This window comes from Leifsonia sp. NPDC058194, from assembly GCF_042883605.1.
In the GTDB taxonomy this organism is placed as follows: Bacteria; Actinomycetota; Actinomycetes; order Actinomycetales; family Microbacteriaceae; genus Leifsonia.
Map to the genome: position 1 here is coordinate 902,865 of NZ_JBHVVL010000002.1, position 111,990 is coordinate 1,014,854.

At 70.2% G+C, this 111,990-nt stretch carries 113 protein-coding genes (2 of these 113 running past the window's edge); 33 read left to right on the forward strand and 80 right to left on the reverse strand.

Features of this window, described 5'->3' with window-relative positions; translation table 11 throughout:
* The 4 genes from ACFVU2_RS11090 to ACFVU2_RS11105 all read left to right on the forward strand — a co-directional run.
* Positions 1-690: the 3' portion of a c-type cytochrome gene (locus tag ACFVU2_RS11090; RefSeq protein WP_387873906.1), read on the forward strand. The gene continues 147 nt to the left of window position 1, outside the view; only the last 690 of its 837 coding nucleotides appear in the window; its start codon lies off the left edge, out of view; its stop codon occupies positions 688-690.
* 38 nt (positions 691-728) lie between these two features.
* Positions 729-1,802: a Rieske 2Fe-2S domain-containing protein gene (locus ACFVU2_RS11095; protein WP_387873907.1), complete on the forward strand. Its 1,074-nt coding sequence runs from the start codon at positions 729-731 to the stop codon at positions 1,800-1,802.
* Positions 1,799-3,415, forward strand: coding sequence for a cytochrome bc complex cytochrome b subunit (locus ACFVU2_RS11100; protein WP_387873909.1), 1,617 nt, complete (start codon positions 1,799-1,801; stop codon positions 3,413-3,415). Before ACFVU2_RS11095 ends, ACFVU2_RS11100 begins: the two co-directional genes overlap by 4 nt.
* 87 nt (positions 3,416-3,502) lie before the next feature.
* Positions 3,503-4,324, forward strand: a complete 822-nt coding sequence (locus tag ACFVU2_RS11105; RefSeq protein WP_387873911.1) for a methyltransferase domain-containing protein — start codon at positions 3,503-3,505, stop codon at positions 4,322-4,324.
* Positions 4,325-4,413: 89 nt separating this feature from the next.
* Here the strand turns inward: ACFVU2_RS11105 and ACFVU2_RS11110 are convergent, their stop codons facing one another.
* From ACFVU2_RS11110 to ACFVU2_RS11130, 5 genes are all read right to left on the reverse strand, one after another.
* Positions 4,414-4,836: a cytochrome c oxidase subunit 4 gene (locus ACFVU2_RS11110; RefSeq protein ID WP_387873913.1), complete on the reverse strand. Its 423-nt coding sequence runs from the start codon at positions 4,834-4,836 to the stop codon at positions 4,414-4,416.
* A gap of 3 nt (positions 4,837-4,839) precedes the next feature.
* On the reverse strand, positions 4,840-6,588 hold the full coding sequence (ctaD, locus tag ACFVU2_RS11115) for a cytochrome c oxidase subunit I (RefSeq protein WP_387873914.1): 1,749 nt from the start codon (positions 6,586-6,588) through the stop codon (positions 4,840-4,842).
* A 9-nt stretch (positions 6,589-6,597) separates the two neighbouring features.
* Entirely contained in the window at positions 6,598-7,485 is an 888-nt protein-coding gene (gene coxB / locus ACFVU2_RS11120) for a cytochrome c oxidase subunit II (protein WP_387873918.1), read from the reverse strand.
* A gap of 145 nt (positions 7,486-7,630) precedes the next feature.
* Positions 7,631-7,987, reverse strand: a complete 357-nt coding sequence (gene erpA, locus ACFVU2_RS11125) for an iron-sulfur cluster insertion protein ErpA (protein ID WP_387873919.1) — start codon at positions 7,985-7,987, stop codon at positions 7,631-7,633.
* A 97-nt stretch (positions 7,988-8,084) separates the two neighbouring features.
* Complete coding sequence (locus tag ACFVU2_RS11130) at positions 8,085-9,521, reverse strand: dipeptidase (protein ID WP_387873920.1); 1,437 nt, start codon at positions 9,519-9,521, stop codon at positions 8,085-8,087.
* Between the two features lie 40 nt (positions 9,522-9,561).
* Between ACFVU2_RS11130 and ACFVU2_RS11135 the strand changes: the two genes are divergently transcribed.
* Both ACFVU2_RS11135 and ACFVU2_RS11140 read left to right on the forward strand, forming a co-directional pair.
* Entirely contained in the window at positions 9,562-10,158 is a 597-nt protein-coding gene (locus ACFVU2_RS11135) for a DUF3043 domain-containing protein (protein ID WP_387873922.1), read from the forward strand.
* A 1-nt stretch (position 10,159) separates the two neighbouring features.
* On the forward strand, positions 10,160-11,119 hold the full coding sequence (locus tag ACFVU2_RS11140; protein ID WP_387873923.1) for an RNase H family protein: 960 nt from the start codon (positions 10,160-10,162) through the stop codon (positions 11,117-11,119).
* Here ACFVU2_RS11140 and ACFVU2_RS11145 read toward each other — a convergent pair.
* From ACFVU2_RS11145 to hisD, 3 genes are read right to left on the reverse strand one after another with little or no spacing between them, the layout of a single operon-like run.
* A complete protein-coding gene (locus ACFVU2_RS11145; protein ID WP_387873924.1) occupies positions 11,087-12,130 on the reverse strand; it encodes a quinone-dependent dihydroorotate dehydrogenase in 1,044 nt (347 codons plus the stop codon). The two genes, ACFVU2_RS11140 and ACFVU2_RS11145, sit on opposite strands and share 33 nt — an antisense overlap.
* Before the next feature lie 43 nt (positions 12,131-12,173).
* A complete protein-coding gene (gene nrdR, locus ACFVU2_RS11150; protein WP_387873927.1) occupies positions 12,174-12,647 on the reverse strand; it encodes a transcriptional regulator NrdR in 474 nt (157 codons plus the stop codon).
* Between the two features lie 10 nt (positions 12,648-12,657).
* Positions 12,658-13,983 (reverse strand): histidinol dehydrogenase, encoded by a 1,326-nt coding sequence (gene hisD / locus ACFVU2_RS11155; protein WP_387873930.1) that lies wholly within the window; start codon positions 13,981-13,983, stop codon positions 12,658-12,660.
* Positions 13,984-14,066: 83 nt separating this feature from the next.
* Here hisD and ACFVU2_RS11160 point away from each other — a divergent pair, with 83 nt between their 5' ends.
* Positions 14,067-14,597 (forward strand): flavin reductase family protein, encoded by a 531-nt coding sequence (locus ACFVU2_RS11160; protein ID WP_387873933.1) that lies wholly within the window; start codon positions 14,067-14,069, stop codon positions 14,595-14,597.
* A 24-nt stretch (positions 14,598-14,621) separates the two neighbouring features.
* Here ACFVU2_RS11160 and ACFVU2_RS11165 read toward each other — a convergent pair whose 3' ends face one another.
* The 22 genes from ACFVU2_RS11165 to ACFVU2_RS11270 form a co-directional block, all read right to left on the reverse strand.
* On the reverse strand, positions 14,622-14,987 hold the full coding sequence (locus ACFVU2_RS11165; RefSeq protein ID WP_387873936.1) for a cupin domain-containing protein: 366 nt from the start codon (positions 14,985-14,987) through the stop codon (positions 14,622-14,624).
* Between the two features lie 10 nt (positions 14,988-14,997).
* Entirely contained in the window at positions 14,998-18,513 is a 3,516-nt protein-coding gene (gene dnaE / locus ACFVU2_RS11170) for a DNA polymerase III subunit alpha (protein ID WP_387873939.1), read from the reverse strand.
* Between the two features lie 149 nt (positions 18,514-18,662).
* Entirely contained in the window at positions 18,663-19,583 is a 921-nt protein-coding gene (locus ACFVU2_RS11175; RefSeq protein ID WP_387873941.1) for an RluA family pseudouridine synthase, read from the reverse strand.
* Positions 19,584-20,216, reverse strand: coding sequence for a signal peptidase II (gene lspA / locus ACFVU2_RS11180; RefSeq protein WP_387874443.1), 633 nt, complete (start codon positions 20,214-20,216; stop codon positions 19,584-19,586).
* Between the two features lie 34 nt (positions 20,217-20,250).
* Positions 20,251-21,072 (reverse strand): DivIVA domain-containing protein, encoded by an 822-nt coding sequence (locus tag ACFVU2_RS11185; RefSeq protein WP_387873942.1) that lies wholly within the window; start codon positions 21,070-21,072, stop codon positions 20,251-20,253.
* 150 nt (positions 21,073-21,222) lie between these two features.
* Positions 21,223-21,519 (reverse strand): YggT family protein, encoded by a 297-nt coding sequence (locus ACFVU2_RS11190; RefSeq protein ID WP_387873945.1) that lies wholly within the window; start codon positions 21,517-21,519, stop codon positions 21,223-21,225.
* 85 nt (positions 21,520-21,604) lie between these two features.
* Positions 21,605-22,117 (reverse strand): cell division protein SepF, encoded by a 513-nt coding sequence (locus tag ACFVU2_RS11195; protein WP_387873946.1) that lies wholly within the window; start codon positions 22,115-22,117, stop codon positions 21,605-21,607.
* Positions 22,118-22,189: 72 nt separating this feature from the next.
* Positions 22,190-22,891 (reverse strand): YggS family pyridoxal phosphate-dependent enzyme, encoded by a 702-nt coding sequence (locus ACFVU2_RS11200; RefSeq protein ID WP_387873949.1) that lies wholly within the window; start codon positions 22,889-22,891, stop codon positions 22,190-22,192.
* Entirely contained in the window at positions 22,857-24,023 is a 1,167-nt protein-coding gene (gene ftsZ, locus ACFVU2_RS11205; protein WP_387873951.1) for a cell division protein FtsZ, read from the reverse strand. Before ftsZ ends, ACFVU2_RS11200 begins: the two co-directional genes overlap by 35 nt.
* A 157-nt stretch (positions 24,024-24,180) precedes the next feature.
* The gene (locus ACFVU2_RS11210) at positions 24,181-25,221 is read right to left on the reverse strand and encodes an FtsQ-type POTRA domain-containing protein (protein WP_387873953.1); all 1,041 of its coding nucleotides are present in this window, start codon (positions 25,219-25,221) and stop codon (positions 24,181-24,183) included.
* A gap of 6 nt (positions 25,222-25,227) precedes the next feature.
* Entirely contained in the window at positions 25,228-26,637 is a 1,410-nt protein-coding gene (murC, locus tag ACFVU2_RS11215; RefSeq protein WP_387873954.1) for a UDP-N-acetylmuramate--L-alanine ligase, read from the reverse strand.
* A 63-nt stretch (positions 26,638-26,700) separates the two neighbouring features.
* Positions 26,701-27,777 (reverse strand): glycosyltransferase, encoded by a 1,077-nt coding sequence (locus ACFVU2_RS11220; protein ID WP_387873957.1) that lies wholly within the window; start codon positions 27,775-27,777, stop codon positions 26,701-26,703.
* A complete protein-coding gene (gene ftsW / locus ACFVU2_RS11225) occupies positions 27,774-29,048 on the reverse strand; it encodes a putative lipid II flippase FtsW (RefSeq protein WP_387873960.1) in 1,275 nt (424 codons plus the stop codon). The genes ACFVU2_RS11220 and ftsW overlap by 4 nt, the downstream gene beginning before the upstream one ends.
* Positions 29,014-30,570 carry a UDP-N-acetylmuramoyl-L-alanine--D-glutamate ligase gene (gene murD / locus ACFVU2_RS11230; protein ID WP_387873962.1) on the reverse strand — a complete coding sequence of 519 codons (1,557 nt, stop codon included), beginning with the start codon at positions 30,568-30,570 and terminating at the stop codon, positions 29,014-29,016. Before murD ends, ftsW begins: the two co-directional genes overlap by 35 nt.
* Positions 30,555-31,667 (reverse strand): phospho-N-acetylmuramoyl-pentapeptide-transferase, encoded by a 1,113-nt coding sequence (gene mraY, locus ACFVU2_RS11235; RefSeq protein ID WP_387873963.1) that lies wholly within the window; start codon positions 31,665-31,667, stop codon positions 30,555-30,557. The genes murD and mraY overlap by 16 nt, the downstream gene beginning before the upstream one ends.
* Positions 31,664-33,091, reverse strand: a complete 1,428-nt coding sequence (gene murF, locus ACFVU2_RS11240; protein WP_387873966.1) for a UDP-N-acetylmuramoyl-tripeptide--D-alanyl-D-alanine ligase — start codon at positions 33,089-33,091, stop codon at positions 31,664-31,666. Before murF ends, mraY begins: the two co-directional genes overlap by 4 nt.
* The gene (locus ACFVU2_RS11245) at positions 33,091-34,635 is read right to left on the reverse strand and encodes a Mur ligase family protein (RefSeq protein ID WP_387873968.1); all 1,545 of its coding nucleotides are present in this window, start codon (positions 34,633-34,635) and stop codon (positions 33,091-33,093) included. Before ACFVU2_RS11245 ends, murF begins: the two co-directional genes overlap by 1 nt.
* An 11-nt stretch (positions 34,636-34,646) precedes the next feature.
* Entirely contained in the window at positions 34,647-36,395 is a 1,749-nt protein-coding gene (locus ACFVU2_RS11250; protein WP_387873970.1) for a peptidoglycan D,D-transpeptidase FtsI family protein, read from the reverse strand.
* 19 nt (positions 36,396-36,414) lie between these two features.
* Complete coding sequence (locus ACFVU2_RS11255; RefSeq protein WP_387873972.1) at positions 36,415-37,053, reverse strand: hypothetical protein; 639 nt, start codon at positions 37,051-37,053, stop codon at positions 36,415-36,417.
* Positions 37,050-38,015, reverse strand: coding sequence for a 16S rRNA (cytosine(1402)-N(4))-methyltransferase RsmH (gene rsmH / locus ACFVU2_RS11260; RefSeq protein ID WP_387873974.1), 966 nt, complete (start codon positions 38,013-38,015; stop codon positions 37,050-37,052). Before rsmH ends, ACFVU2_RS11255 begins: the two co-directional genes overlap by 4 nt.
* A gap of 101 nt (positions 38,016-38,116) precedes the next feature.
* Positions 38,117-38,548, reverse strand: a complete 432-nt coding sequence (gene mraZ, locus ACFVU2_RS11265) for a division/cell wall cluster transcriptional repressor MraZ (RefSeq protein ID WP_387873976.1) — start codon at positions 38,546-38,548, stop codon at positions 38,117-38,119.
* Positions 38,549-38,808: 260 nt separating this feature from the next.
* A complete protein-coding gene (locus tag ACFVU2_RS11270) occupies positions 38,809-39,195 on the reverse strand; it encodes a DUF3040 domain-containing protein (protein ID WP_387873979.1) in 387 nt (128 codons plus the stop codon).
* Positions 39,196-39,271: 76 nt separating this feature from the next.
* On the opposite strand from ACFVU2_RS11270, the gene ACFVU2_RS11275 reads away from it, so the two are divergent.
* Positions 39,272-40,390: a polyprenyl synthetase family protein gene (locus tag ACFVU2_RS11275; protein ID WP_387873981.1), complete on the forward strand. Its 1,119-nt coding sequence runs from the start codon at positions 39,272-39,274 to the stop codon at positions 40,388-40,390.
* A 40-nt stretch (positions 40,391-40,430) separates the two neighbouring features.
* Here ACFVU2_RS11275 and ACFVU2_RS11280 read toward each other — a convergent pair whose 3' ends face one another.
* Positions 40,431-40,772, reverse strand: a complete 342-nt coding sequence (locus tag ACFVU2_RS11280) for an Rv2175c family DNA-binding protein (RefSeq protein WP_387873984.1) — start codon at positions 40,770-40,772, stop codon at positions 40,431-40,433.
* Positions 40,773-40,922: 150 nt separating this feature from the next.
* Between ACFVU2_RS11280 and ACFVU2_RS11285 the strand changes: the two genes are divergently transcribed.
* Complete coding sequence (locus ACFVU2_RS11285; protein ID WP_387873986.1) at positions 40,923-42,044, forward strand: LysM peptidoglycan-binding domain-containing protein; 1,122 nt, start codon at positions 40,923-40,925, stop codon at positions 42,042-42,044.
* Between the two features lie 95 nt (positions 42,045-42,139).
* Positions 42,140-44,041, forward strand: a complete 1,902-nt coding sequence (pknB, locus tag ACFVU2_RS11290; RefSeq protein WP_387873988.1) for a Stk1 family PASTA domain-containing Ser/Thr kinase — start codon at positions 42,140-42,142, stop codon at positions 44,039-44,041.
* 106 nt (positions 44,042-44,147) lie between these two features.
* On the opposite strand, the gene ACFVU2_RS11295 is transcribed toward pknB, so the two are convergent.
* The 3 genes from ACFVU2_RS11295 to ACFVU2_RS11305 all read right to left on the reverse strand — a co-directional run bounded on the left by ACFVU2_RS11295 (position 44,148) and on the right by ACFVU2_RS11305 (position 47,300).
* Positions 44,148-45,533 carry a class II 3-deoxy-7-phosphoheptulonate synthase gene (locus ACFVU2_RS11295; protein WP_387873990.1) on the reverse strand — a complete coding sequence of 462 codons (1,386 nt, stop codon included), beginning with the start codon at positions 45,531-45,533 and terminating at the stop codon, positions 44,148-44,150.
* Between the two features lie 101 nt (positions 45,534-45,634).
* The gene (locus ACFVU2_RS11300; RefSeq protein ID WP_387873992.1) at positions 45,635-46,324 is read right to left on the reverse strand and encodes a lysophospholipid acyltransferase family protein; all 690 of its coding nucleotides are present in this window, start codon (positions 46,322-46,324) and stop codon (positions 45,635-45,637) included.
* A 28-nt stretch (positions 46,325-46,352) separates the two neighbouring features.
* Entirely contained in the window at positions 46,353-47,300 is a 948-nt protein-coding gene (locus ACFVU2_RS11305; RefSeq protein ID WP_387873994.1) for an ROK family glucokinase, read from the reverse strand.
* 150 nt (positions 47,301-47,450) lie between these two features.
* Between ACFVU2_RS11305 and ACFVU2_RS11310 the strand changes: the two genes are divergently transcribed.
* Positions 47,451-49,280, forward strand: coding sequence for an AMP-dependent synthetase/ligase (locus ACFVU2_RS11310; RefSeq protein ID WP_387873996.1), 1,830 nt, complete (start codon positions 47,451-47,453; stop codon positions 49,278-49,280).
* A gap of 27 nt (positions 49,281-49,307) precedes the next feature.
* Here ACFVU2_RS11310 and ACFVU2_RS11315 read toward each other — a convergent pair whose 3' ends face one another.
* From ACFVU2_RS11315 to ACFVU2_RS11335, 5 genes are all read right to left on the reverse strand, one after another.
* Positions 49,308-50,144: a hypothetical protein gene (locus tag ACFVU2_RS11315; RefSeq protein ID WP_387873999.1), complete on the reverse strand. Its 837-nt coding sequence runs from the start codon at positions 50,142-50,144 to the stop codon at positions 49,308-49,310.
* Positions 50,145-50,363: 219 nt separating this feature from the next.
* Positions 50,364-51,209: an NAD-dependent epimerase/dehydratase family protein gene (locus tag ACFVU2_RS11320; protein WP_387874001.1), complete on the reverse strand. Its 846-nt coding sequence runs from the start codon at positions 51,207-51,209 to the stop codon at positions 50,364-50,366.
* 24 nt (positions 51,210-51,233) lie between these two features.
* Positions 51,234-51,725, reverse strand: coding sequence for a peptide deformylase (gene def / locus ACFVU2_RS11325; protein ID WP_387874003.1), 492 nt, complete (start codon positions 51,723-51,725; stop codon positions 51,234-51,236).
* A 36-nt stretch (positions 51,726-51,761) separates the two neighbouring features.
* The gene (locus tag ACFVU2_RS11330) at positions 51,762-53,075 is read right to left on the reverse strand and encodes an AAA family ATPase (RefSeq protein ID WP_387874006.1); all 1,314 of its coding nucleotides are present in this window, start codon (positions 53,073-53,075) and stop codon (positions 51,762-51,764) included.
* A 53-nt stretch (positions 53,076-53,128) separates the two neighbouring features.
* On the reverse strand, positions 53,129-56,533 hold the full coding sequence (locus ACFVU2_RS11335; protein ID WP_387874008.1) for a pyruvate carboxylase: 3,405 nt from the start codon (positions 56,531-56,533) through the stop codon (positions 53,129-53,131).
* A 79-nt stretch (positions 56,534-56,612) separates the two neighbouring features.
* Between ACFVU2_RS11335 and ACFVU2_RS11340 the strand changes: the two genes are divergently transcribed.
* Positions 56,613-57,428, forward strand: coding sequence for a ParA family protein (locus tag ACFVU2_RS11340; protein WP_387874445.1), 816 nt, complete (start codon positions 56,613-56,615; stop codon positions 57,426-57,428).
* Positions 57,429-57,479: 51 nt separating this feature from the next.
* Here ACFVU2_RS11340 and ACFVU2_RS11345 read toward each other — a convergent pair whose 3' ends face one another.
* The 4 genes from ACFVU2_RS11345 to ACFVU2_RS11360 all read right to left on the reverse strand — a co-directional run bounded on the left by ACFVU2_RS11345 (position 57,480) and on the right by ACFVU2_RS11360 (position 59,985).
* Positions 57,480-58,031, reverse strand: coding sequence for a MerR family transcriptional regulator (locus tag ACFVU2_RS11345; RefSeq protein ID WP_387874011.1), 552 nt, complete (start codon positions 58,029-58,031; stop codon positions 57,480-57,482).
* A 130-nt stretch (positions 58,032-58,161) separates the two neighbouring features.
* Positions 58,162-58,854 carry a MerR family transcriptional regulator gene (locus ACFVU2_RS11350; RefSeq protein WP_387874014.1) on the reverse strand — a complete coding sequence of 231 codons (693 nt, stop codon included), beginning with the start codon at positions 58,852-58,854 and terminating at the stop codon, positions 58,162-58,164.
* Positions 58,854-59,303, reverse strand: a complete 450-nt coding sequence (locus ACFVU2_RS11355; protein WP_387874447.1) for an FHA domain-containing protein — start codon at positions 59,301-59,303, stop codon at positions 58,854-58,856. The genes ACFVU2_RS11350 and ACFVU2_RS11355 overlap by 1 nt, the downstream gene beginning before the upstream one ends.
* Positions 59,304-59,349: 46 nt before the next feature.
* Positions 59,350-59,985 (reverse strand): CDP-alcohol phosphatidyltransferase family protein, encoded by a 636-nt coding sequence (locus tag ACFVU2_RS11360; RefSeq protein ID WP_387874017.1) that lies wholly within the window; start codon positions 59,983-59,985, stop codon positions 59,350-59,352.
* Positions 59,986-60,029: 44 nt separating this feature from the next.
* Here ACFVU2_RS11360 and ACFVU2_RS11365 point away from each other — a divergent pair, with 44 nt between their 5' ends.
* The gene (locus tag ACFVU2_RS11365) at positions 60,030-60,860 is read left to right on the forward strand and encodes a DUF1295 domain-containing protein (protein ID WP_387874018.1); all 831 of its coding nucleotides are present in this window, start codon (positions 60,030-60,032) and stop codon (positions 60,858-60,860) included.
* 1 nt (position 60,861) lies between these two features.
* Here ACFVU2_RS11365 and ACFVU2_RS11370 read toward each other — a convergent pair whose 3' ends face one another.
* On the reverse strand, positions 60,862-61,359 hold the full coding sequence (locus ACFVU2_RS11370) for a hypothetical protein (protein ID WP_387874020.1): 498 nt from the start codon (positions 61,357-61,359) through the stop codon (positions 60,862-60,864).
* Between the two features lie 103 nt (positions 61,360-61,462).
* Between ACFVU2_RS11370 and ACFVU2_RS11375 the strand changes: the two genes are divergently transcribed.
* From ACFVU2_RS11375 to ACFVU2_RS11385, 3 genes are read left to right on the forward strand one after another with little or no spacing between them, the layout of a single operon-like run.
* Positions 61,463-61,939, forward strand: a complete 477-nt coding sequence (locus ACFVU2_RS11375; RefSeq protein WP_387874021.1) for a hypothetical protein — start codon at positions 61,463-61,465, stop codon at positions 61,937-61,939.
* 11 nt (positions 61,940-61,950) lie between these two features.
* Positions 61,951-62,322, forward strand: coding sequence for an RNA-binding S4 domain-containing protein (locus ACFVU2_RS11380; protein WP_387874023.1), 372 nt, complete (start codon positions 61,951-61,953; stop codon positions 62,320-62,322).
* Positions 62,322-63,143, forward strand: a complete 822-nt coding sequence (locus ACFVU2_RS11385; protein ID WP_387874025.1) for a DUF72 domain-containing protein — start codon at positions 62,322-62,324, stop codon at positions 63,141-63,143. The genes ACFVU2_RS11380 and ACFVU2_RS11385 overlap by 1 nt, the downstream gene beginning before the upstream one ends.
* A gap of 31 nt (positions 63,144-63,174) precedes the next feature.
* On the opposite strand, the gene ACFVU2_RS11390 is transcribed toward ACFVU2_RS11385, so the two are convergent.
* On the reverse strand, positions 63,175-63,564 hold the full coding sequence (locus ACFVU2_RS11390; protein WP_387874027.1) for a VOC family protein: 390 nt from the start codon (positions 63,562-63,564) through the stop codon (positions 63,175-63,177).
* Between the two features lie 33 nt (positions 63,565-63,597).
* The gene (locus tag ACFVU2_RS11395; protein WP_387874030.1) at positions 63,598-64,548 is read right to left on the reverse strand and encodes a J domain-containing protein; all 951 of its coding nucleotides are present in this window, start codon (positions 64,546-64,548) and stop codon (positions 63,598-63,600) included.
* Between the two features lie 158 nt (positions 64,549-64,706).
* Here ACFVU2_RS11395 and ACFVU2_RS11400 point away from each other — a divergent pair, with 158 nt between their 5' ends.
* Positions 64,707-65,087: a VOC family protein gene (locus ACFVU2_RS11400; protein ID WP_387874031.1), complete on the forward strand. Its 381-nt coding sequence runs from the start codon at positions 64,707-64,709 to the stop codon at positions 65,085-65,087.
* Positions 65,088-65,090: 3 nt separating this feature from the next.
* Here ACFVU2_RS11400 and ACFVU2_RS11405 read toward each other — a convergent pair whose 3' ends face one another.
* Genes ACFVU2_RS11405 through ACFVU2_RS11430 form a run of 6 tightly spaced genes read right to left on the reverse strand, consistent with a single transcriptional unit; the run spans position 65,091 to position 70,215 of the window.
* Complete coding sequence (locus ACFVU2_RS11405; RefSeq protein WP_387874034.1) at positions 65,091-65,969, reverse strand: prenyltransferase; 879 nt, start codon at positions 65,967-65,969, stop codon at positions 65,091-65,093.
* Positions 65,966-66,292 (reverse strand): lycopene cyclase domain-containing protein, encoded by a 327-nt coding sequence (locus ACFVU2_RS11410; RefSeq protein WP_387874035.1) that lies wholly within the window; start codon positions 66,290-66,292, stop codon positions 65,966-65,968. Before ACFVU2_RS11410 ends, ACFVU2_RS11405 begins: the two co-directional genes overlap by 4 nt.
* Positions 66,289-66,618, reverse strand: a complete 330-nt coding sequence (locus tag ACFVU2_RS11415; RefSeq protein ID WP_387874038.1) for a lycopene cyclase domain-containing protein — start codon at positions 66,616-66,618, stop codon at positions 66,289-66,291. The genes ACFVU2_RS11410 and ACFVU2_RS11415 overlap by 4 nt, the downstream gene beginning before the upstream one ends.
* Complete coding sequence (gene crtI, locus ACFVU2_RS11420) at positions 66,615-68,213, reverse strand: phytoene desaturase family protein (RefSeq protein ID WP_387874040.1); 1,599 nt, start codon at positions 68,211-68,213, stop codon at positions 66,615-66,617. Before crtI ends, ACFVU2_RS11415 begins: the two co-directional genes overlap by 4 nt.
* Positions 68,210-69,115 (reverse strand): phytoene/squalene synthase family protein, encoded by a 906-nt coding sequence (locus ACFVU2_RS11425; protein WP_387874041.1) that lies wholly within the window; start codon positions 69,113-69,115, stop codon positions 68,210-68,212. Before ACFVU2_RS11425 ends, crtI begins: the two co-directional genes overlap by 4 nt.
* On the reverse strand, positions 69,112-70,215 hold the full coding sequence (locus ACFVU2_RS11430) for a polyprenyl synthetase family protein (RefSeq protein ID WP_387874043.1): 1,104 nt from the start codon (positions 70,213-70,215) through the stop codon (positions 69,112-69,114). The genes ACFVU2_RS11425 and ACFVU2_RS11430 overlap by 4 nt, the downstream gene beginning before the upstream one ends.
* Positions 70,216-70,305: 90 nt before the next feature.
* Between ACFVU2_RS11430 and ACFVU2_RS11435 the strand changes: the two genes are divergently transcribed.
* On the forward strand, positions 70,306-70,869 hold the full coding sequence (locus ACFVU2_RS11435) for a MarR family winged helix-turn-helix transcriptional regulator (RefSeq protein WP_387874045.1): 564 nt from the start codon (positions 70,306-70,308) through the stop codon (positions 70,867-70,869).
* Here the strand turns inward: ACFVU2_RS11435 and ACFVU2_RS11440 are convergent.
* Entirely contained in the window at positions 70,844-72,349 is a 1,506-nt protein-coding gene (locus tag ACFVU2_RS11440) for an SDR family oxidoreductase (RefSeq protein ID WP_387874047.1), read from the reverse strand. The genes ACFVU2_RS11435 and ACFVU2_RS11440 overlap by 26 nt on opposite strands.
* Before the next feature lie 80 nt (positions 72,350-72,429).
* Here ACFVU2_RS11440 and ACFVU2_RS11445 point away from each other — a divergent pair, with 80 nt between their 5' ends.
* Positions 72,430-72,771 carry an ATP-dependent DNA ligase gene (locus tag ACFVU2_RS11445; protein WP_387874049.1) on the forward strand — a complete coding sequence of 114 codons (342 nt, stop codon included), beginning with the start codon at positions 72,430-72,432 and terminating at the stop codon, positions 72,769-72,771.
* Between the two features lie 80 nt (positions 72,772-72,851).
* Entirely contained in the window at positions 72,852-73,019 is a 168-nt protein-coding gene (locus ACFVU2_RS11450) for a hypothetical protein (RefSeq protein ID WP_387874051.1), read from the forward strand.
* 30 nt (positions 73,020-73,049) lie between these two features.
* On the opposite strand, the gene ACFVU2_RS11455 is transcribed toward ACFVU2_RS11450, so the two are convergent.
* Positions 73,050-73,961, reverse strand: coding sequence for an RNA polymerase sigma factor RpoD/SigA (locus ACFVU2_RS11455; RefSeq protein WP_387874053.1), 912 nt, complete (start codon positions 73,959-73,961; stop codon positions 73,050-73,052).
* A 297-nt stretch (positions 73,962-74,258) separates the two neighbouring features.
* On the opposite strand from ACFVU2_RS11455, the gene ACFVU2_RS11460 reads away from it, so the two are divergent.
* Complete coding sequence (locus ACFVU2_RS11460; protein ID WP_387874449.1) at positions 74,259-75,677, forward strand: MFS transporter; 1,419 nt, start codon at positions 74,259-74,261, stop codon at positions 75,675-75,677.
* Here the strand turns inward: ACFVU2_RS11460 and ACFVU2_RS11465 are convergent.
* Both ACFVU2_RS11465 and ACFVU2_RS11470 read right to left on the reverse strand, forming a co-directional pair.
* Complete coding sequence (locus tag ACFVU2_RS11465) at positions 75,663-76,631, reverse strand: DNA topoisomerase IB (protein WP_387874056.1); 969 nt, start codon at positions 76,629-76,631, stop codon at positions 75,663-75,665. The two genes, ACFVU2_RS11460 and ACFVU2_RS11465, sit on opposite strands and share 15 nt — an antisense overlap.
* Complete coding sequence (locus ACFVU2_RS11470) at positions 76,628-77,509, reverse strand: Ku protein (protein ID WP_387874058.1); 882 nt, start codon at positions 77,507-77,509, stop codon at positions 76,628-76,630. Before ACFVU2_RS11470 ends, ACFVU2_RS11465 begins: the two co-directional genes overlap by 4 nt.
* Positions 77,510-77,584: 75 nt before the next feature.
* Between ACFVU2_RS11470 and ACFVU2_RS11475 the strand changes: the two genes are divergently transcribed.
* Genes ACFVU2_RS11475 through ACFVU2_RS11485 form a run of 3 tightly spaced genes read left to right on the forward strand, consistent with a single transcriptional unit; the run spans position 77,585 to position 81,839 of the window.
* A complete protein-coding gene (locus ACFVU2_RS11475) occupies positions 77,585-80,044 on the forward strand; it encodes an ATP-dependent DNA ligase (protein WP_387874060.1) in 2,460 nt (819 codons plus the stop codon).
* Positions 80,045-80,049: 5 nt separating this feature from the next.
* A complete protein-coding gene (locus ACFVU2_RS11480) occupies positions 80,050-80,493 on the forward strand; it encodes a hypothetical protein (protein ID WP_387874061.1) in 444 nt (147 codons plus the stop codon).
* Positions 80,494-80,537: 44 nt separating this feature from the next.
* Positions 80,538-81,839, forward strand: coding sequence for an MFS transporter (locus ACFVU2_RS11485; RefSeq protein ID WP_387874452.1), 1,302 nt, complete (start codon positions 80,538-80,540; stop codon positions 81,837-81,839).
* A gap of 11 nt (positions 81,840-81,850) precedes the next feature.
* Here the strand turns inward: ACFVU2_RS11485 and ACFVU2_RS11490 are convergent, their stop codons facing one another.
* Positions 81,851-82,534: a putative glycolipid-binding domain-containing protein gene (locus ACFVU2_RS11490; RefSeq protein WP_387874063.1), complete on the reverse strand. Its 684-nt coding sequence runs from the start codon at positions 82,532-82,534 to the stop codon at positions 81,851-81,853.
* On the opposite strand from ACFVU2_RS11490, the gene ACFVU2_RS11495 reads away from it, so the two are divergent.
* A complete protein-coding gene (locus ACFVU2_RS11495; RefSeq protein ID WP_387874066.1) occupies positions 82,533-82,985 on the forward strand; it encodes an anthrone oxygenase family protein in 453 nt (150 codons plus the stop codon). The two genes, ACFVU2_RS11490 and ACFVU2_RS11495, sit on opposite strands and share 2 nt — an antisense overlap.
* Here ACFVU2_RS11495 and ACFVU2_RS11500 read toward each other — a convergent pair.
* Positions 82,963-84,117 carry a citrate synthase gene (locus ACFVU2_RS11500; protein ID WP_387874069.1) on the reverse strand — a complete coding sequence of 385 codons (1,155 nt, stop codon included), beginning with the start codon at positions 84,115-84,117 and terminating at the stop codon, positions 82,963-82,965. The genes ACFVU2_RS11495 and ACFVU2_RS11500 overlap by 23 nt on opposite strands.
* Positions 84,118-84,126: 9 nt before the next feature.
* On the opposite strand from ACFVU2_RS11500, the gene ACFVU2_RS11505 reads away from it, so the two are divergent.
* Positions 84,127-85,419, forward strand: coding sequence for a citrate/2-methylcitrate synthase (locus ACFVU2_RS11505; RefSeq protein WP_387874071.1), 1,293 nt, complete (start codon positions 84,127-84,129; stop codon positions 85,417-85,419).
* Here the strand turns inward: ACFVU2_RS11505 and ACFVU2_RS11510 are convergent.
* Genes ACFVU2_RS11510 through ACFVU2_RS11520 form a run of 3 tightly spaced genes read right to left on the reverse strand, consistent with a single transcriptional unit; the run spans position 85,416 to position 88,070 of the window.
* Positions 85,416-86,075, reverse strand: coding sequence for a methionine ABC transporter permease (locus tag ACFVU2_RS11510; RefSeq protein WP_387874073.1), 660 nt, complete (start codon positions 86,073-86,075; stop codon positions 85,416-85,418). The genes ACFVU2_RS11505 and ACFVU2_RS11510 overlap by 4 nt on opposite strands.
* On the reverse strand, positions 86,072-87,097 hold the full coding sequence (locus ACFVU2_RS11515; protein WP_387874076.1) for a methionine ABC transporter ATP-binding protein: 1,026 nt from the start codon (positions 87,095-87,097) through the stop codon (positions 86,072-86,074). Before ACFVU2_RS11515 ends, ACFVU2_RS11510 begins: the two co-directional genes overlap by 4 nt.
* A gap of 4 nt (positions 87,098-87,101) precedes the next feature.
* Complete coding sequence (locus tag ACFVU2_RS11520) at positions 87,102-88,070, reverse strand: MetQ/NlpA family ABC transporter substrate-binding protein (protein WP_387874078.1); 969 nt, start codon at positions 88,068-88,070, stop codon at positions 87,102-87,104.
* 155 nt (positions 88,071-88,225) lie between these two features.
* On the opposite strand from ACFVU2_RS11520, the gene ACFVU2_RS11525 reads away from it, so the two are divergent.
* From ACFVU2_RS11525 to ACFVU2_RS11535, 3 genes are read left to right on the forward strand one after another with little or no spacing between them, the layout of a single operon-like run.
* The gene (locus tag ACFVU2_RS11525) at positions 88,226-88,471 is read left to right on the forward strand and encodes a BatC protein (RefSeq protein ID WP_387874080.1); all 246 of its coding nucleotides are present in this window, start codon (positions 88,226-88,228) and stop codon (positions 88,469-88,471) included.
* Complete coding sequence (locus ACFVU2_RS11530; RefSeq protein WP_387874083.1) at positions 88,471-89,724, forward strand: cupin domain-containing protein; 1,254 nt, start codon at positions 88,471-88,473, stop codon at positions 89,722-89,724. Before ACFVU2_RS11525 ends, ACFVU2_RS11530 begins: the two co-directional genes overlap by 1 nt.
* The gene (locus ACFVU2_RS11535; RefSeq protein WP_387874086.1) at positions 89,721-90,629 is read left to right on the forward strand and encodes a sucrase ferredoxin; all 909 of its coding nucleotides are present in this window, start codon (positions 89,721-89,723) and stop codon (positions 90,627-90,629) included. Before ACFVU2_RS11530 ends, ACFVU2_RS11535 begins: the two co-directional genes overlap by 4 nt.
* Before the next feature lie 12 nt (positions 90,630-90,641).
* Here ACFVU2_RS11535 and ACFVU2_RS11540 read toward each other — a convergent pair whose 3' ends face one another.
* The 5 genes from ACFVU2_RS11540 to ACFVU2_RS11560 all read right to left on the reverse strand — a co-directional run bounded on the left by ACFVU2_RS11540 (position 90,642) and on the right by ACFVU2_RS11560 (position 96,743).
* Positions 90,642-91,592, reverse strand: a complete 951-nt coding sequence (locus tag ACFVU2_RS11540; protein WP_387874088.1) for an endonuclease/exonuclease/phosphatase family protein — start codon at positions 91,590-91,592, stop codon at positions 90,642-90,644.
* A 133-nt stretch (positions 91,593-91,725) separates the two neighbouring features.
* Positions 91,726-92,151 (reverse strand): VOC family protein, encoded by a 426-nt coding sequence (locus tag ACFVU2_RS11545; RefSeq protein WP_387874091.1) that lies wholly within the window; start codon positions 92,149-92,151, stop codon positions 91,726-91,728.
* Between the two features lie 52 nt (positions 92,152-92,203).
* Positions 92,204-92,614, reverse strand: coding sequence for a helix-turn-helix transcriptional regulator (locus ACFVU2_RS11550; protein WP_387874093.1), 411 nt, complete (start codon positions 92,612-92,614; stop codon positions 92,204-92,206).
* A gap of 18 nt (positions 92,615-92,632) precedes the next feature.
* Complete coding sequence (locus ACFVU2_RS11555; protein WP_387874096.1) at positions 92,633-96,097, reverse strand: TM0106 family RecB-like putative nuclease; 3,465 nt, start codon at positions 96,095-96,097, stop codon at positions 92,633-92,635.
* An 82-nt stretch (positions 96,098-96,179) separates the two neighbouring features.
* A complete protein-coding gene (locus ACFVU2_RS11560) occupies positions 96,180-96,743 on the reverse strand; it encodes an HhH-GPD-type base excision DNA repair protein (RefSeq protein WP_387874098.1) in 564 nt (187 codons plus the stop codon).
* A gap of 98 nt (positions 96,744-96,841) precedes the next feature.
* On the opposite strand from ACFVU2_RS11560, the gene ACFVU2_RS11565 reads away from it, so the two are divergent.
* The gene (locus ACFVU2_RS11565) at positions 96,842-97,066 is read left to right on the forward strand and encodes an antitoxin (protein ID WP_387874101.1); all 225 of its coding nucleotides are present in this window, start codon (positions 96,842-96,844) and stop codon (positions 97,064-97,066) included.
* Positions 97,063-97,446, forward strand: a complete 384-nt coding sequence (locus ACFVU2_RS11570) for a type II toxin-antitoxin system VapC family toxin (protein ID WP_387874104.1) — start codon at positions 97,063-97,065, stop codon at positions 97,444-97,446. Before ACFVU2_RS11565 ends, ACFVU2_RS11570 begins: the two co-directional genes overlap by 4 nt.
* A gap of 50 nt (positions 97,447-97,496) precedes the next feature.
* Here ACFVU2_RS11570 and ACFVU2_RS11575 read toward each other — a convergent pair whose 3' ends face one another.
* Both ACFVU2_RS11575 and ACFVU2_RS11580 read right to left on the reverse strand, forming a co-directional pair.
* Positions 97,497-97,712 carry an SCO4848 family membrane protein gene (locus tag ACFVU2_RS11575; RefSeq protein WP_387874106.1) on the reverse strand — a complete coding sequence of 72 codons (216 nt, stop codon included), beginning with the start codon at positions 97,710-97,712 and terminating at the stop codon, positions 97,497-97,499.
* A complete protein-coding gene (locus ACFVU2_RS11580; protein WP_387874108.1) occupies positions 97,709-98,602 on the reverse strand; it encodes a LysR family transcriptional regulator in 894 nt (297 codons plus the stop codon). The genes ACFVU2_RS11575 and ACFVU2_RS11580 overlap by 4 nt, the downstream gene beginning before the upstream one ends.
* 78 nt (positions 98,603-98,680) lie before the next feature.
* On the opposite strand from ACFVU2_RS11580, the gene ACFVU2_RS11585 reads away from it, so the two are divergent.
* Entirely contained in the window at positions 98,681-99,949 is a 1,269-nt protein-coding gene (locus ACFVU2_RS11585) for an MFS transporter (protein ID WP_387874111.1), read from the forward strand.
* A gap of 24 nt (positions 99,950-99,973) precedes the next feature.
* Here the strand turns inward: ACFVU2_RS11585 and ACFVU2_RS11590 are convergent, their stop codons facing one another.
* The 8 genes from ACFVU2_RS11590 to ACFVU2_RS11625 form a co-directional block, all read right to left on the reverse strand.
* Positions 99,974-100,588: an NADPH-dependent F420 reductase gene (locus tag ACFVU2_RS11590; RefSeq protein WP_387874113.1), complete on the reverse strand. Its 615-nt coding sequence runs from the start codon at positions 100,586-100,588 to the stop codon at positions 99,974-99,976.
* Positions 100,589-100,691: 103 nt separating this feature from the next.
* On the reverse strand, positions 100,692-101,531 hold the full coding sequence (locus ACFVU2_RS11595) for an endo alpha-1,4 polygalactosaminidase (protein ID WP_387874116.1): 840 nt from the start codon (positions 101,529-101,531) through the stop codon (positions 100,692-100,694).
* Positions 101,532-101,671: 140 nt separating this feature from the next.
* On the reverse strand, positions 101,672-102,526 hold the full coding sequence (locus tag ACFVU2_RS11600) for an SseB family protein (RefSeq protein ID WP_387874118.1): 855 nt from the start codon (positions 102,524-102,526) through the stop codon (positions 101,672-101,674).
* On the reverse strand, positions 102,510-103,256 hold the full coding sequence (priA, locus tag ACFVU2_RS11605) for a bifunctional 1-(5-phosphoribosyl)-5-((5-phosphoribosylamino)methylideneamino)imidazole-4-carboxamide isomerase/phosphoribosylanthranilate isomerase PriA (protein ID WP_387874121.1): 747 nt from the start codon (positions 103,254-103,256) through the stop codon (positions 102,510-102,512). Before priA ends, ACFVU2_RS11600 begins: the two co-directional genes overlap by 17 nt.
* Positions 103,257-103,311: 55 nt before the next feature.
* On the reverse strand, positions 103,312-103,953 hold the full coding sequence (gene hisH / locus ACFVU2_RS11610) for an imidazole glycerol phosphate synthase subunit HisH (RefSeq protein ID WP_387874124.1): 642 nt from the start codon (positions 103,951-103,953) through the stop codon (positions 103,312-103,314).
* On the reverse strand, positions 103,950-104,552 hold the full coding sequence (gene hisB / locus ACFVU2_RS11615) for an imidazoleglycerol-phosphate dehydratase HisB (protein WP_387874127.1): 603 nt from the start codon (positions 104,550-104,552) through the stop codon (positions 103,950-103,952). Before hisB ends, hisH begins: the two co-directional genes overlap by 4 nt.
* On the reverse strand, positions 104,549-105,661 hold the full coding sequence (locus ACFVU2_RS11620) for a histidinol-phosphate transaminase (protein WP_387874129.1): 1,113 nt from the start codon (positions 105,659-105,661) through the stop codon (positions 104,549-104,551). The genes hisB and ACFVU2_RS11620 overlap by 4 nt, the downstream gene beginning before the upstream one ends.
* Positions 105,662-105,756: 95 nt before the next feature.
* On the reverse strand, positions 105,757-106,128 hold the full coding sequence (locus ACFVU2_RS11625; protein WP_387874131.1) for a LysM peptidoglycan-binding domain-containing protein: 372 nt from the start codon (positions 106,126-106,128) through the stop codon (positions 105,757-105,759).
* A gap of 239 nt (positions 106,129-106,367) precedes the next feature.
* On the opposite strand from ACFVU2_RS11625, the gene lexA reads away from it, so the two are divergent.
* Positions 106,368-107,048 (forward strand): transcriptional repressor LexA, encoded by a 681-nt coding sequence (lexA, locus tag ACFVU2_RS11630; protein ID WP_387874133.1) that lies wholly within the window; start codon positions 106,368-106,370, stop codon positions 107,046-107,048.
* Between the two features lie 107 nt (positions 107,049-107,155).
* Here the strand turns inward: lexA and ACFVU2_RS11635 are convergent, their stop codons facing one another.
* The 4 genes from ACFVU2_RS11635 to hflX all read right to left on the reverse strand — a co-directional run.
* Entirely contained in the window at positions 107,156-107,506 is a 351-nt protein-coding gene (locus ACFVU2_RS11635; RefSeq protein ID WP_387874135.1) for a metallopeptidase family protein, read from the reverse strand.
* 84 nt (positions 107,507-107,590) lie between these two features.
* The gene (metE, locus tag ACFVU2_RS11640; RefSeq protein ID WP_387874138.1) at positions 107,591-109,939 is read right to left on the reverse strand and encodes a 5-methyltetrahydropteroyltriglutamate--homocysteine S-methyltransferase; all 2,349 of its coding nucleotides are present in this window, start codon (positions 109,937-109,939) and stop codon (positions 107,591-107,593) included.
* 20 nt (positions 109,940-109,959) lie between these two features.
* Positions 109,960-110,940: a methylenetetrahydrofolate reductase gene (locus tag ACFVU2_RS11645; protein WP_387874140.1), complete on the reverse strand. Its 981-nt coding sequence runs from the start codon at positions 110,938-110,940 to the stop codon at positions 109,960-109,962.
* Positions 110,941-111,166: 226 nt separating this feature from the next.
* On the reverse strand, positions 111,167-111,990 hold the 3' portion of the coding sequence (gene hflX / locus ACFVU2_RS11650) for a GTPase HflX (protein ID WP_387874142.1). The gene runs 688 nt beyond the window's last position; the window shows 824 of its 1,512 coding nt (coding positions 689-1,512); its start codon lies beyond the right edge, outside the window; its stop codon occupies positions 111,167-111,169.

Genomic DNA, 111,990 nt, shown 5'->3' on the forward strand with positions numbered 1-111,990 from the left:
ACCACGGCCTCGGCCGAGACGGCGCCCGTCGCCGCATCCCAGTCCACGGTCGACGAGGGCAAGAAGCTCTTCCAGGCCAACTGCGCCACCTGCCACGGCATGGAGGCCCAGGGCACCGCCGAGGCGCCGAGCCTCATCGGCGTCGGCTCGGCCGCCGTCGACTTCCAGGTCGGCACCGGCCGCATGCCCATGCAGATGCAGGGTCCGCAGGCGCAGGAGAAGCCGGTCCAGTTCACCGACGACCAGGTCTCAGCCCTCTCGGCGTACGTCGCGTCGCTGGCCCCCGGCCCGTCCATCCCCGAGCAGAAGTTCCTCGACGGCAACGGTGACGCCGCCAAGGGCGCCGAGCTGTTCCGCATCAACTGCGCGATGTGCCACAACGTCGCCGGCGCCGGTGGCGCGCTCACCGAGGGCAAGTACGCTCCGCCGCTGACCGGCGTGAGCGCCAAGCACATCTACGAGGCCATGGTCACGGGCCCGCAGAACATGCCGGTGTTCAACGACCTGAACATCGACCCGCAGGGCAAGGCCGACATCATCACCTACCTCATGTACATCCAGGAGCACCCGTCCCCCGGAGGCTTCGAGCTCGGCTCGCTCGGCCCGGTGGCCGAGGGCCTGTTCCTCTGGATCTTCGGTCTCGGCGCGATCGTCGCCCTGACCGTCTGGATCACGGCGAAGTCCAACTAGCCGGTACTGAGCGTAGAGAAAGCGTAAGAAGGAGAACCATGGCACAGGACGAGAACGGCGGTCACGAACTGACGCCAGCCAGTTCGTCAGCTGTCGACGAGCACCGCACGGGCGATGCCGGCACCGCGATCGTCGTCCGTGACGCGCCCGAGAACCCCGGCTTCCCGCCGCACCGGCCGCGCGTCACCGACCTCGACCCGAAGAAGGAGCGGCGCGCCGAGCGGACCGTTTACACCCTCTTCTACCTGTCGATCGCCGGCAGCATCTGGGCGGTCGCCGCGTACATGGCGTTCCCGATCCACGACACCGACCCGAGCTCCGTGCGCCTGAACAACCTGTTCATCGGCATCGGCATCACGCTCGCGCTGCTCGCGATCGGCATCGGGGCGGTCCATTGGGGCAAGGCCCTCATGCACGAGAAGGAGGGCGTCGACCTGCGCCACCCCGTCCGTGGCAGCGAGGCCAGCACCGAGCGGGCCGTCGAGATCTTCCGCCAGGCCGACGAGGAGTCCGGCTTCAACCGCCGCGCGCTCGTCCGCAACAGCCTGATCGGTGCCCTCATCGCCTTCCCGCTTCCGGCCGTCGTCCTGTTCCGCGGGCTGGCCCCGCAGGACCAGGACCCGGTGGAACTGCTCTCCCAGACCATGTGGGCCAAGGGCGTCCGCCTCACCCGCGACCCGTCCGGCACGCCCATCAAGGCGGCCGACGTGACGCTGGGCAGCGCCTTCCACGTGATCCCCGAGGGCCTCAACGAGACCGAGGACATGCTCGAGCAGAAGGCCAAGGCCGCTGTGCTGCTCATGCGTCTCAAGCCGGAGGACCTGCACGTCTCGAAGGGTCGCGAGACCTGGAACTACGACGGCATCGTCGCCTACTCCAAGATCTGCACGCACGTGGGGTGCCCGGTGGCCCTCTACGAGCAGCAGACCCACCACCTGCTCTGCCCGTGCCACCAGTCGCAGTTCGACATCACGCACGAGGCCGAGGTCATCTTCGGACCCGCCAAGCGCCCGCTTCCGCAGCTTCCGATCACCGTTGACGCCGATGGCTACCTGGTCGCCCGCAGCGACTTCCACGAGCCCGTCGGCCCGAGTTTCTGGGAGCGCCATTGAGCACCACGACCGCCGCACCCGCGGCACCTACGCCGGTCAAGAGCGGTGGGTTCACGGCAGCGGCCGCGAACTACATCGAGGACCGCACCAGCATCTCCGGCGCCGTCAAGGAATTCGGGCGCAAGATCTTCCCCGACCACTGGTCGTTCCTTCTCGGTGAGGTCGCTCTCTACAGCTTCGTCGTCATCCTCCTGTCGGGGACGTTCCTGACGTTCTTCTTCCAGGCCTCGATGGCCGAGGTCGTGTACCACGGCTCGTACGTCCCGCTGAAGGGCATCCACATGTCCGCGGCGATGGAGTCGACGCTGAACATCTCGTTCGAGGTGCGCGGCGGCCTGCTCGTCCGTCAGATCCACCACTGGGCGGCACTGCTGTTCGTGGCGGCCATCGGCCTCCACATGCTCCGCATCTTCTTCACGGGTGCGTTCCGCAAGCCGCGCGAGCTCAACTGGGTCATCGGTTTCGTCCTCTTCATCCTGGCGATGGCCGAGGGCTTCACCGGCTACTCCCTCCCCGACGACCTGCTCTCGGGCAACGGCCTCCGGATCATCGACGGACTGATCAAGGGCCTGCCCGTGGTCGGCACCTGGATCTCCTTCCTGCTCTTCGGAGGCGAGTTCCCCGGTACCGCGATCGTCGGCCGCTTGTACACCTTGCACATCCTGCTGCTACCAGCGATGGTGCTCGCCTTCATCGCGCTGCACCTGATGTTCGTGGTCATCCACAAGCACACCCAGTACGCGGCCCCCGGCCGCACGCAGGGCAACGTGGTCGGCTACCCGGTGCTCCCGGTGTACGCGGCGAAGGCCGGCGGCTTCTTCTTCATCGTGTTCGGTGTGATCGCGGCGATGGCGTCGTTCTTCACCATCAACCCGATCTGGAACTACGGACCGTACGACCCCTCGCCGGTGTCGGCAGGTACCCAGCCCGACTGGTACATCGGCTTCGCGGACGGCGCCCTGCGCCTCGTTCCGCCGGGCTGGGAGTTCGTGTGGCTGGACCGCACCTGGTCGTTCAACATCATCGTCCCGGTCGCGATCCTCGGTCTGTTCATCGTGACCGTGCTGATCTACCCGTTCATCGAGGCGTGGGTCACGGGCGACAAGCGTGAGCACCACATCCTGGACCGTCCGCGCAACGCGGCGACCCGCACGGCGATCGGCGCCGCCGGCGTCACCTTCTACGCCGTGTTCTGGGCTGCTGCCAGCTCGGACATCATCGCGACGCACTTCAAGCTGACGATGGAGGGTGTGATCCACTCGCTCCAGGCGCTGCTGATCCTCGGCCCGATCATCGCGTACTTCATCACGAAGCGCGTCTGCCTGGCCCTTCAGAAGAAGGACCGCTCGATCGCCCTCCACGGCTACGAGACCGGCCGCATCGTCAAGCTTCCCGGTGGCGAGTTCATCGAGGTGCACGAGCAGCTCAGCGACTACGAGCGCTGGCGTCTGGTGAGCTTCGAGGCGTACGAGCCCCTCATGATCCGCCCGAACAAGCAGGGCAAGATCACGGCGGGCAACCGGATGCGTGCGAGCCTGTCCCGGTGGTTCTTCGAGGACCGCATCGTGCCGCCCACCAAGGGCGAGCTCGAGTCGGGCCACGATCACCACTGATCCGTACCTCATGAAAGCGCCGGCGCGTCTCACGCGCCGGCGCTTTCGTGTATCCGCTCCTTGTCCCGTCAGTCCGTGGAGGATGGCATGACCGATCTCGAACGCCTCGCGTCCTGGCTGCGCTGTCCTGTCTGCGGCGCCCACCTCTCCCCCGTCGACCGGCTGGTGCTCGGCTGCTCGTCGGGGCATCGCCATGACGTCAACAAGCGCGGCTACATCAGTCTGCTCGGGGGCTCCAAGCACGTCGGCGACAGTGCCGCCATGCTCGACGCTCGCGACGCCGTGCTCGAGGGCGGACTCTACGCACTGATCGCGCGCGCCGTCGCCTCCGCTGTCCCCGCGGCCGCCCTGCGGGTACTGGACGCCGGAGCGGGAACCGGCCACTACCTGCGCGCCGTCCTCGCCACGCACCCGGAGTCTCTGGGGCTCGCCATGGACCTCTCCCCCGCTGCAGTGGGCCGGGCCACCCGTTCAACCGAACGCATCGACGGTCTCGTCGCGGACACCTGGCGTCCTCTCCCGGTTCGTGACGGGGTGTGCGACGCCGTGCTCGATGTCTTCGCACCGCGCAATCTGCCCGAGTTCGCGCGTGTCCTGCGTCCGGGCGGGTCGCTGATCGTCGTGGTGCCCCGCGCCGGGCACCTGAGCTCACTGCGCGCCGCGACCTCCATGCTCGACGTACCCGCCGACAAGGCGGACGACGTGATCACCGCCGCAGAGCCGCTGTACGCCCTCCTGACGCGTGAACATGTCTCGGAGTCCCTCGCGGTCGATGACGCCGTTCGGCACGCTCTGATCGGCATGGGTCCGTCGGCACACCACGTCGATTCCGACACGTCCGAGACTGACCGGCCCCTCCCCGCCGAGACCCTGCTCGACGTCGACGTCCTGCATTTCACCACGCGCTGACCGCCAAGCGATCCCTCGCATGGCCGAACCCACGCGAAAGGGCCGCCTCCCGGAGGAGACGGCCCTTTCGTAGAGCGAGTGCGTGGGACTCAGCGGGCGAAGTAGCCGCGGTAGTACTCGAACACCCAGCCGACGATGCAGATGAGGCTGAACGCGACGCCGATGAAGCAGATCCAGAAACCGACGGCCAGGCCGAGGATCACGAGAGCTGCGCCGGTGGCGAGCGCGATGGGCCACCAGCTCCACGGACTGAAGTGCCCGAGCTCCGGGTCGCCGTCGTCGATGTTCGCGTCGAGGCGGTCCTCCGGCAGCTCCCCGCCCTGCGAGGCGTGCGAGCGGCCGATGTAGAACGCGATGAACGCGGCCAGGATCGAGCTCAGGACGAGCGCGACGGTACCGACCCATTCGACCTTCTCGTGCATCGGGTCGAGGAGGCTCCACACGGTGTAGACCACCGCGGAGAGGATGAAGAAGATCGAGAGGATCCAGAAGAGAATCGCATTGGCTCTCATGGGCTACTTCACCTCGTTGTTCGCGATGTCGAGCACGGGGGCGTCCGGGGCGTCTTTGGCGCCGCCGACACCGATCGGGATGCCGGCCTCCGGGTGGTTCAGGTCGAACGCCGGCGACTCCGAACGGATGCGCGGGATCGACGTGAAGTTGTGACGCGGCGGCGGGCAGCTGGTCGCCCACTCGAGCGAGCGGCTGTAGCCCCACGGGTCGTTGACCGTGACCTTGGGAGCGTTGCGCGCCGTCAGGTACACGTTCACGAAGAACGGGATCATCGAGATCGCCAGGATTCCGGCACCGATCGAGGACAGCTGGTTCATCCAGGTGAAGCCGTCGCTGGGCAGGTATGTGGCGTAGCGACGGGGCATGCCGACGACACCGAGCCAGTGCTGCACGAGGAACGTCGTGTGGAAGCCGATGAACAGCAGCCAGAAATGCCACTTGCCCAGTCGGTCGTTGAGCATCTTGCCCGTCCACTTGGGCCACCAGAAGTAGAAGCCGGCGAACATCGCGAACACGACGGTTCCGAAGACGACGTAGTGGAAGTGCGCCACGACGAAGTACGTGTCCGACACGTGGAAGTCGAGCGGGGGCGACGCGAGGATGACACCGGTCAGGCCACCGAAGGTGAAGGTGATCAGGAAGCCGATGGACCACAGCATCGGCGACTCGAACGTCAGCGATCCACGCCACATCGTGCCGATCCAGTTGAAGATCTTCACGCCCGTCGGCACCGCGATGAGCATCGTCATCAGCGAGAACCACGGCAGCAGCACCGATCCGGTCACGTACATGTGGTGCGCCCACACGGTGACCGAGAGGGCCGCGATCGCGATCGTCGCGTAGATGAGGGTCTTGTACCCGAAGATCGGCTTGCGACTGAAGACCGGGAAGATCTCGGAGACGATGCCGAAGAACGGCAGCGCGATGATGTACACCTCGGGGTGGCCGAAGAACCAGAAGAGGTGCTGCCAGAGCAGGGCTCCGCCGTTCGCCGCGTCATAGATATGCGCGTCGAACACTCGGTCGGCCGCGAGGGCGAACATGGCGGCGGCGAGGACCGGGAAGGCCATCAGCACGAGGATCGACGTCACCAGGGTGTTCCAGGTGAAGATCGGCATGCGGAACATGGTCATGCCCGGGGCGCGCATCGTGATGATCGTGGTGATGAAGTTCACCGCGCCGAGGATGGTTCCGAAGCCCGAGAGGCCGAGGCCCAGGACCCAGAGATTACCGCCGATGCCTGGTGAGAAGGTCGTGCTCGACAACGGTGCGTACGCGAACCAGCCGAACGAGGCCGCACCCTGCGGGGTGAGGAAGCCGGCCACCGCGATGAGCGAGCCGAACGAGTAGAACCAGTACGCCAGCGCGTTCAGACGCGGGAACGCCACGTCGGGAGCGCCGATCTGCAGCGGCATGAGCACGTTGGCGAAGCCCGCGAAGAGCGGCGTCGCGAACATGAGCAGCATGATCGTGCCGTGCATGGTGAAGAGCTGGTTGTACTGCTCCTTGGTCGCCACCACCTGCAGGCCCGGCTCGAAGAGCTGGGCGCGGATGATGAGCGCCATCACGCCGCCGATCAGGAAGTACACGAAGGACGAGATGAGGTACATGTACCCGATCGTCTTGTGATCCGTCGACGTGATGTAGTTCACGAGGATGTTGCCCTTGCGCTCGATGCCGTTGGCACTGAGGATCGTGGGCTTCGGCGCGGGAGCGGTGGTCGCCCCGGGCGCCGGTGCTGTCGTCGTCATCGGTGTGTCCTACTCGTTGCCCTTGGGAGCGCCCGTTCCGGGCAGGTTCTGGTTGCGGTCGTACTCGGAGCCGAGCTGACCCTCGAAGCCCTGGTCGCGCAGGCTCTGGATGTGAGCGTCGTACACGTCCTGCGGGACGATCTTCACGTTGAAGAGCATCGCCGAGTGGTACTCGCCGCACAGCTCCGCGCACTTGCCGACGAAGGTGCCGGTGCGGCCCGTCGTCTCGAAGTACATGTAGTTGGTCTTGCCGGGGATGACGTCCTTCTTGTAGAGCATCGCCGGCACCCAGAAGGAGTGGATCACGTCGCGCGAGTCGAGCTGGATCGTGATCTTCTTGTTCTCGGGGAGGTACAGGGTCGGGATCGACCCCTCCTGCACCGAGCCCGGGGTGGCGCTCGCGTCGTCCGGCTGGACCTGGATGCCCGGGTCGTAGACGTTGTCGTCGACGTAGTTGAAGTCCCACGCCCACTGCTTCGCGTAGACCTGGATGGTGAGGTCCGGGTGGGCGTACGGCTTCTCGATCGCGTTCTGGTCACGCGCGGTGAAGGCGAAGAAGCCCAGCACCAGGATGAGCGGGACGATCGTGTAGAAGATCTCGATCGGCATGTTGTACCGCAGCTGGGCGGGGAGCCCGGTCTGGCCGGTACGGCGGCGGTACACGATGACCGCCCAGACGATCAGACCCCAGACGATGACGCCGACGATCAGGAGCACGATCCAACTCGTCACCCACAGGCCGCTGACGCGCTCCGTGTGATTGGTGACGGGCTGCTCGCCCTCGACGAACCCCGGGAGGAATCCGTTCAGCTGTGCTTGCGTGCAACCCGCGAGAACGACGACGAGCATCGCTGCGATCGGGATGGCAGCCCATCGGAGACGGCGATTGTGACGCACCGGTGACCTTTCGAGTGACTTCTGGGACAGTTCACATCCAAATGTATGTGGCTCTCCCTACCCTACTCCGCTGGACACCCTGATTCGAACACAATGGGCCGCCCACAAGGGGCGGCCCACGGTGATTTTCTATGCTATGCGGGGCTCAGTGGAAGGAGTCTCCGCACGCGCACGAACCCGTCGCGTTGGGGTTGTCGATCGTGAAGCCCTGCTTCTGGATGGTGTCCTCGAAGTCGATCGCGGCACCGTCGAGATACGGGACGCTCATCTTGTCGACGATGACCTCGACGCCGTCGAAGTCGACCGTCGCGTCGCCGTCGAGCATGCGCTCGTCGAAGTAGAGCTGGTAGATGAGACCCGAGCAGCCGCCGGGCTGGACGGCGACGCGCAGACGCAGGTCGTCGCGGCCCTCCTGCTCGAGCAGGCTCTTGACCTTGCCGGCTGCGGCGTCGGTCAGGCCGACGCCATGGGCCTTCGGCACGGTCAGCGTTGTGTCGGTCATGGAACTCCTCACACGGAAAAAATGGACTTCGAAATGCGAAATCTGCGTCGATTGTACGTCGGAAAGCCGGGAGGCTGTCCAGACGTTCAGACGGCGCTCAGCCCTCGCGGCGGTCGAGCCGCGCCAGCAGGAGCGCCTCGGCGAGGATCGCCCGCTTGAAGACGCCGAGGTGGAGGGACTCGTTGGGGCTGTGCGCGCGGGAGTCCGGGTCCTCCACGCCGGTGACGAGGATCTGGGCCTGCGGGAACTCCCGGACCAGGTCGGCGATGAACGGGATGGAGCCGCCGACCCCGGTCTCCGCGGCCTCCGCTCCCCAGGCGTCGGTCATCGCGCGCTTGGCCTCGGTCGCCGCCCAGCCGGCCGTGTCGACGAGGAACGCCTCCCCGGTGTCGACGTCGTTGATGTCGATGTGGGCGCCGAACGGGGCGTGGGCGCGCAGGTGGCGCTCGAGCGCGGCATAGGCGTCCGCGGCGGGCTGCCCGGGCGCCACGCGCGCGCTCAGCCGCACCGCCGCGCTCGGCAGCAGCGTGTTGGAGGCGTTGGCGACCGTGGGCGCGTCGATGCCGGTGATGGTGACGGTCGGCTTCGACCACAGGCGGGACAGGATGGGGCCGCTGCCGATCGGCGTGACGCCCGGAAGCAGCGCGGCCTCCTCGCGGAACTGCTCCTCGCTCAGGTGCGGCGGCTCGGCCGCGTCGTCGTAGGAGAGGAATCCGTCGACGGCGACCTCGCCCGCGTCGTCGTGCAGCGTGGCGAGCAGTTTGACGAGCGCCAGCATCGCATCGGGCGCGGCGCCGCCGTACATCCCGGAGTGCGAGGCGTGCTCGAGCGTCGAGACGGTGAGGCGGAAGGTCACGTTGCCGCGGAGCGACACGGTGAGGGCGGGCGTGTCGATGTCGACGTTGTCCGAGTCGGCGACGACGATCACGTCGGCGGCGAGGGCGGCCTTGTTCTCGTGCAGGAAGCTCGCGAACGAGCGGGAGCCGAACTCCTCCTCCCCCTCGATGAACACCGCGAGGCCGAGTTCGAAGTCGGGCCCGACAGCCTCGACGAGGGCGCGGATGCTCGCGACGTGGGCCATGACGCCGGCCTTGTCGTCCGCGGCGCCGCGGCCGTAGATCCGGTCGCCGCGCACGGTCGGCTCGAAGGGCGGGGTGTCCCAGTCGTCGTCCGATCCGGGCGGCTGCACGTCGTGGTGGGCGTAGAGCAGCACGGTCGGCCGTCCGTTGCGGGCGGCGCGGGTCGCGAGCACCGCGGGCTGGCCGAGCTGGGCGCCGTCGATCGGCGCCTGCTTCACCTCGACCCTGTCGAAGACACCGGTCCCGCTCAGCAGCGCCGCCACCGCATCGGCGCTCGCGCGCACGTTCGTGGGGTCGAACGCCGACCATGAGACCGAGGGGATGCGGACGAGCCGGGAGAGGTCGGCGACGGTCGACGGCAGGCCGCCCTCGACGGCGGCCCGGACGCGCTCCTCGGCCGCCGGATCGTCGGCGGGAGGCGAATACTGGTGGGAAGACGGCTGGGAGTCAGTCATGCGGGTAATCTTAAGTGACCCCACAACCGAAGGCTGAGCGTTGGCGAAACGAGACCACCCGGCGACCGAGGCGGAGACGCCCGTCACCGAGACACCCGAACAGACGGCAGAACGACTGGCGCAGGGCAAGGGCGCGCCGACGCCCTCCCGCCGCGAGCAGGAGGCCGCCCGCAAGCGCCCCCTGGTGCCCGGAGACCGCAAGGAGGCGGCCCGCAACGCGCGCACCAAGCAGGCGGAGGCCCGCGAGAAGGCGCGCGTCGGCATGGCGAACGGCGACGAGCGCTACCTGACCCAGCGCGACCGCGGTCCGCAGCGCCGGTACGTGCGCGACTACGTGGACGCGCGATTCAGCATCGGCGAGTTCCTCATCCCGGTGATGCTCGTCATCATCGTCCTCAGCTTCCTGCCCTGGCAGTTCCTGCAGGTGTGGGCGCTCTTCGCGCTGTGGGCGTTCTTCCTCATCTCCGTGATCGACTGCATCGTGCTCGGCTTCCTCGTGCGCAAGCGGATCGCCGCCAAGTACGGCGCCGACAAGGTCGAGCGGGGACTGCGGTGGTACGCGGCGATGCGGGCGCTGCAGCTGCGCGTTATGCGACTGCCGAAGCCGCAGGTCAAGCGCGGCCACTACCCCAGCTGACGTGACGATCGTCGCAGCCGCCGACGGCTCCGCCCTCGGCAACCCCGGCCCCGCCGGGTGGGCCTGGTACGTCGACGACGACCGCTGGTCCGCCGGTGGCTGGCCGCACGGCACCAACAACCAGGGCGAGCTGATGGCCGTCATCGACCTGCTCGAGTCCACCGCTCATCTCGACGACGACCTGCGCATCCTCTGCGACAGCCAGTACGTGATCAACGCCGTCACGAAGTGGATGGCGGGCTGGAAGCGCAAGGGCTGGCGCAAGGCCGACGGCGCTCCCGTCCTCAACCGGGAACTGCTGGAGCGGCTCGACCGCGCCCTGCAGGGACGCCGTTACGTCTTCGAGTGGGTGAAGGGCCACGCCGGCCACGATCTCAACGAGGCCGCCGACGTGCGCGCACGCGCCGTCGCGACCGCGTACCAGAAGGGCGACCCCATCCCGATCGGGCCGGGGTGGCCGAATGCGGCGCGCGCCGAGGAGGCGCCGGAAGCACCGGCACCGGCACCGGCACCGGCACCGGCACCTGCAGCGGCACCGGCACCTGCAGCGGCACCGGCATCGGCAGCGGCAGCGGACGACGCGCTCGAGCTCGACATCTTCGGCGATCTCGCCGTCGCCGAGACCGACGAGGAGGTCGTCGCCCGCCTCGAGCGCGAGCTCCTGGACCCCGCGATCCGCTCAGACGCCTCCCGGGTGGCCGGCCTGCTGCATCCCGAGTTCGCCGAGATCGGCCGCTCGGGCCGGCTCTGGGGACGCGACGACACCATCCAGGCGCTGTCGGACGAGCCGTCCGAGGCGGTCGAGCTGGAAGTGCTCGCGACGGAAGCGGTCGCCGAGGGCGTCATCCTCCTGACGGCGCGCACCACGGATTCCCGCGGCGGCAGCCTGCGGAGCTCCCTCTGGCAGCGCAGCGGTGACCGCTGGCGCCTACGCTTCCACCAGGGGACGCCGGAGGCGTAGCAGCCCGCGGTTGATCTGACGGGCCCAGAGCGGGCCCCGGTAGAGGAACGCCGTGTACCCCTGCACCAGCGTGGCGCCGGCGTCGAGTCGCTCCTGGACGTCCTCCGCGGTCTCCACTCCGCCGACGGAGATGACGCAGAGCTCGGGCGGCACCGTCGCGCGGATGAGCTTCAGCACCTCGAGAGACCGCGCCGCGAGCGGCGCACCCGACAGGCCGCCCGCACCCGCCGCCTCGACGACCGCGGGATCCGTGCGCAACCCCTCGCGCGAGATGGTGGTGTTGGTCGCGATGATCCCGGCCAGGCCCAGGCGCACGACCAGTTCGGCGATGCGCCGCACCTGCTCGTCGGTGAGATCGGGCGCGATCTTCACCAGCAGCGGCTTCTCCCCCGCCACGTCGGCGACGGCGGCGAGCAGCGGCCCGAGGAGGTCGAGCTCCTGGAGGCCGCGAAGGCCGGGCGTGTTCGGCGAGCTCACGTTGACGACCAGGTAGTCGGCGACCGGCGCCAGCGCCCGCGCGCTCGTCAGGTAGTCCTGCAGGGCGTCCTCGACCGCGACGACGCGGCTCTTGCCGATGTTGACGCCTAGCACGGGGCGACGACGCGCGCGCCGCACCCGGAGGAGGCGGTCCGCGGCGACGCCTGCGCCACGGTTGTTGAAGCCCATCCGGTTGACGACCGCACGGTCCGGGATGAGGCGGAACAGCCGCGGCTTGTCGTTTCCGGGCTGGGCGATCGCGGTGATCGTCCCGACCTCCACGTGCCCGAACCCCAGGGCACCGAGTCCCAGCACGGCTTCGCCATCCTTGTCGAAGCCGGCGGCGACACCGAACGGGGAGTCGAATCGGAGCCCGAGCGCATCGACCGCGAGGGACGGGTCAGCTCCGGTCAACCGGCGGGCGAGACGGCCGAGCCCCAGGGCGGGCAGCGCGCGGATCACGACGAAAGCGGCGTGATGGGCCTGCTCGGGGTCGAGTCGGGAAAGGACGAGGGAGAAGAGTGTGCGATACATGCCGGTACGAGAATACCGCGCCGCCGAGCGAGGCTCTGCGGAATCAGGCCTGCACGTCGGCGGGCTCGACGTGGTGGGCGACCCGTAGCTGGCGGATGGCGTCCTCGAAGTCGTCGAGCGAGTCGAAGCCCTGGTACACGCTGGCGAAGCGGAGGTACGCCACTTCGTCCAGCTCTCGCAGCTCCGGGAGGATGGCCAGTCCGACCTCGTTCGCCTCGATCTGCGAGGCACCGGTGGAGCGGATGGTCTCCTCGACCTTCTGAGCCAGCACCGCAAGATCGGAATCGGTCACGGGGCGCCCCTGGCAGGCTTTCCGCACGCCGAGCATGATCTTCTCGCGGCTGAACGGTTCGGCCACTCCGCTGCGCTTGATGACGCTCAGGCTCGCCGTCTCGGTGGTCGAGAACCGGCGACCGCACTCGGGGCACTGCCGGCGACGACGGATCGAGAGACCGTCGTCACTGGTCCGGGAGTCGATGACGCGTGAGTCCGGGTGGCGGCAGAAAGGGCAGAACATGCCTCAGATTCTACCGGTTCGACACCGACGGGTCGTCGAAGCGAGCCGTGACGGCCTCTCCGTGGGCCGGGAGGTCCTCCGCACCCGAGAGGGCGACGATGCGGTCGGCGACCTCCCGCAGCGCGTCGCGGTCGTAGCGGATGATCTGCTGCGGCCGCAGGAACGAGTACGCGCCCAGGCCCGAGGAGAACCGTGCCTGGCCACCGGTCGGGAGCACGTGGTTCGAGCCGGCGAGGTAGTCGCCGAGGCTGACCGGGGCGCTCGGGCCGACGAAGATCGCTCCCGCGTTCTGGATGTCGGCGAGCACGGCGTCGTCGGACGCGGTCTGGATCTCCAGGTGCTCCGGGCCGTAGGCGTTGCTGAACGCGGCGGCGGCGGCGAGATCGTCGACCAGGACGATGCCGGACTGCGGACCGCTCAGAGCAGTGCGCACACGGTCGCTGTGGCGGGTGGCCGCGGCCACCGCCTCCAGCTCGGCTGCGACGCGCTCGGCGAGATCAGGGCTGTCCGTGACGAGGAGCGAAGCGGCGGCCTCGTCGTGCTCGGCCTGGCTGACCAGGTCGGCCGCGACGTAGCGCGGGTTCGCCGAGGCATCGGCGATCACGAGGATCTCCGTCGTCCCGGCTTCGGAATCGATACCGGTCTGGCCGCGCACGACCCGCTTGGCGGCGGCCACGTAGATGTTGCCGGGGCCGGTGATGACCTGGACCGGGTCGAGCCCGATCTCCTCGACGCCGTACGCCAGCGCACCGATGGCACCGGCGCCGCCCATGGCGTAGACCTCGTCGATCCCGAGCAGGCCGGCCGCTCCGAGGATGACAGGGTGCACGGCACCGCCGAACTCGCGCTGCGGCGGGCTCGCGATGGCCACGGACGAGACACCGGCGATCTGGGCCGGCACCGCACTCATCACGACGCTCGACGGGTAGACGGCCTTGCCGCCGGGGACGTACAGCCCGGCGCGCTCGACCGGCTGCCAGCGCTGCACGATCGTGGCGCCGGGGCCGATGCGGGTCTCTGCCGGCGGCGGCACCTGCGCCGCCGTCCCCTGGCGGACCCGCGCGATGACCTCGTCCAGCGCCGCTCGGACGTCGGCGGGAAGCGCCTCCACCGCGGCCGCGATCTCCGCCGCGGGCACGCGCAGGGCCGACGGCGCGACACCGTCGAACCGTTCGGCCTGCTCGCGCAGAGCGACGGCCCCGCGGGCGCGCACGTCATCGATGAGCTCGGTCGCGACATGCATCGCGACCTGGACGTCGACGACGGGACGAGGGACGAGGCGCTCGAAGGCGGCGCGAGTAGGCTGGACTCCGCGGAGATCGATGGTCTGCATCATGGCCCGACAAGCCTATCCGCTCCCCTCTCCCCCGTTTCCCGCGAGCGGAATTCTCGAAGCCGATTGGTGCTTGCAGTACACGTATGAACAGCGCATCTCCCGACCCCACCGACGGCACCGTCTCCGACGCGACCCCGGACCTGGCGGCCTTCCGCCAGACGTTCCGCCGTCACGCGGCGGGTGTCGCCATCATCACGGCCCTGCGGGCGGACGGCACCCCCGTCGGCTTCACGGCGACCTCCCTCGCCTCGCTGGCCGCCGTCCCGCCGCTCGCGACGTTCAACATGGCGCTCTCGGCCTCCAGCTGGCCCGCCATCGCGGAGACGGACCGCGTGGTCGTCCACACGCTCGGCGTCCGCAACAAGGCGGCGGCCGAAAAGCTCGCCGGCGACAACGCACGCCGGTTCGAGGGCGAGCACTGGTACGTCGGCCCGCACGGTCTGCCCGTGATCAAGGACACGACGGCGTGGATGGTCGGGCGCATCATCGAACGCTTCACCGTGCACAACAGTGCGGTGGTCGTCGTGCAGATCGAGCAGGGCGAGCTCGGCGCGGACGACGCGCCCCTCCTATACCACGAGCGCCGCTACCACCGCCCCACCGAGCTCGACTAGCGCGGCTCAGTCGACCTGCGCGGCTCAGTCGAACTCGCGCAGCGCGGAGGTCCGATCTCCCCCGGCGGTCCCCGTGTTCACGGTGCCCTTCGGCTCGAACAGCAGCGCCTCCACCTCGACGTCGGCCCTCGGGCAGTGCTCGACGCCCTTCGGCACGACGAAGACGTCGCCTTCGCCGAGCACGACATCGCCGTCGCGCAGCTGGATGGTCAGCTCGCCGCTCAGCACGAGGAACAGCTCGTCGGTGTCGGGATGCTCGTGCCAGACGAACTCGCCGAGCAGCTTCACCACCTTCACGTCGTAGTCGTTGACGCTCGTCAGCCGGTGCGGCTGCCAGTGGTCGCCGATCCGCGAGAGTGCTTCGTGCAGGTTCCGGACGCCGTCGCTCATGCCCCCAACGCTAGACCAGGCAGTTCGGGCCCAGCAGGCCCTTCAGCTCCCCGTAGAGGTCGGGACTGACCTTCACGTGATCCGGCACGCCGAGCACGCGGATGCGGTCGCCGGTCACCAGCCGGATGCGCACCTCGTTCTCACCGGGGTGCCGCGAGAACGTCTGGCCGAGGCGTGTGACGACATCCGGGGTCGCACGACGGTCCTGGATGGTGATCTGCAGCGGAGTGCTGTCTTCGATGGGCCCGAGATCGGGATTCATCAGGCTGAAGGCGTGGAGGTTCATGCCGTCGTCGCGCAGGCTGACGCGGCCGCGCACCACCACGATCGAGTCGCCGGTGAGCATCGACGAGAACTCCTGGTACGCCTTGCCCATGAACATGGCCGTCATCTCGCCGCCGAAGTCCTCGACGGTGATCATCCCGTACTGGTTGCCCGACGCCTTGGCCACACGGTGCTGCACGCTCGTGACCAGACCCGCGATCGTGACGGTCTCGCCATCCTGGATGCTGTCCGAGCCGACCAGATCGGCGATCGACGTGCTGGCCAGCTTCGCCAGCTGCAGCTCCAGCCCCGCGAGCGGGTGGTCCGAGACGTACAGGCCGAGCATGTCGCGTTCGAAGGCGAGCTTGTCGCGCTTGCCCCACTCCGGCCGCTCCGGGATGTTGTGCTGAGCCTGCCCGGGCTCGTCGTCGCCCCACAGGCTGTCGAAGTCGAAGCCCACGTCGCCGTTGGCCTCGTTGCGCTTGATCTTGACCGCCGACTCCACGGCGTCCTCGTGGACCTCGACGAGGGCGCGCCGGGTATGGCCGAGGGAGTCGAAGGCGCCCGCCTTGATGAGCGACTCGACGGTGCGCTTGTTCGCCGCGTGGATCGGCACCTTCGACAGGAAGTCGTGGAACGACTCGAATCGGCCTTTGCTCTCGCGCGCCTCGCGCACGCCCTCGACGACGTTCGCCCCGACGTTGCGCACCGCGCCCATTCCGAAGCGGATGTCTTCGCCGACGGCCGCGAAGTACAGGCTCGACTCGTTGACGTCGGGCGGGAGCACCTTGATCCCCATCCGGCGGCACTCGTTGAGATAGAGCGCCATCTTGTCCTTCGAGTCGCCCACGCTCGTGAGCAGCGCGGCCATGTACTCGGCCGGATAGTGCGCCTTGAGGTAGGCCGTCCAGTACGAGATGACGCCGTAGGCGGCGGAGTGGGCTTTGTTGAACGCGTAGTCCGAGAACGGGAGCAGGATCTCCCAGAGTTTGTTGACGGCGTCCATCGAGTAGCCGTTGTCGTTCATGCCCTGCGCGAAGCCCGCGAACTGCTTGTCCAGCTCGGACTTCTTCTTCTTGCCCATCGCGCGACGGAGGATGTCCGCCTGTCCGAGCGAGAACCCGGCGACCTTCTGCGCGATCGCCATCACCTGCTCCTGGTAGATGATGAGGCCGTAGCTCGACGAGAGGATGTCCGCCAGCGGCTCGGCCAGTTCCGGATGGATCGGGGTGATGTCCTGCTGGCCGTTCTTGCGCAGCGCATAGTTGGTGTGCGAGTTGGCGCCCATCGGCCCTGGCCGGTACAGCGCGATCAGTGCCGAGATGTCCTCGAAGTTGTCAGGGCGCATCAGGCGCAGCAGCGATCGCATCGGCCCGCCGTCGAGCTGGAACACGCCGAGCGTGTCGCCGCGCGACAGGAGCTCGTAGGCGGGGCGGTCGTCGAGCTCGAGGTCTTCGAGGACGAGGTCCTCGCCCCGGTTCGCCTTGATGTTGTCGAGCGCGTCGTTGATGATCGTCAGGTTGCGCAGACCCAGGAAGTCCATCTTGATCAGTCCGAGGGACTCGCACGCGGGATAGTCGAACTGCGTGACGATCTGGCCGTCCTGCTCGCGCTTCATGATCGGGATGATGTCGATGAGCGGGTCGGACGACATGATCACGCCGGCCGCGTGCACACCCCACTGCCGCTTGAGGTTCTCGAGACCGAGCGCAGTGTCGAAGACGGTCCGCGCCTCCGGGTCGCTCTCGACGACCGCGCGGATGTCCACGGCCTCCTTGAAGCGCGGGTGGTTCTTGTCGAAGATCCCGGTCAGCGGGATGTCCTTGCCCATCACGGGCGGCGGCATCGCCTTGGTGAGCTTCTCGCCCATCGAGAACGGGAACCCGAGCACGCGTCCCGAGTCCTTCAGTGCCTGCTTGGCCTTGATGGTGCCGTAGGTGACGATCTGGGCGACGCGCTCCGAGCCGTACTTCTCGGTCACGTACTTGATGACCTCGCCACGGCGGCGGTCGTCGAAGTCGACGTCGAAGTCGGGCATGGAGACGCGGTCCGGGTTGAGGAAGCGCTCGAAGATCAGGCCGTGCTGGAGCGGGTCGAGGTCGGTGATGCGCATGGCGTAGGCGGCCATCGATCCGGCGCCCGAGCCGCGGCCGGGACCGACGCGGATCCCGTTGCGCTTCGACCAGTTGATGAAGTCGGCGACGACGAGGAAGTATCCGGGGAATCCCATCTGCGAGATGACGCCGATCTCGTAGTCGGCCTGCTTGCGAACCTCGGGCGTGACGCCGTTCGGGTAGCGCTCGGTCAGCCCCTTCTCGACCTCCTTCACGAACCAGGTCTGCTCGGTCTCCTCGGCGGGGACCGGGAACCGGGGCATGAAGTTCGCGGAGGTGTCGAACTGCACGTCGCAGCGTTCGGCGATGGCGAGGGTGTTGTCGCACGCCTCGGGGTAGTCGCGGAAGAGCTGTCGCATCTGGTCGGCCGACTTGAGGTAGAACTCGTCGGCGTCGAACTTGAACCGGTTGGGGTCGTCGAGCGTCGAACCGGACTGCACGCAGAGCAGCGCGGCGTGGCTCTTGGCGTCCTCGGCGTGCGTGTAGTGCAGGTCGTTGGTGGCCACCATCGGGATCCCGAGGTCTTTGGCCAGGCGGATCAGATCGCTCATGATGCGGCGCTCGATCCCGAGTCCGTGGTCCATGATCTCGGCGTAGAAGTTCTCTTTGCCGAAGATGTCGCGGAACTCGGCGGCCGCCTTGACAGCCTCGTCGTACTGGCCGAGCCGGAGCCGGGTCTGGACCTCGCCCGATGGGCAGCCCGTCGTGGCGATGATGCCCTTGCCGTACTGGCTGAGGAGCTCGCGGTCCATGCGGGGCTTGAAGTAGTAGCCCTCCATCGACGCCTTCGACGACATCCGGAACAGGTTGTGCATGCCCTCGGTGGTCGCGGCGAGCATGGTCATGTGCGTGTAGGCGCCGGAGCCCGAGACGTCGTCCCCGCCCCCGTCGCCCCAGCGGATCCGCGTCTTGTCCGTGCGGTGCGTCCGCGGGGTCAGGTACGCCTCGGTGCCGATGATCGGCTTGATGCCGGCGTCCGTCGCGGTGCGCCAGAAATCGAACGCGCCGAACATGTTGCCGTGGTCGGTGACGGCGACGGCGGGCATCTGCTGCTCGACGGCCGCATCGATGAGCGGCTTGACGCGTGCCGCCCCGTCGAGCATCGAGTACTCGCTGTGGACGTGGAGGTGGACGAAGGAATCGCTCATGTCGGAGACAAGCCTACGTCGTGCCACGGACCTCCGGAGGGATGCGCGCGGGGAACGGAGGAGATGCCGGGCGACACGCCGGAGGCCGGCCGGAAACGGAGGTGATCCGTGGGGATTGGCACCGGATCTCCTCCGTTGCGGCGGCGTGCCTAGGAGGCGCGGAGGACGTCGAGCGCGTGCTGGAGGTCGGCCGGGTAGCCGGTCGTGAAGGTGACCCATTCCCGCGTGGCCGGGTGCTCGAACGCGAGCTGGACGGCGTGCAGCCACTGCCGGGTGAGCCCCAGCCGGGCCGAGAGCGTCGGGTCTGCGCCGTACATGGCGTCGCCGACGCAGGGGTGCCGCTGGGCGGCCATGTGCACGCGGATCTGGTGGGTGCGGCCGGTCTCCAGGTGGATCTCCAGCAGGCTCGCCGCAGGGAACGCCTCGATCGTCTCGTAGTGGGTCACGGACGGCTTGCCGTCGGAGACGACGGCGAACTTCCAATCGGACCGCGGATGGCGGCCGATGGGCGCGTCGATCGTGCCCGCGAGCGGATCGGGGTGCCCTTGGACGACGGCGTGGTAGATCTTCTCCACGGTGCGGTCGTGGAAGGCGCGCTTCAGCGCCGTGTACGCCCGCTCGGACTTCGCCACGACCATCAGGCCGCTCGTCCCCGCGTCGAGGCGATGGACGATGCCGGCGCGCTCCGCGGCTCCCGAGGTCGAGATGCGGAATCCCGCCGCGGCGAGGGCGCCGAGGACGGTGGGACCCTCCCAGCCGACGGAGGGGTGCGCCGCCACCCCGACCGGCTTGTCGATCACGACGATGTCGTCGTCGTCGTACACGATCGTCAGATCGGGCACCGCGATCGGGACGATGGTGACCTCTTCGCGCGGCTTCCAGGAGACCTCGAGCCACGAACCGGCGGTGAGCCGATCGGATTTGTCGACGTCACGCCCGTCGACCGTGACACCGCCCGCCTCGGCGATCTCGGCGGCGAAGCTGCGGGAGAAGCCGAGGAGCTTGGCGAGCCCCGCGTCCACCCGTGCCCCGTCGAGCCCGTCGGGGATGGGGAAGCTGCGCGACTCCATCTACGGCTGCGGCTTCTCGGGGTGGTCCACGTCGGCCGGGGCCGGCGCACTGCCGTCGAGCTGCGCGGCGCCCTCGTCCCGCGCGGCGCCCTCGCGCTGCGCGGCGCCCTCGCGCTGCGCGGCATCGGCGGTCTCGACGCCTTCGGTGCCCTCGTCGTCGTCCTCGCCGGTCCGGCGGCCGTCGAGACCGACGCCCCGGATGGTGAGGATGAGGAAGAGCGCCATGCTCGAGACGATCGCGACGTCGGCCAGGTTGAAGATGGCCGGCAGCAGCGGGATCTGCAGGAAGTCGACGACATGGCCGACACCGAAACCGGGCTCGCGGAAGAGCCGGTCGGTCAGGTTGCCGAGCAGTCCGCCCAGCAGCAGGCCGAAGAGGATGGCCCAGGCCGTCGACTTGATCCGCGGCGCGTACCAGACGACGAAGCCGAGAACACCGACGCCGACGATCGAGAAGATCCAGGTGGATCCGCTCCCGATCGAGAAGGCGGCGCCGGCGTTCTTGACGAAGTTGAACTGCAGCAGCTGGCCGAGCACCTCGACCCGCTGCCCCTCATAGAGGTTGGCGACGACCAGGACCTTGGCGATCTGATCGACCAGGTACACGCAGAGCGCGACGATGGCCAGGATCACCAAGGCCCGGACGCTGACCGAGCGCCGGGAGGTACTAGCCTCCAAAGCCGGGGAAGACCGGGGGCTGGTGCCCCTGGTCCGAGGAGCCGGAGGCGTCCGCCGAGACGGGCGCCGGAACGCCGGCGGTCACCGGCGCGGCGGAACGGTTCTGGCCGAAGCCGGCACCGCCCGCGGCAGGCTGGGCGTCGAGGTCGCGGAGCTGGCCCTCGATGTAGCCCTTGAGACCCTGACGGTAGTCGCGCTCGAACGTGCGGAGCTCGTCGATGCGGCGCTCGAGCTGGGTGCGCTCCTGGTCGAGGGCGCTGATCTGCGCACGCTGCTTCGACTCGGCCTCGGCGACGATGCGGGCGGCGGTGGCGTGACCCTCGGCGATGAGCGAGTCGCGCTTCTCGACGCCCTCGCGCACGTGCTCCTCGTGGAGGCGACGGGCGAGCTGCAGGAGGTTGTTGGTCGCGTTCGGGTCGTTCGCGCTGTCGGCGGCGAACGCCGGAGCGGCGGCCGCAGCGGCGACGGGAGCCGCGGCGGCGGCAGCAGCGGTCTGCTGCGCGGTCGCCAGACGCTGCTTGAGGTCCTCGTTCTCCTGCTGGAGGCGGACCAGCTCGCCGTTGTCGGCGGCCGGAGCGGCGGCGACGGGCGCGGCCGGGGCGGCGGACGAGCCGGAGCTGCGCTGCAGCTCGGCGATGCGCGAGTCGGCGGCGACGAGGCGCTGCTTGAGCTCCTCGTTCTCCTGGCCCAGGCGACGGAGCTCCACGACCACCTCGTCGAGGAAGTCGTCGACCTCGTCCTGGTCGTAGCCCTCGCGGAACTTCGTCGGTTGGAACCGCTTGTTGACTACATCTTCCGGAGTCAGCGCCATGGCAAGCCACCTTAGATCTTGAAAGAGACGAACAGATAATGCGTTCAGCCAACGCTAGCAAAGCAGGCACGGTGTGCGCACTTCGCAGCGCTCGCTCACGTCGGCTCGACCACCCTACAACGGCGGCGACGACGCATCAGGGAGCGACGCTCAGCTGAATCCCAGCGTCACGTACAAGCCGATGATGACGACGAGCATCGTCAGGCTCCACCCGAAGTCGAGGGCGACGGGCCCCATCGACAGCGGGGGGATGATCCGGCGGAAGAACTTGATGGGCGGGTCGGTGACCGCGTAGGTGGCCTCTGCCAGCAGCAGGCCGAATCCCTTCGGTCGCCACTGCCGGGCGAAGGTCCGCACCAGGTCGAGCACGAAGCGCGCCCACATGATGAAGAAGTAGATCAGGAGGAGGTAGTACGCGATGGTCGCGACTATCGAGACGACAAGCACACCCCCAGTATGACGGAGAGCGCACGCCCTCTCTGACGAGGGGGCGTGCGCTCACGTCGTGTCGGCGGCCGCGTGGACCGCCGGCTCAGTTCTGGGCGAAGAAGGAGGCGTCGACCTCGGCGTCCGCGCCACCGTGCTCGCCGGAGACGACCACGTGCGACGGCGAGAGCAGGAAGACCTTCGGCGTCACGCGCTCGATCTTGCCGTAGAGGCCCTGGGAGAGGCCGCTGGCGAAGTCGATGAGACGTCGGGCGTCCCCCTCGCTCATCTGCGAGAGGTTGATGATGACCGGGATGCCCTCCCGGAACGACTCGGCGATCGCCTGGGCGTCGCGGTACTGGCGGGGGTGGACCGTGAGGATCTCGTTCATTTCCTGTACCGAAGCATTCCGTGCGGTGGACGATTTGCGCAGCGGGGTGACCGGAGCGCGGCCGGCCACGGGGGCGACCGGTGCGGGGTGCGGAACGGGCTGGACCGGCACGGGGGCAGGGGCCTCGCGGCGCGGCTGGTGCTGCGCCTGCTCGGGCTGCTCGTCGAACTCCAGCTCCTCGTCGGCGAGGCCGAGGTAGACCATCGTCTTCTTCAGCGGGTTGGCCATGCGCTTCCTCCGTGTAGAACTGTGCGCCGACGCCTCGCACGCACGTATTGCGAACCTTCTTCTCCTTCGAGATTAACCAAGGCTCGGCCGATTCCCGGTAATGGCGGTCCCGATCCGTAGGTGTGTCGCGCCGGCCGCGACGGCCTCGCGGTAGTCCTGGGACATCCCCGCCGAGATCGCGGTGGCCTGCGGCGCGATCGCGCGGACCCGATCGCTGGAGGCGCGCACGCGCTCGAACGCGCGGGCGGGCTCCTCGTCGAGCGGCGCGACGGCCATCACGCCGAGCAGTCGCAGGCCGGGCGTCGCGAGCACGTGCTCGACCAGCGCCTCGAGATCGCGGTCGGCGACACCGCCCCGACCCGGATCGTCCGTGAGGTTCAGCTGGACGAACGCGTCGATGTCGGATTCCTCGGAGCGCAGCGCGTCCACGAGGGAGAGCCGATCGATCGAGTGGATGACCGACGCGTAGCGCCGCACCTGTCGCGCCTTCTTGCTCTGGAGCTGACCGACGAAATGCCAGGCGAGGTCCAGGTCGGACAGCTCCGCCGCCTTCTCCTGCGCCTCCTGATGCCGGTTCTCCCCCACGTCGCGGACCCCGAGCGACGCGAGCTCCCGCACGAGGGATGCAGGGTGGAATTTCGTGACCACGATGGTGGTCAGCTCGTCCGTCGAGCGCCCCGCAGCGCGGGCGGCATCGTCGATGCCGGCCCGGACGGCCGCGAGGCGCTCGGCGAGCGGGCTACTTGAGGAAGTCGGGGATGTCGAGGTCGTCATTCTCGTCGTCGAACGCCGGGTCTTTGGGGGCGGTCTCGGCCACCGGGGTCTCGCCGGTCCAGGTCTCGGCGACGGGCGCCTCGACCTCGCCGGCCTCGGTCACGGCGGAGGACGCCGCGGCGTCCTCCGAGCCGGCCTCGACGAACGTCGCGCGACGGCTGTCGACGACCGGCTTGGAGCCGGGCTCGCCGCCGTCGAATCCGGCCGCGATGACCGTGACGCGCACCTCGTCGCCGAGGGTGTCGTCGATGACCGCGCCGAAGATGATGTTCGCCTCGGGGTGGACGGCCTCCTGCACCAGGCGGGCCGCGTCGTTGATCTCGAAGATGCCGAGGTTGGAACCACCCTGGATCGAGAGCAGGACGCCGTGCGCACCGTCGATGCTCGCTTCGAGCAGCGGGGATGCCACGGCCAGCTCGGCGGCCTTGATCGCGCGGTCGGCGCCCCGGGAGGAGCCGATCCCCATGAGGGCGCTGCCCGCACCCTGCATGACGGACTTGACGTCGGCGAAGTCGAGGTTGATGAGGCCGGGCGTGGTGATGAGGTCGGTGATGCCCTGCACACCCGCGAGGAGCACCTGGTCGGCGGTGGAGAACGCCTCCAGCATGCTGATGCCGCGGTCGCTGATCTCCAGCAGGCGGTCGTTCGGGACGACGATGAGGGTGTCGACCTCTTCCTTCAGCCGCTGCACGCCGGCTTCGGCCTGCTGCTGACGGCGCTTGCCCTCGAAGGAGAACGGCTTGGTGACGACACCGATGGTGAGGGCGCCGATCGACTTGGCGATGCGCGCGACGACCGGGGCTCCGCCCGTGCCCGTCCCGCCGCCTTCGCCCGCGGTGACGAAGACCATGTCGGCGCCCGCGAGCGCCTCCTCGATCTCCTCCGCGTGGTCCTCCGCTGCACGGCGGCCCACCTCGGGGTCGGCGCCGGCTCCGAGACCGCGGGTGATCTCACGACCGACATCGAGCTTGACGTCCGCGTCGCTCATGAGCAGCGCCTGGGCGTCCGTGTTGATGGCGATGAACTCGACGCCGCGGAGGCCGAGCTCGATCATGCGGTTGACGGCGTTGACGCCGCCTCCGCCGATGCCGACGACCTTGATCACGGCGAGGTAGTTCTGGTTTGCTGTCACGTCCGGCCTCCACGGGAACCTTCAACCTCTGGTCGAGGTTTAAAGTTATGCTGAGTATGCAATTCTCTTTTTCGACGTTAGGTGCGCACGGCCCGAGGCGGGGGAACCCGCCAGGCGTGTCGGGAAAGTGCGCCGGGAAGACGTCGTCGACATGGCGTCACCCGGTCGTCACGCTGTGCGGTGACGACACGTCGTAGTGGCTCGCTCCGCCGGCGCCCACGAGCAGCGCGGCCAGGTCGGCCGCCTTCAGTTCGGAGTCCTCGGCGCTGCCCCAGACCACCGTCGCACCGCTGCCGCGCAGCGTGAACGAGACATCGTCCTTGGTGGTCGCGGTGATCGTGTCCACCTGCGCGAGGGTCGCCGCGGGGAGTGCACTGAGGACGCTGGCGACAGCGGCGAAGGCCGACCCGGCGTCCTTCTCCGCCGACCCGCCGGCGGCCGTGATGAGCGGCACGCCGTCCGGACGCGCTTCGCTCGAGGCGATGGGGACCTTGGCCGCATCCACCAGCGTGAACGCCGAGCCCTTCTGCACCGCGCCGATCGGCTGGCGCTCCACCACGCGGACGACGATGGTGTCGGGCGGGTGGCTCTCGACCGTGTAGCTGCGGATCAGCGGGAAGGCCGCGAGGTCGTGCGAGATGCCGGCCTGGTCGAGCAGCGGCAGCGGCTTGCCGAGCTGATCGCCGAGCTTCGCCTCGATGGCCTTCGGATCGAGGCGCGACGCGCCCGTCACCTCGATGTGCCGGAGGGCGAGCACCGGGGAGAACGCGAGCAGCGTGACACCGAGGACCAGGGCGGCGACCACCCCGCCTGCGGCGAGCCATGCCTGACGACGGCGACGCGACCGCTTGGTGAACCGCCGGACCTCACCGCGCTCGACCCGTTTGCGCTCCTTGCGTGCCGCGCGCAGCGCCCGATCGATCTCGCGATTGCTGGGCAGCCGGTCGTAGGGCGACGTCTCGGCCGCGGGGCGCTCCTCCCGCGGCTGCTCGGCCGCGAACGGCTCGCGCTCCCGCCTCGTGGGACTCGGCGTCGGCGCAGGCATCGCCGCGCGCGTCGTCGTCTCGGCCGGCACGACCGGGATCGGCTCCGTGGTCGCAACGGGCTCCCGCGCGGGCCTCCCGGCGTCGCGCGGCGACGGGACCGCCGGAGGCGGCGTCGGCGCGGACGGCCGGTCGTAACCCTGGGGACGCTTCACGGGCGGCTACTCGCGGACGCGGCGGAGCGAGTCGAGCAGCTGCGGCACGATGCGGTAGACGTCGCCGCAGCCGAGCGTGATGACGAAGTCGCCCTCCCGCGCGATCTCGGCGGTGTGGTCGGCGGCGTCCTGCCAGTCGGCGATGAACGCGACGTGCTCGGGATGCGCGAACCGATCGGCGACGAGGGCTCCCGTCACACCCGGCTCCGGGTCCTCCCGGGCTCCGTAGACGTCCAGCACCACGGTCTCGTCCGCGTACTTCTCGAGGGTCTCGGCGAACTCGTTCGCGAACAGCCGGGTGCGGCTGTAGAGGTGCGGCTGGTGCACGGCGATGATGCGCCCCGAACCCACGACGGTGCGCGCGGCCGAGAGGGCGGCGGCGACCTCGGTGGGGTGATGGGCGTAGTCGTCGTAGACGCTCACGCCGCCGACGGTGCCGTGGAGCTCGAAGCGCCGCTCCGTGCCACCGAACCCGGCGATCGCAGCGAGGGACGCGGCCGGGTCGAAACCGAGACCGGTGATCACCGCGAAGGCGCCCGCGGCGTTGATGGCATTGTGACGACCGGGCACCTTCAGCTGAGCCGCATACTCGCCGCCCCGGTAGCTGATCCGGAACGAGACCGGGCCGTCGGTGACGATGGAGTGCACGCGGACATCGGCGTCGTCCGCCTCGCCGAACGTGACGACCGGCTTGTCGGGCGTGGCGGCGAGCAGTCGTGCGGTGACGTGCTTCGCCCCGGCGTCGTCGGAGGACACGACGACCAGTTCGCTCGACTCGCGCGCGAACGTGACGAACGCCTCCTCGAACGCCTCCAGCGATCCGTAGTGGTCGAGGTGGTCGGGGTCGACGTTCGTGATGAGCGCGACAGCCGTGTCGTAGAGCAGGAACGTTCCGTCGGACTCATCCGCCTCCACCACGAACAGGTCGCCGCTGCCGGACTGCGAGCTCTTGCCGAGCGAGGCGATCACTCCCCCGTTGACGAAGCTCGGGTCCTCGCCGAGGCCGAGGAGCCCGGTGATGATCATGCCCGTCGACGTGGTCTTGCCGTGCGCGCCCGCGACCGCGACCAGCCGCTTGCGGTTGATGAGCCAGGCGAGCGCCTGCGACCGGTGGAGCACCGGGAGGCCCTTCGCGAGAGCGAGCTGGTACTCGGGGTTGTCCTGCCACAGGGCGCCGGTCACGACCAGCGTGTCCGCGTCGCCGACGTTCGCGGCGTCGTGCCCGACGGTGATCGTCGCGCCGAGCGCCCGCAGAGCGTCGATGTTCGCGGAGTGGCGGACGTCCGAGCCGGAGACCGTGTAGCCGGCCTCGAGGAACAGCCGGGCGATGCCGCTCATCCCGGACCCGCCGATGCCCACGAAGTGGAGGGCGCCGAGTTCGTCGGGGATGGTCATGGTGAGGTCGGGCTTGATCACGGGCACTGCTTTCGGTTCACGAGGAGGATCTCCATCACGGCTTCCCTCCATCTTCTCACGGGGCTACGCGCGCTCCAGGGAGCGACGGACGAGCGCCGCCATGCGGTCGGATCCGTCGCGGACGCCGGCCGCGGACGCCCGCTCCGACATGCCGGACACGCGGTCGCGATCCGCCAGCAGGGGCAGGAGCTCGGCGTCCACCCAGTCCGGGACGAAGGCCGCGTCATCGACGAGGATCCCGCCGCCGGCGCCGACGACCCCGGCGGCGTTGAAGCGCTGCTCGCCGTTCCCGATCGGGAACGGGACGTAGACGGCGGGGATCCCCAGGGCCGCGAACTCGCACACGGTGGCCGCTCCGGCACGCGCGACGGCGAAGTCGGTCAGCGCGAAGGCGAGATCCATCCGGTCGCAGTAATCCAGCAGCCGGTAGTGCTCGACGCCGGGGTCGGAGAGCTCGCCGCGGCCGCCCTGGATGTGCAGCACCTGCCAGCCCGCCGCCGTCAGTTCGCGCGCGCGGGCGGAGACGGTGGCGTTCAACCGGCGGGCGCCGAGCGAGCCTCCGGTGACGAGCAGGGTGGGGCGCTCGTCCACGAGGCCGAACTCGGCGAGGGCCGCGGACCGCGACGCCGCGCGGTCGAGCTCTTCGATCTCGACGCGCAGCGGCATCCCGACGAACGTCGCGTGCGGCAGCGGCGTCCCCTCGAACGCGACGCCGACCCACGGGGTGTAGCGCGCGCCGAGCCGGTTGGCGAGACCCGGTCGGGCGTTCGCCTCGTGCAGGACGAGCGGGACGACCGCCTTGCGCGCGGCCGAGTACGCCGGTGCGGCGGCGTAGCCTCCGAATCCGACGACGACGTCGATCCCGCGCTCGCGGATCAGGTCGCCGACCGTGCGGATCGCGCGGCGGTACTCGCCGGGGAACCGGAGCGCCGCCGCGTTGGGTCGACGCGGGAAGGGGAGCTTCGGGATGGTCGCCAGCTCGTAGCCGCGAGCGGGCACGAGCCGGGCCTCCAGGCCCTCCTTCGTGCCGAGCACGAGGATCTCGGCGGCGGGGTCGTCGCGGCGCAGGCGGTCGGCGACGGCCAGCAACGGGTTCACGTGGCCGGCGGTCCCTCCGCCGGCCAGCAGGTAGCGCGTCATGCGTTCGTGCCTGCCTTGCGCGCGGCGGACGGGTTCGAGTGGGATTCCTTGCTCGATTCGCGGGCGAACGAGAGGACGATTCCGATGGCGACCATGGAACTGATCATCGCAGTCCCTCCCGCAGAGATCAGTGGGAGCGGCACCCCGAGCACGGGTATGACGCCGAGCACCACCGCGATGTTGACGAAGGCCTGGCCGATGAGCCACACCATGATCGCGGCGGTCGTGACCCGCGCGAACGGGTCGGTCGACGCGTGGATGATGCGCAGGAACACGATTGCCAGCAGCACAAAGAGCAGCAGCACGACGACCGCGCCGATGAGACCGAGCTCCTCGCCGATGATGGCGAAGATGAAGTCCGTGTCCGCCGCGGGCAGCCACGACCACTTCGAGTGCGAGTTGCCGAGGCCGACCCCGAAAACGCCCCCTGACGCCAGCGCGTAGAAGCCGTTCTTGATCTGCCAGTCGACATCGGGGTTGGCGGCGCTCGTGCCACCGAAGTACGCCGCGATGCGCCCGACCCGGCTGGCGCTGGAGAGCGCGACGGCGACCGCGACGGCGGCCATCCCGACCGTGCCGATCACGAGGTAGCGCATCCGCACTCCCGCGTAGAAGAGCGCGCCGAGCACGAGTGCGGCCAAGATCACCGTCGTGCCGAGGTCGCCTCCCAGGAGCACCAGAGCGATGGCGCCGCCCGCGACGGGGACGACCGGCACCGCGACGTGCTTCCACTGGTCGAGGACGTCCTTCTTGCGAGCGAGGACGACGCCGAGCCAGACGACGAGGGCGACCTTGATCGCCTCCGACGGCTGCAGGGTGAACGAGCCGACCCGCAGCCAGTTGCGGTTGCCGCCGATCTCGACCCCGAGCGGGGTGAGCAGCACGAGCACCTGGAGGAAGCAGGCGCCCGCGAGCAGGAACCAGATCGTCCGCTTCCAGAACCGGCTGGGCAGCCGGGAGACCAGGAACATCAGCGGGAGGCCGATCAGGGCGAACGCACCCTGCGACCAGAACCGCGAGAAGAAGTTGTCGTTGTCGCTGTGGGACTCGACGGCGGACGACGAGAGCACCATCACCAGCCCGAAGATCACCATGAACAGCGTGACGCCGAGCAGCATGAAGTAATTGGCCGACTCGGCGGTGACGTTCTTGCCGAGCGAGATGCGCGCGGTCAGTCCGCTCAGCCGCGAGGCGGTCTCCGCAGAGGATGCGCCCCGGGAGGCGGTGGAGGGCCGATCAGTCCTGCTCTGGACGCGAGGCGGAGAAGTCATCCGCCTCACCTCCCAAGTACTCGTTGACGGCCGCCTGGAAGAGGCGTCCCCGCTCCGCATAGTCGACGAACTGATCCATCGACGCCGCAGCCGGCGCCAGCAGGACGGTGTCGCCCTCACGGGCGATCCCGCCGGCCGAACGGACAGCCGACGGCATGACCCCTTCAGTCTCGTCGGCGTCGACCTCGACCACCGGAAGCGCCGGCGCGTGTCGCCGGAATGCCTCCCGCAGCGACGTGCGGTCGGCTCCGATCAGCACGGCGCCGCGCAGACGGCCGACGTGCGTCCGCACGAGCTCGTCGATGTCGACGCCCTTCAACAGGCCGCCCACCACCCAGACGACCGAGGGATAGGCGCGCAGCGACGCGTCCGCGGCGTGCGGGTTCGTGGCCTTGGAGTCGTCGACCCAGCTCACGCCCGCCTCCACCCGCACCAGCTCGATGCGGTGCGCGTCGAGCCGGAACGCGGTCAGCACGTCGCGGATGGTCTGCGGCTCGACGCCGTACGACCGGGCGAGCGCGCTGGCGGCCAGGATGTTCGCGACGACGTGCGGGGCGGAGAGTCCCGCCTCCCGCAGCTCGTCGAGCGTGGTGAGCTCGAGTGCGGTCGTCATCCGGTCCTCGAGGAACGCCCGGTCGCAGAGGATGCCGTCCACGACGCCGAAGTCGCTCGGACCGGGCACGTCGAGCCCGAAGCCGATGGCCCGCGCTCCGTCGACGACCTCGGCGCCCTCGACCATCCGCAGCGTGTTCGCGTCCGCACGGTTGTAGACGCAGGCGACCTGGGTGTTGTCGTAGACCTTCGCCTTCGCGGCGATGTAGGCCTCGAGCGAGCCGTGCCAGTCGAGATGGTCGTCGGCGATGTTGAGGCACGCGGACGAGTACGGGTAAAGCTCTCCGCCCGCGTTCCGGTTGATCCAGTGCAGCTGGTAGCTCGAGAGCTCCACGACGAGGACGTCGAAGCCCTCGGGGTCGCGGATCGCGTCGAGCACCGGCACTCCGATGTTGCCGCAGGGGGCGACCCGGCTCCCGCCGGCCAGGAGCATGGTGGCGGTCAGCTGCACGGTGGTGGTCTTGCCGTTCGTGCCGGTGACGCAGATCCAGTCGGCGGGGGTGTTGCCGCTGCCGGGACCGGCGACCTTGTCGCGCAGGCGCCAGGCGAGCTCGATGTCGCCCCAGACCGCGGTCTCCCGCTCCTCGGCCCAGAGGAGCAGAGGGTGGTCCCAATGGAACCCGGGCGAGACCACGACGAGTTCGGGATCGAACTCGGTCAGGCGCGCGGGAGGCGTCGACAGGTCGGGCTCCTCCAGCAGTTCGGCCCCGATGACCTCCAGCAGCATCGCGCGCTCGGAGTCGGCCGTCGAGGTCACGACGATGACCTCCGCGCCGAGCTCGGCGAGGGTGTCCGCCACGGAGAAGCCCGTCACGCCGAGACCGTAGACCGCGACGCGCAGGCCGCTCCAGTCCGCGTGCCAGCTGGTCAGGGCTGCGAGACGCTCGCCCGCACTCACGTGGCCAGCCATTCGAGATAGAACGAGCCGACGCCGGCCGCGACGAGGAGGCCGCCGATGATCCAGAACCGCACGACGACCGTCACCTCCGCCCAGCCTTTGAGCTCGAAGTGGTGATGGATGGGGCTCATCAGGAAGATCCGTCTGCCGTGCGTGAGCTTGAAGTACACCCGTTGGACGATCACCGAGCCCGCCTCGATCACGAACAGTCCGCCGATGAGGACGAGCAGCAGCTCCGTGTGGCTGAGGATCGCGAGCGCGGCCACTGCGCCGCCGAGGGCGAGCGAGCCGGTGTCGCCGAGGAAGATCTGCGCGGGCGAGGTGTTCCACCAGAGGAAGCCGACGACGGCGCCCACGATCGCCGTCGCGACGATGGCGAGGTCGAACGGGTCCCGCACCTCGTAGCACTTGGCGACGTTCTCCGGGTTGAGGCTGGAGTTGGTGCACGACTGGATCGACTGCCAGAACCCGATGATGATGTAGGCGCCGATGGCGAGGATCGACGCGCCGGAGGCGAGGCCGTCCAGACCGTCGGTGACGTTCACGCCGTTCGAGGTCGCGGCGACGATGAAGTTGATCCAGATCAGGTAGAGGCCGTACCCGACGACGACGCCGATGGCGCCGAACTGGGTCAGGTGCCCGAAGTCGATCGGCAGGTCGCGGATGAACGAGACGTTCATCGACGCCGGGGTGTCGCCGTTGCCGTTGGGGAACGAGATCGCGAGGAAGGCCCAGACCGTCGCGACGATGACCTGGCCGGCGACCTTCGCCCATCCCGTCAGCCCGAGACTGCGCTCGCGCCGCGTCTTGAGGAAGTCGTCGACGAACCCGACGACGCCGAGGCCCACCATGAGGAACAGCACGAGCAGGGCCGAGACGCTGGTCTCGTCTCCGGTCAGCAGAAGAGCGGTGAAGTAGCCGAACAGCGTCCCGAGGATGACGATGATGCCGCCCATGGTGGCGGTGCCGCGCTTCGCGTGGTGGCTCTGCGGGCCGTCGTCGCGGATGAACTGCCCCCACTGCAGGCGGCGGAACAGCCGGATGAAGAGCGGCGTCAGGAAGAGCGAGAACGCCATGGACAGCGCACCGGAGGTCAGCAGGGCTCTCACGAGAACAATTCTCCCAGTCGGTCGCCGAGGAAGCGCAGTCCCGCGGAATTGGAGGACTTCACGAGCACGGTGTCGCCCTCGCGGAGCGCGCCCGCCAGGTGCTCGTACGCGGCGTCCTGGGTGTCGAAGTAGAGGGATTCGCCGTCCCACGAGCCCTCGTTGATGGCGGTGATGTGCATGCGCCGGGCGGAGGGCCCGACGACGACGAGCTGGCCGATGCCGAGGCGGACGGCGAGCAGTCCGATGCGGTCGTGCTCCTCCCCCGAGAACTCGCCCAGCTCGCTCATCTCGCCCAGGACCGCGACGGTCCGGGCCCCGGGCTCGGAGATCTGCGCGAGCGTCTTGAGCGCGGCCGACATCGAGTCGGGGCTGGCGTTGTACGCGTCGTTGATCACCGTGACGCCGCGGGCGCCGCCGAGGACCTCCATGCGCCAGCGCTCGGCGCGCTGGACCGTCTGCAGGGCGGCGACGATCGCATCGACGTCCACGCCGAGCGTGTGCGCCGCGGCCGCTGCCGCGAGCGCGTTCATGACGTGGTGCTCGCCGAGCACGCGGAAACGCACCTCGCGCGCGGCGCCGTCCGGCAGATGCAGGGTGAAGGAGGTCCCGCGGGCGCTGGAGACGATGTCCGTGGCACGGACGTCGGCGCGGTCGTCGAGCCCGAACCAGAGCACTCGGGCCGCGGTCTTGTCGGCCATGGAGGCCACGCGCGGGTCGTCGAGGTTGAGGATCGCGACATCGGAGTCGAGCAGGTCGCTGACCATCTCGGTCTTCGCGGCGAGGGTCTGCTCGATGCCGCCGAACTCGCCCGCATGGGCGAGGCCGACCTTGAGCACGATGCCGATGTCGGGCCGGGCCATGCGCACGAGGCGTGCGATCTCGCCGATGCCGCTCGCGCCCATCTCCGCGACGAGGAACTGCGTCTCCTCCGTCACCTCGAGCATCGTCACCGGGGCGCCGACCTCGTTGTTGAACGAGGCGCGCGGCGCGATGGTCGGGCCGACCTGCTCCAGGATCTCCCGGAGCAGGTTCTTGGTCGTCGTCTTGCCGTTGGAGCCGGTGACCCCGACGATCTTCAGCCGGCCGAGGGCGCGCACGCGGGCGATCACCTCGGTGGCGAGGTCGCCGAGGGCGACCACGGTGTCCTCCACGAGCAGCTGGGGCACGGGCAGGTCGAGCGCGTGGTCGACCACGAGAAGAGCCGCCCCGGCCTCGACGGCCTGCGGGGCGAAGAGGTGTCCGTCGGTGAACTCGCCCGGCTTGGCGAAGAACAGCGTGCCGGGCACGACCTCCCGCGAATCGGTGGTCGACAGCCCGGAGACGATCGTCTCGGGCGTCGCGGGAACGCCGTCGAGCAGGGCGCCGTCGAGCAGGAGGGTTCCCCGGGTCGCCGCGGCGACCTCGGCGAGGGTGAGGTCGATCATCAGAGCCACCCGGCCTCTCGCAGGGCGAGACGGGCGTCGTCGCGGGCGGAGTAGGGCAGCCGTTGGCCGGCGACCTCCTGGTAGTCCTCGTGACCCGGCCCGGCGTACAGGACCACGTCGCCCTCGCCGGCGAGGGACAGCGCCTTGCGGAAGGCGGCGCGCGGATCCGGCACCTCGTAGAGCTCGCCGTCGGGGACGGCGGCGCGGGCTCCCGCGAGGAGGGCCTCGCGGATCGCGGCCGGGTCCTCCCAGCGCGGGTGGAAGTCGGTGATGACGACGGCGTCCGCGCCGCGGGCGGCGATCGCGCCCATATCGGCACGCTTGGTCGTATCGCGGTCGCCGTCGGCCCCGAAGACCATCACGACACGGCCTTCCGTGACGCGGCGGAGCGCCGTGAGGGTCGAGAGGAACGCATCGGGCGTGTGTCCGTAGTCGATGAAGACGACCGGCCCGCGCTCGGCGGAGAGCCGCTCCGTGCGACCGGGGACGTAGGCGTCGATCCCGCCGTCGCGATCGAGCGCGGCGCCGATCGCGTCGAGGTCGTAGCCGGACTCGACGAGCATGACGATCGCGAGGGCCGCGTTGGAGGCGTTGTACGCGCCGATGAGCGGGACCGAGGTCTCCAGGCGCCGTCCGTCGGGGCCCTCGAGGGCGAAGGTCGTGTCGGCCAGGGTCTCCGAGAGGATCGTCAGCGTCCAGTCCGCGTCCGTGCCGGGCGAGCTGGAGAGCGTGGTGACCGGGATGCGCGACTGCTGGACGAGCGAGCGCCCCCAGTCGGAGTCGACCGTCACCACGCCGCGGCGCGCGCGGTCAGGCTGGAAGAGCTCGAGCTTCGCCTCGAAGTAGTCGTCCATCGCCGTGTAGTCGTCGAGGTGGTCGTGGCTGAGGTTGGTGAAGCCGACGACGTCGAACTCGATGCCGTCCACGCGGTGGCGGCTCAGTGCCTGTGCCGACACCTCCAGGGCGACCGCACGGACGCCCTCCTCGCGCATCCGGGCGAGGAGCGCGTGCAGCTCGCTGGCCTCCGGGGTGGTGAGCTTGCTCGTGATGGCCTGCTCGCCGATGCGACGCTCGGCGGTGGAGCTGAGGCCGGCGACGACGCCCAGCTGGCCGAGGATCGCGTAGAGCAGGTAGACCACGCTGGTCTTGCCGTTGGTGCCGGTGACGCCGAAGAGCGTCGCCTGGTTCTCGTCCGTGCGATAGATCCAGGCCGAGACGGCCCCCAGGGCCGCACGGGGGTCGGGAGTGACGATCACCGGCAGCCCGGAATCCGCGGCCAGGCCGGCGCCCGCCTCGTCGGTGAGCACCGCCACGGCACCGGCCTCGGCGGCGGCCGCCGCGTAACTCGCGCCGTGCGCGTTACGGCCGGGGACGCCGACGTAGAGGTCGCCGGGCTCGACGGCGGAGCTCGCGAGAGCCGTGCCGGTCACCTCGACGGCGTCGAGATCGCCTCTGCAGTCCAACCCGAATTCCGCGACCAGCTGGGCGAGCGGACGGGCGACGGGATGCTCGGGGCGCAGGGAGGAGGGCGCCGGTCCTGTCACGGGGCTCACTTTCAGTAGTACGGAGGGTAGTCAGCCGGGCTGGTCGTCGACGGCTTCACCCGGTAGGTCTTCAGCACCTGACTCATGATCGTGTGGAACAGCGGAGCGGCGGCTGCCGACGAAGTAATGGTAGTCGGGTATCCGAGGTTGACCGAAACGACGTACTGCGGGTCGTCGACCGGCGCGACGCCCATGACCGAGACGTAGTACGACGGCAGGTAGCCGCCTTTGCCGTCCGGCTGCTGGGCCGTTCCGGTCTTCGCAGCGACCCGGTATCCCGGGATCTGGAGCTGCTTCGCCAGCTCGCCCTTGGTGACGACCGACTCCATCATCCCGAGCGTCGTACTGGCAGCCTCCGGGGAGACGACCTGCGTCGCCTTTGCCGAGGGGACCTGCGTGACCTTGCCGTCGGCGTCTGTGCAGCTCTCGACCAGCGACAGCGGGATGCGCGCACCGCCGTTGGCCAGGGCCTGGTACGCGTCCACCATCTGCAACTGGGTCGCCGAGACGCCCTGGCCGAACATGGTCGCGTACTTCGTCTGGTCGTCCCAACCATCGACCGGATTCAGGATGCCGTCGGACTCCCCCGGGTACGGCAGGCCGGTGCTGTCGCCGATCCCGAACTTCTTCAGGTAGTCATAGCGCGTCTGGTCGCTCAGCGCCCGGCCGAGCTGCGACATGCCTGTGTTCGACGACATCATCAGCACGCCGGTCAGGGTGAGCTGGAGGGGGGCGTGGTAGCCCGAGTCGTGCAGGTCGGCGCCGTTGCCCGACTTCCACTCGTAGGGCGCCAGGACCTGCGAGGTCGGGCTCGCCTTGCCCTGGTCGATCAGCATCGCCGCCGTCAGAGCCTTGAACGTCGAACCGGGCTCGTACGGGTCGGTCAGCGGCAGCAGGTTCCAGTACTTGGGGTCGGTCCCATCGAGGTTGTTGGGATCGGCGGAGGGCCACTGGGCCACGGCCTTGACCTTTCCCGTCTTGGCCTCCACGACCGTCACGAAGCCGAATTGCGATCCGGTGGCCTGCACCTGCTGGGCCAGCGTCTGCGTGGCGAACCATTCGAGATCGCTGTCGATCGTCAGCTTGACCGTGCCGCCGTCCTTCGCCTGCTTCTGGACCACCGTGCTCCCGGGGATGGCGACGCCGTCGGCACCCTGCTGGTAGGTCTCGGTGCCGTTCTGGCCGGCAAGACAGCCGTTCTCGCTCTCCTCGAGCCCGCCGTTCCCGGAGTCGGACATGTAGCCGAGCAGGTTGCCTGCGACGGCGCCGTTCGGGTAGCTGCGGGTCTGCACCTTGCTGAAGGTGAGCCAGGGGTAGGGCAGCGCGTTCAGCTTGTCGAAGGTGCCGACGTCCATCCCGGACTTGATGAGCACGTACTTGGACTTCGGGTCCTTCGCGAGCGCGTCGTCGAAGAGCTTCGCCACCGCGTCCGCACCCTGCCCGGTGATCGCCCCGATCTTGGCGGCGGCCTCGAGCATCTTCTTATGGCCGTCGGTCCCGGCGACGGCATCCGACGGCGACGCCTGCGCGGTGTACTTGTAGATCGTCGTGGCCAGCACGGTGCCGTCGTCGTCCACGACGTTCCCCCGGTTGCCGTAGAGGGTGGTCGACTGCTCCTTCGCGTCGACCGACTGCGCCTGCAGGGCATCGGCCCGCACCACCTGGATGTCGACGAGCTTCGCGCCGAGGATGCCGACGGTGACGGCGACGGCCGCCACGGTCACCGCGGTCCGCCGCCGCAACATCTTCTTGCTGGTCATGCGCGCGTCCGTCCCGTCGTCAGTGCGTCACCGGCGTCGGCAGCGCTCCCTGCAACGGTACGGTCGGCGAGGTGGCCGGAGGGGTAGCGGCACCCGTGCTTGCGGAATTCCCAGCTTGCGTGGTCGCCGGAGTCGCCGGCTGCTGCGCGTTGACGAGGCCCACACCGGCGAGGAGCGAGTTGGGGACCAGGTTGCCCTGACCGCCGGTGACCGTTCCCGCCGCTCCGCTCGCCGCGAGCGGCGCGCCGAGCACAGCGCCGTCGGAGAGGCGCAGGTAGGCGGGGTTGCTGTTGCTGACCATCCCGAGGCTGTTCGCGTTCGCCGCGAGGTTCTGCGGCGAGGACACCCGGGTCAGGTCTTCGGACGCCGCCTGCAGCGAGCGCTGGAGGCTGGTCTGCTCGGTCTGCAGGCTGTTCAGCGTGTACGCGCCCTGCGAGATCGCGATGCTCAGAAGGAGTTGGGCGACGACGATGACCAGGAGCGAGCCGACTGCGACCACGGCGTACAGCGCGCGCGGGCGGGCCCGACGCTGGCTGCGGGAGGAGACGACTTCGAGATGTCCGCGCCTCTCCTGCTCGGACGGCGCCGGCAGGATCCCGCCGATCCACCCGTTGGCCGGGCGGCGCCGTGCGGTCGATTCGGCCAGACTCGTGCTCACGAGGCCCTCCTCACCCGTTCCGCCGCGCGCAGACGCACCGGCGTCGCTCGCGGGTTCGCGGCTTTCTCGTCGTCGTTCGCCAGCTCGGCTCCACGGATGAGCAGTTTCAGTTCAGGTCGGTGCTCCGGCAGCTCCACCGGGAGTCCGGCCGGGGCGCTGGAGGTGGATCGCGTCTGGAGCTCGCGCTTGACGATGCGGTCCTCCAGCGACTGGTACGCCTCCACCACGATGCGGCCTCCGACGCGCAAGGCGTCGATGGCCGCCGGGATCGCGTGCTGCAGCACCGACAGCTCCTGATTGACCTCGATGCGCAGTGCCTGGAACACCCGCTTGGCCGGATGCCCCTGCCGTTGCACCGCCACCGGCGTCGCCTTGGTGATCACGTCGACGAGCTGCCCGGAGCGCACGAGGGGCTCCTGCTCGCGCGCCGCGACGATCTTCTGCGCGTAGCGCGCGGCGAGCTTCTCCTCGCCGTACTCGCGGAAGATGCGCCGCAGGTCCGCTTCGGAGTACTCGCGGAGGATGACCTCGGCGGTGAGCTCGCTGGTCCCGTCCATCCGCATGTCGAGCGGGGCGTCCTTGGAGTAGGAGAACCCGCGCTCGACCCGGTCCAGTTGAAGGGAGGAGACGCCCAGGTCGAAGAGGATGCCGTCGGCCTCGGCGATCCCGAGGCCGTCGAGGGCCTCCCGGATGCCGTCGTAGACCGTGTGCACGAGGTGGACGCGGTCGCCGAAGCGGGCGAGCCGCTCCCCCGCGATCGCGAGGGCCTCGGGGTCGCGGTCGAGCCCGACCAGGACCGCCTCGGGAAACCGCTCCAGCACACCGGCCGAGTGGCCGCCCATGCCCAGCGTCGCATCGACGAAGATCGCCCCGGGCCGCTCGAGGGCCGGTGCGAGCAGCTCGATGCACCGCTCCAGGAGGACCGGGGTGTGGATGTCGTCGTGATTCGTGGATTCGCTCATCGTGCTGAGGGCCCGTGCCCCTGATTCCGGATCCCCATCCATTCCGACCTGACACCGGGGAAGTGCGTCAGGGCGTATGGCTGGGAGTCCGGCGTCAGGCGCTAGAACAGCCCCGGGATCACCTCCTCGTCGGTCTCTGCGAATGTGGATTCCTGTTCGGCCAGGTAGGTCTCCCAGGCCTGGGCGTCCCAGATCTCCGCCCGGCTTCCGGCGCCGATCACGACCAGGTCGCGATCGAGCCCCGCGTACGAGCGCAGCGTCTGCGGGATGGTCACCCGGTTCTGCTTGTCCGGCACCTCGGCGCTCGCTCCCGAGAGGAAGACGCGCAGATAGTCGCGGGCCTGCTTGCTCGTCACCGGCGCCTGGCGGATCTTCTCGTGCAGCGCCTCGAACTCGCGCTGGCTGAAGACGTAGACGCAGTGCTCCTGGCCTCGGGTCAGGACGAGACCGGACTCGAGCTCATCGCGGAACTTGGCCGGCAGGATGATGCGCCCCTTCTCGTCGAGTTTGGGGGCGTGAGTACCGAGGAACATCGGACGCCTCCCCACTCTTCCGGCCCAAGGTTGTGGTGCTACTCCACTTTACTCCACTTCCATCCACAAAATCACGCACATCGGGAATATTGGCCCGAAAGGGGGTGTTTTGCCCGCGGAAAATCAAGGAATTGCACGGTGGAGGAAAGTGGAGTGAAATGGCCGGACCGGGGAGGAAAAGGGCACGAAAAAAGGGCCGATCATGATGATCGGCCCTGGTATCGCCTCTCAGGCGACGGGGTGGTGCGAAGTGGAGGGGGTCAGCCCTGACCGTCCTGGCGCTTGTCCCAGCGGTCGTTGAGCTTGTCCATGAAGCCGGCCTGGTTGCCGCCGCGAGTCGCCTTGGCGCTGGTCGGCGCAGCAGGGGCGTCCGGATCGATCGCGACCCGCTTGCCCGGAGCGATGGCCAGGAGCACGCCGCCGAACATGACGACGAAGCCCAGGATCCCGACGATGGGCTGCTGGACGAAGACTCCGGTGATCAGAACGCCGACGCCGACGACGGCGATGAGGACGCCGAGCACGATCGACCGGTAGGCGGGACGGACCCGCTTGCCGCCGACCTTCGCGACGAAATCCGCGTCGTTCTGATAGAGGCTGCGCTCCATCTCTTCGAGGAGGCGCTGCTCGTGCTCCGAAAGCGGCATCCGTTTCCCCCTCTTTCTCGTGGGTTCAAGCCTGTGTGGCTGATTGTAGCCGTGCGTCTCTGACTAGGCTAGGCGTGTGTCTGAAAGCATCCGATTCGTCGACCTTATCCAGTCCAGAATCGATGGATTCTTCGATGTCCGTGCATCCATTCTCGTCTCCATCGCGGACGAGCTCTCCCCGATCGCGGCTTTCTCAAGGGATTTTCTCAGCGGCGGCAAACGGTTCCGCGCTCTCTTCTGCTTCTGGGGCTGGCAGGCGGTGCGCACAGCGGGCGAGGAGGCGGACGAGGCGCCCGTCACGACAGGCGGTCCGCTCGACGCGGTGATCTCCGTGGCGAGCGCCCTCGAGCTGTTCCACGCTGCCGCCCTGGTGCACGACGACCTCATCGACAACTCGGACACCCGGCGCGGGGCACCCTCCGCCCACCGGCGGTTCGAGGCACTCCACGACCAGGAGGGCTGGAAGGGCTCCGGCGAGACGTTCGGCCACGGCTCGGCGACCCTGCTGGGCGACCTCCTGCTCATCCTCAGCGACGAGCTGTTCGACGAGGGGCTCACCCAATCGGTCAGCCCTTCGGCCCGTCGGGCCGCCCGCGCCGAGTTCAACCGCATGCGCATCGACGTCACGGCCGGGCAGTACCTCGACATCTTCGAGGAGATCGGCTGGGCCGGCCGCCCGGATGCCGACCAGCTCGCACGCGCAGAGCGCGTGATCGTCTACAAGTCGGCCAAGTACAGCATCGAGTCGCCCCTCCTCATCGGGGCGAGCCTCGCGGGGGCCACGGTCGGCCAGCTCGACGCGCTGCGCGGGTTCGGCCTCCCGCTCGGCATCGCCTACCAGCTGCGCGACGACCTGCTCGGCGTCTTCGGCGACGCCGAGGTGACCGGCAAGCCGAGCGGCGACGATCTGCGGGAGGGCAAGCGCACGGTGCTGATCGCCCTGACGCGCGAGGCGCTCCCGAGCGGCGCACGCGCGACACTCGACGAACTGCTCGGCGACCCGGATCTTACCCCGCAGCAGATCGCGATGCTCCAGTCGACGATCCGCGAATCGGGTGCGGTCGACACCGTGGAGACGATGATCGCGGACAACGTGCGGCGCGCGATCGAGGCCCTGGAGGCGGCCCCGATCGGAGAGCAGGCGAAGGCCAACCTGCGCGACCTCGCCGTCACGGTGACGCGCCGGGCGGCCTGACGGGGCCGACCCGAAGGAGAGGGCCGGCCCGAAGGCGAGGTCAGGCCAGCGCCTGCGCGACGCGGCGCACTTCGGCCTTGCGCCCGCTGCGGAGCGCCTCGATCGGCGAGGTGCCCAGCGACTCCTCCTCGTCGATCATCCAGTCGAGCGCCTCCTCGTCGCCGAACCCGGCGTCGGAGAGCACGACGAGGGTCCCGCGCAGCTCCGCGACGGGTTCGCCGTCGCGGATGAAGAGAGCCGGGACCTTGATCACGCCGTCGATGCGCTTGGCGGCCAGATGGCGGTCCTCGATCAGCCGGCGCACCCGGCTGACGCCGATTCCCAGCTGGTCGACGAGGTCGGGGATGGTGAGCCACTCGGTGGCCTGGACTCGCTCGTTCACGTCACCAAGCGTGCCACGTCCGAGCGGCTGTCGCGCGCACGGTCGATTGTTACGATCAGGTAAACTGCTGTCACACCCGTCACTTTGGTTGACTCCTTCTTCATACTGTGTCAGCGTGAGGGTCGGTGTGTCACTCGAAAGGGGGGTCCCATGACCGTACGAGGCGACGACGCAGCCGTGGAACCGGCCACCGTTCCGGAACGCGGCCGCCACTGGACGCGCACGGCGTTCGGCACCGTCCCGATCGCAGTGGCGAGCTCGATCGCGGTGACCCTGAACCTGATCAGCCCGGCGCAGGCCATGCCTCCGCAGACCGCCGAGCACCCGCGCGAGAAGACCCCCACGACCGGATCCACGCGCATCGCGCCTGCTGCGCCGACCGCGACGACCTCGGAACCCCGCACCTCCACGGCGGGCACGCCCACCAGCTACACCGTGGCCTCCGGAGACACCGTCAGCGGCATCGCCGCACGCTTCGGCGTCTCGACCGCGAGCCTCCTCGCCCTCAACGGTCTCAGCTGGAAGAGCCTCATCTTCCCGGGGCAGGTGCTCGCCCTCGGCGGCGCCGCGGCGTCTGCGCCCGCTCCCGCCGCTCCGGCGCCGGCTCCAGCGGTCACCAAGTACTCGGTCGTCTCCGGCGACACGATCAGCCGCATCGCGAGCCGCTTCGGCGTGTCGACCGCGTCTGTCCTGAGCGCGAACGGACTCAGCAGTTCCAGCCTGATCTTCCCCGGCCAGCAGGTCACCATCCCGGGGATGACGACGGCCGCCTCCGTCACCCCGGTCTCCGCTCCGGCACCGGCACCCGCTCCCGCGCCCGCACCGGCGGCCCCCCGCCCCACCGCGAGCGCCGGGCAGGTGGTGGCGCTCACGGAGGAGATGCGCTCCAACGCCGCCGTGATCGTCCGGGTCGGCCGCCAGGAGGGCGTGAGCGACCAGGGCATCGTCGTCGCGCTGGCCGCGGCCGCCCAGGAATCCGGCCTGCGCAACGTCCAGTACGGCGATCGCGACTCCCTGGGCCTGTTCCAGCAGCGGCCCAGCACCGGCTGGGGTACGCCCGCCCAGGTGCTCGATCCCGAGCGCGCCTCCCGCGCCTTCTACGGCGGGGCCGGCAATCCGAACCCGGGGCGGACCCGCGGCCTCCTCGACATCCCCGGCTGGTCGTCGATGAGCGTCACGCAGGCGGCCCAGGCCGTGCAGATCTCCGCCTTCCCCGACGCGTACGCCAAATGGGAGACCTCCGCGCGGGCCTGGCTCGCACAGCTGGGCTGATCGGGCGTGGCCCGAAGGTCACAGGCGCATCACGGCGCTCGCGCACACCGGTGTTTTGCAGGGTCCACGCATCCGTCGTTCCCTAGACTCGACTCGTGACCACGAGCCAGACCGACCCCTTGATCGGCCGTCTCATCGACGGCCGGTACCAGGTGCGCTCGCGGATCGCCCGAGGGGGCATGGCGACGGTCTACCTCGCCACCGACCTGCGCCTCGAGCGCCGCGTCGCCATCAAGGTCATGCACGGCCATCTCGCCGACGACAGCACCTTCAAGAGCCGCTTCGTGCAGGAGGCCCGCTCGGCCGCGCGGCTCGCGCACCCCAACGTGGTCAACGTGTTCGATCAGGGCCAGGACTCCGACATGGCGTACCTCGTCATGGAGTACCTGCCGGGCATCACCCTGCGCGACCTGCTCAAGGACTACGGCAAGCTGACCCCCGAGCAGACAATCGACATCATGGAGGCCGTGCTCAGCGGCCTCGCCGCCGCCCACAAGGCCGGCATCGTCCATCGCGACCTCAAGCCCGAGAACGTGCTGCTCGCCGACGACGGCCGCATCAAGATCGGCGACTTCGGGCTGGCCCGCGCCGCGAGCGCGAACACGGCGACCGGTCAGGCGCTGCTCGGCACGATCGCCTACCTCTCCCCCGAGCTCGTCACCCGCGGCGTGGCGGACGCCCGGAGCGACATCTACGCGCTGGGCATCATGATGTTCGAGATGCTGACCGGCGAGCAGCCTTTCCAGGGCGAGCAGCCGATGCAGATCGCCTACCAGCACGCGAACGACGCCGTCCCGGCACCGAGCAGCAAGAACCCGTCGGTCCCGGCCGAACTCGACGAGCTGGTGCTGTGGGCGACCGAGAAGGATCCCGACCGCCGCCCCAAAGACGCGCGCGAGATGCTGGACCGGCTGTTCGAGGCCGAGAAGTCCATCCGGGGCGAGTCGGTGCTCCAGTCGACCATGGTGCTCCCGCCGGCCTACAGCGCGGACGAGGGCGACACCCAGATCATCAACCCGGCGATCCGGCAGCAGGTCGCGGCGAACACGCCCAGCTCGGCCGACGAGCTCGCGGCCGCCGCCAAGCGGCGCCGCGGCAAAGGCTGGTGGCTGTTCGCCCTCATCATCCTGCTCGCGGGAGTCGCGGGCGGGACGGGCTGGTACTTCGGTTCCGGTCCGGGTTCGCTCGTGCAGGTCCCGAAGCTCGTGAACGTCGCCCCCGATGCGGCCGCCGCACAGCTCAAGGAACTCGGCTTCCAGACGAAGGAGGCGCCCGAGTACAGCACCACCGTGCAAAAGGGCCTCGTCTCCAGCACCGATCCGGGAGAAGGGTCGTCGGCCGCGCGCGGCAGCCTGGTCACGGTGCGCATCTCACAGGGGCCGGCGCCGATCACCCTCGGCGCCCTCGCCGGAACGACGCTCGACCAGGCGAAGTCCGAGATCCAGGGCAAGAAGGCGCACGTCGGCGACGTCGTCCAGCAGTTCGACGCGAAGGTGCCGGCCGATACGGTGATCTCCGCCTCGGGCGCCCTGGATGGACGCGACCTCTCCCAGGGCGGCGACTACTTCGAGGCGGCGACGGTCAACCTGGTCGTCTCCGTCGGCGCCATCCCGGACGTGGCGGGCAAGTCCGTCGACGACGCCACTGCCACCCTGGCCAAGGTCAACCTGAAGGTCGGCGCCGGGCCGGAGAGCTACAGCGACACGGTCGAGAAGGGCGACGTGATCGCCGCCCACCCGCAGAGCGACGTCGTGAAGCCCGGCGACACGCTCCTCCTCGAGACGTCCAAGGGCCCCGAGCCCGTCCCGGTGCCCGACGTCGTCGGCAAGAGCTGGGATGTGGCCAAGAAGGCCCTGCAGGACGCCGGTTTCCAGCTCAAGTACAGTCCGATCGCCGACGTGGCTCCTGCCGCGTTCGTGGTGTCGAAGATCTCGCCGGCGGCGGGCGAGCAGGCACCCAAGGGCTCCACGATCACGGTGAACTTCGCCGGGTTCTGAGCGCGCGACTCTCCCCCGCTGTGCGCCGCGGCGCATACGCCACGATGCATACGACAGAGCCCCCGTCATCCGAGGATGACAGGGGCTCTTCGTAGCGTGCGCCGGGTCAGGCGTTGCCGAGCTCCTCGGCGACCAGGAACGCCAGCTCCAGCGACTGCATGTGATTCAGGCGGGGGTCGCAGAGCGACTCGTAGCGCGTCGCCAGGGTCTCCTCGTCGATGTGCTCGGAGCCGCCCAGGCACTCCGTGACGTCGTCGCCCGTGAGCTCGACGTGGATGCCGCCGGGGTTCGTCCCCGCCGCGCGGTGTGCCTCGAAGAAGCCCTTGACCTCGTCGACCACGTCGTCGAAACGACGGGTCTTGTAGCCGTTCGGCGTGGTGAGACCGTTGCCGTGCATCGGGTCGGTGACCCACAGCGGCAGCGCGTCGGCGCCCTTGATGGCCTCCAGGAGCGGAGGAAGGGCGTCGCGGATCTTGCCCGCACCCATCCGCGTGATGAAGGTCAGACGGCCGGGCTCGCGCTCGGGGTCGAGCTTGTCGATCAGGCGCAGCATGGTGTCCGGCGTGGTCGTCGGGCCGAGCTTGATGCCGATCGGGTTGCGGACGCGGGAGAGGAAGTCGACGTGCGCGCCATCCAGGTCGCGCGTGCGCTCGCCGATCCAGATGAAGTGCGCCGAGGTGTTGTACGGCGTCCCGGTGCGCGAGTCGATGCGCGTCATCGGCCGCTCATAGTCCATCAGCAGGCCCTCGTGACTGGCGTAGAACTCCACGCGCTTCAGCTCGTCGAAGTCGGCTCCGGCCGCCTCCATGAACTTGATCGCCTTGTCGATGTCGCGAGCGAGACCTTCGTAACGCTGGTTCGCCGGGTTCGCAGCGAAGCCCTTGTTCCAGCTGTGCACCTCGCGCAGGTCGGCGAAGCCACCCTGGGTGAAGGCGCGGATGAGGTTCAGCGTCGACGCAGCCGTGTGGTAACCCTGCACGAGCCGCCGCGGGTCGGCCTGACGGGACTCCGGGGTGAAGTCGTAGCCGTTCACGATGTCCCCGCGGTACGCGGGCAGCGTGACATCGCCGCGGGTCTCGGTGTCGCTCGAGCGCGGCTTGGCGAACTGGCCCGCCATGCGCCCCATCTTGATGACGGGCACGGACGCGCCGTACGTCAGCACGACCGCCATCTGCAGGATGGTCTTCACCCGGTTGCGGATCTGGTCGGCGGTGGCTCCGGCGAAGGTCTCGGCGCAGTCGCCGCCCTGCAGCAGGAACGCCTTCCCCTCGGCCGCGCGCGCCAGACGGGTGCGCAGCTGATCCACCTCGCCCGCGAAGACGAGGGGCGGCAGGGTGGCGATCTCGGCGGACGCGGCGGCGGCGGCCTCCGCGTCGGGCCAGGTCGGCTGCTGCTTGATCTCGAGCGTGCGCCAATAGTCCAGGCCCTCGATCACGGACTCGTCTGGTCGCACGACGGGATCTGTGGTCTGTAGCACTGGTCTTCCGCTCATTCGGGGGCGCGCCGGCACTCGGCCGCGCCGGTGGGATTGGTGGATACCGAGCCTACCGTGCTGCGCCGACGCTGCGTGACCGAGCGGCCGGATGTGACGGATCAGCGGGCGAGGGAGGCCCGCTTCTCCTTCACGGTGCTCGCGTAGACGTCCATGTACTCCTGGGCGCCCAACGCATGCAGGTCGTACATGATCTCGTCCGTGACCGAGCGGAGTATGAAGCGATCGCCCTCCATCCCGTCGAACCGGCTGAAGTCGAGCGGCTCGCCGATGACGATCCCGATGCGGCCGATCTTGGGCAGGCGCTTGCCGATGGGCATGATCTGCGCCGTGTCCACCATCGCGACGGGCACGACCGGCACACCGGCCTCGAGGATCATCCGCGCGACGCCGGTGCGACCGCGGTACAGCTTGCCGTCGGGGCTGCGGGTGCCCTCGGGGTAGATGCCGAGGATCTCACCGCGGGCCAGCACGGCGAGCCCGGTGTTCAGCGACGCCTCCGACGCCTTGCCGCCCGACCGGTCGATGGGCAGCTGCCCGGTCGCCTTCATGAATGTCTTGGTCGCCCAGCCCTTCAGCCCCTTGCGGGTGAAGTAGTCGCTCTTGGCGAGGAACGAGACGTGCCGGTCGACGATGAGCGGGAGGAAGATCGAGTCGATGAACGAGAGATGGTTGCTGGCCAGGATCACGGCGCCTTGCGCGGGGACGTTCTCGATGCCGACGACCCAGGGGCGGAAGATGCCGCGCAGGATCGGTCCGACCACGACGTATTTCATCAGCCAGTAGAACATCGTTCTGCAGCCTAACCCCCCTGACGCCTCAGAGGGAGGCGTGCACGCGGGCGAGGTCGGCGGCGCCGACGACTCCCGCGTCGTTCACGAGCTCGGCGATCTTGAACTCGGGCTCCGGGTGATAGCCGCGTGCGGGGAGGTTCTCGAGGTACGCCAAGCGGATCGGCTCGAGCAGCAGCTCGCCCGCCTGGGCGACCCCACCGCCGAAGACGAAGAGCTGAGGGTCGAGGACGGCCCCGAGGCTGGCGCAGGCCTGGCCGAGCCAGTCCCCGAGCTGCCGGAGCGCTGCGAGCGCGCCGGGGTCTCCGGCCATGATCAGTGCGGAGATGTCCGTTCCGCTCAGCGATCCGGTGCGCGTGCGCACGTCGGCGAGGGCCTGTCCGATCCCCCCGGCATCGGCGAGCTCGTTCGCCATGCGCTGGAGCGCGCGTCCCGATCCGTACTGTTCGATGCAGCCATGGGCTCCGCAGCCGCAGGGCAGACCGCCCGGGACGACGCGCATGTGGCCGATCTCGGCGCCTGCACCGAACCCGCCGCGGAACAGCCGGTCATTGCTGACGATGGCGCCGCCGACGCCGGTTCCGATGGTCAGGATCACCATGTCGCTGACCAGTCGTCCGGCGCCGAACCGGAACTCCGCCCATCCTGCGGCGTTCGCGTCGTTCTCGATGAGCACGGGCAGGTCGATGCGCTTCTCGAGCTTCTCGCGGAAGGGCTCGTGACGCCAGTTGATGTTCGGCGCGTAGTAGACGGTCGACTGCGCGGCGTCGATGAATCCCGCCGCGGCGACTCCCGCTCCGGCGATCTGCTCCGGGCCGTCGGAGAGGCGCTCGATCATCTCGACGACCGCGTTCTCGATCTCCTGCGGGCGGGTGGCGTCGGTCGGGACGCGGTCCTCGCGGACAATCACGCCGAGCTCGTCGACGACGGCCCCCGCGATCTTCGTGCCCCCGATGTCGATCCCGATCGCATGCACAGGCAGAAACCTTCCAGAAGGTGGCGGGTGAGGAGGTGGTGGAGGCCGGGCGCCCAGGGCGACTCCAGCCGCACCATCTAGAGTGTAGTTAACCAGTCCGGCCGAAGCCATTCGGCCCGACCCGCGCCCACCGGTATCGAAGGAGCTGCCGTGATCAGTTTCGAAACACCCGCCGTCGTCCCCGCCGACCCCGACGCCAACTCGACCGATCTGCTCGTCCAGCGCGTCGCCGCGACCCCCGACGCGCCGCTCTTCAGCCTCCCGGACGGTGACGGCTGGCGCGATATCACCGCCTCGGAGTTCCACCGCCAGGTCGTCGCCCTCGCGAAGGGCCTCGTCGCCGCCGGCATCCAGCCCGGCGACAAGATCGGCCTGATGTGCAAGACGCGCTACGAGTGGAGTCTGATCGACTTCGCGACCTGGTTCGCGGGTGCCGTGCTCGTCCCGATCTACGAGACCTCCTCGCCGCTGCAGATCCAGTGGAACATGGCGGACTCCGGCGCCATCGCGGTCATCGTGGAGAACGCGGAGATGTACTCCCGGTTCGACGAGGTCCACGCGGACCTCCCGCTCATCGACGACGTGTGGCAGCTGCACCTCGGCGACCTCGACAAGCTGGCCGCCGCCGGGACCGAGGTCCCCGACGCCGAGATCGAGCGCCGCCGCAATCTGGCCCGCGGCGAGGACATCGCCACCCTGATCTACACCTCCGGCTCGACCGGTCGCCCCAAGGGCTGCGTGCTGACCCACTCCAACTTCGTCGAGCTGTCGCGCAACTCCGCCTCGGCGCTGACCGAGCTCATCGATCAGCCGGGCGGCGCCTCCACCCTGCTCTTCATCACCACCGCCCACGTCTTCGCGCGCTTCATCGCCGTGCTCTGCGTCACCGGCGGTGTGAAGGTGGGCCACCAGGCCGACACCAAGCAGCTGCTCCCGGCGCTCGCGAGCTTCAAGCCGACCTTCCTGCTCGCCGTCCCGCGCGTGTTCGAGAAGGTCTACAACTCGGCCGAGCAGAAGGCGGAGGCCGGCGGCCGGGGCAAGATCTTCCGCGCGGCGGCCGCCGTCGCGGTCGAGCACTCGAAGTCGCTCGAGGCCGGCTCGGTCCCGTTCGGTCTGAAGCTGAAGTTCGCTCTGTACGACCGGCTCGTGTTCAGCAAGCTGCGTGCCGCGATGGGAGGCCGGGTGCGCTACGCCGTCTCCGGCTCGGCGCCGCTCGGCTCGCACCTCGGCCACTTCTTCCACAGCCTGGGCATCAAGATCCTCGAGGGCTACGGCCTGACCGAGACGACCGCACCGGCGACCGTCAACCTCCCCGACAAGTTCAAGATCGGCACCGTCGGCCCCGCGCTCCCCGGCATCGGCGTCCGCCTCGCCGACGACGGCGAGATCCAGGTCAGGGGCATCAACGTCTTCAAGGAGTACTGGAAGAACCCGGAGGCCACCGCCGCCGCCTTCGACGACGGCTGGTTCAAGACCGGCGACCTGGGTTCCTTCGACTCCGACGGCTTCCTGTCGATCACCGGACGTAAGAAGGAGATCATCGTCACCGCGGGCGGCAAGAACGTCTCGCCCGCGGCGCTCGAGGACCCGATCCGGTCGAATCCGCTGGTCGGCCAGGTGGTCGTCGTCGGCGATCAGAAGCCCTTCATCTCGGCCCTCGTCACCCTCGACACCGAGATGCTCTCCACCTGGCTCGCCAACAACGGCGAGGACAAGGACATGACTCTGGCCGAGGCGTCCGTGAACCCGGCCGTCAACGCCGAGATCCAGCGCGCGGTCGATGCCGCCAACGCCGGCGTCTCCCGTGCGGAGAGCGTCCGCAAGTTCGTGGTGCTGGCCACCGAGCTGACCGAGGCGAGCGGCCACCTGACGCCCAAGCTGAGCATCAAGCGCAACGTCATCCTCGCCGACTTCGCCGACGTCATCGACGGCATCTACAGCGACAACCCGAAGACCCAGGGCATCTCCCTCGCCTACTGACCCCACGCATTCGTGCCGAATGTCGACTTACGCTCGCGCTAAGTCGACATTCGGCACGAATCGTTGGAGGCGGGAGACGAACGTTGGGCGGTCCTGGAAGAGGTCGCGCGCGGTCACTCGCACGACCCGCCATCCTTCGGCCTCCAGCAGCTCGCGCCGGTGGATATCGAGGTGCCACTGACGCTGATCGATCCGATGCCCGTCGCCCTCGTACTCGAAGGCCAATCGGAGCCGGGGGACGCTGAGATCGGCGTGCAGGACGAGCCGACCGTGGTCGACCGTCATCGGCGCATTGACCTGCACCTCCCCGAACCCGCAATCCTCGAGGAACAGCCGCAGTAGTGATTCCGGGCGAGAATCCGCGCCGAACCGGATCCTCTGCAACGCCCAGGCTCGCGACCGCGAGCCCTTGGACCGATGCAGCTCGTCTGCGAGGGCCGCGAGATCATCCAGCGTGACGACAGGTGCCCTCGTGCGTGCTCCGACGAGGAAGTCTCCGGCAGCGACCAGGTCCTCGCGATCAAGCATCCCCGAGAGCTGGCACCATACGTGCGCAGGAGCCGCGACGGGCAGTCCGTCCACGAGAGTCCCCTCCACACTCCCCAGGCTGTGACCGATGACGCCACGCCTTCGCGGGGGCGTGCGCGGAAAGGCGACGGCAACGCGGACCGGATTCTGCGAAACACCGGGCGGGAGGGGAATGCCGAGCAGCGCAGCAGCGGTCTGATGGCTGAAGTAGGCACCATCGGGCATGACATGGAGGTAGGCGCGACAGAGCGCCACCACCTCATCGGAGGGCGCGAAGGCGTGGACACCGTGGAACGGGTGGGAGATGTCCCGTGCACGCAACCGCGATGCGCTCACCCCGGCGAGGCGGGCATCCAGCGAAGTGAACGACGTTCCGCCCAGAGCGGAGGGCAGAGGTTCCGGCGTTCGCATGCCTTCATCGTGCCCGCGCCGGCGCACCCTCTCGCACGCCCCGCGCTTTCCGTGGAGAACCCCCCTACGCCCCGCAGCCTGTGGAGAGACATTCGTCACGAATGAGGGGAATGGCGCGCTCAAAAGCGACATTCGGCACGAATGTCAGGGGGTGTCGCGCCAGGAGTGGGACGGGGCGTAGCCGAGGAGGCGGCGGGCCTTCGCAATGGAGAGCAGGGAGTCGTGCTCGCCCAGGTCGCCCTTCAGCGGCACGTCGGGGAACACCTCGGCGACGAGCTCGGCGTTCGGCCGGCTCATGACGCTGTCGGCGGCGGCGATGATGAACCGGTCGAAGCCGGTCGTCTCCCAGTCGAGGGCCCGCTTGATCGCCTGGGCGCCGTCGCGCGCGTCGATGTAGCTCCAGAGGTTCCACTTGCGCTTCAGCGCATCGTCGTCGAATCCGGGGAACTCGGCGTAGTCGGCCGGCTCCATGACGTTCGAGAACCGGAGGGCGACGATCTTGAGCGTGGGATCCCAGCGCACGAGCTCGATCGCCATCTGCTCCTCCAGGTGCTTCACCAGGGAGTAGGTCGACTCGGGGCGCGCGGGGTAGTCCTCGTCCACCGGGATGTAGGGCGGGGGGACGTCGAACGGCAGGCCGAGCACGGTCTCGCTCGACGCGTACACGATGTTCGAGATGCCGGCCCGACGGGCGGCCTGGAACACGTTGTAGGTCGCCCGGATGTTGTTGTGGAACGTGGCGGCGTCGCTCAGGATCCCGGGAGCGGGGATGGCGGCGAGATGCACGATGGCGTCGAAACCGTCGTGCTGGTCGTCGACGCCCAAGACGGCGTCGAGGGTCTGACCGTAGTCGGTCAGGTCGACCCGCACGAATCCGGGGCCGCGCTCCCCCGCCGCGTCGAGGTTGACGACCTGGTCGCCACCCGCCCTGAGCTCGCGGACGACGGTGCGTCCGAGCTTGCCTGATCCTCCGGTGACCGCGATGCGCATACGGTCAGTCTAGGAGGCGGGAGGTCAGAACCAGTCGCTCTCGCGGACCTGCTTCATCGCCTCGCGCCGGGTCTCCTTGTCGAGGCGGTCGAGGTAGAGCTTTCCGTCGAGGTGGTCGGTCTCGTGCTGCAGTGCCTGCGCCATCACGCCGGTGCCGGAGACCTCGATCTCGTTGCCGTCGACATCGACGCCGCGCACCCGGGCGAAGGGATACCGCAGGGTCTTGAACCAGAGTCCGGGGACCGAGAGGCACCCCTCGTCGACGAGTTCGGGCTCGCCGGACACCTCGACGAGTTCCGGATTGATCACGTAGCCGACGTCGCCGTCGACGTTGTAGCTGAACGCGCGCAGGTTGACGCCGATCTGCGGCGCGGCGACTCCGGCGCGACCAGGCGGGAGGACGCTGTCGACCAGGTCCTCCACGAGTCCGCGGACGCCCTCGTCGATCTCGACGACGGGCAGGGACGGGGTCTTCAGGACGGGGTCGCCGAAGATGCGGATCTGACGCTCGGTCACAGGTACTCCTCGATGGTGCTGGCGGGGCGGTCGGGCTCAGTCGCGCTCGGCGGGCAGGCCCTCGACGACGAGCGCGGCGAGGGTGCGGGCGGAGAGCTTGGTCAGCGGCTTGAGCGCCTTCCACTGCACCACCGAGCCGGCCGCGAGCTGCGGGTCGTACGGGACGCGGACGATCTCGCGCACCCGGGACCGGAAGTGCGCCTCGATCTCCTCGAGCTTGACCAGGTTCGTGCCCTGCGTCGCGGTGTTGAGGGCGACGATCGCGTTGCGCACCAGGTCTCCGTAGCCGTTCGCCTCGAGCCAGGTGAGCGTCTCGGATGCCAGACGCGCCTCGTCGACGCTGCCGCCGGAGACGATCACGAGCGAGTCCGCACGCTGCAGGGTGGCCCGCATGACGGAGTGGACGATGCCGGTGCCGCAGTCCGTCAGCACGATGGAGTAGAACCGGGCGGTGAGGTCGGCGACCACGTTGTAGTCGTTCTCGTCGAACGCCTCCGAGAGCAGCGGGTCGGTGTCCGACGCGAGGATGTCGAGCCGGGTCTCGTCCCGCGACACGAGGGCTGAGAAGTCGGTGAAGCCGTTGATGCTGGCGGCCTTGTGCACGACGTCGCGCACGGTGGCCCTGGTCTGCTTCGGCACGCGCTCGGAGAGCGTTCCGCGGTCGGGGTTGGCGTCGATCGCGACGATGCGGTCCTCGCGGGCGTCGGCCAGGGCCATTCCGAGCAGAGTCGTCACCGTCGTCTTGCCGACACCGCCCTTGCGGGTGAGGACGGGCACGAAGCGCGTGCCGCCCTCGAACTGCTTCTGGATGCGGTGGTCGAGCTCCTTGCGTGCGCGCACCTTGGCCGAATCGCCGAGGTTCACCGTACGGAACGTGACGTTGTAGACGAAGCGCTGCCACGGGCCCTCGGGGCCCGGTCGCGTCTTGCGGTTGACCTCGAGCAGTCGGTCGGCCGTGAGCATCGCTGCGGGCTCGGGCTGCGTGGAGTGCTCCCCGCGCATCCGGTCCCGCCGCGACTGGCCGTACTGCTCCTGGCGCGCCGGGTCGCCGCCGGGCAGCGGGACGACCGGCTCGGCCGCCGCCGCCTCCTCCGCCTCGGCCGCGCCGGCCGCCAGGCGCGACGCGACGATGGCGACCGACGTGGTGTTCGGCTCGGTCGGCGAGGCCACGAAGCCGGGATCGACCGGGATGTCGTCGATCGCCACGGCGGCCTCGTCGTCCGGCACCTCGCGCGGAGGGGTCGGCGGAAGGTCCACGGCGATGCTCAGCGTCTCGGGCGTGGAGAGCGTGAGCTCCTCGTCCAGGGGCGCGAGGTCGCGGCGTTCCGGCTCCTCCGGCTTCTGTGCCACGTTCTTCGGTCTCCTTCTGCCTCCGGTGGAGGCGACTGCGTCATTGTACGGCGCTAGGCGGGGGTGATCACGACGAGGAGGTCGCCGGCGTCGACCTGCTGGGTCTTCGGGACGGCGAGTCGCTCGATGGTGCCGGCGATCGGGGCGGTGATGGCCGCCTCCATCTTCATGGCCTCGATGGACGCCACGGCCTGGCCCGCCTCGACCCGGTCGCCGACGGCGACCTGCAGGGTCACGACGCCCGAGAACGGTGCCGCGACCTGGCCGGGCTTGGCCGTGTCGGCCTTCTCGGCCGCCTTCGCCTCGACCTCGATGCTGCGGTCGCGCACGAAGACGGGGCGCAGCTGGCCGTTGAGCGTGGTCATGACGGTGCGCATGCCCTTCTCGTCCGCCTCGCCGATGGCCTCGAGCCCGATGTACAGGCGCACGCCCTTGCTGAACTCGATGACGTGCTCCGAGCCCTGCTTGAGTCCGTAGAGGTAGTCGAGGGAGTCGACGACCGAGAGGTCTCCGAAGAGCTCGCGCATCTGCTCGTAGATGCGGGTGGGAGCCGGGAAGAGCAGCCGGTTGAGGGCTGCGCGACGCTCGTCGCTGGATCCGTCGAGCGCGGCGGCGTCTTCCGCGGGCACGTCCTCCACTCCGACCTTCACGGTTTTGCCCGCGAGCACCTTGGTGCGGAAGGGCTCCGGCCATCCGCCGGGCAGCTCGCCCAGCTCGCCCGCCATGAAGCCGACGACCGAGTCCGGGATGTCGTAGTTCTGCGGGTTCTCAGCGAAGTCGGCCGGGTCCGCGTTGACGGCCGCGAGATGCAGCGCCAGGTCGCCGACGACCTTCGACGACGGGGTCACCTTCGGGATGCGCCCGAGGATCTGGTTGGCCGCCGCGTACATGTCCTCGACGAGCTCGAAGTCCTCTGCGAGGCCGAGCGCCTTGGCCTGCTGGCGCAGGTTGGAGAGCTGGCCGCCCGGGATCTCGTGCTTGTAGACGCGACCGGTGGGGCCGGGCAGGCCGGACTCGAAGGGCGCGTAGACGTGGCGCACGGCCTCCCAGTACGGCTCGAGGTCCTCGACCGCCGAGAGGGAGATGCCGGTGTCGCGCTCGGTGTGGGCGAGCGCGGCGACGAGGGCCGAGGCGCTCGGCTGGCTGGTCGTGCCGGCCATCGGGGCGCTGGCCACGTCGACCGCGTCGGCGCCGGCACGAGCCGCGGCGAGCAGGGTGGCGAGCTGGCCGCCCGGGGTGTCGTGCGTGTGCACGTGCACCGGGAGGTCGAAGCGCTCCCGGAAGGCGGCGACGAGCTTCTCGGCGGCAGACGGGCGCAGCAGGCCCGCCATGTCCTTGATGGCGAGGATGTGCGCACCCGACTCGACGATCTGCTCGGCGAGCTTCAGGTAGTAGTCGAGCGTGTACAGGTCCTCGGCGGGGTCGAGCAGGTCTCCGGTGTAGCAGACGGCCACTTCGGCGATGGAGGCGCCGGTGGCGAGCACCGACTCGATCGCGGGACGCATCTGCGAGACGTCGTTCAGGGCGTCGAAGATGCGGAAGATGTCGACGCCGGTGGCCGCGGCCTCGCGCACGAACGCGTCGGTGACCTTGGTCGGGTACGGCGTGTAGCCGACGGTGTTGCGGCCGCGCAGCAGCATCTGGATGTTGATGTTCGGCAGTGCCTCGCGGAGGGTCGCGAGCCGCTCCCACGGGTCCTCGGCGAGGAACCGGAGTGCGACGTCGTAGGTCGCGCCTCCCCAGGCCTCGACCGAGAGCAGCTCCGGCGTCATCCGCGCGACGTACGGGGCGACGGCCACGAGGTCCTTGGTGCGGACGCGGGTCGCCAGCAGCGACTGGTGGGCGTCGCGGAAGGTCGTCTCGGTGACGGCCAGCGCGGTCTGCGCACGGAGCGCCTCGGCGAAGCCCTTCGGCCCGAGCTCCAGCAGGCGCTGGCGCGATCCGGCCGGGGCCGGCACGCTCAGGTCGATGCGGGGAAGCTTGTCGGTCGGCTCCGCGGTCTCGGGGCGGGCGCCGTTCGGCTGGTTGACGGTGACGTCGGCGAGCCAGTTGAGGACCTTGGTGCCGCGGTCCTTCGAGACGCGGCCCTTGAACAGCTCGGGGCGCTCCTCGATGAAGGCCGTGGAGACGTCGCCGGCGATGAAGTCCGGGTCCTCCAGGACGGCCTGGAGGAACGGGATGTTCGTCGCGACGCCGCGGACGCGGAACTCGGCCAGGGCGCGACGGGCGCGCGAGACGGCCGCCGGGAAGTCGCGGCCGCGGCAGATGAGCTTGGCGAGCATCGAGTCGAAGTGCGGGCTGATCTGCGAGCCGGGGCTGATCGTTCCGCCGTCGAGGCGGATGCCGCCGCCGCCCGGGGAGCGGTAGGTCGTGATCTTGCCTGTGTCGGGGCGGAAGCCCGCGGTCGGGTCCTCGGTGGTGATACGGCACTGCAGCGCGGAGCCGCGGACGTGCACGGTCTCCTGGCTGAGGCCCAGGTCGGCGAGGGTCTCCCCCGCCGCGATGCGCATCTGCGCCTGCACGAGGTCGACGTCGGTGATCTCCTCCGTGACCGTGTGCTCGACCTGGATGCGCGGGTTCATCTCGATGAAGACGTGCTCGCCGGCGCGCTCGCCCGCGGTGTCCAGGAGGAACTCGACGGTGCCGGCGTTCTCGTAGCCGATCGAGCGCGCGAAGGCGATCGCGTCGCGGTAGAGCGACTGGCGGATGTCGTCGGCGAGGTTGGGCGCCGGCGCGATCTCCACGACCTTCTGGTGGCGGCGCTGGACCGAGCAGTCGCGCTCGAACAGGTGCATGGTGTCGCCGGACCCGTCGGCCAGGATCTGCACCTCGATGTGGCGCGGGCGCAGCACGGCCTGCTCCAGGAACATGGTGGGGTCGCCGAAAGCGCTGTCGGCCTCCCGCATCGCCTCCTCGAGCGCGCCGCGCAGGTCCTCCTTGGTGTTGACACGGCGCATGCCGCGACCGCCGCCACCGGCGACCGCCTTGGCGAAGATCGGGAACCCGATGGCGTCGGCGCCGGCGAGCAGCTCGTCGATGTCGCGTGACGGCGGCGTGGACTTCAGCACGGGGACGCCCGCGGCGATCGCGTGCTCCTTCGCCGTGACCTTGTTTCCGGCCATCTCGAGGACCTCGGCACGCGGACCGATGAAGGTGATGCCCGCGGCGCGCGCGGCCTCGGCCAGCTCCGGGTTCTCGGAGAGGAAGCCGTAGCCGGGGTAGATCGCATCCGCACCGGACTCCTTGGCGACGCGGATGATCTCGCTCACGTCCAGGTAGGCGCGCACGGGGTGGCCCGGCTCGCCGATCTGGTACGCCTCGTCGGCCTTCAGGCGGTGCATCGAGTTGCGGTCTTCGTACGGGAAGACGGCGACGGTCTCTGCGCCCAGCTCATAGGCGGCGCGGAACGCACGGATGGCGATTTCTCCGCGATTGGCGACGAGGATCTTTCTGAACATGGGAACCTTTCGAGCAGGGGTCGACACCACACAGCAAACGGTTAGGTTCTCTAAGACTAGTGAAGGTAACGTGGCTCTCGTGCACGTACTCAGCGTTAGTTCCCTCAAGGGCGGTGTCGGAAAGACCACGGTGACGCTCGGGCTGGCCTCGGCAGCGTTCGCGAAAGGTCTGCGGACGCTGGTCGTCGACCTCGACCCGCAGTCCGACGTCTCGACCGGCATGGACATCCAGGTCGCAGGCCACCTCAACGTGGCCGACGTGCTCGCGTCCCCCAAGGAGAAGATCGTGCGCGCCGCGATCGCCCCGTCGGGCTGGACCAAAGGCCGCGCGGGCAAGATCGACGTCATGATCGGCAGCCCGTCCGCCATCAACTTCGACGGCCCGCACCCGAGCATCCGCGACATCTGGAAGCTCGAGGAGGCCCTGGCCAACGTCGAGCACGACTACGAGCTGGTGCTGATCGACTGCGCCCCGTCGCTCAACGCGCTCACGCGCACGGCGTGGGCCGCGAGCGACCGTGTGGCCGTCGTCACCGAGCCCGGCCTGTTCTCGGTCGCCGCCGCCGACCGCGCGCTGCGTGCGATCGAGGAGATCCGCCGCGGTCTCTCCCCGCGCCTCCAGCCGCTCGGCATCATCGTCAACCGCGCACGCGTGCAGTCCCTCGAGCACCAGTTCCGCATCAAGGAGCTGCGCGACATGTTCGGGCCGCTCGTCTTGGCGCCGCAGCTGCCCGAGCGCACCTCGTTGCAGCAGGCTCAGGGCGCGGCGAAGCCGTTGCACGTGTGGCCGGGCGAGAGCGCCCAGGAGATGGCGCACAACTTCGACCTGCTCCTCGAGCGGGTGCTGCGCACCGCGCGCATCGGCGAATACGCGGACGCGGCCGCAGGTTCCTGACCGCCGCGTCCGGGTGACCGGACACGGAAGGCCTCCGAAGAGGCCGAGGCCTCAGGACGCCTTGGACTTCGACGCGCGGCGCTGAGCGAGCTCGTCGAGCGAGTCGGCCTGCGTGTCGAGCTCGACCAGGCTGGACTCCACTTCGCGGAGCACCTTGCCGACGGCGATGCCGAACACGCCCTGGCCGCGGCTGACGAGGTCGATGACCTCGTCGTTCGAGGTGCAAAGGTAGACGCTGGCGCCGTCGCTCATGAGCGTGGTCTGGGCGAGGTCGTTCACGCCGGACTCGCGCAGCTGGTTGACCGCCGTGCGGATCTGCTGCAGGGAGATGCCGGTGTCGAGGAGTCGCTTGACGAGCTTGAGGACGAGGATGTCGCGGAAGCCGTAGAGGCGCTGCGAGCCCGAGCCCGCGGCTCCGCGGACGGTCGGCTCGACGAGCCCTGTGCGGGCCCAGTAGTCGAGCTGGCGATAGGAGATGCCGGCAGCACGCGCCGCGACAGCGCCACGGTATCCGTTCGCGTCGTCCAGGTCGGGCAGACCGTCGGTGAACAACAGACCCAGGTCGTACCGGGCAGCGCCGTCGTCACGACTCGCTTCGCTCATGATGTTCGCCTCTCGCCCGTTCTCGGATCGTGCGCCGACGGTGGGGCGCTTCATCCACGGTACCCATGCCGGAGGCCCCGGGCAACGACATCCGGCCATTCACTGTCGGCGTGTCGAGCGGATCCGTCAGCTACGCGCGGATCCGCGCCAGCGACGAACGGATGATGCTGCCACGGACGACGTCGAGCTGACCCGCGATCTCACGGGCGAGCTCGGCCGTCCTGGCCTTGCTGGAGACGTCGTTGCGGCGGGCGATCGGGACCAGCGCGGTCTCGATCAGTCCGATCTCGCGCTCGGCCGCGGCCCGGAATCCGCGGAGATGCCGCGGCTCGATCCCGGTGCGCGCCAGCTCGACCAGGGCGCCCAGGACGGCGAGCGCATCCTCTCCGTACACGTCCGCCGGAGCGATGAGGGAGGCGCTGATCGCCTGCTGAAGCAGGTCGGGCGTGGCTCCGGACTCCCGGAGCAGGTCGTCGCGCTGGAAGCGCCGCTCGTCCACCAGCATCGACGGAGCCGGGACTCCGCCCGGGAGCGTCGGCTCGCGTCCGGCGTCGAGGTCGGCGAAGTACGCCTTGATGACCTTGAGCGGGAGGTAGTGGTCCCGCTGCATCCCGAGCACGATCCGCAGCCGCTCGACGTCGGTCGTGGAGAACTTGCGGTATCCGGATGCCGTGCGAGCCGGAGACACCAGCCCGCGCTCCTCGAGGAAGCGCAGCTTGGACGACGACAGGTCGGGGAACTCAGGCGTGAGCCGTTCCAGGACCTGACCGATGCTCAGCAGGGCGCGGGAGGCTCCGGACGCCCTCGCCGCTTGCCGGGCCACTAGCCGTTCGCCGCGGCGGCCAGGTCTTGGCGCGAAGCGTAGAAGGTGAGGCGGAACTTGCCGATCTGGACCTCGGCGGAGTCGGAGAGCAGCGCGCTCTCGATGCGGACGCCGTCGAAGTACGTGCCGTTGAGCGACCCCAGGTCGCGCACCTCGAACGCCGTGCCGCGGCGGGTGAACTCCGCGTGGCGGCGCGACACCGTGACGTCGTCGAGGAAGATCTCGGCGTTGGGGTGGCGGCCGGCCGTTGTCACGTCCGCGTCGAGCAGGAACCGCGCCCCGGCGTTCGGTCCGCGTCGCACGACCAGCAGCGCCGAGCCCGAGGGCAGCGCGCCGATCGCCTCCAGCTCCTCTGGTGAGATCTCCCCGTCGAGCGGGTACATCTTCGACACGAAGTCCTCGCCGAAGCGAGCCGTGGTGTCCTCATTCCCTGACGCGGCATCACGCAGGGGGTTGTTCTCGGCGTCGTCCGCCGGTCCGGTCAGGTAGTTCTCGTCAGGCACCGTCAACCTCCTCGTGATCCAGCGTATCCGATCGAGCGGCTCCGTCATCGGCCGGAAGTCGTATTACCCGGGCGGTTTCGCGAATGTAGACGATTCCGGCCCACCAGTAGAGGAATGCGCCCCACAGGGCGAAGGCCCAGCCCAGTGGCAGGGAGAACGGCGCGAGGGCCGAGAAGGCCTCCCCCAGCATCAGGAGCGGGAGCGCCCAGAACAGGCAGAAGGTGGCGACCTTGCCGAGGTGGTGCACCGGGAGGGGGCCGTAGCCGTGGTTCGCCAGGATGACGCCCAGCACCGCCAGCATGACGTCGCGCGCGACGATGACGGCGACCAGCCACCAGGGGATGACCTCCCGCCAGGCGAGCCCGATCAGCGCGGCGAAGATGTACAGCCGGTCGGCGGCGGGGTCGAGCAGCTGGCCGAGCCGCGAGATCTGGTTCAGGCGTCTGGCCAGATAGCCGTCGAGGAAGTCGGTGATGCTGGAGACCACCAGCACGAGGAGGGCGAGCGCGTCGAGCCCGGCGATCACGAACGCCAGGAACACCGGCACGAGGGCGAGCCGGACGAAGCTCAGGATGTTCGGGATCGTCCAGACACGGGAACTCACCTCGTGCGCGCCGACTCCATCCACGCCACCACTCTACTGACGGATGGGCCACGGCCTAGGATGACGGCGTGGAGCCCTTCATCGTCTGTCTCTGGATCCTGGCCGCCGTCTGCCTCGTGACGTGGGTGCTCTCGCTCATCACCGGCGAGCACTCGTGGGTCGACCGCATCTGGTCGCTGGTGCCGCTGGCCTACGTCTGGGTCTTCGCCGGCTTCGCCGGTCTGCAGGATCCCCGGCTGAACCTGATGGCCGCCCTCGTCACGCTGTGGGGCGCGCGTCTCACGTTCAACTTCGCCCGCAAGGGGGGCTACGCGCCGGGAGGCGAGGACTACCGCTGGGAGGTCCTGCGCGGCCGGATGGGCGTCGGGGCCTTCGCCCTGTTCAACCTGTTCTTCATCGTGATCTACCAGAACGTGCTGCTGCTGCTGATCTCGCTTCCCGCGTGGACCGCGTACGAGAACCGGTCGCCGCTCGGGCCGCTCGACATCGTGCTGGCGGTCGTCTTCCTCGCCTTCCTGGTCGGGGAGACCGTCGCCGATCAGGAGCAGTGGGACTTCCACGGCTGGAAGAAGGCGGAGACGGCCGCCGGGCGCACACCGTCGCCGCGGTTCCTGCAGACCGGGCTCTTCCGCGTCTCCCGGCACCCGAACTTCTTCTTCGAGCAGGCCCAGTGGTGGGTGTTCTTCCTTCTCGGCTGCGCCGCCGCCGGCTCGATCCTGCAGTGGACCGTGATCGGGCCGGTGCTCCTCACGGGCCTCTTCATCGGGTCCACCGTCTTCACCGAGAGCATCTCGCGGTCGCGCTACCCGGAGTACGCCGAGTACCAGCGCCGCACCTCGCCGATCGTGCCGTGGTTCCCGCGCCGTCGCAGCGACCAGGCCGCCGCAGCGACGCGCTGACTCAGGAGGCGACAGGCGCGGAGCGTCCGGGTTTCGGGAAGACCGACCGCATGTGGTCGGAGTCCAGGTAGTCGGCGACGCCGATCAGCAGCAGGCTGAACAGGATCTGCTCGCTCACCATCCACAGCGGGTACAGACCGGGGACGGCGGCGAGCACGAGCGTCACGACGGGGAAGATCTTCGAGAACAGCCGCAGGCGCGAGTAGGCCCAGTAATAGCCCTTCTGCGCCCGCCAGGCGAAGTAGAAGAGCGTGGCCGTCATCGCGAGGACGATGAGGGCGCGCATCCACACGGCGAAGGGCAGCGCCGTGCCGCCGGCCGTCAGCACGACCGCGACCACGACCGCGGCGAGACCGATCAGCAGCTCGGCGAGCAGCAGCCAGTAGATGACGACGAACGCGCGGCGGGTGCGCGGATGGTCGCGGCCCTCCGCCGAGATCGTGTATCCGGCGTGGCGCCCTCCCGCGAGGCGATCCAGCCGCGTCAGCAGATGTTCCATGCCTTCACGGTACCGTCCGCACTGGATGTCGGCGCAGGATGTCGGCGCAGGATGACGGCGGGTGATCCGGGCGCGGGCGCCCGGGAGCGCGTAGCGTGGAGGCATGTCGTGCATCCGGTTCAACACCCCTGCCCAGCGTCAGGCGATGCGTGAGCACCGCCCGGCGATGCTCACGGCGGAGGAGGCGGCGGCCCTCCACCCCTCGCCCGAGGTGACGGAGAGCAAGATCCGCCGATTGCGCCTGCTCGCCCGCGACACGAACCCCAAGATCCGCGAGGCGGTCGCGAGCAGCTACAACACGCCCGTCGACCTGTTCCAGACCTTGGCGGCCGACCCCGACGACGGCGTGCGCGGCTGCGTCGCGAAGAACGAGGCGACGCCCTGCGACATCCTGCGCGAACTCGCCGACGACCGCTCCGAGACGGTGCGCGGCTGGGTCGCCGTCAACTACTTCGTGCCGGCCGACGTGATGGAGAAGCTGGCGGACGACCGCAGCCGGACGGTCCGCAGCCTGGTGAAGTGGAAGGCGCAGCTCGCCGAGGAGGCGGCGGCCGAGACCGCCGCGCCCGTCACGGTCTGATCGGTCCGACTGTGCCCGACCCCTCCAGCGTCCGTGTCGACTCGTGGGCGTGGGCCGTGCGCCTGTTCAAGACGCGCTCGGCCGCGTCCGACGCGTGCAAGGCCGGTCATCTGAAGGTCAACGGGGAGCGCGCGAAGCCGTCCCAGCCCGTCAGGATCGGCGACGAGGTCCGCGCGTTCGTCGCCGGCGCGGAGAAGATCTACATCGCCCGGCGGCTCATCGTGAAACGCGTGGGCGCGGCCGTCGCCGCCGACTGCGTCGAGGACCGCACGCCTCCTCCGCCGCCGCCGACCGAGGCTCCGACGGACGTGACCCGCGAGCGCGGAGCCGGGCGCCCGACGAAGCGCGACCGCCGCCTCATCGAGCAGTTGCGCGGCCACTGATGCCCGGGACGGCCCGGATCGGGATCGCGGGCTGGACCTACGCACCGTGGCGGGGCGTCTTCTACCCGAAGGGCCTCCCCCACCGGGCCGAGCTCGAGTACGCCGCCGAGCGGCTCGACTCGATCGAGCTGAACGGCAGCTTCTACTCCCTCCAGCGCCCGTCGAGCTGGCGCAAGTGGGCCGCGCAGACGCCGGACGACTTCGTCTTCTCGGTCAAGGGCGGCCGTTACATCACCCACATCCTGCGGTTGCGGAACACCCGGGAGGCGCTGGCGAACTTCTTCGCGTCGGGCATGCTGTCGCTCGGCCCCCAGCTCGGCCCACTCCTCTGGCAGCTCCCCCCGAACCTCCCCTTCGACGTGGAGACGCTCGACTCCTTCCTCGGCGCTCTGCCGCGCACCGCGGTCGAGGCGGCCTCGCTCGCCTCCGAGAGCACGCTCGAGGAGGATCGGCGCGACACCGCCGCGCCCGCCGACCGCCCCCTCCGGCACGCGGTCGAGGCGCGTCACCCGTCCTTCGCGGACCCAGCGTTCCCGCGGCTCGCCCGCGAGCACGGTGTCGCGGTGGTGGTCGCCGATACGGCCGGCCGCTATCCGCTGCTGCGCGAGGTCACGACCGACTTCGTCTACGTTCGGCTGCACGGCGACGAGGAGATCTACACCAGCGGCTACACCGACCACGCGCTCGACCGATGGGCGGACGACGTGCGGACCTGGCTCGACGCCGGGCTGGATGTCTACGCGTACTTCGACAACGACGTGAAGGTGCGGGCGCCCTACGACGCGATGGGACTACGCGCGCGGCTGAGCGGGCTCGGCTGAGCGGACCCCGGTAGCGGTCGCGGCGGAGGGCTCAGTCCTGGAGGACGGACAGCACGTTGCCGGACGGGTCGCGGAACCACGCGATGTCCGGGCCGCGGTTCTGGCTGCGGCCGCGCAGGATCCCCTTCTCGTCGGTCGGCAGCTGGTCGGTGTCGTAGATCGTGGTCGTCACACCGCGCGCGTTCAGATCGTCGACCGCGGCGTCGATGTCCTCCACGACGAGGTTCAGGATGGTGAACGTCGCCGGCTCGTGGTCCGGCTTGGGGTACACGAACACGTGGGAGCCGGCCGGGAGCGCGATGTCGAGGTTGCCCATCGGTCCGTCGGTGACCGCCAGTCCGAGAGTGTCGCGGTAGAAGGTGCGGGCAGCGTCGATGTCGCCGACGCTGAACCCGCTGAAGATGTCGAGTGGAGTGACCATGCGCCCCACTCTGCCCCTCGCCGACCCACGCGTCTAGACGAAGCGGACCGACTCCTGCAGCCGGGTGCGCAGGTCGAAGGCGCGATCGACGCTCGCGCGTGCGGCCGCGTCGGCGCCGTCGCGGAGGATCTTCGGCAGCAACGAGCGGCGCACCACGAGCGAACCGGCGAGGCGGCCACGCTGGACGACGTCGAACGGCACCGCGAGCGCCTGGTCGGGGACGACGACGATGAGGGTCGTAAAACGCACACCGGCCTGGCGCCCGAAGCTCTTCGCCGAGCGGTGGAGGTCGTGGAACGGCTCCTCGTCGTGGGCGATCCCGGGCCCGACCAGCTCTCCCTTGGCGAGCCTGACCTCGTCGCCCCAATCGGCGGAGCGGAGGGCGAAGAGCCCGGCGGGCCCGAGGACGATATGGTCGATCTTCGCGTCCGTCGACGGATGCACGGCCACGTCGTTCCAGATCGTGAAGCCGATACCGAGACCCGAGACGGCCCGCGCCGTCGCCTCTTCGGCGAGGGCTTCGGCGAGCAGCCCGCGGATCTCGCGCGGAGCCGACCGCACGAGTCCGGGATCGTAGGGATCGTCGAGCTCGGTGCCGCGGCCCACCCATTCGCGCAGGAGGGTCAGGTAGCGCTCGCGGGCCCGGCCGCCGGGGTGGCCGTAGCTGCGGGCGCGCACCGTGGCGCCGCGCGCCGAGCGGGAGGAATGGAACGTCGCGCTGAATCCGCCGCCGGCTCCGTCGTAGCCGCCCGCGACCGCATCGACGACGACCGCTTCGCCGCGGTCGTAGCGGGCGCGATCGTCGGGCTCCCCTACGAGCTCCCACGCCTCCTGGACGGCCTGGAACGCGGCGGCCGTGCCTCCGGTGTCGGGATGCGTCTGCCGGGCGAGCCGGCGGTAGGCGCGCCGCAGCTCCTCCTGAGTCGCGGTGGAGCGGACGCCGAGCACCTCGTACGGGGTCGGTGCGGCGGGACTGTCGCTCATGTTCGCTGCGGAATCCTTCGGTCGGCTCAGAGGGTCGGATTCCGACGATAGCGCGCTCGACCGGGCATTTGCTCGAAGTTCGATTGCGGACGGAATCTGACCGCAAGCACTTCTAGCCTGGGGATACAACGGAAGCAACGGACAGAAAGGCACCGATCATGGCCATCAGCGACTGGCGCATCGAGCTCATCATCCTCCCCGTCACCGACGTCGACCGGGCGAAGGAGTTCTACGTGGAGAAGCTCGGCTGGAACGCCGATCACGACCAGCGCGTCTCCCCCACTCTGCGTTTCGTGCAGGTGACCCCTCCCGGCTCCGCGTGCTCGATCGCCTTCGGCGAGAGCTTGACGGAGATGGCTCCCGGCACGATGCAGGGCCTGCAGATCGTCATCCCGGATGCTGACGAGGCGCTCGCGCACCTGCAGGAGAACGGTGTGGACGCCCAGGGCGTCGCCGACCTCGCGTGGGGCCGTTTCGTCACCTTCTCCGACCCGGACGGCAACGCCTGGTCCTTGCAGCAGCTGCCGGCACGACCGTAGGCGTCACGCGAGCGCGTAGCCGATCAGCAGGAGCGTCACCGCGAATCCGCACGCGTAGTTGATCCAGAGGAAGCGCCGCCAGCCCCGGTTGGCGGCGCTCGCCTGGGCATCCGCCACCGACCAGTAGGGCGCGGCGGCGAGGATGTACGGGACGGCGAGGACGGCCGCCAGCGGTCCGGGCCACGCGGTGAAGAGCACGCACACCCCGGCGAGCGCCCAGGCCGCGATGGCGAACCGTGTGGTCCGCGCGGCGCCGAGCACGGTGGCGATCGAGGCGATGCCGCCCTCCCGGTCGGGGACGACGTCCTGCACCGCGCCGAAGGCGTGGCTCCCGACCCCCCACAGGAAGAACGCGAGCAGGACGAGCCAGAGCTGCGGAGTGAAGACGGCGCCGGCGAGCACGAGACCGTAGAGTGCCGGGCTGGTGAAGTGGAAGCTGGAGGTCGCCGAGTCGAGGAACGGGATCTCCTTGAACCGGAGGCCGCGCACCGAGTAGGCGAGCACGGCGAACACGCTCGCGGCGAGGACGAGCCACGACAGCGGCGAGCCGACGATCACCAGATACAGCAGGAACGGCGCGCTGGCCACCGCGGAGGCGATCAGCGTGCGCCGATGCATCCCGCGGTCGAGCAGAGCACCCTCCGCCCCGCCCTTGCGCGGATTGCGGAGGTCGGACTCGTAGTCGAAGACGTCGTTCACGCCGTACATCGTGAGGTTGTATGGAATCAGGAAGTACACGGTGCCGACGACCAGCGTGAGGTCGACCCGGCCGGTGACGAGCAGGTACGCCGCGGCGAACGGGAAGGCGGTGTTGATCCAGCTGACCGGGCGGGAGGCGATCAGCAGCTGCCGCCAGGGTGCGGGTGCGGTGGCCGTGGTCACGCCCCCTCCCCCGACCGGCGTCGCAGGAGCAGCCAGACGGCCGGCAGCAGGAGCAGACCGGCGAGCGGGTATGCGAAGTCCTCGATCGGCACGAGACCGAGGCGGACACCGCTCAGGTGCGCATCCCCGTACGTCATGAGGCCGATCCCGATCATCAGGTTGTCGAACACCGCCGTCAGCACGGCGAGGAGCACGCCGGCGATGGTCACGGGCAGCCACCACCGTCGTACGAGCGGACGGCGGTCGGGGGCGCGCACGAGCGCGAGGACGAGCACCAGGGCGGCGATGAGGAGGAAGACGAGGCTCAGCCAGAGGTAGGTCACGGTCGATCCGCCTTCCGCCGGTCCAAGAGGGTGCGCGCGCCGAACACCAGTACGAGCGTCAGGTAGCAGAGGAAGAGGAGGAAGAAGAGCTCTTCCAGCGGCAGCTCGGGCGCGAGCTCGATCCCGGTCATGTAGCGCGAGCCTCCTCGCGCGAAGATGCCGAGGGCGATCCCCGCGGCGTCCCAGGCGAGGAAGAGCACGAGCCCGGCCGCGAGGGTCAGGGAGGCGCGGCGGGCGTCGCGCCAGAACACGAGGCGGAACCGGCGGTCGAGCAGCACCATCGCGCCCAGCGACACCAGCAGTGCGATCAGGTAGAGCAGGTTCACGGCACCCGCTCCGGGCGCGCGGCCGAGACGAGCGGCTCCGGCAGGGGCGTGGCGGTCACGTCTCCGCGGAGGCGTTTCACGACGAGTTCGGCACTGATCAGGCACATCGGCAGCCCGATGCCCGGGATGGTCGACGAGCCCGCGTAGTAGAGGCCCTCCACACGGGCCGACGCGTTGCCGGGTCGGAAGAAGGCGCTCTGCCGGAGGGTGTGCGCGAGACCGAGGGCTCCCCCGCTCCAGGCGTTCACGTCGCGCGCGAAGTCTTCGGGCCCGACCGTGCGGCGCAGCACGATTCGGTCGGCGAGGTCGGGGATCCCCGCCCAGGCCGCGACCTGGGCGATGGCCGCGTCGGCCGTGCGCTCCACGAGGCGGTCGCCTCCGCCCTCCAGACCCCCGGAACCGATGGAGACGTCGGCCGGCACGGGGACGAGCACGAACAGGTTCTCGTGCCCCGCGGGAGCGACGCCCGGATCGGTCTCGCTCGGTTTGCAGACGTAGAGCGAGGCGGGATCGGGGATGCCCGGCTCCGATCCGTAGATGCGCTCGAAGTTGGCGGCCCAGTCGGTGGTGAAGAAGAGGGTGTGATGCGTGAGCTGCGGCAGGCTCCCCCGCACGCCGAGCATGACGAGCACCGCGCCCGGGCCCGGGTTCCGTTTCTCCCAGACGCGCTCGGGATGCGTACGCAGGTGGGGAGGGAGCAGCTGTGTCTCGGTGTGGTGGAGGTCCGCGGCCGACACGACGACATCCGCGTCGAGCTCGCGCATCGTGCCCGAGGCGCCGACGTACGAGACACCGGCGGCGCGCGCGCCCGAACGGCCCCCCGTCGTGCGGATGGCCGTCACCCGGGCACCGGTGACGATCCGCACCCCGGCGTCGGCCGCGAGGGCGGCGACGCGCTCGATCAGCGCGGTGAACCCTCCCATCGGGTAGCGGACGCCGTCGTCGAGGTCGAGATGGCTCATCAGGCTGTACATGCTCGGCGCGCGGTCGGGCGACGTGCCGAGGAAGACGGCCGGATACCCCAGGATCTGGCGGAGCCGGACGTCGCGGACGAATCCGGCCGCATAGCGGTCGAGCGGCTCGAGCAGCAGCCGCGCGAGGCGGCCCGCGCGACGCAGCACCGAGCGGCTCAGCAGCGGACGGAAGGACGCGAACGTGCCGTAGAGGAAGGTGGACACGGCCATCCGGTACGTCTCGCGGGCGCGGGCGAGGTAGCGGTCGAGCGCGGCGCCGGCCCCCTGCTCCACGCTCTCGAACAGGGCGCGGTTGGCGGCGCCGTCCGCGCGCACGTCGAGCGGCGGCGGGCCGTCCTCCGAGTACACCCGGTAGCCGGGGTCCAGGGTGACGAGGTCGAGCTGCTCCGCGGTGCTGGTGCCCATCAGGGCGAAGAAGTGGTCGAACACCTCCGGCATCAGGTACCAGGAGGGCCCGGTGTCGAAGCGGAAGCCGTCGTGCTCCCAGACGCCGGCCCGGCCGCCGACGACCCCCGCTTGCTCGAGCAGGGTGACCTCGTGCCCGTCGCGCGCCAGCAGCGCCGCCGTCGCGAGCCCGGCGATCCCGCCGCCGATCACGGCGACGCGATGCGACCCGGTCACCGCAGGGACCCCGCGCCGACCCGGACGAGGATGGCGAGCTTCGTGCGCGTCGGCACGCTGACCCGTCGCGCGAGCAGCTGTTCCGCCGGGGTGGCGCGGATGCGGTCGCTCAGCTCGGAGAACAGCGCGTGCGCCGCCGCCACCGCTCGGCGGCAGCTGTCCGGCAGCTGCGGGATGACGTCGGCGGCGGCGCCCAGGTCGCAGTCGATGTCGACCACCAGCGCGAGCTTCTGCCGCTCTGTGAGCCGGGCCGGGTCGATGCCCGGGAAGTAGCTGCGGCCGAGCTCGGTGTAGTCGACGGCGAGGTCGCGGAGGAAGTTGATCTTCTGGAACGCCGAGCCGAGCCGCCGCGCCCCGATCTCCAGGCGGCGGCGCTCGTCCTCGGCGACGGGACGGCCCTCCAGGAAGGCGGCGAGGCACATCAGCCCGATGACCTCCGCAGAACCGTAGATGTACTCGCGCAGCTCCTCCGCGGTGAAGTCGACCGGGCTGAGGTCGCGCCGCATGGACGCGAAGAACGGTCGCGTCAGCTCGACGCCGAAGCCGGCGGCACGCGCCGTCGAGGCGAACGAGTGGACGACGACGTTGGCGCTGTAGCCCGTGCGCATCGCGCGCTCGGTGTCGGCCTCGAGGGCGTCGAGGAGCTCCCGCTGGTCGGCGACGCTCAGGCCGGCCTCTGCCGCGGCCCCGTCGACGATCTCGTCGGCGACCCGCACGAGCGAGTAGACGTCCTCGACCCGCGGACGGACGTCCGCGCCCAGGAGCCGGGTCGCCATCCCGAACGAGGTGGAGTACTCCCGGATGATGGTCGAGGCTCCGGCGTGCGCCGCCCGGGTGTACAAGGCCAGATCGGTGGGATGTGCGCCGGCGGGAATGGTGCCGGCGGTGGACGCCCTGGTCATCCGAGCCTCCCGATGCAGGTCGCGGCGAGCGCCCTGAGCTCGGCGGCGAGGAGGGACGGCACGTGGGGCGAGTCGAGGGCCTCGACGGCCTGCTCGACCTGGTCGGCGACGAGGCGCTCGACGAACCGTCGGGCGCCGCACGCCTCCAGGGCCGCGGCGAGCTCCGCGGCGTCGGAGGGGCCGAGGTCCTCCCGGCCGAGCCGCGCCTCGATCTGCGGCCATTCGTCGGTGCTGCGGGCGAAGGCGATCAGCGTGGTCTTCTTGCCCTCGCGGAGGTCGCTCACGACGCTCTTGCCGGTGCGCTGCTGATCGCCGTAGACGCCGAGCAGGTCGTCGCCCAGCTGGAACGCGATGCCGACCAGGCGTCCGTACTCGGCGAGCACCGAGAGCAGCGCATCGTCCGCGCCGGCCAGCACCGCGCCGGCCAGGATGGGACCGGCGACCGAGTAGGCGGCCGTCTTGCGCTCGGTCATCCCGAGCACCTCCGGCAACGACAGCGGGGTGAGCCCGACGGCGAGACCGACGTCGGCGAGCTCACCGGCCGCGGTGACGACGACGGAGTGGTCGAGGACGTCCAGGAGGCGCTCGCGCACCGGAGCGCGCACGTCGAGCCGGCCCACCAGAGCGGTCGCGGCATGCAGCAGGAGGTCGCCGGCGAGGATGGAGGCCGACTCGCCCCAGAGCCGCGCCGGCCCGCGCGCGACGCCGTGCGCCGTCGCATCGGCGGCGAACTCCCCGGACAGATTCGGCCGGCCACGGCGCACGGTGTCGCCGTCGATGACGTCGTCGTGGAGCAGGAAGGCGGTGTGCAGCAGCTCGAAGGCGGTCGCGGTGTCGATCGCGGCCGCGTCGATGTCCCCGCCGAGGGCGGCGACGGTGGAGAGCACGAAGCGCGGGCGCATGCGCTTGCCGCCGTCGGACGCCGCACGGGCGCTCGTCCAGAGCCGCTGGTAGTCGTCGCCGTAGCCGGCCGACGCTCCGATCCGTTCGGCGAAGAAGGCGGCGATCCGGCCGTCCACGGCGGCCAGGCCGCCTTCGACGTCGGCGGGTGCGGTGCGACCGGCCTCGGGTCGGTCGATGCGGGAATCGAAGCGGGTCATCCGGACCTCCTCGTGTGCGAACGACCAAAATGTCTAGCCAAGATAGAAAATAACTTAGCACGCATCTTACGCGTCCCATAGGATGTCCGCATGAGCTCGAGGGCCGATGCACGCCGCATCTCCGGGTCGATGGTCGACCCGCGCATCATCGACCCCCGGCAGGAGCTCGTCCGGCACGACGACCTCTCAGAGACCGAGCTGACCGAGGTCGTCGGGGTGCTGAACGCCATCCGCGACTGGCGCGAGGCCGAGCAGCGGCTGAGCTTCGAGTCCCGCAGCAAGATGCACCTCAACGAGACCGACATGAAGGCGCTGCGGTACATCATCGCGTCGATGAACGCCGAGGTCGCCGTGACCGCCGGAGCGCTCGCCGAGCACCTCCACATCTCCACGGCCTCGACCACCAAGCTGCTCGACCGGCTGGAAGCCTCGGGACACGTCGTGCGTCGCCCCCACCCCACCGACCGCCGTGCGGTGACGGTGCAGATCACTCCCGAGACGCACCGCGAAGTGCGGCGGACGATGGGCATGCAGCACGCACGCCGATTCGAGGTCGTGCGGGCCCTCACGTCCGCAGAACGTGCCGTGGTCACGCGATTCCTGACGGACCTCAGCGAGACCACGCTCGTCATCGCCCCGCCGGCGGAGGACTGACCACCGATCGCAGCCGGTCCGGCTCGGTGACGATGCGGTTCGCCATGCCGTTGAAGATCACTCCGTGGAACGGCAGGATCGAGTACCAGTAGAGGCGGCCGGCGAGTCCCCGCGGGAAGAAGACCGCGCGCTGGCGGTAGCGGGATCCGCCGCCCGGGTCGGGGGTGACCTCCAGCTCCAGCCACGCCCGGCCGGGCACGCGCATCTCGGCGCGCAGCCGGAGGTCTCCACCGTCGTCGCTGCGGGCGATCCGCTCGACCCGCCACCAGTCGAGCACGTCTCCGGTCGAGAGCCGGTCCGCATCCCGGCGCCCGCGGCGCAGGCCGACCCCGCCGACCAGCTTGTCCGCCCAGCCGCGCAGCGCCCAGGCGAGCGGGAAGGAGTACCAGCCCCGTTCGCCCCCGATCCCCTCGACCACCCGCCACAGGTCGCCCGGCGTCGCGTCGGACGTCCGCTCCCGCACGTCGGTGTACACCGTGTGCCCGGCCCACTCGGGGTCGCTCGGCAGCGGATCGCTGGGAGCACCGGCGACCGACGAGTTGCGCCAGCTGGTCTCGACGTCCCCGTCCCGCACCCGCGCGAGTGCCAGCCGGACGGCGGTGCGGTACCCGGTGAGGCCGCCCTCCGGCGGCGAGATGACGCCGTCGATGTCGTGCTCGTGCGTCACGCAGTCGTACTGCAACGACTCGATGATCGGCACGGCCAGGCTGCGCGGGATGGGGGTCACGAGGTTCACCCACTGCGACGCGAGCCAGGGGGTGAACACCGGCAGCGCGGCGATGGGCCGCTGCGGCAGCCCGGCCTCCACCGCGAACCCGTTCATCATCTGGCCGTAGCGCAGGATGTCGGGGCCGCCCACGTCGAACGCCCGCGACACCGCGGGCGGCAGCTCGGCAGCCTCCACGAGGTAGTGCAGCACGTCGCGGATCGCGATCGGCTGGATGCGGTTGCGCACCCAGCGCGGCGCGGGCATGTACGGCAGCACCTCGGTGAGGTGCCGGATCATCTCGAACGACGCCGAGCCCGAGCCGATCACGACGCCCGCCTGGAGCACGATGGTCGGCACGCCCGAATCGAGGAGGATCCGCCCGACGGCGACCCGCGACCGGAGGTGGCGCGACAGGGGCCCGTCGGGGTGGAGGGCGCCCAGGTAGAGGATCCGGCCGACCCCGGCATCCCGGGCCGCGTCGGCGACCACTCGGGCGGCGGCGGACTCCTCCTCTTCGAAGTCGCCGCGGGCGCGCATCGAGTGCACGAGGTAGTAGACGACGTCGATGCCCTGCATGGCGCGCGCCACCGACTCCGCGTCGCCGAGATCGCCCTGGACGACATCGACCTCGGCGGCCCAGGGCACGTCTGCCAGCTTCTGCGGCGAGCGCGCCAGCAGGCGCACCGAGTGGCCGCGGGCGAGGAGGCGCGGCACGAGCCTCCCGCCGACGTACCCTGTCGCTCCGGTCACGAGTACGCGCTGGGGGGTCATGCGCCGACCATACGCCGCACCCGGCGAGCCGCAACCGCGCGCGGCACCGTCATGCGGTCCGCGTCCTGTACCGTTCTCGCATGGGCAAGCTCGTATACGCGGGGACGACGGAGATCGGCTTCGAGGACCGCGTCCTCGCGCACCTGCAAATCGTGATCGGACTGAAGCTGCGGCGCAAGGAGGGATTCATCTTCTCGTGGCGCGACGAGCAAGGGGTGGGTGACGGTCGCAGCGCGATCTGGGTCGACCCTGCCATCCCGCTCCTCTTCCGCTACAGCGGTGGGCGACAGCCGAAGATCAACAAGTCGTGGCTGGAGCAGCTGACGATCTCGTCGAACAGCGCGGCCGGCCTGCAGCTGACCGAGGAGATCGGCGCGCTCGGCGCGGACGAGGTCAACGCGGACTCGCCTCCCGGCCGCTGACGCTCACGAGGCCTTGATCGACCCGGTCGTCGCGCCTACCGTGAGGTCGGTCGCACCCGACTCGGGAAGGGAGGCGACACATGACAGCAGAGGAACCCCCTGCGGACCGCGATCCGGAGCCGGACACGTCGCCGTCCGACGACTCCGCCGACGATTCCGCCGACGACTCGACGGACGCGGACGAGCAGCCTGGTGACATCCCGTTCGAGCAGGCGGCCGCAGAACACGAGAACCCCGCGCTCGAGTGAGCACGGGGTTCACGAGCGCGTCGCGCGCGGTCAGCGCAGGTATTCGAGCAGCTCCGGGCAGCGCAGGCGCTTGAGGCTGCGCGTCTCGAGCTGGCGCACGCGCTCGCGCGTGATGCCGTAGACCTCGCCGACCTCGTCGAGGGTCATCGGCTTGTGGCCGTCGAGGCCGAAGCGCATCCGGACGACTTTGGCGTCACGCGGCGGCAGGTCGCGCAGACGGTCTTCGAGGTCGCGGTGGCGGAACACGACCTCGACGGCCTCGGGCGGACCCGGGAAGTCGTCGTCCTCGATCAGGTCGCCCAGCTCGGCGCCCTCGTTCTCGCCGACGGGGACGGCGAGCGAGACGGTCTCCGAGTCGCTCATCTGCAGCTTGTGGACCTCGGCCTCGGTCAGGTTCGCCGCCTCCGCCATCTCCTCCAGCGTGGGCGTGCGGCCCAGCTCACCGCCGAGGTCGCGGCGGATGCGGTCGAGCTTGTCGATCTTCTCTACCGTGTGGACGGGGATGCGGATCATCCGGGCCGTGTCGGCGATCCCGCGCAGGATGGACTGGCGGATCCACCAGGTGGCGTAGGTCGAGAACTTGTTGCCGGTGCGGTAGTCGAACTTCTCGACGGCGCGGACGAGCCCGAGGTTGCCCTCCTGGATCAGGTCCATGACCGGCAGACCGCGACCCGAGTACCGCTTCGCGATGCTGACCACCAGTCGGAGGTTCGCCTCGATGAAGCGCTCGAACGCGCGCTTGCCGTCGTCGGAGAGGTACTGCAGTTCGCGCTTCTCGCGGGCGGTGAGGCCCGGTCGCTTGCTGAGGCGCTCTCCGGCGAGAACCCCCACCTCGATGCGCTTGGCGAGCGCCACCTCTTCGTCGGCGGTCAGCAGGCGCGTCCGTCCGATCGAGTTCAGGTAGTCGCGTACCGGGTCGCTGGTCACTTCGAGCACAGTCATCGTGTCATCCCATTCAGCTCGTACTGTCGTGCGTTGCCTCGGTGTTTCGGCTGCGGCTGCCGGGGTCGTCCGGTCTTCCGCTCACTCAGAGTAGGCAGGGGGCACTGTCCCCCAACAAGGGGTTGACAGCGGGTTCGCGACTGCGCTAGAGAAATCGCCGCCTACCTCCGCATCCCGCGTCCTGTCAAGGGCTGCCGACCGATCGGGACGACTCCTACCGTTGCGATGGTGAGCACACGTACACGCAACTCCCAGGAGCCGAGCCTCTCCACGATCCGCACGTCCATCCCGGCACGGATGGACCGCCTGCCCTGGTCGCGCTTCCACTGGCTGGTCGTGCTGGGCCTCGGGACGGTGTGGATCCTCGACGGCCTCGAGGTCACCATCGTCGGCGCGATCGGCAGCCGGCTGACCGAGCCCGACAGCGGCCTCGGTCTCACGACCGCCCAGGTCGGCCTGGCTGCCGCGATCTACGTCGCCGGCGCCTGCGTCGGATCGCTCGTCTTCGGCTACCTCACGGACCGGTTCGGCCGGAAGAAGCTCTTCATCCTGACCCTCGGCCTCTACCTCGTCGCGACCGTGCTCACCGCCTTCTCGTTCGCGCCCTGGATGTTCTTCGTCTTCCGCTTCTTCACCGGCGCGGGGATCGGGGGCGAGTACGCGGCCATCAACTCGGCCATCGACGAGCTCATCCCCGCCCGCCGTCGCGGACTGGTCGACCTGGCGATCAACGGCTCGTACTGGCTCGGCACGGCGTTCGGCGCGGTGCTCACGGTCTTCCTGCTGAACGAGCAGCTGTTCGCCGCCGACATCGGCTGGCGGATCGCCTTCGGGCTGGGCGCGGTGCTCGGGCTGGTGATCCTGCTGGTCCGACGCAACGTGCCCGAGTCTCCGCGCTGGCTGTTCATCCACGGCCGCGACGAAGAGGCGGAGAAGCTGGTCGACGGGATCGAGCACGACATCGAGGAGGAGCGCAGCGAGTCCCTCCCCGCGGTCGAGGACGACAAGGCGATCGAGATCACCCAGCGGCGTTCGACCGGGTTCGGGGAGATCGTCCGCACGGCTGTGACGCGCTACCCCAAGCGCTTCGTGCTCGGCCTCTCGCTCTTCATCGGTCAGGCGTTCCTCTACAACGCGGTCTTCTTCACCTACTCCCTGGTGCTCACCAAGCTGCTCCACGTGCCCGACGACCTGGCGCCCTGGGCTCTCGTGCCCATCGCGGTCGGCAACTTCCTCGGCCCGCTGATCCTCGGGCACCTCTTCGACAGCGTCGGCCGCCGGTTCATGATCACGCTGTCGTACGTCGGCAGCGGCGTGCTGCTCGTAGGCACGGCCATCCTCTTCGACATCGGCGCACTGGACGCGTTCTGGCTGACGGCGTGCTGGATGGTCGTCTTCTTCCTGGCATCGGCCGGCGCGAGCAGCGCCTACCTGACGGTGAGCGAGATCTTCCCGATGGAGACCCGCGCGATGTCGATCGCCTTCTTCTACGCGGTCGGCACCGGCCTCGGCGGCATCATCGGGCCGATCCTGTTCGGGCAGCTGATCGAGGGCGGCATCCACTCGGTCGTCATCGGCTACTACATCGGCGCCGGCCTCATGATCGCGGCCGGACTCGTCGAGCTGTTCCTCGGGATCGACGCCGAGGGACGCTCGCTCGAGGACATCGCCCAGCCGCTGTCGGCACAGACGAAGGCCCAGTCAGGGCGCGAGTAGCTCCAGCAGGGCGGGCTCGGGGACCCGTCCGCCCGCGGTGTCGATCACCTCGCCCTGGCGGTAGCGGTCGAAGACGCGCGGGTCGATGTAGCTGTTGCGCGCGATGGCGGGCGTGTTGCCGAGGGCGGCGGCGGCCTCGTTCACGGCCGCAGCCAGCCGCTTCTTCCGGCGCGACTCGGTGGTGCTCGTGCCGAGTGCGGCGAGCGCCTCCGCGGCGACGATGGTGCCGTGCAGGGTGCGGAAGTCCTTCGCGGTGAACTCGCCGCCGGTCTGACGCCGGATGTACTCGTTGAGCGAGGCGGGCCGGAGGGTGTGCCAGGTGCCCTCCTTCCACGACAGCAGCCGGGAGCGCGGGCCGCGCAGCGCCTGCACCTGGACCAGCAGTTCGGCGAGGTCGGCGTCGACGATCGTGCTGGTCCACTTCTGGGCGGACTTCGCCGGGAAGGTCAGGGTGATCTCGTCCCCGTCGATCCGGGCGTGCCGGCAGAGCAGCGTGGTCAGCCCCCGGCTGCCGTTGGCGTGCAGGTACTCCTCGCTGCCGATGCGCACGCTCCCGAGATCGATGATGCGGAAGGCCGCGGCGAGCACGCGGTCGCGGGGGAAGCCCTCCGCGCGGAGGTCGAGCGTGACCTTGCGTCGCGCAGTCGGCAGGGTCTCCGCCAGCTGCGCCGCCCGCTCGAACTTGAGGCGGTCCTGATGCAGGCGCCAGGAGTCGTGGTAGCGGTACTGCCGGCGGCCCGCCTGATCCGTCCCGACCGCCTGGATGTGCCCTCGGGCGTCCGGGGAGATCCACACGTCCTCCCACGCCGGCGGCAGCACGAGCGAGCGGATGCGCTCCAGCTCGCGCTCATCGACCACGGGATTGCCCGCTTCGTCCTCGTAGACCGGGCCCTTCGCGCTCGCGCGACGGTGATACCCCGGGCCGGACGGGTCGCTGCGGCGCAGGCGCGTCACGCGGGCTTCTTGGTCTTCTTCGCGGTGGACGCCTTCGGGGTCTTCCCGCCGGCGGACTTCTTCGCCGTGCCCGCGTCCGCGTCCTTGCCGGAGCGGCTGCGCTCCACGCTGCGCTGCAGGGCCTCCATCAGGTCGATGACCTCCCCGCCGCCCTTCGCCTTCTCCGGCTCCTCGCCGAAGGTCTCGGCGGTGTCCATGCTCTCGCCCTGCTCGAGCTTGGCGTCGATGAGGCGCCGCAGCTCCTCCTGATACTCGTCGGTGAACTTCTCCGGCTCGAAATCGCCGGCGAAGCTCTCCATCAGCGCGGCCGACAGCTTCAGCTCCCGCTCGGTGATGCGCGGCGCGGAGTCGAGCGCCGGGAAGTCGGCCTCGCGGATCTCGTCGTGCCAGAGCATCGTCTGCAGCACGAGCACGTTGCCGCGCACGCGCAGAGCGCCGAGGCGGGTCTTCTGCCGGAGCGCGAAGTTCACGATGGCGGTGCGGTCCTCGTCCTCCAGTGTCTTGCGCAGCAGCGCGTACGCCTTGAGCGATTTGGAGTCGGGCTCGAGGTAGTAGCTGCGGTCGAGCATCATCGGATCGATCTGCTCGTTCGGCACGAATTCGACCACGTCGATCTCGCGGCTGCGCTCCGCCGGCAGCGACGCGAGGTCGTCGGGCGTGAGGATCACGGTCCGGTCCCCGTCGTCGTACGCCTTCGCGATGTGCTCGTAGGGGATGACCTTGCCGTCGATCTCGCAGCGGCGCTGGTACCGGATGCGTCCGCCGTCGGCGTCGTGCACCTGGTGCAGCGCGACGTCGTGGTCCTCCGTCGCGCTGTAGACCTTCACCGGCACGTTGACCAGCCCGAAGGTGATCGCGCCCGCCCATATGGCCCTCATGGGCTCTATCGTGTCCGCGCAACGCCGTGATTTCAACCAGTGATCGAAGGTTGCCCGACGGCGTACGGTGGGCGCATGGCTGCGGAGGACACCGAGACCGTCTCGATCGACGGCCATCGGCTGAAGCTCACGAACCTCGACAAGGTGATGTATCCGGAGGCGGGGACGACCAAAGCGGACGTGATCGGGTACTACCACGCGATCGCCGAGGTGATGATCCCGCACGTGCGCGACCGCATCGCCACACGCAAGCGGTGGGTGCACGGCGTCGGCACCGCAGGGCATCCCGGCGAGGTGTTCTTCCAGAAGAACCTCGACCCGGCCTCCACCCCGAGCTGGGTGAAGCAGCGGACGATCACGCACAAGACCAGCACGAACACCTATCCCCTGGTGAACGACCGGGCCACGCTGGTCTGGCTCGCCCAGATCGCGTCCCTCGAGATCCACGTGCCGCAGTGGCGGGTGGGCCGGGGCGACGCCCGCCGCAACCCGGACCGGATGGTGCTCGACCTCGATCCCGGCGAGGGCGTGACCCTGGCCGAGTGCGCCGAGGTCGCGCGCCTCGCCCGCGACATCCTCACCGGGATGGGGCTCGACCCGCTGCCCGTCACCAGCGGCTCGAAGGGCATCCATCTCTACACGCCGCTCGACGGCTCGCAGACCAGCGACCAGATCTCGGCCGTCGCGCACGAGCTCGCCCGGGCGTTGGAGGCCGACCATCCCGAACTCGTCGTCAGCGACATGAAGAAGGAGCTGCGGGCGGGCAAGGTGCTCGTCGACTGGAGCCAGAACAACGCGGCGAAGACCACGATCGCGCCCTACTCGCTGCGCGGGCGGCTGCGGCCGACGGTCGCGGCGCCGCGAACCTGGCGCGAGCTGGCCGCGAAGGACCTGCGGCAGCTGGAGTTCGACGACGTGCTCGAACGCGTGAAGAAGCGGGGCGACCCGCTCGCCGGACTCTCGGCGGGTGGGACCGCCGACGCCGGTCATCCGGACGCGGAACAGCTGACCGGCGCGGGCGGCGACCGACTCACCTCCTACCGCGCCAAGCGCGACGCGACGAAGACGCCCGAGCCGGTTCCCACGGTGAGCCCGGACGCCGTGGACGGCCGGTCGTTCGTCATCCAGGAGCACCACGCCCGGCGGCTGCACTGGGACTTCCGGCTGCAGCACGACGGTGTACTGGTCAGCTGGGCCCTGCCGAAGGGCCCGCCGGTGGACACGAAGCAGAACCACCTCGCGGTCCACGTCGAGGACCACCCGCTGGAGTACGGGACGTTCGAGGGCGACATCCCGCACGGCGAGTACGGCGCTGGCCACGTGGACATCTGGGACCACGGCGAGTACGAGCTCGAGAAGTGGCGGGACGACGAGGTGATCGTCACCCTGCACGGGCAGCGCGACGGCGGGCTCGGCGGCGAGCCGCGGAGGTTCGCGCTCATCCGCACCGGCGGGCGCGACGGCGACGAGAAGAACTGGCTCATCCATCTGATGAAGGAGGAGGGGCCGAAACCGACGAAGCCCGAGAAGTCCGAGAGGCCCGAGAAGAAGCGGCGCCGTCCCGCCGCAGCCCCCGTCTCGCCCATGCTCGCCACCCTCGGCTCGGATAAGGACGTCGACGACGAGGACGAGTGGGCCTTCGAGATGAAGTGGGACGGCATCCGCGCCATCGCCGTGGTGCGCGATGGAACCCTGCGGCTCACCACGCGCAACGGCAACGACGTCACCGCGACCTATCCCGACCTCGCCGGGCTGACCGCGCTCACCGACGGCCACGACGTCGTGCTCGACGGAGAGATCGTCACCCTCACGCCTCGTGGCCGGCCCGACTTCGGCCTGCTCCAGAGCCGCATGGGCCTGACGCGCCCCGCGGAGGTCGCCGCCGCGGCCGAGCGGGCGCCCGCGCACTACTTCGTCTTCGACATCCTGGAGCTCGACGGCCGCGGGCTGCGTCGCGAGGAGTACGACGAGCGGAGGAGGATCCTGCAGGATGCGCTGCAGCCTCCCGCCGGCGACGCCATCCAGGTGCCTCCCGCGTTCGCCGGCGATCTCGCCCACGCCGTGTCGTCCTCGCGCGATCTCGGCCTGGAGGGCGTGATGGCGAAACGGCGGGACAGCACGTACACGACGGGACGGCGCTCGCGCTCCTGGATCAAGATCAAGCACCATCTGGCCCAGGAGGTCGTGATCGGCGGCTGGACGCCGGGCAGCGGACGCCGCGCGGGGACCCTCGGCGCCCTGCTGCTCGGCATCCCCGACGGCGACGGGCTGCGCTACGTCGGCAAGGTCGGCACGGGCTTCTCGGACGCCGACCTCGATCGGCTCACCGCCCTCCTGGGCCGCCACCCCCGCACCACCAGCCCGCTCGAGGGCGTACCCTCTGCGGAGGCGCGCGACGCGCACTGGGTGCGCCCGGAGCACGTCGGGGAGGTGGAGTTCGCGGAGTGGACCGGGACCGACCGTCTGCGCCAGCCCTCGTGGCGCGGTCTCCGCCCCGACAAGTCGCCGGACGCGGTCGTCCGGGAGGTAGGGTAGTCGTCGTGAGCACGCACGTTACCGCCCCCACCACGTCCCACACCGAGGCCGTCGTCACCGACGACGAGCACGGCCCGCTGGTCCGCAGCCTCAGCGCCACCCTCCCCGGCGCCCTCGGATCGGTCATCGCGACCGTCGTGGTCCTGGCGACCATCGTCTTCGGGATCTGGAGCCTCATCGCCACCTGGAGCGGAAACCCGGGCGCCGGCCTTCCGCTCTTCCAGGTCGTCGTGGCCGGCACCGTGGTCGCGCTCAACGCGATCTTCGCCCGCAAGACCTTCAGCTACGTGATCACCCTGATCGGCGCCGTGCTCTGGCTCTGGGTGTCGGTCACTCCGTTCGAGCCGTTCTGGCAGACCGTGCTGCAGGCGGTGACCTTCACCATCATGGCCGCCGGCGTCGTCTTCTCGACCACCGCCGTCGCGCTCAGCAAGAAGCCCCGGTTCTGAGCCGGGACGACGCTCCGGACACCAAGGAGCCCGACGATACGACGCTGGCCCGTCGCCGGCACTTCGTCGATCTCAGCCCGCTGAGGGAGTCCCCCGCCTTCGCGCGGCTCTGGCTGGGCGGCGCCATCTCGGGCATCGGCGGTCAGATGACCATCGTGGCCGTCGGCCTGCACATCTACGACCTCACGGGCTCGACCCTGGCGGTCGCTCTCGTCGCCCTGTTCGCGCTCGGCCCGATGATCGTGTTCGGGCTCTACGGCGGCGTGCTCGCCGACGCCTTCGACCGCCGCCTGGTGGCGCTCGTCACGGCGATCGTCGCGTGGGCCTCGACCGCCGGGATCGCGGTCTTCGCCTGGCTCGACATCCAGGTCGTCTGGCCTCTCTACATCCTGACCACGATCAACGCCGTCGCGTCGGTGATGATCGGCGGCACCCGCCAGGCGATCACCCCGCGGCTCCTCCCCACCCGGCTGCTGCCCGCGGCGAGCGCCCTCGGCGGCATCAGCATGGGCGTGATGGTGACCGTCGGCCCGGCCCTCGCGGGAGTGCTCGTGGCGACCGTCGGCATCCCGTGGACGTACACCGTCGACGTGCTGCTGTTCACCGCCGCCTTCCTGGGCATCTTCACCCTGCCGAAGATCGTCCCCGAGGGCGAGAAGCAGAGCGCCGGCCTCGCATCGGTGCTCCAGGGTCTGCGCTTCCTGCGCTCCGCGCCGAACCTGAGCATGACGTTCGTGCTCGACGTGATCGCCATGACCTTCGGCCAGCCCCGCGCCCTCTTCCCCGCCGTCGGCGCGCTGCTGATCGGCGGCGGACCGGTGACGGTCGGCATCCTGACCGCGGCGGGCGCGGTCGGCACACTCGTGTCGAGCGTCTTCTCCGGACGCCTCGGCCACGTGCGCTGGCAGGGCAGAGCGGTCGAGCGGGCCATCCTCATCTACGGCGCGAGCATCCTGGGCTTCGGGATCGTGCTGGCCGTGGTCGCGCTGGGCGGCTGGAACGGCGGGGGCACCTCGATCGCGCAGGCCAACCTCCCGGCGCTCGTGCTCGCGACCCTGCTGCTCGCCGCCTCGGGTGCGGCGGACAACATCAGCTCCATCTTCCGCATGACGATTCTCCAGGCATCGGCCCCCGACACCATGCGCGGGCGGCTGCAGGGCGTGTTCACCGTCGTCGTGACCGGCGGGCCCCGCCTCGGCGACCTCTACATCGGCCTCCTGGCGCTCACCGGCGCACTCTGGTTCCCGCCCCTGCTGGGCGGCCTGCTGATCGTCGTGCTCGTCGCGACGGTCGTGCGGGTGCAGGGGGCGTTCCGGCGCTACGACGCTCTCGACCCGACGCCGTAGCCCGCAACCCGTCAGCGGGTGCCGGTGCGGATGCGCCGGGCGATGCGCGGGTAGTCGATGACGAGGCCGTCCTCGTCGACGCCCAGATCGGCGATGAAGCCGCGGTCGGCGCTGCGGTAGCGCACCACCCCGCGCCCGCTCGCCGCGTCGAAGGGTTCGACGCCGCTGTAGGCCTGCCGGCTCGCCCGCACCTCCAGGCTCGGGAGGTCGACCCACGCCATCGTGAGCTCGGTCTCCTCCACGCCGCGCAGGGCCCCGAGCCGCAGGACGGGCATCGTGTTCGTGACCGGGCAGAGCGCGAGATCGCAGTCCAGGGCGTCGTGGACGCTCTCAGCGTCCGCGAGGCCGGGCGCGGCCATCGTCGCGCCATGGAAGTCGCCCGATCCGTGAGTCCAGCTCTCGCTCGTCCACCGTCCGCCGGTGTCCCGGCGCAGCACCAGCCACCGCGTGAAGCCGCGGCCGGTCACGGAGACGTCGAGCCGTGTCGTCACCCAGTCCGGACCGGTCTCGAGCGACCAGCTGGCGACGTAGTCAGTGGTGCGAGACACCCCCAATGCGTCCAGCCTGTCCGGGGCGAGGGTGACGGTCGCCGCCTCCAACCGCTCCGGATCCTCGTCGCCGACCCACTCCACGTGCCGCACCGCTCCGCGCACCGCCATCGCCTCCGTCCACTCCGCACGATACGCTCGCCGCATGGACGCTGCGACCTCGATCGTGACCGTACTCGCCGCCCTCGCCACGGCGGCCGTCGGCGGCGTGTACCTCGGCTTCGGCGCGATGGTGATGCCCGCTCTCGGCGACTCTCCGCGGGCGGACGCCGCCGACGTGATGAACCGCATCAACGTGCGGGCGCCGCGCTCGTCGTTCGTGCTCGCCTTCCTGGCGTCGCCGGTGCTGGCGATCGTCGCGGTGGTGCTGTCGCTGGGACGCCTCCCCGGCGCCGACGCCCTCCTGATCCTCATCGGGGCGGTGCTCGCGGTCGCCGGATTCCTGATCACCGGCGCGGTGAACGTCCCCCTGAACAACCGCCTCGCACGCGACGGCGACTACGCCGCCTTCGAGCGTCGCTGGCGCCGGTCCAACGGCCTGCGAGGAGCGGTCTCGCTCCTCGGCGGGGCGCTCCTCATCGGAGCACTGGCGGTCTGATCGGCTCGGGCCCGACGTACCGGGCGGCAGGGCGCAGGATCTTGCCGTCGGCCGCCTGCTCCAGCACGTGGGCTGTCCAGCCCACGACACGGGCCGCGGCGAACGTGGGGGTGAACATCGCGCGCGGGATGCCGCAGAGCTCCATCACGATCCCCGCGTAGAACTCGACATTGGTGTGCAGCTCGCGTCCGGGCTTGAGCTCGGCGAGGAGCTGCTGCACCCGCTCCTCCACCTGCACCGCGAAGTCGACACGGGGGCCGCCGAACCCGAGAGCGACATCCCGCAGCATGCGCGAGCGTGGATCCTCGGTGCGGTACACGGCATGGCCGAACCCCATCACGCGGCCGCCCGATCCGACGGTCGCGGTGATCCACTCGTCGATCCGGTCGGGCGTGCCGATGGCGTCGAGCGTGTCGAGGGCGCGGCTCGGGGCACCGCCGTGCAGAGGACCGGACAGTGCGCCGAGCGCGCCGACGACCGCCGACGCGAGATCGGCGCCGGTGGAGGCGATGACCCGCGCGGTGAAGGTGGAGGCGTTGAAGCCGTGGTCGATCGCGGCTGTCATGTAGGCGCTCAGGGCGCGCACGTGCTCCGGATCCGGCTCGACGCCGGTGACCTGGTGGAGATAGCCGGCGACGTGGCCGAGATCGTCCCGGGGCTCGACCGGGACGCGCCCTTCGCCCAGGGCGTGCAGTTCGGCCAGCAGGACGGGGGTAGCGGCCGCGATGCGGACGGCGTCCGCGAGGCGGGTCGCGGGATCCTCGTCGTACACGGGCCGGATGCCGTCGGCCGCCGCGACCGCGCCCAGCGCCATCCGCAGACCCGCCAGGGCGTCGCCGCGCGTCAGACGAGCGATCGCCGGCAGGAGGTCGCGCACCTCGTCCGGGAGGCGTCGCGCCGCGGCCGTCCTGGCACGGAACGCGGCGAGCTGCTCCGCATCGGGCAGCGCGCCGTGGAGCATCAGGTACCAGGACTCCTCGAACGAACGATCCCGCGCCAGCTCGATCGCCGGGTACTGCCGGTAGTGGTAGAAGCCCTCCTGCCCGCGCACATCGCCGAGCTCGGTGCGGGCGGCCACCACGTTGGTGAGCCCGCGAGGGACGTCGATCAGGGTGTCATTCATCCGGTCCATGAGGGTAGTGTGAACGTGGATTCTTACTACGTCAACGTTGATCGGATCAACATGGATGCCCTCCCCCGCCTCACCGCCGAGCAGACGGCCGAGCGACTCGGCGTGAAGCTGGAGACCCTCTACGCGTACGTCGCGCGCGGCAAACTCGCGCGCGACCGGACGGCGGACGGCTCGTCGTTCGACCCGCTGGAGGTCGAGCGCTTCGCTGCCGGACGGCGACGCCGATCCGTGTCGGGGAGTCCCGCAACCGGACGATCGGACGGTCGACCGCTGATGGTCATCGAGACGGACTTCGCCCTGATCGAGGACGGCGACCTCCACTACCGCGGGCGCCGGGCCGTCGAACTCGCCGCCGAGCCGTTCGAGACGGTCGCGCGGTGGGCGCTGACCGGCGAATGGGACGCGGGCGCGCGATTCTCCCCTCGCAGCGGCATGGCGGCGGCACACCGCGCGGCGGACGAACTGCCCGCCTCCGCCGGGGACCGCGACCGTCAGGTGATCGCGGTGACCGCGCTGGCGGCGACCGACCCGCTGCGGACCTCCCTCGACCCGGCGACCGTCGCCGGCGCCGCCGAGCGGATGGTGGCGGGGATGGTCGCTGTGCTGCCGGTCGCCACATCCGGGGCCGACGGCGACGCGAGCGACGGCGACCCCCTTGCGCTGCGTCTCCATTGCCGGCTCAGCGCCTCGACCCCGACGCCGAGCGCGGTCGCCGCGCTCAACGCCGCCCTGGTGCTCCTGATCGACCACGATCTCGCCGTCTCCACGCTCGCCGCCCGGGCCGCCGCCTCCGCCCGGGCGACCCCGTACGGCGTGGTGATCGCCGGGATGGGCGCCCTCGATTCACCGCTGCACGGCAACGCGAGCCGTGCCGCCCACCAACTGCTCGCCCGCGTCGTGGCCGGCGAGGATCCGGCGCGGGTCGTCGCCGACGCCGTCGTCGCGGGGCCTGGAGGCCCGGTCCCGGGCTTCGGCCAGCCGCTGTACCCCGACGGCGACCCGAGGGCCCAGGCGCTCCTGGACCTCCTCGGTGCGGAAGCGGACGCCGCGCCCGTCCTCACGGCCGTGGAGGCGGTCTCCGCACTCCTGCGCGACCGCGCGGCCGCGCACCCCAACGTCGACCTGGCGCTCGGCGCCCTCACCCTCGCGCACGGGATGCGGGACGACGCGGGCGAGGTGATCTTCGCCACGGCACGCACCATCGGCTTCGTGGTGCACGCCCTCGCCGAGTACGGCGAGGCGCCCCTCCGGCTGCGCCCGGTCGGCCGCTACACCGGCCCGCTCCAGGGCGCGAGCCGCTAGCGGCGCAGCGCCTTGCGTGCCAGCCAGTTGCCGAGGAACTGCGCGGCCTGCACCAGCACGACGATAGTGATCACCGCGATCCAGGTCACCGACCAGTCGTACCGGTGGTAGCCGTACGAGATCGCGAAGTCGCCGAGACCGCCTCCGCCGATGCTTCCGGCGATCGCCGACAGGTCGACGATCGCGACGAAGATGAACGTGTAGCCCAGGATCAGCGGCCCGAGGGCCTCCGGGACGAGCAGGGTCGCGATGATCCGCACCGGATGCGAGCCCATGGCCCGCGCCGCCTCGATGACGCCCGGCTCGATCGTGATGAGGTTCTGTTCCACGATCCGCGAGATGCCGAACGTCGCCGCGATCGTCATGGGGAAGATCGCCGCGGGCGTCCCGAGGAAGGTGCCCAGCACGAACTGCGTGAGCGGGGCGATCGCCGTCATGAAGATGATGAACGGGATGGGCCGGATGAAGTTCACCAGGATGTTGAGCACGGTGAAGACCGCCGTGTTCTCCAGCAGGCCGCCTCTGCGCGTCGTGTACAGCAGGATCCCGAGCACGAGCCCGAAGATCCCGCCGAGCACCAGAGTGACGACGACCATCCAGAGCGTCTGCCCGATCGAGTCGAGATAGACGGGCCAGAGGGTGGACCAGTCGCTCATGCGCCGACCTCCTCGACCTCGGTGACGGCGCGGAGGTCGGCGATCAGCGCCTCCACGTCGGCCGGCTCGCCCAGCAGCTCGAGGGTCAGGCTGCCGAACGAACGCCCCTGGAGCGCCGAGATGCCGCCGTAGACGATCTCGAAGCGGACGCCGTGACGACCGACCGCGTCCGAGAGGACCGAGCCGAGCCGGCCGTCGTCGGTGATGCGCGCGGAGACGATCCGGCCGGAGTGCTTGCCGCGGAGGCGCTCGATGTCGGCGGAGTCGGGCTGGTTGCGGAGCACCGTCCCGACGAAGCGCTGCGCGGTCGGCGTCTGCGGGTCGGAGAACACCTCGAACACCGATCCCTGCTCGATGACGCGCCCGGAGTCGAGCACCGCGATGCGGTCGGCGATGGAACGGACGACCTCCATCTCGTGGGTGATGATGACGATCGTCACGCCGAGCTCGTCGTTCACGCGCTTGAGCAGCGCGAGCACGTCTGCGGTCGTCTCGGGGTCGAGCGCACTGGTCGCCTCGTCGGCGAGCAGGATGTCGGGATTCGTGGCGAGCGCCCGCGCGATGCCGACACGCTGCTTCTGGCCGCCCGACAGCTGGTCGGGGAACGACCACGCCTTGTCGGTCAGACCCACGAAGGCGAGGAGCTCCGCGACCCGCTCCTTGCGCTTGTCGGCCGGCCAGCCCGCGACCTTCAACGGGTAGGCGACATTGCCGAAGACGGTGCGCGACCGGAACAGGTTGAACTGCTGGAAGATCATCCCGATACCGGCGCGGATGCCGCGGAGGTCGCGCTCCTTCAGACCGGTGATCTCGCGCCCGTCGACCGTGATCGAGCCGCTCGTGGCGTGCTCCAGCGCGTTGATGAGCCGCAGCAGTGTGCTCTTGCCCGCGCCGGAATAGCCGATGATGCCGAAGATCTCGCCGCGCTCGATGGCGAGGTCGATCCCTTCGACGGCCGTGACCGTGGCGTCACCCGAGCGGAAGCTCTTGGTGACGCCACGGAACTCGATGATGGGGCTCACCGGGCTACTTCGCCGCCTCGATGTTCTTCTTGAGCGTGTCGAGCACCGCGATGAGGTCGGCCTGCGGCTTGTCGACGATCACCGCGGTGTTCTTCGACTCGGCGAGCACCGACTCGGTGACCTCCTTCGAGTGGTACAGCTCGGCGATCTTGAGGTAGGTCGCGTTGTCCTTGTCCTTCTCGCGCGATACGAACGCGTTGATGTACGGCTCGGCGGTCTCGGACTTCGGGTCGTCCTGGAAGATGGCGGACTTCGGATCGATTCCCGCCGTCAGGGCGAAGTTGTTGTTGACGATCGCGCCGTCGGCGGAGTTCAGCGCGGGCGCCGTCTGGGCGGCGTCCACGGGGATGACCGTGACCTTCGAGGCGGAGGCGTCGATGTCCGCCGGCGTGGCGAGCGTGTTGCCGCCGTCCTTGAGCTTCAGGAGGCCGGCCTTCTGCAGTACGAGGAGCGCACGGGCCTGGTTGGTCGCATCGTTCGGGATGGCGATCTGGGCGCCCTGCGGAATGGCGTCGACCGAGTCGTACTTGTGCGAATAGAGCGGCAGCGGGACGACCAGTGTCGAGGCGATCGGGACCAGGTCCTGCTTCGCCTGCACGTCGTAGTTCGCGAGGAACTGCAGGTGCTGGAAGAGGTTGAGATCGATCTGGCCGTCGGCGAGCGCCGGGTTGGCCTGCGTGTAGTCGCTGAAGCCGACGACGTCGATGGTGATGCCCTCGGCGGCCGCCTTCTTCTTCAGGATCGCCCAGTACGGCGCCGCCTGCTCGGTGGTGCCGATCTTCACGGTGACGTTCTTCGCCCCTGCAGCCTGCGAGGAACCGCTGCCCGCGACGTTCACGGCGATCAGCACGGCGGCCACGACGACGGCGACGACCGCGACGCCGATCCCGACGATCCAGCCGGTCTTCGACTTCTTGGGCTTCTCGGGCAGGGCCGGGGCCGGCGAACCGGCGGGAGGGGTGGCGTCGGGCATGGCTGTGCCTCTCTCTTGTGAAGGGGGGAGTGTGATACCGGTGTTCGTCCGCCGGTGGATCCAGACTCGCAGCCGCTTTCCGGCCGGTCAAAGTGCGTTCCGAAATGTGACGAGCGCGCGTAGTGTGACGAGCACCGAGCGAAGTGGAGGCCCACATGGGCGCGATCGACGACGACGACATCACCACGAGCGCCAGCGGCGGCGAAGGCCCCGCGGACGGCGGAGCGAATCCGAACGGGCACGACGGCGGAGCCGACGGGTCGGCGGGCGAAGGCCCGGCCGACGGCGGCGCCGACCCGAACGGCCACGACGGCGGAGCCGACGGGTCGGCGGGCGAGGGCCCGGCCGACGGCGGAGCGAATCCGAACGGGCACGACGGCGGAGCCGACGGGTCCGCTTGATGGCGACCGACGGGCGCGGGCCGGGCGACCGGCCCGCGCTTTCGCGTTGCACGCCGATCTCCCGTGACGAGTTCGCGGAGTCGTACTGGGGGCGTTCCCCCCTGTTCACCCGGGCGGCCGACCTCGAGGACGACTTCACCGATCTCTTCAGCACGGAGGCCGTGGACGACCTCGTCGCCGACCGGGCCCTGCGCACCCCGTTCGTGCGTATGGCGAAGGAGGGCGACGTCCTCCCACCGTCGCGGTACACCGCCGGCGGCGGCTTCGGCGCCGAGATCGGCGATCAGGTGTCGAGCGACCGCGTGCTCGCCGAACTCGCGGCCGGTGCGACCCTCGTGCTCCAGGGGCTGCACCGCACCTGGGCGCCGATCGCCGCGTTCGCGCGCGCCCTCGCGGAGGAACTCGGCCATCCCTGCCAGGTGAACGCCTACATCACTCCGGCATCGTCACGTGGATTCGACCCCCACTACGACGTGCACGACGTCTTCGTGCTGCAGATCGCCGGGGAGAAGCACTGGCGCATCCATGAACCCGTGCATCCCGATCCGCTGCGCAACCAGCCGTGGACCGACCATCGGCAGGCCGTCGCCGCACGCGCGCAGGAGGCGCCGGCGATCGACGAGACCTTCCGCCCCGGGGACGCCCTGTACCTCCCGCGCGGCTGGATCCACTCGGCCACGGCGCTCGGCGGGCTCTCCATCCACCTCACCGTCGGCGTCGCCGCCTACACGCGCACCGACATCGTGGAGACGGCGGTCGACGCCGCGGCCGACATCCCGGAGCTGCGTGCGGCCCTTCCGCTCGGTTTCGACCCCGGCGATCCTGCACTGCTCGACCCGGAGGTCGACGCCGCGCTCGACGCGCTCCGTGACGCGCTCGACGATCCCGCCCGGCGGGCGGCGGTCGCTGCCGCCGTCGGCGAGCGGCTGCGGGCCCGACGGCGACGCGACTCCTCACCGCCGCCCGTCCGTCCACTGGCGGCGGTGGAGGCGGCGGCAGCGCTCGACGGCGGCACGGTCGTCGGCGCCCGCCCGGGCCTGCGCCCGACGGTGACGGCGGAGGTCGAGACCGTCACCGTACGCCTCCCCGGCCGCGTCATCGCACTTCCGATCGCCGCCCGCGCGGCCGTCGACCGTCTCGTCGACGAGGAGCCGGTCGCGGTCGGAGAGCTGCCCGGCCTCGACCCGGAATCCGCGATCGTCGTCGCGCGCCGGTTGCTGAGAGAGGGCGTCGTCGAGGTCGTCGGCCCGTGACCGCCGTGCCCGGCTGGCTGCCGTGCAGCGACCGTGCCCGCGAACGCGGCGACCCCCTCCCCGGCACCGCCGGGTTCGGCGAGCGCTGGCTCCTCGTCGAGATCGAGAGCGGGTGGGGTCGGCACGCGTTCTTCGACTCGGCCCTCGACCCCGCGATCGGCGCCGCCCTCGTCGGCCGGGCCGAAGCGGCGGGGATCCGGCCGCTGGCGATCCGCCGCACCGGACTGCGAGCGGGCGAACGGCGGGCGCAGCAGAGCTGGCGCTGGGCCCTCGCGGACGCGCGGCCGGGTCGCGCATCCCTCCGCTGGGGCCGTGTGACGGATCCCGCCGCGCTGCTCGACCTGCCGCTCGACGGAACGGCCGGCGAGCCGAGCGATCGGCCGGTGTACGCCGTGTGCGCCCATGCCCGCCACGACCAGTGCTGCGCCGTGCGGGGGCGACCCGTGGTGGATGCTCTCGCGGCCGCGCATCCCGACGAGACGTGGGAGTGCTCCCACCTCGGCGGCGACCGGTTCGCCGCCACGATGATCGTGCTCCCCCACGGCCTGCTGTACGGCGCGGTGCCCGCCGCCGACGCCGTGCACGTGGTCGCCCGGCACGCCGAGGGACGGGTGGATCCGCGCTACCTGCGCGGCCGCACCTCCCTCAGCACGGTCGGCCAGGCCGCGGAGGCTTTCGCGCGCGACCGTTCCGGCGACGACGCGATCGACGCCTACCGCGTGATCTCGGAGCACCCGCACCCGCACGGCTGGACCGTCGAACTGGCCCATACCGGAGGGGTGGTGCGCGTCGAGGTCGGGGAACGTCTCTCGGACCCGCTGCTCAGCACCTGCGCCGCCACGATCGCCCATCCCGTGCGGGAGTTCGTGCCCGTCTCCGTGTCCGATTCCGCGCAACCCGGCTGAGCGGGGATCCCGTCACCAGTCGAGCGTCGCGGAGACCAGTGCGTGGTCGGACACCGGGGCGTTCTTCCGCGCCTCGGCGTGCTCGGTGATGGACGGCAGCGTGGCGGCGCCCGGCAGCGTCGTCGCCGCCATCACGGCCGGGCGCACCGCGGTCGAGACGAAGATGTGGTCGATGAGCTCGCGCGCACCACGGAACACACGGGAGAACCGCTTCTCCGGCGGGATGAGCGGCGCCAGATTCAGCAGTCTCGCCCCGTCCCCGCTGTCCGGTCTCCCCTCCCCCGCGCTGCCGATCTCGCTGCCGGGCGGACCGTTCACGATCTGCGTCGTCGCCGCCTCCACGCCGTCGTTGAAATCGCCCAGCACGAAGAGCCGGCGCTGCGTCCCCTGTGCGTCCAGCAACGCGTTCGCGTATGTGCGCACGGCCGCCGCCTCCGCCGCGCGCCGGTTGAGGGCGTAGTCCGCGTAGCGGGCGCGCTCGTCCTCGTCGTGGGGCTCGAAGCGTCCGCCGGGAAAGCTGAGGAGCTTGGACTTCAGGTGCACCGAGACCAGATCGACGTCGCCGGCCGAGGTGGCGATGCGCACCCGCAGCGCGCCCCGCCCCATCGCCGTCAACGGGTCTCCGGCGTCGCTCGTCGGGACGCCCTGGAGACGTTCCGGGATCGCGAAGACGTCCTCCGTCTCAGCGATGGCGATCCGGGAGGCGAACCCGACCCTGATCGGGTGGGCTGCTTCGAAGTGTGTCGAGAGCACGCCCGTCCAGCCGGAGCCGAGGGCGGCGACGAGCGCGTCGAAGGCCGCGGGGTCGCCCACCTCCTGGGTGGCGACGATATCGGCACCCGAGTCGTGGATCGTGCTCGCGAGGAGGGCGACCTTGCGGTCGAACAGCTCCGCCGTCGCGGGCCCGAACGGGGTCCCGGCGGTGAAGAAGTTCTCGAGGTTCCAGGTGGCGACGGTGAGCACGACGGCCTCCTCGCGTCCGCGACGTCCCGATGGCGCCGACGCAGCCAGTGTGCGCTCACGACGAGGCGGCGGCATCCGTATCCACACGTATTCGCGGTGAACATCGGGTGCCGCCGCCGGGGCGACGCGGCGCCTACGCGGTCTGCGCCGCGGCGACCCCCCACTGCTGGATCTTCACCATGTTGCCCGCGGGATCGCGGAAGGCGCAGTCGCGCGAACCGTAGAACTGGTCGATCGGCTCCTGCAACACCTCTGCTCCGTACGCGCGCACCCGCTCGAACAGACCGTCGACGTCGTCGGTGCTGAAGACGACGCCGGGCAGCGTGCCCTTCGCCACGAGGGCGGCGAGAGCGTCGCCGTCGGCCTGCGGCCGGCCGGCGTAGGGGTCGGAGATCACGATCTGCGAGCCGGGCTCGCCGGTCACCCCCATGGTGATCCAGTGGTGACCGTCGTAGGCGACGTCGTTGAGGACGTCGAGACCGAGCGCGTCGCGGTAGAAGACGAGCGACTCCGCGGGGTCGGTGGCGATGATGTCGACGAAGTGGACTGAGATGCTCATGAGCCCACTCTAAGAAGCCGCGATCGGGGCTGCTTCTCCAAAACTGCTCGACTCAGCCGCGCTGATGGTCTCGAACGGGACGCACCCGCTGCTTCGCGATGCAATCGGGCATCGCGGCGACGGAGAGGTGCTCGCGCGAACGGTAGCTCGTCGGGGTCTCCCCCACGAGCTCGCTGAACTTGGCGCTGAACGAGCCGAGCGACGTACAGCCGACGGTCATGCACGCATCGGTCACGCTCATCCCGGAACGCAGCAGTGCCATCGCACGTTCGATGCGCCGGGTCATGAGGTAGCTGTACGGAGTCTCGCCGTAGGCGGCGCGGAACTGGCGTGAGAAGTGCGAGGCCGACATGTACGCGTGCGCGGCCATCGTGGGGACGTCGAGCGGCTTGGCGTAGTCGCGGTCGATGAGGTCGCGCGCCCGGCGGAGCGCCACGAGCGTCTCCAGCTCCTCGGGACTCATGCCTCCACCGTAGCCCGCTCAGCCGCCCTCGACCAGGCGGATGAACGCGCTGAGCTCGGACACCCCGGTCGGCGTCGTCGGCAGGAACTCGGACAGCTCCGGAGAGTGCACGAGATACGCCGCCCACTTCGCGCGAGAGACCGCGACGTTGAGCCGGTTCTTCATCAGCAGGAACGACATCCCGCGCGGGGCGTCCGCCGCACCGGACGCGGCGAGGCTCACGATGGCGACGGCGGCCTCCTGACCCTGGAACTTGTCGACGGTGCCGACCCGGACCGCGGGATGCCCCGCCGCGTCGAGCATCGCGCGTACCTCGGCGAGCTGGGCGTTGTACGGGGTGACGACGATCACGTCCTCCGGCCCGAGGGGATGGTCGTCGACGCCCGTGGACGGGTCGCTCCAGGACCGCCCGAGCACGTCGCCGACGAGCTCGACCACGATGGCGGCCTCCTCCGGGGAGGCGGTCGAGTTGCCCGCATGGACCACGGGAACCGGGTGCAGACCGGGCTCGACACCGGCGAGCAGCCGATGGGCCGCGTCCGGGTGAGCATGGAGGCGGCCCTCGTACGAGAGCACCGAGACCGCTCCGGCGAGCGCCGGGTGCATCCGACGGCTCTCGGCGAGGAAGTAGCCGTATGCCGCCGGGAGGACGTCGTGGCCGTCGCTCACCCAGCCCAGCGCCGAGCCGTCGACCGGTTCGGGATGCCGGCCCTGGCTCACCTGCGGCAGCTGCTGGGGGTCGCCGAGCAGCAGGAGGTTGCGCGCGGCCACGCCCACCGCGATGGTCGAGGCGAGCGAGAACTGGCCGGCCTCGTCGACCACCAGCAGGTCGAGGCTGTCGCGCGGGACACGGCCCGGGTTCGCGAAGTCCCACGCGGTTCCGCCGAGGACGAATCCTCCGGCCGCGTTCTCGTCGGCGAAGTCCAGGTGGCCGTCTGCGGGGAGGACGGTGAACGCGCGCGGCTCGTCCGGGTCGGCGGTCGCACTGGCGACCTTGCCGACGCGCGCCGCGTCCAATCCCGCGGCGACCACGCGGTCCAGCAGGTTCTCGACCACGGCGTGCGACTGGGCGACGACCCCGACGCGCCAGCCGTGCTCGGCGACCAGGCGGGCGATCACGTGCGCACCGAGATAGGACTTGCCCGTGCCGGGCGGACCCTGGACGGCGAGGTACGACCGGTCGAGGTCGAGCAGGCTGGCGACGACGGCGGCGATCCGGCCGCTCCCGTCAGCCGGTCCTTCATCGGCGAGCGCACCGGAGAGCGTTCGGGGCGGCGTGCGGCGCAGGAGGTCGACGGTCGCGTCCGTCGGCCAGGTGCCGGACTGCAGCGCGCCGAGCAGGCCCGCTCCCCATTCGCGGATCGCCTCGCCCAGGCGGCGGGCGTCCGGCGGCGCGGCCGGGGTGAGAGCGGTCGGCGTGGAGCGGTACGGCAGGACGTCCCGAGGCAGCGTCTCCCGCACGATGACGGAGCCGTCGTCGGTCGCGCCGATGACGGCGACCGTGCGGGCGGTGCGCGAGCCCGGCTGTGCGCGCGGCTGCCGGAACGGTCCCGGGAACTCGTAGAGCAGGAAGGGGCCGCCGCGCTCGCTCACCCGCACGGCGCTGCCGGAGCCCCACTGCCCGCCGAGGAGCAGCTCCCGCCGCTCCACACGCTGGCCGTCCTCCTGGTACCAGTCGCGCACGACGTGTACCGAATCGACGGCCAGCACGTCGCGGGTCTCGGCCCACTCCTCGATCGGCTGGATCAGGCGGGTGTAGTGCGACTGCCAGAAGCTCTTCTGCTCGCGCCGGTGGAAGTCGATGGCAGCCGCCGCGAGGGCGACGGCCGCGCGATCAGGGGTGCGGTGCGGGTCGAGCGGATCGCCCGCGTACCCGAGCAGGGCCGCCCGCAGCGGCGACTCCTCGGGAGCGGCCTCCAGCTCCTCCACGGGCGCCGTGCCGACCGGGATGCCGTTCTCGGCCGCACGGTCGAGCAGCCAGTCGCGCAGCCGCAGAGTGCTGACGCAGTCGTAGCGGTTGTAGTCGCCCAGAGCATCGAGCAGCGGTTGCGCCTCGGCGTCGCGGCCGAGAGCCAGCAGGTCGCGCGCGTTGGCGTACTCGGTGATCGAGTCGGCGCCGTTCGTGACCTCGCTCTGGCGCAGCTCCGTGCCCATGTAGAGCGGCTCGAGCTTCTTGATCGAGTACGACCGCGACCCGACGCGCACGGCCTTGCGCACGAGTGGGTAGAGGTCGACGAGCACCCCGTCGCGCAGGAGGCCGTCGACCTCCTCCTCGCCGACGCCGTGACGCGCGGCGAGCGCGAGCAGGTGCGTCTGCTCGTAGGCGGCGTAGTGGTAGATGTGCAGGCGCGGATACCGGCTGCGCCGCTCGCGCACGAACGCGAGGAACGCCTCCAGCGCCAGCCGCTCGGCGGCGAAGTCGTGCCCCCAGAACGCGGTGAACTCGGCGTCGACGTCGACCATCCCGAACAGGTAGTCGAGCCCCCATCGCTCCCCGGCGCCCTCGGTGTAGAGCGGGTCGCCCTCGAAGTCGAAGAACAGGTCGCCTTCATCCGGGTGCGGGAGAGCCGCCAGCACGGGGGCGTTGTACACCCGGACCGGCGGCGCCTCCCCCGGCTGCGCCCGCAGCTGCAGCCGCGCCTGCTCGCGCAGCCCGTCCAGCGTGCCGTCGGGGATCCCGCTCACGGGACCGTCGGAGTCGGCGAGCGCATCGATGGTGCCGAGGCCCGCCTCCAGGAGGTGCTCGCGCTGCGTCACCCGCATCCCCGCGACGAGGAGCACATCGCGCGCCGCCTGCACCTCGGCGTCGCAGGTGTCGCAGCGGCCGCAGACGGTGAAGCGTGGATCGCCCCAGGCCACCGGGCCCTCGTCGGCGACGTGCACATCGATGATGGCGAGGAGCCGTGCGCGCCGCTTGCGGTAGACCGGCTCGATGTCGGAGAGCCGGTGCTCGCTCACCGAACCGTCGCCGAGGAGCAGCTCGACGGTCTCGTCGGTGTCGACACCGAGGCGACGCAGCTGGTCGGCGTAGGCGGCGAGCTGCAGCAGGGCGGTCACGCGGGCGCTGCGGGCGAGCTTGGAGTCCTGCACGCGATAGCGGCCGTCCGGGCGGCGCACGACGAAGTCGGCGAAGCCGACGAACGCCCCGTCGAAGAACGTCGCCTGGAACACGACCTCCGCTCCGCTCGCGAACGCTGCCGAGGTCTCGGCGACGGCCGCCGCGAGCGCGTCGGCGGTCAGCGACTTCGGCCGGCCGATCTCTGCGACCGCGGCGCCGAAGCGATCCCGGTAGCGCTCCAGGATGTGGTGCTCGTGCTCGTCGCCCAGCCGGGAGGACCGCACGTACATCGGGTCCTCGATCTCGGGCGCCTTCTCGATGCGCCCCAGCTTGACGTCGAGCGAGCGCAGGAACGCGAACTCGCACTTCGACGCCTCGGTCAGGTCGCTGGCGCTGGTGACGATCACTCCGTCGAGCACGAACACGCGCAGCCCCTTCCGTCGAGCGTCCCCTCAACCTACCGGGCACCCCCGACACCTCCGCACGCGGTGGCGCGCTGCGGGACCGTCAGCCCTTCGCGGCCGCCTTCATCGCCCGCTTGTGCTCGCGGACGCGGGTGAGGGAGTCGGCGTCGACGATGTCGGCGACCGAACGATAGCCGTCGGCGCCGTAGTCCCCGGCCGCCTCCCGCCAGCCGGTGGCCTGCAGGCCCTTCTGCTTACCGAGCAGCGCCAGGAAGATCTTCGCCTTCTGCTCGCCGAAGCCCGGGAGCGCCTTCAGCCGGCGCAGCACCTCCGCGCCCGACGGGTCGTCCTTCGTCCAGATCGCGGACGTGTCGCCGCCCCACTCGCCGACGATCGCCGCGGCCAGCGCCTGCACGCGGCCCGCCATCGATCCGGGGAAGCGGTGCACGGCCGGCGACTGCTTCATGGCCGCGACGAGCTCGTCGGGGTCGAGGGCCGCGATCTGCGCGGGATCGAGCGCGCCGAGCCGGTCGTGGAGCTTCGCGGGACCGGCGAATGCGGTCTCCATCGGGACCTGCTGGTCGAGCAGCATCCCCACGAGGAGGGCGAACGGGGAGCTGTCGAGCAAGGCGTCCGCTTCGGCGTCGCCGGTGATGTGCAGGCTCATGGCCCCAAGTCTTCCACCAGGCTCGGATTAAACGGAGCGACAACCCGGATCGTTTGTCTCCGGATGCATGCAGAGTGCATGTATTGTATGCTAGTTGCATGACAACGATCCAGGTTCGCAACGTCTCCGACGAGACCAGTCGTGCGCTCAAGGCGAAGGCGGCGCTCGAGGGCCGCTCGCTGAGCGACTACCTGCTGCGCGAACTCGACCGCCTGGCGACGCGTCCGAGCCGCGCTGAACTACTGGAACGGATCGCGAGCCGTGGCGTCGCCACTCTGTCACCCGCAGCGCACATGCTCGCCGAACAGCGCCCGGGTCGATGACGCTCGTCGTCGATGCGTCTGCGGTCGCCGAGATCCTGTTCGGAACCGAAGCAGGGCGAAGAGCGGCCGCGCTGATCGACGGCCACGACCTGCTGGCGCCGCAGCACCTCACGGCGGAAGTCGCCTCCGTCATCCGCGGGTGGTCGCTCAGTCAGCAGATCACGGAGGAGCAGGCGCTGCGCGCGTTCCGTGAGTTCGACGCACTCGGTATCGAGCAGGTGCCGATGATGGCCATGCTCCCCGCCGCTCATGCCCTGCGGCACAACGTCAGTGCGTATGACGCCATGTACGTCGTACTCGCCCGCGCAGCCCAGAGCTCGCTGCTGACCCTCGATGCTCGCCTCGCCGCATCCGTTCCGGACTGCGCGCTGCTGCCGTGACCTTCGGGCGGTCAGCCGGCCAGCCGCTCCGGTGTCACACTGCCCTGTCGTCAGGCGACGAGGAGGAGCACGCCCGCGACGGCGGACAGCACCGCGAGCAGCAGCGCGACCCCGAGCAGCACGGCGTGCACGACGAGGAAGGGAGTGGCCTTGCCCGCAGCGTCGCGCGCGCGGGCGTCTTCGCGCACGCGCGTGAAGAAGCGCGGCCACGCGAAGACGTTGAAGACGGCGTTGAGGAACAGGACGAGGGCGGCGAAGACGGTCATCGTGCCTCCAGCGTACGGGACCGTGCGAACCGCTCGGCGCCCAGGTCCAGCAGCGCGGTCGCGGCCGCACTCGGCCGCGGGCGGGCGATCACTCCGAGCCGCCAGTCGATGCGCTCGCGCAACGGCACGACCACGGCGCCCTCCGCCGGAATGACCGTGAGCTCCGGCAGGGCGGCCACCCCGAGGCGCGCGGCCACGAACCGGGGGATCTCCCCGAGGTCGGAGAGCTCCGTCGGGATGTGCCGAACGATGCCGAGTGCGGCCAGCTCGCGGTCGAGGGTCACCCGGTTGCCGAAGCCGGCCCGCGCATCCACCCACTGCTCGTCGGCCAGCTCCGCCAGCGAGACCTCCGCCCGGGAGGCGAGCGGATGCGACTGCGGCAGCAGCGCGACGAACGGCGACACCGCCAGCTCGCGTTCCAGCAGTCCGGGCAGCCGGTCCGGCAGGCCGACGAACGCCACGTCGAGCCGCCCCTGCCGCACATCCTCCACGAGGCCGGTGGAGCCACTCGGGGACGGGCCGAGACGCAGGTCGACGAGGGGATGCCGCCGATGGAAGGCGCCCATGATCCCGGGCAGATCGATCGGCGTCAGGTTGGTGAAGATGCCCACGCGCACCGCGCCGCGGAGTTCCCCGTCTCCGCGGGCCGCGTCGTGCATCCGGCCCACGGCATCGAGCGCGACCCGTGCGTCCTCGAGGGCGGCCTCCCCCACCGCGGTCAGCCGCACGCCGTGCGGGTCCCGGTCGAACAAGGGGGCACCCAGCTCGGCCTCCAGTGCCCGGATGCCCGCCGACACGGTCGACTGCGCGGCGAAGACGCGCTCCGCCGCGCGGGTGAAGTTCAGCTCCTCGGCGACTGAGACGAAGTAGTCGAGCTGACGGAGATCCATTCTGCAATCGTATCCATCGATTGCCCGGATCGATGCTATCCGTTGGACTCGATCACGGATCGGGAGCATCCTCAGATCATGACCGTCACCCGCGAACCCGCGACCTCCCCCACCCCCGCCGTCCAACCGAGTGACGTGGGATCCGCACGTGTCGCCCGGGGCCGCTGGCAGCTGCGCCACGGCTCGGGCTTCTGGGTCATCGCCGCGGCATTCCTCACGGTCATGGCCTTCTCGACCGTGCCCACACCCCTCTACGCGCTCTACCAGGCGCGCGACGGCTTCCCGACCTGGGTCGTCACCGTGGTGTTCGCCGCGTACGCCGTCGGGGTCATCGCGAGCCTGTTCCTCATCGGCCACCTCAGCGACTGGGCCGGGCGGCGCCGGATGGTCCTGATCGCCATCCTGATCGAGGTCGTGGCCGCGGCGCTCTTCCTGGTCTGGAACGACGTGTCCGGCCTCATCGTCGCCCGCGTCCTGTCCGGCGTGGGGGTCGGCGCCCTCACGGCGAGCGCGACCGCGCACCTGAGCGAGCTGCGGGCTGTCGCCCGGCCGGCCGAAGGGCCGCGACTCGCCGGGACCGTCTCGACCGTCGTCAACACGGGCGGTCTCGCCCTCGGCCCGTTGATCGGCGGCGCCTTCGCGCAGTTCCTGCCGCAGCCGTTGCTGCTCCCGTACGTCGTCTTCCTGGTGCTGCTCGCCGTCGCCGCGCTGGCCGTCGCGCTCGTGCCCGAGACGGTCGAGCGGGCGGAGGAGCGTCCGGCGTACCGGCCGCAGCGCGTGTCCCTGCCCGCTTCGGCCCGTGGCGCGTTCACCGCGGCGGCGATCGCCGCATTCGCCGGTTTCGCCGTCTTCGGGCTGTTCACCTCCCTGGCGCCGAGCGTCGTGTCGGGGGTGCTCCACCAGAGCTCCCACCTGCTCGCCGGCGCCGTCCCGTTCTCGGTCTTCGCGGCCTCCGCGCTCTCGCAGATCGTGTTCGCCCGGCTCCGGATGCGCGCACAGCTCGGGCTCGCCCTGATCCTGATGCTGGCGGGACTCGCCGGGCTCGCCACCGGCGTGCTGGTCGCGTCGCTCGCGGTCTTCCTCGTCAGCGGCGTCCTCGCCGGAGCGGGTGTCGGCCTGCTGTTCCGGGCCGCGATCGCCGCGACGGCCGCCCTGGCCGCTCCCGAGCGTCGCGGCGAGGTGCTGGCGGCCATCTTCCTGGTCGCCTACATCGGACTCGCACTCCCCGTGCTCCTGGTGGGCGTCGCGCTGATCCTGTGGCCGCTCGTGCCGGTGCTCGGCGTGTTCGTCGGCATCGTCGGGCTGCTCGCATTGTTCGGCGGTCTGCGGATGCTGCGCACCGCCTGACGGACCGCATCTGCGAGGCGGAGCTCAGCGACGCAGATCGACGATCTGCGCCGCTGTCGCGCCGGCGTACCCGCGCTCGACGAGGTCGACCTCGAAGCCGGCGAGCCGCTCGAGGTGACGCGAGACGCGGAGCGGCCCAACGTCGAAGGGCTCGCACCCGATCGCGGTGACCAGCCCCGCGACGACATCCTTCGCCGCATCGTCGTCGGAGGCGACGAACACCTGCACGGGGCGGCCGGCTTCGAGCAGTTCCGCGTAGACGGTGTTGAACGCCTTGACGACCCTGGCTCCCGGAGCGGCCTCGGCCATCCGCTCGGCGAGCGACGGCCCCGCGCCGTACCGGCTCTCGAAATGCGGCGGATCGATCGGGTTGCCGAGGTCGACCAGCACCCGTCCGCGCAGCACGGCCGCGAGTGCGCCGACGAGCTCGAGCGCCGCGGAGTCCTGCACCGCAACGATCACGATGTCCGCCCGGGCTGCGGCACGGTGGTCGACGCCGTCGGCCGCGCCGATCGCGAGCGCGACCGCCCGGGCCCGCTGCGGGTCCCGCGAGCCGATGACGACCTCGTGGCCCGTCTCGACGAACCGCCGACCCAGCGCGACCGTCATCGCGCCGGTGCCGAGAATCCCGATGGTCATCACCGCTCCCCTCCTCCGCCCTTCCCCTGCCGGCCGCCTGCCGTGCGGCGGGACGTCTGCGGCTGCGCGCGCAGCCGCAGACGTCCCTCAGCGCAGCGTTCGGTCAGCAGTACTCGTAGCGGTAGGCGCTGTCGCCCTTGGCGACCACGTCGCGGTCCCGCAGGATCACCGAGATCTTCTTGCCCTGCGCAGCACAGGCCTGCGTGTAGGCCGAGCGCGGGTTGTCCGTGTACTCGATCTCGATCACATTGTCGCCGTAGACCGACGTGTACGCGTCGCACTCGGTGTTGAACTGGCACTCCTCGGCGATCGCGAAGTCGAACCCGACCGTGTTCTTGCCCGCGGATCCGAGCTCCGTGGTGTTCTTCTGCGCGATCGCGAGGCCCTTCTGATGCGCGTGCGCGGCGAGGAGAGTCGCAAGGTCGATGTTGTTCTGCTTGGTCAGCAGCTGCTTGCCGCCGCTCTTCGACCGCGTCCACGAATCCAGGTTGTCGGGCTCGACCGCCTGGAAGCCCTTCGACGCGCACTGGTCGATCCACCCGTTCACGATGGCGGCGATCCGGGAGCGCTTGGCGGCGGTGGAGGTGTCGAGCAGGTACTCGTTCCACTCCGGGTCCCCGACCTTGACGCCCTTCGCATTGCGGAGGATGAGGTCGCTGTTCGCACCGGCCCACGTCGTCGTGTCGTCGGGCTGCGTCTGATATGCGTTCACGTAGCAGATGTTGTACTTCCCGGACACCGGGGAGGCCGTGCGATCCCGGTCGACGATCCGAACGGAGGACGCCGGGGTGTAGACGCCGCCGATCTGATAGTCGAACTGCGCATTCACAGGCGGGGGTGCGGGTGTCGCCGCCTGCGCGGCGCTCGCCCCCGCCACGATCGACACGGCGATCGCTCCGGCGGACAGGGCGAGGGTCAGGATTTTGCGGGATGAGGCACGCATCGGTGCTCCGATCTGTGGATGCCCCGCCTCGAGCTTCATCTCTGGCGTCACGCCCGGCGATCGGTGACGATCGCCGGTAGGGCCATCCACGGCCCGTACAGACTATGAGAGCGCGACGAGACCACGCAAGACGCTGCCGGCTAGTCCGCTGCGACCAGCTGCACGCGGAGGGAGTCCACCCGGGTGGCGATCACATCGTCCGCGGCCCAGCGCTGTGCCAGCCGCGCGAGGATCGCGTCCAGCTCCTCGCGGGTGAGCCCGGCGGCGAGCTCGAGGCGCACGACGAGCTCCTCCGCCACGAGCCGGTGTGCCGGGTCGCCGGCCAGGAGCCGCACACCGTGCACGCCCAACTCGGTCGCGATGGAGGCGTCGAACGCGGCGAACACCTCCGCGTCCCGGTCGCTCGGCACCCACCGCTCGCCGCGGGCGACGGCCCAGACGGCGGGCCGGCGGAGGACGAACTCGGTCTCGCTCGTGGGGTCGAGCACGACGAGCTCCGTCTGCTCGGAGGCCGCGGCGAGGGCGACGCGGCGACCGTCCGCAGGGACCGGCCGTGCCCGTGGATTCCAGATCTGCATCGCCGTGACCGAGGAGAACACCGGCAGCACGCTGCGGCCGTCGGGGCCCGAGACCGTCACGATGGAGAGCTCCTGCGACTTGTCCACGGTGAGGCCCGCATCCGTGGTGCCTTCGTCGCCGAGCTCGGCGACCAGCGGGATCAGCAGCCGGGACTCGCGCAGTGCGTCGACGACCGCCTCGGCGCCGACCTCGCCCGCCCGGAAGGCAGCGAGAGCACCGAGAAGGGCGGGCGGGGCCGAGCCGTCATCCTCACCGAACGGGTTGTCGTCGAACTCGCGCCCCTCCCAGGGCTGCCCGGCGGAGTCGCCGAGCGACGCCGCGAAGTGCCGCAATCGGTCGGCGCCCTTCTCGGTGGGTCCGCCCGTCGGGAGTCCGGCGCCGTCGGGGCCGTCGCCCGGCTCAGTAGCCCGCGACATCCAGCGCCTCGGGCAGGGTGAACGCCCCGGAGTAGAGCGCCTTCCCCACGATCGCACCCTCGAGCCCCAGCGGGACCAGCTCGCGCAGCGCCGCGATGTCGTCGAGGCTCGCGATGCCTCCCGAGGCGACGACCGGGCGCTCGGTGCGGTCCATGACCTCGCGGAGCAGGTCGATGTTCGGGCCGCGCAGGGTGCCGTCCTTGGTGACGTCGGTGACGACGTAGCGCGCGCACCCCGCCTCTTCGAGGCGTTCGAGCACCTGCCACAGGTCGCCGCCGTCGCGGGTCCAGCCGCGGGCGGCGAGGGTGGTTCCGCGCACGTCGAGGCCGACCGCGATCGCCTCGCCGTACTGACCGATCACGTGGGCGGCCCACTCCGGGTTCTCCAGTGCCGCGGTGCCCAGGTTGACCCGCGTGGCGCCGATCGCGAGCGCCTCCTCCAGCGACTCGTCGTCGCGGATGCCGCCCGAGAGCTCGATGTTGACGCCCTTCACCTGGCGGATCACCTTTTTGAGCAGCGAGCGGTTCGAGCCGCGGCCGAAGGCGGCGTCGAGGTCGACGAGGTGGATCCAATCCGCCCCGGCGTCCGCCCACTCCGCCGCCGCGTCGACCGGGTCGCCGTAGCTGGTCTCGCTGCCGGCCTCGCCCTGGGTCAGGCGCACGGCCTTGCCGTCGGCGACGTCGACGGCCGGGAGCAGGACGAGCTTGGGCGTGTTGTTGAATTCGCTCACTGTGGTTCCTCGTTCGGGTCCGCGACGGCGGACGGGTGGTGCGCGGGGCGGTCGGCTAGAGGGTGCCGATCCAGTTGCGCAGCAGCTGGATGCCGGCGCTGCCGGACTTCTCGGGGTGGAACTGGGTTGCGCTGAGCGGACCGTTCTCCACCGCGGCGATGAAGGGCGTGCCGTGCTCGGCCCACGTCACGTGCGGCTTCGGGAACGGACCGGTGACCTCCAGCGTCCACTCCTGCGCGGCGTACGAGTGCACGAAGTAGAACCGCTCATCGCGCAGCCCGGCGAAGAGCCGCGAGTTCTCGGGAGCCTGGACCGTGTTCCAGCCCATGTGCGGCACGACGTCGGCGGTCAGAAGATCGACCGTCCCCGGCCATTCGCCCAGGCCCTCGGTCTCGACGCCGTGCTCGACGCCGCGCTCGAACAGCACCTGCATTCCCACGCAGATGCCGAGCACCGGTCGCCCCCCGGCCAGACGCCGGTCGATGACCTCGTCGCCGTGGGAGGCGCGCAGGGCGTCGATGACCGCGGCGAAGGCTCCCACGCCGGGCACGAGGAGGCCGTCGGCCTCCAGCGCCCGCCGCCGGTTGCCCGTCAGCTCGACGTTCGCGCCCGCGGCCTCCAGCGCCTTCACCGCGGAGTGCACGTTGCCGGACCCGTAGTCGAGCACGACGACATCGGGGGTGCCCGAAGCGCTCACAGCGCGCCCTTGGTCGACGGGATGCCGGAGACGAGCGGATCGAGCGCCTTGGCCTGCCGGAACGCGCGGGCGAACGCCTTGAACTCCGCTTCGGCGATGTGGTGGGGGTCGCGCCCGCCGATCACGGTGATGTGGGTGGTCATGGCGGCGTTGAACGAGATCGCCTCGAAGACGTGCCGGACCATCGAGCCGGTGAAGTGACCGCCGATGAGGTGGAACTCGAACCCGGCGGGCTCTCCCGTGTGCACCAGGTAGGGGCGACCCGAGAGATCGACGACGGCCTGCACCAGCGCCTCGTCCAGCGGCACGAGCGCGTCGCCGTAGCGGGAGATGCCGCTCTTGTCGCCGAGTGCCTGGCGGATCGCCTGGCCGAGCACGATACCGACGTCCTCCACGGTGTGGTGCACGTCGATCTCGGTGTCGCCGTTGGCGCGCACGCGCAGATCGGTGAGCGAGTGCTTCGCGAACGCCGTGAGCAGGTGGTCGTAGAACGGCACGCTGGTGGCGATCTCGGCCACGCCGGTGCCGTCGAGGTCGAGGCTCAGCTCGATGCTCGACTCGCTGGTCTCGCGCTGCAGGCTGGCGGTGCGATTCGTCATGACTGCGAGTTTACTGGGACGACGGCGGCCGCCGGGCGCCCGAGGGCTGCGAGGGCCTCCAGGAACGCCGTCGTCTCGCGCTCCGTGCCTGCGGTCACGCGCAGGTGGTTCGGGATGCCCACGTCGCGGATGAGGATCCCGCGCTCCAGTAGCGCCTCGAACACGGCGTGCGGGTCCTCGACGCCGCCGAAGAGGACGAAGTTGCTCCCGCTGCGGTGCGGCGCGTATCCGAGGCGCGCGAGCTCCGTCACGAGCCGGTCGCGCTGGAGGCGGATCTCCCCCACCATCGCGAGCATCTCGTCCGAGTGCGCGAGGGCGCCCAGCGCCGCCGCCTGCGTCAACGCGGAGAGGTGGTACGGCAGGCGCACGAGGCGCAGCGCGTCGACGACTGCCGGGTCCGCTGCGAGGTAGCCGACGCGGGCGCCGGCGAACGCGAAGGCCTTGCTCATTGTGCGCGAGACGAGCAGGCGCGGGCGCCCCTCGAGCAGGCTGAGCGCCGAGGGCTCGCCGTCGGGCATGAACTCGGCGTACGCCTCGTCCACGACGACGATCCCGCGAGCGGCATCGTAGGCGGCTTCGATCGTCGCCAGGTCGAGCGGGGTGCCCGTCGGGTTGTTGGGCGAGCAGAGGATGACGATGTCCGGGTCGGTGCGGCGGATCTCCGCGGCGGCGGTCGCCGGTGTCAGCTCGAAGTCGGCGTCGCGTGCCCCCGCGATCCAGCTCGTCCCGGTGCCCGACGCGAGCAGCGGGTACATCGAATACGTCGGAGCGAAGCCGAGCAGGCTGCGCCCCGGGCCGCCGAACGCCTGCAGGATGTGCTGCAGCACCTCGTTGGAACCGTTGGCCGCCCAGATCCAGCTCGCATCGAGTCCGTGGCCGAGGTAGCGCGCGAACGCCTCCCGCACGTCGGTGAACTCGCGGTCGGGGTAGCGGTTCACGCCGGTGATGGCGACCGCGACGCGCGCGACGATGTCGGCCGCGACATCCTCCGGCACCGGATGCGTGTTCTCGTTCACGTTGAGTGCGACGGGAACGGACTTCTGCGGGGCGCCGTACGGCGTCCGTCCACGCAGATCGTCACGGATCGGGAGGTCGGAGAGGGAGGTCACCCATCCATGCTAGCCATGCGAGCGAAGGCCCGATCCCACATGACGCGGCGTTCGACCAACGCGCCCGACTATCGTGCCCGACGGTCGCGCGGGAGTCAGTGCGCGTACTTGCTCGGGATGGCGAGCTGCTGCCCGGGCGACACGACGCCCGAGCCGTCCAGCCCGTTGAGCTGGACCAGGTCGGCGATGACGTCACGCGGGTCGGCGCTCGGAGCGATGCGCTCGGCGACCGCCCAGAGCGAGTCGCCCGACTCCACCGTGACGTGCTGGAAGGACACATGGGTCTGCTCGCTCGTCGCGACCGCCCCACCGCCGTTGAGGGCGAAGACCACGGCGCCGATGACCAGAGGAAGAGCGAGGAGTGCGGTGAGGACCGCACGTCCGCGGCGCGTCAGCCGCAGACGCGTACGCGCACCAGCCGGGAGAGCGGGAATCGAGTGGAATGATCCCATCGCCGTCGTGCTCATGGCCTTGACCTCCTTGTGCGACGCGGATGCGAAGCTTTGTTCCGAATGTATCTTCGAATGTTCGAAATCGCAAGACCCGGTACGCCGAGAAAATCAGCCACGGATTTCGAGACACACTCGAACACATGTTTGTTTCCGGCCGTATCGTGGATACAGTTTCGATTGTCTGGAGTTCACCTTTCCAGGCACCACCGACATTCGGGACGAGCGGATGCGGTCGAGCTCACGAAGGGACGAGCGTGTCGAACGAGAACCAGGCTCCGCGCGGGGGCACACGCCGCCGTAAGAACCTCAGCGAGAAGCAGCTCGCCATCCTCGACGTGATCCAGAAGTCGGTCAGTCAGCGGGGGTATCCGCCGAGCATGCGCGAGATCGGCGACGCCGTCGGCCTCTCCTCGCTGTCGTCGGTCACGCACCAGCTGAACCAGCTCGAGCTGAGCGGCTACCTGCGTCGCGACCCGAACCGCCCGCGGGCGCTCGAGATCCTCATCGATCTGCCGTCGCCGTCCGCGTCCGTCGACTACGAGAACCAGACCCCGGTGGGCGACGCGGCCATGGTGCCGCTCGTCGGCCGTATCGCCGCCGGCGTGCCGATCACCGCCGAGCAGCAGGTCGAAGAGGTCTTCCCGCTCCCCCGCCAGCTCGTCGGCAACGGCGATCTCTTCATGCTGAAGGTGGTCGGCGAGTCGATGATCGACGCCGCCATCACGGACGGCGACTGGGTCGTCGTCCGCCAGCAGAACACCGCCGAGAACGGCGACATCGTCGCGGCGATGCTCGACGAGGAGGCGACGGTGAAGGTCTTCCGCCAGCGCGACGGCCACACCTGGCTGCTGCCCCGCAACTCCAACTTCGAGCCCATCCTGGGCGACTTCGCCCAGATCCTCGGCAAGGTCGTCGCCGTCCTCCGCGCCGTCTGACCCACCCACGGGGTACCGCTCGACCACATTCGCGACGAAAGTCGCGTTTCCACGCCCCATACGTCACATTCGTGACGAATGTGCGCGGTGAGCCGGGGGTCAGCGCGTCAGGCCCAGCCGAGCTCCTGGAGCTTCGCGTCGTCGAGCCCGTAGTAGTGGCCGATCTCGTGCACCAGGGTCACCCGCACACAGGCGCGCAGCTCGTCGATGCTGGAGCAGCTCGCCTCCAGGTTGTTGCGGAACAGGGTGATCCGGTCCGGCAGCTCGCCGAATCCGTAGACGCCGCGCGTCGTCAGCGGGCGTCCGCTGTAGAGCCCGAACAGGCGCGGTCGGTCCACTGAGGGCTGGTCCTGGATGAGGAACGCCACGTTGTCGAGGTGTCCGACGATGGCGTCCGGCAGGGCGTCGAAGACCTCGCCCACCAGGACCTCGAACTCGGCATCCGTCATCTGCACCATGCGCCCATCCTGGCGCACGGCGACGGGGCCGCGACCCGCCGTCCGCCCAGGGCGGAACAGCGGCTCACGGCCCCGTCGGATTGATCAGGCGTCGACCGAGGCGCGCTCGCGCACGGCCCGGGTAGCCTCCAGGATGTTGCGCAGCGAGGCCACGGTCTCGTCGTAGCCGCGCGTCTTCAGCCCGCAGTCCGGGTTGACCCACAGCTGGCGGCCCGGGATCGCGTTCAGCGCGGTCTCGAGCAGTTCCGTGACCTCCGCGACGGAGGGCACACGCGGCGAGTGGATGTCGTAGACACCCGGGCCGATGCCGTGGTCGAAGCCGGAGGTCTGGATGTCGTGCACGACCTCCATCCGGCTGCGCGCGGCCTCGATGCTGGTCACGTCCGCGTCCAGGTTGCGGATCGCGTCGATCACCACGCCGAACTCCGAGTAGCAGAGGTGCGTGTGGATCTGCGTCTCGTCCCGCACCCCGGCGGTCGCGAGGCGGAACGAGCCGACGGACCAGTCGAGGTAGGCGTCCTGCGCTGCGCGCTTCAGCGGGAGCAGCTCGCGCAGCGCCGGCTCGTCGACCTGCACGACCCGGATGCCCGCGCTCTCGAGGTCCTCGATCTCGTCGCGCAGGGCGAGCGCCACCTGACGGGCCGTCTCGCCCAGCGGCTGGTCGTCGCGCACGAACGACCAGGCGAGGATCGTCACCGGGCCGGTCAGCATCCCCTTGACCGGCTTCTCGGTCAGGCTCTGCGTGTAGGTGGACCAGTCCACCGTGATCGGCTTCGGGCGCGACACGTCGCCCCACAGGATCGACGGGCGCGTGCAGCGCGAGCCGTAGGACTGCACCCAGCCGTTCCGCGTCACCGCGAACCCGTCGAGGTTCTCGGCGAAGTACTGCACCATGTCGTTGCGCTCGGGCTCGCCGTGCACGATGACGTCGATGCCGATCTCCTCCTGGAGGTCGACGACGCGCTTGATCTCGGCCTGCATCCGCGCAAGGTACTCCGCCTCGGTGATGAGCCCTGCGACGAGCTGGGCGCGGGAGCGGCGGATGTCGCCGGTCTGCGGGAACGAGCCGATGGTCGTCGTCGGGAGGAACGGCAGCGCGAGGGCGGCGTCCTGTGCGGCCAGACGGTCCTCGTAGGCGCCGCGGCGGAAGTCCGCCTCGGTGAGCGCGGCCTCGCGGGCGCGGACCGCGTCCACCCGCACCCCGGGCGCGGAGGCGCGGTCGGCGAGGGAGGCGCTCGCGGCCGACAGCTCGGACTGGATCGCCTCGTGGCCGTCGACGAGTCCCCGTGCGAGGACGGCGACCTGCGCGACCTTCTGGTCGGCGAAGGCGAGCCAGCCCTTCAGCCGGGCGTCGAGCTCGGGCTCGTCGTCGACGTCGTGCGGGACGTGCAGCAGCGACGTCGAGGTGGACACCGCGACATCGGGGCTCAGCGAGAGCAGCTCGGTGAGCGAGCCGAACGCCGCCTCCAGGTCTCCGCGCCAGATGTTGTGGCCGTCGATCACACCGCCGACGAGCGTCTTCGTCGCGAGCGATCCCGCGGTCGCGACGTCGCGTGCGGTGGGCAGCGAACCGCGGACCAGGTCGAGCGAGATCGCCTCCACCGCAGACGCGGCGAGCACGGGCAGTGCGTCGTCGAGGCTGCCGTACGGCGCGGCGACGAAGAGCGCCGGCCGGTCCGCGACCTCGCCCAGCGCGGCATACGCGGTGCGCAACGCTTCGAGCACCTCGGCTCGCGGCTCGTCGATGCTCTCGCTGACCAGCGCCGGCTCGTCCAGCTGCACCCACGGGGCTCCCGCGGCGCCCAAGCGTGCGATCAGCTCGGCGTAGACCGGGAGGAGGTCCGCGAGACGCGACAGCGGCCGGAAGCCGTCGGGCGCCTCGTCGGAGGCCTTGCTCAGGAGGAGGAAGGTCACCGGCCCGACGATCACCGGGCGCGTGACGAAGCCCGCCGCGCGGGCCTCCTCGAACTCCCGCACGATCCGGTCGGAGGCGAGCCGGAAGTCGGTCTCCGGTCCGATCTCCGGCACGAGGTAGTGGTAGTTGGAGTCGAACCACTTCGTCATCTCGAGCGGGGCGTTGTCGCCCTCGCCGCGGGCGACCGTGAAGTAGCCGGCGAGGTCGACGGAGCCGTCCTCGGAGACGAGGCCTGCGAACCGCGAGGGGATCGCCCCGACGGCGACCGCGGCGTCGAGCACCTGGTCATAGAAGCTGAAGCTCTCGGGGATGGCGGCGTCGTCGCGGCCGAGGCCGAGCGCGGCCAGACGCTCACGCGTCGTCGCGCGCAGCTCGGCGGCGGTCGCCTCCAGCTCGTCGGCGCTGATCGCGCCGGCCCAGAAGGACTCGACGGCCTTCTTGAGCTCGCGGCGGCGACCGATGCGGGGGTAGCCGAGGATCGTTCCGGCCGGGAAGGCGGCACGGGAGGTGGTGGTCATGGTGGTTCCCTTTCGGTGCGTCAGGAGGTGGAGACGGTGGAGGTGTCGTCGCTGGAGGTGCCGTCTGCGGAAGCGGCGTCGGCGGGCAGCACGCCGACCCGGTCGAGGACCGACAGCACCGCCTCGCTCTGGTTGAAGGTGTAGAGGTGGAGGCCGGGCGCGCCGCCGTCGAGCAGGCGCTTGCCCAGACGCGCCGCCCAGTCGATGCCGATCTCGCGCCGCCCCTCGTCGGTCGGCTCGACCTCGAGCTGGATGGCCAGATCGCTCGGCAGGTCCTCGCCGCTGAGCTCGAGCATGCGTCGCAGGCGGGCGGGCGAGGTGACCGGCATGATCCCGGGCAGGATCGGGAACGCGACTCCGGCGTCCTTCGCCTTCTGGGCGAACGACAGGTAGTCCTCCGCGTGGAAGAAGAGCTGCGTGATGCCGAGGTTCGCGCCGGCGGCCTGTTTGGCGAGCAGGGCGTCGATGTCCTGGGAGGTCGAGTGCGAGGCCGGGTGGCCGTTCGGGAACGCCGCGACGGCGATCTGCACGTGCTCGCGATGCGCGAGCACAGTGTGCGCGGACAGTCCGGGGACGGTCAGCTCGCCGTACGGCACGCGCTCCGCCTGCACCCGGTGGATCAGCTGCACGAGCTCCGCCGAGCTGCGGATGTCGCCCAGTCCGTCGTCGCCGGGCGCCGCGTTCTCGGGCGGATCGCCCCGCACCGCGAGGAAGCGCCGGACACCGGCGTCGAGGAACTCCCGGATCAGCCGGTTGGCCTCTTCGTGCGAGGAGCCGACGCAGGTGAGGTGGGCCATCGGGCTCACGTCTGTGCGGTCCAGGATGTGGCGGAGCACGTCCAGCGACGACGTCCGCGACGAGCCGTTGGCGCCGTAGGTGACCGAGATGAAGTCGGGGCGCGCGGCCGCGAGCCGGTCGATGGTGGCGGGCAGCGCGGCGGCGGCCCGGTCGTTGCGCGGCGGGTAGAGCTCGAACGAGTACCGCGCGGTGGTACAGCTCATGAGGTCCTCAGGTGGTCGATCAGCGGCACGGACACCCCGCTCCGCGGCGCGAGGGCCGGACGGAGCAGGATTTCACGGGCGGGTGCCGGGCTCGGCTGTCGCACCACCGAGCGGTCGCCCGCTGCGGTTGAGTGCCGAATCTACAGCCGACGAAGGCCGGACGGAATCGCCCGTGTCATCATTCGACACACGCGCTCCGTCCGGCCTCCTGATCGCCGGTGCGGTCTCAGACCGCGAAGGGCTCGAACACCGCCGTGTACTCCGGCATGATCTTCGCGTGGACGCGCGTGCCCTCCTCCACGTACTCCGTGGAGATCACGCGACCGCGTTCGTGCAGCGCCGAGATGAGGTCGCCCCGGTCGTACGGGACCACCAGCTCGACCTCGACCGAGAGGTCGGGCAGCAGGCGCGCGATCGCGGCGAGCACCTCGTCGATGCCCTCGCCCGTGCGGGCGGAGGCGAAGATCGCCCCCGGCTCGAGACCGCGCAGCACCAGCCGCTCGTCCGGCCCGACGAGGTCCGACTTGTTGAACACCACGACCTCCGGGATGTCCCGCGCCCCGACCTCGCCGATCACATCGCGCACGGTCGCCAGCTGCGACGCGGGGTCGGGGTGGGAGCCGTCGACGACGTGCAGGATGACGTCGGAGTCGGCCACCTCCTCGAGCGTCGAGCGGAACGCCTCCACGAGCTGGTGCGGCAGGTTGCGTACGAAGCCGACCGTGTCGGCCAGCGTGTAGAGCCGGCCGTCGGCGGTCACCGATCGGCGCACGGTCGCGTCCAGAGTCGCGAACAGCGCGTTCTCGACGAGCACGCCCGCCTTGGTCACGCGGTTCAGGAGACTCGACTTGCCGGCGTTCGTGTAGCCCGCGATCGCGACCGACGGCACCGAGTTGCGGTTGCGGTTGGCGCGCTTGGCCTCGCGGGCCGGCTTGAAGCCGGCGATCTGCTTGCGCAGCTTCGCCATCCGGGTGTGGATGCGCCGCCGGTCCAGCTCGATCTTCGTCTCACCGGGGCCACGGGATCCCATCCCGGCGCCCGCGCCGCCGA

Bases quoted from the DNA above. Each gene is read 5' to 3' on its own strand.
- ACFVU2_RS11600 (WP_387874118.1), bottom strand. From the start codon at position 102,526: ATGTCGCGGGCTACTGAGCCGGGCGACGGCCCCGACGGCGCCGGACTC.
- ACFVU2_RS11165 (WP_387873936.1), bottom strand. From the start codon at position 14,987: ATGAGCGACGGCGTCCGGAACCTGCACGAAGCACTCTCGCGGATCGGC.
- hisD (WP_387873930.1), bottom strand. From the start codon at position 13,983: ATGATGCAGACCATCGATCTCCGCGGAGTCCAGCCTACTCGCGCCGCC.
- hisB (WP_387874127.1), bottom strand. From the start codon at position 104,552: ATGACGAATCGCACCGCCAGCCTGCAGCGCGAGACCAGCGAGTCGAGC.
- ACFVU2_RS11490 (WP_387874063.1), bottom strand. From the start codon at position 82,534: ATGCGGCGAGCGTATCGTGCGGAGTGGACGGAGGCGATGGCGGTGCGC.
- ACFVU2_RS11455 (WP_387874053.1), bottom strand. From the start codon at position 73,961: ATGACTGTGCTCGAAGTGACCAGCGACCCGGTACGCGACTACCTGAAC.
- ACFVU2_RS11595 (WP_387874116.1), bottom strand. From the start codon at position 101,531: ATGCGTGCCTCATCCCGCAAAATCCTGACCCTCGCCCTGTCCGCCGGA.
- ACFVU2_RS11175 (WP_387873941.1), bottom strand. From the start codon at position 19,583: ATGGAGTCGCGCAGCTTCCCCATCCCCGACGGGCTCGACGGGGCACGG.
- ACFVU2_RS11500 (WP_387874069.1), bottom strand. From the start codon at position 84,117: ATGGACCGGATGAATGACACCCTGATCGACGTCCCTCGCGGGCTCACC.
- ACFVU2_RS11450 (WP_387874051.1), top strand. From the start codon at position 72,852: ATGACAGCAGAGGAACCCCCTGCGGACCGCGATCCGGAGCCGGACACG.
- ACFVU2_RS11645 (WP_387874140.1), bottom strand. From the start codon at position 110,940: ATGAGCTGTACCACCGCGCGGTACTCGTTCGAGCTCTACCCGCCGCGC.
- ACFVU2_RS11105 (WP_387873911.1), top strand. From the start codon at position 3,503: ATGACCGATCTCGAACGCCTCGCGTCCTGGCTGCGCTGTCCTGTCTGC.
- ACFVU2_RS11475 (WP_387874060.1), top strand. From the start codon at position 77,585: ATGGCTGCGGAGGACACCGAGACCGTCTCGATCGACGGCCATCGGCTG.
- ACFVU2_RS11495 (WP_387874066.1), top strand. From the start codon at position 82,533: ATGGACGCTGCGACCTCGATCGTGACCGTACTCGCCGCCCTCGCCACG.
- ACFVU2_RS11285 (WP_387873986.1), top strand. From the start codon at position 40,923: ATGACCGTACGAGGCGACGACGCAGCCGTGGAACCGGCCACCGTTCCG.
- ACFVU2_RS11335 (WP_387874008.1), bottom strand. From the start codon at position 56,533: ATGTTCAGAAAGATCCTCGTCGCCAATCGCGGAGAAATCGCCATCCGT.
- ACFVU2_RS11375 (WP_387874021.1), top strand. From the start codon at position 61,463: ATGTCGTGCATCCGGTTCAACACCCCTGCCCAGCGTCAGGCGATGCGT.
- ACFVU2_RS11580 (WP_387874108.1), bottom strand. From the start codon at position 98,602: ATGGATCTCCGTCAGCTCGACTACTTCGTCTCAGTCGCCGAGGAGCTG.
- ftsW (WP_387873960.1), bottom strand. From the start codon at position 29,048: ATGACTTCTCCGCCTCGCGTCCAGAGCAGGACTGATCGGCCCTCCACC.
- metE (WP_387874138.1), bottom strand. From the start codon at position 109,939: ATGACCACCACCTCCCGTGCCGCCTTCCCGGCCGGAACGATCCTCGGC.
- ACFVU2_RS11560 (WP_387874098.1), bottom strand. From the start codon at position 96,743: ATGAGCCTGCACATCACCGGCGACGCCGAAGCGGACGCCTTGCTCGAC.
- ACFVU2_RS11370 (WP_387874020.1), bottom strand. From the start codon at position 61,359: ATGGAACATCTGCTGACGCGGCTGGATCGCCTCGCGGGAGGGCGCCAC.
- ACFVU2_RS11430 (WP_387874043.1), bottom strand. From the start codon at position 70,215: ATGACCCGCTTCGATTCCCGCATCGACCGACCCGAGGCCGGTCGCACC.
- ACFVU2_RS11545 (WP_387874091.1), bottom strand. From the start codon at position 92,151: ATGAGCATCTCAGTCCACTTCGTCGACATCATCGCCACCGACCCCGCG.
- ACFVU2_RS11565 (WP_387874101.1), top strand. From the start codon at position 96,842: ATGACAACGATCCAGGTTCGCAACGTCTCCGACGAGACCAGTCGTGCG.
- ACFVU2_RS11300 (WP_387873992.1), bottom strand. From the start codon at position 46,324: ATGTTCTACTGGCTGATGAAATACGTCGTGGTCGGACCGATCCTGCGC.
- ACFVU2_RS11320 (WP_387874001.1), bottom strand. From the start codon at position 51,209: ATGCGCATCGCGGTCACCGGAGGATCAGGCAAGCTCGGACGCACCGTC.
- ACFVU2_RS11390 (WP_387874027.1), bottom strand. From the start codon at position 63,564: ATGGTCACTCCACTCGACATCTTCAGCGGGTTCAGCGTCGGCGACATC.
- ACFVU2_RS11625 (WP_387874131.1), bottom strand. From the start codon at position 106,128: ATGAGCACGACGGCGATGGGATCATTCCACTCGATTCCCGCTCTCCCG.
- ACFVU2_RS11445 (WP_387874049.1), top strand. From the start codon at position 72,430: ATGGGCAAGCTCGTATACGCGGGGACGACGGAGATCGGCTTCGAGGAC.
- ACFVU2_RS11200 (WP_387873949.1), bottom strand. From the start codon at position 22,891: ATGACGACCTCGACATCCCCGACTTCCTCAAGTAGCCCGCTCGCCGAG.
- ACFVU2_RS11470 (WP_387874058.1), bottom strand. From the start codon at position 77,509: ATGAGGGCCATATGGGCGGGCGCGATCACCTTCGGGCTGGTCAACGTG.
- ACFVU2_RS11460 (WP_387874449.1), top strand. From the start codon at position 74,259: ATGGACCGCCTGCCCTGGTCGCGCTTCCACTGGCTGGTCGTGCTGGGC.
- ACFVU2_RS11435 (WP_387874045.1), top strand. From the start codon at position 70,306: ATGAGCTCGAGGGCCGATGCACGCCGCATCTCCGGGTCGATGGTCGAC.
- dnaE (WP_387873939.1), bottom strand. From the start codon at position 18,513: ATGAGCGATTCCTTCGTCCACCTCCACGTCCACAGCGAGTACTCGATG.
- ACFVU2_RS11385 (WP_387874025.1), top strand. From the start codon at position 62,322: ATGCCCGGGACGGCCCGGATCGGGATCGCGGGCTGGACCTACGCACCG.
- ACFVU2_RS11635 (WP_387874135.1), bottom strand. From the start codon at position 107,506: ATGGTGCAGATGACGGATGCCGAGTTCGAGGTCCTGGTGGGCGAGGTC.
- ACFVU2_RS11440 (WP_387874047.1), bottom strand. From the start codon at position 72,349: ATGACCCCCCAGCGCGTACTCGTGACCGGAGCGACAGGGTACGTCGGC.
- murD (WP_387873962.1), bottom strand. From the start codon at position 30,570: ATGGCTGGCCACGTGAGTGCGGGCGAGCGTCTCGCAGCCCTGACCAGC.
- ACFVU2_RS11510 (WP_387874073.1), bottom strand. From the start codon at position 86,075: ATGAGCGACTGGTCCACCCTCTGGCCCGTCTATCTCGACTCGATCGGG.
- mraZ (WP_387873976.1), bottom strand. From the start codon at position 38,548: ATGTTCCTCGGTACTCACGCCCCCAAACTCGACGAGAAGGGGCGCATC.
- ACFVU2_RS11520 (WP_387874078.1), bottom strand. From the start codon at position 88,070: ATGCCCGACGCCACCCCTCCCGCCGGTTCGCCGGCCCCGGCCCTGCCC.
- murF (WP_387873966.1), bottom strand. From the start codon at position 33,091: ATGATCGACCTCACCCTCGCCGAGGTCGCCGCGGCGACCCGGGGAACC.
- erpA (WP_387873919.1), bottom strand. From the start codon at position 7,987: ATGACCGACACAACGCTGACCGTGCCGAAGGCCCATGGCGTCGGCCTG.
- ACFVU2_RS11575 (WP_387874106.1), bottom strand. From the start codon at position 97,712: ATGACCGTCTTCGCCGCCCTCGTCCTGTTCCTCAACGCCGTCTTCAAC.
- ACFVU2_RS11185 (WP_387873942.1), bottom strand. From the start codon at position 21,072: ATGGCGCTGACTCCGGAAGATGTAGTCAACAAGCGGTTCCAACCGACG.
- ACFVU2_RS11550 (WP_387874093.1), bottom strand. From the start codon at position 92,614: ATGAGTCCCGAGGAGCTGGAGACGCTCGTGGCGCTCCGCCGGGCGCGC.
- ACFVU2_RS11295 (WP_387873990.1), bottom strand. From the start codon at position 45,533: ATGAGCGGAAGACCAGTGCTACAGACCACAGATCCCGTCGTGCGACCA.
- ACFVU2_RS11160 (WP_387873933.1), top strand. From the start codon at position 14,067: ATGAACAGCGCATCTCCCGACCCCACCGACGGCACCGTCTCCGACGCG.
- ACFVU2_RS11270 (WP_387873979.1), bottom strand. From the start codon at position 39,195: ATGCCGCTTTCGGAGCACGAGCAGCGCCTCCTCGAAGAGATGGAGCGC.
- nrdR (WP_387873927.1), bottom strand. From the start codon at position 12,647: ATGTTCTGCCCTTTCTGCCGCCACCCGGACTCACGCGTCATCGACTCC.
- ACFVU2_RS11585 (WP_387874111.1), top strand. From the start codon at position 98,681: ATGACCGTCACCCGCGAACCCGCGACCTCCCCCACCCCCGCCGTCCAA.
- ACFVU2_RS11590 (WP_387874113.1), bottom strand. From the start codon at position 100,588: ATGACCATCGGGATTCTCGGCACCGGCGCGATGACGGTCGCGCTGGGT.
- ACFVU2_RS11250 (WP_387873970.1), bottom strand. From the start codon at position 36,395: ATGACCAGCAAGAAGATGTTGCGGCGGCGGACCGCGGTGACCGTGGCG.
- ACFVU2_RS11530 (WP_387874083.1), top strand. From the start codon at position 88,471: ATGGCGACCGACGGGCGCGGGCCGGGCGACCGGCCCGCGCTTTCGCGT.
- ACFVU2_RS11400 (WP_387874031.1), top strand. From the start codon at position 64,707: ATGGCCATCAGCGACTGGCGCATCGAGCTCATCATCCTCCCCGTCACC.
- ACFVU2_RS11525 (WP_387874080.1), top strand. From the start codon at position 88,226: ATGGGCGCGATCGACGACGACGACATCACCACGAGCGCCAGCGGCGGC.
- ACFVU2_RS11145 (WP_387873924.1), bottom strand. From the start codon at position 12,130: ATGTATCGCACACTCTTCTCCCTCGTCCTTTCCCGACTCGACCCCGAG.
- rsmH (WP_387873974.1), bottom strand. From the start codon at position 38,015: ATGAGCGAATCCACGAATCACGACGACATCCACACCCCGGTCCTCCTG.
- ACFVU2_RS11425 (WP_387874041.1), bottom strand. From the start codon at position 69,115: ATGACCAGGGCGTCCACCGCCGGCACCATTCCCGCCGGCGCACATCCC.
- ACFVU2_RS11345 (WP_387874011.1), bottom strand. From the start codon at position 58,031: ATGAGCGAAGCGAGTCGTGACGACGGCGCTGCCCGGTACGACCTGGGT.
- ACFVU2_RS11220 (WP_387873957.1), bottom strand. From the start codon at position 27,777: ATGACGCGCTACCTGCTGGCCGGCGGAGGGACCGCCGGCCACGTGAAC.
- ACFVU2_RS11110 (WP_387873913.1), bottom strand. From the start codon at position 4,836: ATGAGAGCCAATGCGATTCTCTTCTGGATCCTCTCGATCTTCTTCATC.
- ctaD (WP_387873914.1), bottom strand. From the start codon at position 6,588: ATGACGACGACAGCACCGGCGCCCGGGGCGACCACCGCTCCCGCGCCG.
- ACFVU2_RS11130 (WP_387873920.1), bottom strand. From the start codon at position 9,521: ATGACTGACTCCCAGCCGTCTTCCCACCAGTATTCGCCTCCCGCCGAC.
- ACFVU2_RS11395 (WP_387874030.1), bottom strand. From the start codon at position 64,548: ATGAGCGACAGTCCCGCCGCACCGACCCCGTACGAGGTGCTCGGCGTC.
- ACFVU2_RS11195 (WP_387873946.1), bottom strand. From the start codon at position 22,117: ATGGCCAACCCGCTGAAGAAGACGATGGTCTACCTCGGCCTCGCCGAC.
- ACFVU2_RS11095 (WP_387873907.1), top strand. From the start codon at position 729: ATGGCACAGGACGAGAACGGCGGTCACGAACTGACGCCAGCCAGTTCG.
- ACFVU2_RS11570 (WP_387874104.1), top strand. From the start codon at position 97,063: ATGACGCTCGTCGTCGATGCGTCTGCGGTCGCCGAGATCCTGTTCGGA.